Below are 113,581 nucleotides of genomic sequence, written 5' to 3'. Positions count from 1 at the left end.
CGCCAGGCCGCAAGCCGTCGGGCCCTGAAGGGCCGGCGGCTTTTTTCATCTCTGCCTTGTGGGTGTGAGCGCGACCGCGGCAGCATTTTCGCTTTTGGGGGCTTGACAGCCACGGTAAGATAAAAAGCAACCCCGGCCGCAGCCTTTGGACGCTGCGGCCGGGGTTTTGTCGTCTGTGGTGCCCGTGGTGTAACCTACACGGATATTTTTTAAATGATTTCGGGCTCCAGCCCAATAAATTCGAGCGCAAGTAGCTATGACTTTGATAGCAATTTTGGTGGGGACCCTTGCTGCCGGCATCGGCAGTGTGTGGCTGGCGGCGTTGCTGAGTTTCGGCATGTTGGCGCGCTACACCACCCACATGCTCAGTCTGGCAGCGGGCGCCTTGCTGGCCACGGCATTTATGCACTTGCTCCCCGAGGCTTTTGAAAGTCAGGCGGGCGCCCAGGAGCTGTTTGCGACCCTGCTGGTCGGGCTGGTGTTTTTCTTTCTGCTGGACAAGGCGGAGCTGTACCACCATGGGCATGAGCACCATGATCCGAAAGCCGGTGGGGATGATGCGGGTCACATGCTTGCCCCAGTGCGCACCGCCAATTCCATTCGCGCCGAGCGTGTCAACACCGTTCCCGTGCCACTTGATCATGGGCACCACCATCACCACCATAGTCACCATCACAACCATGGGGCGCGCTCCGGCAGCTGGGCTGTGTTGACGGGGGACAGCGTGCACGCCTTTGGCGATGGCATTCTGATTGCCTCAGCCTTTGTCGCCGACATGCGTCTGGGCATCATCACCTCGCTGGCCGTACTGGCGCACGAAATTCCCCACCACATGGGAGACTTGGTGGTGTTGCGACATACATCGTCCGATCAGCGTACTGCACTGATTAAGGTGTCCCTGGCAGGCGCTGTCACCGCCCTGGGCGGTGCGGTAGGGTATTTTTTGGTCGACATGCTCGGCAGCTGGCTGCCTTACTTTCTGGTCGTTGCGTCCAGCAGTTTCCTGTATGTCGCCTTGGCTGACCTGATACCGCAACTGCAAAAGCGCCTGAGCGCGCGGGAGACGGCAGCGCAAATTTGCTGGCTCGCGGTCGGCATCGCGCTGGTGACACTGGTAAGCGGGCTGGCTCACAGCCTGTAGCCGGTCGGTTTACGCGGGCTGGCTTGTCAGCCAGTGGCTGACATATGGGAAGCTTGGCCGCCTATAAACCGGCATTCAGGGCAGGATCACCATGGAGGTAACTCTTAAGGAAACCGCCATGAAACTCCTTACCCCCCAAAACCGTCCCGCCAAGCCCGGCAGGGCTCGCAGCCTTGTCGCTGCTGGCTTGGCTTATGTGTCTGTCGTTGGCGCCAGTGTTGCCGCCGCTGCTGCCTTGGTCGTGGAGACAGCACCCTGGATTGCGGCCGGGATCTGATGATGGCTGAAAAAACCCCGGCCCCGCAGCCTGCCAAGGAAGAACCGGAAATTGGCAGTGAGCCTGACATTCCGTCTGATGGCCCCGATGTTGAAGGCGAAAAAATGATCCGCAAACTCGAGCCGGCCGTGCCCCTTGATAAACCCGAAAAGTAATATGGCTACAGACCCGAACGTACCCCCACCGGAGCCTCTGGCTCCTATTGCAACGCCTCCCAATCCAGGCCAGATTCAGCCCACGCCGCAGCCGAACTGACCTCAGGGGCAGCGGTCAAACGCTATGGTTTGAATAGCACGCAGCGCCCTTCCGTATTGGGCAAACAGCCTATTTGTTTGCTAACTGCGCTTCGCAAAGTAGCCGGCTACGGCCCTACGCTGCCCGTGATGGGCAGCACAATACCGGTGATGTACGCCGAGCAGACGGGCGCTGCCAGAAAAACATACGCAGGCGAAATTTCTTCAGGCTGGGCGGGCCGTTTCATATCCGTTGCCTTGCCAAACTCTTGAATATCCGCCACCGTTTTGTCAGCCGGATTCAAGGGCGTCCACACCGGTCCCGGGGCCACTGCATTCACGCGAATACCCTTGTCGATAAGGTTGCTTGCCAGCGATTTGGTGAATGCGTGAATGGCCCCTTTTGTTGCGGAGTAGTCCAGCAGTTTGGGGCTGCCTTCCAGGCCCGTGATCGAACCCGTGTTAACGATGCAGCTACCTTCTTTCAAGTGCGGTATCGCCGCTTTGGCCATGTGAAAGTAGCCAAAGATGTTGGTGCGAAATGTTTCATCAAAGCGCGCTTCGTCCAGGTCTTCAAGTGAGTCGGCGTGTTCCTGAAACGCTGCGTTGTTGACAAGGATGTCAAGCTTGCCCAGCTTGTCGACGGTTTTCTTGACTGCTTTGCCCGCAAATGCTGACTGTTTCACATCGCCTGCAATCAGTACACAGCGTTGCCCCTCAGCTTCGACACAGCGAGCCGTTTCCCGGGCATCTTCGTGCTCGTTGAGATAGGCAATACAAACATCGGCGCCTTCGCGCGCAAAAAGCACGGCCACCGAGCGCCCGATGCCCGAATCGCCGCCCGTGATGAGGGCCACCTTTCCCGCCAGCTTGTTGCTTCCTTCGTACTGCGGAGCAATGAAGTTGGGGCGCGGGTCAAGGTCAGCCTCGCGTCCCGGTTTGGTCAGATGCTGGGCGGGCAGGGGTGTTGTGGGTTGCCGCCGTGCGCCGGCCTGGACAGCTTTGGCTCCACTTGTTTTTTTGGTCCCCTTCGCCCGCTTGTCTTGTGCATCCTGCGTAGCCTGAATGCCGCGTTGCCTGCGGACGGTGGTGGCGACAGCAGCGTCGCTTTCGGCTGGGTTTGCGGCGGTGTTCTTTTTTGCCATGAGCTTCAAATCGGATTGGTGGATGAACCTCCCATCAGAGCGGCGCACCGCGCCTGTCCATGTCAAGCTCAGGGAAAAATTCCTGTAGGACAAACACAAGGCGGCCACACCGTGTCCTAGTCCTACAGGAAGTTCAACAGCGTCCGACAACGGGTGAAAAAGGCGCTTTCTAAAGTGAATTGTGTTTGGCATGTTGCCAGCCACACGGCGCCAGGGCCGCGCTGTTATTGACAAGTTACCCCACGAACAAAGGACTGAAAATGAGCAAAGCACCTGCAAAAAAGAATGACGCCATTGACCTGCTGGACGCAGACCATGTTGCCGTCAAAAAGCTGTTCACCGAATTCAAAAAACTCTGTGAAGAGGACGCGCCTGCCGATGAAAAGAAGGCTCTCGCCGACAAGATCTGTATGGAGCTCACCATCCACGCAGAAATTGAAGAGCAGATTTTTTACCCCGCGGCGCGTGACGCCATTGAAGATGACGACCTGCTGAACGAAGCGGAAGTCGAGCATGCCAGTGCCAAGGATTTGATCGCCCAAATCACGGAAATGAGTGCCGAGGAAGAGCTGTTTGACGCCAAGGTCACGGTTCTGGGTGAGTACATTGACCACCATGTGGAAGAAGAGCGCAACGAGATGTTTACCAAAGCCCGCAAGAGCGATATGGATCTGAAGGGAATGGTCGAAGAGCTGAAAACGCTAAAAGAAGAGTTGATGGCCAACTACGAAATGCCAGCCTGAGGATGCAGGTTTGGTAGAGCCACGGCGCCGACCCGATGGGTCGGCGCCTGTCCGCATCAAGAAGTTCTAAGAGGAGGGTGATCCATTTGAAGGAAGTGCGCGACAGCACAATCGAGCAGTTCACTCGAAAAAACATTGACGATATTTTGCGCATCGAACGCGAGCGCAAAGCCATGCAGCCCTTGGCGTCCCGCATGGCTTCGGCGGTAGCTGCCTTCTGCTCGCGCGGAACCATTTTGCTGATTCACGTGCTGTTCTTTGCTGCGTGGATAGCCTTCAATACCAGTCCGTTGGCGTTCGACCCTTACCCGTTTACTTTTCTCACTTTGGTGGTTTCGCTGGAAGCGATTTTTTTGTCCTTTTTCATCATGATTGGGCAGAGCGCTTCTCGCCAGGAGAGTGAGAGACGCCACCACCTGGACCTTCAGATCAACCTGCTCAATGAGCGGGAAATGACCGCCATGCTGCGCCTTCTCGGCAAGGTGGCAGAACGTCTGGACATCGAGGAAAGGGATCAGGCAGAGATCAAAAAATTTGCCTACAACACAGACCCCCGCACTGTGCTCGAGCAAATCGTCACAGCCGAAGAGACGGTTTCGCCAAGCGGGTATTCAGTGGAAAAAGCCGTCAACTCGTAAGCGTGCTGGCTCGGGGATCAAAGGAGAAGTAAAAGCAGGCTCCCTTGCCCTCAAGTGACTCGGCGCGGATCATCCCGCCGTGTCGTTCAAGCACCCGGTGGGCAGTGGCAAGACCAATGCCGCTGCCTTCAAATTCCGTGTCATGGTGCAGGCGGTGAAAGGGCTTGAACAAGCTGGCTGAATAAGCCATGTTGAATCCCACACCGTTGTCGCGAACGAACAAAATTTGGCGCCCATCTTCGCGCGCGGCAAGTGCCCCAAATTCGATTTTTGCCTCTTCTGTGGCGCGCGAGTATTTCCAGGCGTTGCCAATCAGGTGTTCAAGAATGATCCTTGCAAACTTGCTGTCGCAGCGCGCACTGATGCCCGGGTGAATGATGACCTGAACCTGGCGCCCCGGATCACGCTGCCGCGCCTGGGCAACGATCTGGTGCGCCATCGCACTCAGATTGACCTGTTCAAACACCAGCTTTCCCTTGCTGGCCCGCGTGAGCGCAAGCAGGTCGCTGATCAACTGGTGCATACGCAGCACATTAACCGTCACGCGGTCGAACAAACGCTCTTCTTCCTCGTTGAGCTTGCCCTTGAGGCGACGCCGCAGCAGCACACTGAAACCCTCAATGCTGCGCAGCGGGGACTGCAGGTCGTGAGACACCGAGTAGCCGAACGACTCCAGTTCGGCATCGGTGGCCTGCAGCTGAGCGGTACGTTCGTTCACCCGTTGCTCCAGCGTTTCGTTCAGACGCGTGATTTCCCGATCGCGGCGCAACCGGACCAACTCTGCCGTGATACGGCTGGCGAAGATCTGCATCAGGGCGTCGCGGTCCGGCGATGACGGCTGCGGATGGCGCCAGAAAGCGTTGGCAATACCGATCGGGGTGCCATCGGCATCGCGCAAGGCAATGCCGGTATAGGCTTCGAAGTTGCCCTCAACAAGAAACGGATCCTGGGGGAAAAGCGTCTGGATGTTGTCTTCGTAGACACACAGGTCGCGTTTGGTGATCGCGCGGTCGCAGGGTGTCCCGGCAAGTTCGTACTTGATGTCGGGCTGAAGCAAGCCGTCATGGATCAGTGCCAGCGAGGTCACGGATTTTTGATCAGGCGACGTTTCCCCAACCATCACCATATCGGCATGGATCGCAGTTGCCAAATGCTGAACCACGGAGCGAAAGAAGGCCTCACCGGTTTCTGACGATAGACCCCTGGCCACATCAATCAACAGGGCTTCGCGCCTTTTCTGCTCGGAGATATTGATCGTTGAGCTCAGCACGCAGGGCTCGCCGCCAATTTCAATGATGGACGCCCAGGTCTGGCAATCGATCATGTAGCCGTCTTTGTGGCGCATTTGCGAGTGCAGCCCGCTGACCCGCCCATGCTGACGAAGCGCTTCGATAAACGCCTCGCGTTCAGCGGCGTCGCGCCATACACCCACCTCTACCGAGGTTTTGCCCAGCAGCTCGCCCGCCGTGTAGCCCTGAACCCGGTCAGCCGAGGCATTGACTGCCAGATAGGTACCGTCGCTCACGCGGGTGATCGACATGTTGATGGGACTGTAGTCAAACGCCTTCGAAAAGAGCTCCGCGGACTGGCGCGCCTCCAGCCGGGCCCGGGTTTCAGCGGTGACATCTGTGATGGTCGAGACAACTATGCGATCCGGGCCTTCTCCCTCCATCTCCGAAGACAACAACACATTGATGACCCGGTCGTCTTTTGTGCGGGCGTCCATTGCGAAGCTGAGGACGCGACCCTGCGCCTCCATTTGCAGCCGGAAGTTCCGGCGAACCTGGGGATCGTTCCAGAGCAGGGCGTCCGTCTTCCCAATAATGTCGTTACGCGCATAGCCATACATGCGTTCGAAGGCCGGGTTCACGTCCAGCACTTTCATGTCGGCAATGTGCATTACCAGGATGGCTGCCGGACTGTTGCGGAAGACGCGGCTGAACCTGTCTTCGCTGACGCGCAGTTGCGTCTCGACCTGTTCCCTCAGTTTCAGCTCTGTGAGCTGCTCCCGCATTGCCCTCAGCACCACCTGGCGGCTGGTGAAGACACTTACCGCAATGCCGGTCAGCAGCAAGACCTGGATCAACCAGAACCTCACATTCACACCAAAATCTGGCCGTCCCAGCAGGCCATTCGCTTCGGCCCAGGTCAATACGCCCAGTGTTGCTGCGCTGGCCACTACTGTGAGAATGAGCGCCTTTTTTCCGAGTCGCATTCCAGCCGTGACCAGGGCGGCAACGAAGCCGAGCACAAGCGCGCTGCGAACGGACCCAAAGGCCACCATGCCGGCCGTCGAGCAGGACAGCATCAGGAACACCACCACGTAGCACGCCCAAAGGGGGTGTCCTTTGTAGAGCAGCCAGTACGCAAGGCCGGTCATTGCGAGGGCCGCCAACACAATGCTGATTTGCACGAGGCCACTGCTTTGAAAGACCGACAGCGCCAGCACAACGGGCAGACCAAGCAGCAAGAGAAGGAGGAGGCTTCGAAGCCCGTGGCTCTGGGCCCTTTCGATGAGATCTGTGGTCAGCAGAAAAGAAGAGTCGGATGGGGTGTTTCTGGACATGGCGGGGGCTGGCTGGGCCCCATCCTAATTCACCTGAAGCGGTGGTGGATTTTTTTTTGTTACACCCGGAGCCGGCACCTGCCACCGGCCTTGATCTGCCTGCCCTGGGCGGATCAGGGATGTATCAACTGGCTGCCGGGGCCCGAATGGCTGATTTCGGGCGAAACACTTTACAGACTGCCGGGTCGCTTTCGAGATAAGGCCCGCCAATCAGGTCAATGCAGTAAGGGATCGCGGAAAAAATCCCGGATACGGTGGAATCGCCTGCCTCGTTCTTCAGGCCCTCCAGAGTTTCCTGGATGGATTTGGGCTGACCGGGCAGGTTCAGGATCAGGCTTTCGTCCCGAATCACGGCGCACTGGCGTGACAGGATCGCCGTGGGCACAAATTTCAGGCTGATCTGGCGCATCTGCTCGCCAAAGCCGGGCATCTCGCGGTGGGCCACTGCCAGGGTTGCTTCGGGTGTGACATCGCGCGGGGCAGGGCCGGTGCCGCCGGTGGTCAGCACCAGCGAGCAACCCGCGTCGACCAGCTCAATCAGCGTGGCACTGATGCGATCTTTTTCGTCAGGAATCAAGCGCTCTTCGAAGGTTATCGGGTTGAGCAGCGCGCGTGTCAGCCAGTCACGCAGGGCAGGCAGGCCTTTGTCTTCATAGACGCCGCTGGAAGCCCGATCGCTGATCGAAACGATGCCGATTTTCACCGGGTCATGCATGGTGCTCAATCCTTGTCCGGACTCATGGCCTGTCGCACCAGCTGAAAGATTTCCCGGTAGGACTTGGCGTGGCGCGGTGCTTCGCCGGGTTTTTCGGGCTTGGAATCCTTGCGGGCTTGACGGATCAGCGCGCGCAGTTGTTGCGAGTCGGTGTCGGGATGCTCGGTGAGCCAGTCGCCCAGTGCGTCGTCAGAGGCGATCAGCTTGTCGCGCCACTGCTCGGCCAGGTGCAAGGCCAGCGTCAACTGCGCGGAACCGTTTTTCTGCTCGTCAATGGCGGCGCGTATCGGCTCGGCATCCAGCGGCCGCATCAACTTGCCGATGAACTGCATCTGCCGCCGCTTGCCCTCGAAATTGGTGATTTTTTTAGCCTGCGCGATCGCGTCCAGCAACTTTTCCGGCAGGTCCAGCCTGGCCATCAGGTCGGCGCGCAGGGTGAGCAGCGCTTCGCCGAGGGCCTGTTTTTCGTCAGCCTCGGCCTTGAGTTGGGTCTTGCTGGGCGGGCCTACCTCTTCCAGGGCAATTTCTTCGGGTTTCACAAAGCGGCCGTTGGACCAATAGCCTTTAATCGTCTTGTTGTTCATAGCAGTCAGTATCATAGCTACCCATATGACCCTCAAGACAACCAAGACAAGTCACCGCTCCAAACAGCCTGCCCAACCCGAATCCGGCTTCAGTTATCACCGCGATTTTTTTGAAGAACTGGTCGACACCGCGCTGGCGCATGCCAAGAAAATTGGCGCTACAGATGCGGCTGCCGAGGCGTCCGAAGGCTGCGGCTTGAGCGTCAGTGTTCGCAAGGGCGAGCTTGAAAACGTTGAGCGCAACCGGGACAAGTCACTGGGCATCACCGTCTATGTGGGCCAAAAGCGCGGCAACGCGGCCACCAGCGATTTCTCCAAAGCAGCCATCGAGCAGACCGTGCAGGCAGCGTATGACATTGCCCGCTTCACGGCCGAAGACAAAACCTCCGGCCTGCCCGCAGATCGGGATATCGCTCGTGTTCACCCGGACCTGGATTTGTTTCACCCGTGGGCCATCGACTCTGCGCAGGCGGCAACGCTGGCGCTGCAGTGCGAGGCCGCGGCTCTGTCCACCTCGCGTCAGATCACCAACAGCGAAGGCGCAGGTGTGTCGGCGCAGCAAAGCCATTTTTTCAGCGCACATACCCGTGGTTTTCGCGGCGGGTATGCCAGTTCACGCCACAGCATTTCGGTCGCCCCAATTGCCGGCAAAGGTAGCAACATGCAGCGCGACGCCTGGTACAGCTCCATGCGTGACGCCAGTGAGCTTGCCAGCCCCGAGGCCGTGGGTCGTTATGCAGCCGAGCGTGCGCTGGCGCGCCTGAAAAGCCGCAAGATCAAAACCACCCAATGTCCGGTGTTGTTTGAGTCACCCCTGGCAGCTGGCTTGCTGGGCGGCTTTGTGCAGGCGGTCAGCGGTGGCGCGCTGTACCGCAAGAGCACGTTTTTGCTTGATAGCCTGGGCAAGGCCGCGTTTCCTGACCACATTGACATCACCGAAGACCCGCACCTGCGCAAAGGCAAAGGCAGTGCGCCGTTTGACGAGGAGGGTGTAAAAACCCGGGCGCGCAGCGTGGTGGAGGCGGGTATTGTGCACGGCTACTTTTTAAGCACTTATTCGGCCCGCAAGCTCGGTATGCGAACGACGGGCAATGCAGGCGGCTCACACAACCTGGTGATGAGCAGCCGCCAGACGAGAGCGGGCGATGATCTTGACGCCATGTTGAAGAAGCTCGGTACCGGCCTATTTGTCACCGAGCTGATGGGACAGGGCGTGAACTATGTGACAGGCGACTATTCGCGCGGAGCGTCGGGCTTCTGGGTGGAAAAAGGACGCATCGCTTTTCCGGTTGAAGAAATCACGATTGCGGGCAACCTTAAAGACATGTTGATGGGCATTCAGGCTGTGGGCGCCGATGTTTACAACTACGGTGCGAAAAGCGTGGGGTCGATTCTCATTAATCGGATGAAGGTCGCCGGCTCCTGACGTAGCCCGGCGCTGCTCTCTTCGTTCACCCCGCTAGAGCTGCCTTTACCGCCGCGGATACCTGTCCCATATCGGCCTTGCCAGCGAGTTTCGCTTTTACCGCGCCCATCACCTTGCCCATGTCGCCGGGGCCGCTGGCGCCCAGCTCGGCGACGATGGCTTGAACGGCTGTGGCGACTTCCTCAGCGCTCAGGCGGGCTGGCAGGTAGGCCTGCAACACCACAAGCTCGGCCGCTTCCTTGTCGGCCAGGTCCTTGCGCTCGGCCTTCTGGAAGGCTTCCAGCGAGTCTTTGCGCTGCTTGATCAGCTTGTCAACGATGGCGATCACAGCGGCATCGTCGAGTACTACGCGTTCGTCCACTTCTTTTTGCTTGAGGGCGGCTAGCAGCAGGCGGATGGTGCCCAGACGCTCGCTGTCCTTGGCGCGCATGGCGGTTTTCATGTCTTCGGTGATCTGGTCTTTGAGGGACATGGCGTCTCCGTCTGAAAGTTGAAAGTCAAAAAATACAAAAGCCCGCAGAGCGTCCTCGTGCGGGCTTTTGGTTTGCCGTGAGGCGTGTATTTTTAGTACAGCTTTTTAGGCAGTTGCATCGAGCGGATACGCTTGTAGTTGCGCTTGACGGCGGCTGCCTTCTTGCGCTTGCGCTCAGCTGTTGGCTTTTCGTAAAACTCGCGGGCGCGCAGGTCGGTCAGCAGGCCGAGTTTTTCGATGGTGCGCTTGAAACGGCGCAGAGCCACGTCGAAGGGCTCATTGTCTTTTACACGAATGGTCGTCATTGATGAAGTGATCCAAAAATTTTGCGTCGTTAGTGATCTGATCAGGATCAGGCCGGAACGCGGGTTTGCTAGCAAAGCCTGAGATTATATACCAGCCCCCACGCTTGCCACTGCGTGTGCTGCGCTGCCCCCCGAGGGGGCGCTGCGCCTGCGGCCCGGCGAAGCCGGTTCCGCGGCCCCTGCTTGGTTAAGACGGGGGAGGGCTCAGCGGGACTGCGTAGTTAATGCGGTGGCGCATGCATGGGCAGATGCCCAGGCCCACTGAAAGTTGTAGCCGCCCAGCCAGCCGGTCACGTCTACCACTTCACCGATGAAATACAGTCCGGGCTGCTTTGATTCCATGGTTTGAGACGACAGATCCCGGGTATCTACACCGCCCAGCGTCACTTCGGCTTTTTTGTAGCCTTCGGTGCCTGTCGGCATCAGTTGCCAGTCGCCCAGCTGGGTGGCCAGGGTTTCCAGGGCTTTGTCGCTGGCGTCGCTGACGGGTTTTTGCCAGGCGGCGTCGCGGCTGGCCCATGCGTCAGCCAGCCTGCCCGGTACGAGAGTGGCCAGTTCATTGGCAATCAGCTTTTTGGAGCTGGCCTTGGCGCGCAGAAGCAGGGTAGGCGGGTCCACGCCGGGAGCCAGGTTGATGCGAATGGCCTCCCCGTCCCGCCAAAAGCTTGAAATCTGCAATACCGCTGGCCCGCTGAGCCCGCGATGAGTGAACAGCAGGTCTTCGGCAAAAACAACTGCTTTTTTGCGTTGCTTGGGCGTTGCATCGGGTGGCCCGGCTTCGATCAACACCGGCAAGGCCAGACCCGCCAACTGGGCGTAGGGCGCCCAGCCATCCCCGTCAAAAGTCATGGGTACCAGGCCAGGCCGCGTGGCGACGATGCGCAGGCCGAATTGTTTGGCGATGCGGTAGCCGAAATCGGTCGCGCCAATCTTGGGAATCGACAGGCCACCCGTGGCGACCACTATCTGGGTCGTTTCAATCAGGCCTCGGTCACTCTCAATTTGATAGCTGACTTGGCCCGAGGTTTCTGGGCAACTGATGCTTTTGATCGCACAAGGTTGCCACCGGGTGACCTGACCCCTGGCGCATTCGGTCAGCAGCATGTTGATCACATCCTCGGCCGATCGGTCGCAAAACAGCTGGCCTTTGTGTTTTTCGTGAAACGGGATGTTGTAGCTCTGCAGCAGCGCGATGAAATCCTGCGGGGTGTAGCGGGAAAGGGCAGAGCGGCAGAAGTGCGGGTTGTCGCCCAAAAACTGCGCTGGCGTTGCATCGCGGTTGGTGAAGTTGCAGCGGCCTCCGCCCGAGATGCGGAGCTTCTCGGCCACTTTTTCGCTGTGGTCCAGCAGCAGGACTTTCAGGCCGCGCTGCCCTGCGAGACTGGCGCAAAACAGGCCGGCAGCCCCGGCGCCAATCACCACGACATCAAATTGATGAATCAAATAAGCCTCTGGTCCAGTAAACACGGCGCAAGTAGCTATCAAAGCTGTAGCAAATGCGAGCGGGTGCCCGCTGTAGGGCGCACTGCGGAACCTGGAGTGTAGCTGTGACCATGCGTCGGCAAGGCCGCCGCAGGCCGTGGTCGGCGTCCCTGGTTCGCCGGATCCGCAGGCCAGCTTGGGTACAGAACTAGTGCTTCATGATCACCGGGTGAATCGCGAACACATTGGGGTTTTGGGGCTCTACCGTGACCTTGACCCAATGAACCATCGGGCTGCCAAAGGTCTGCAGGCGCGTCAGGTTGGGCAGCAGCTTGTTGGGGCTGTACAGCGGTTTATCCACCTTGAAGAAATGGGTGTCACCGTGAACAAACAGCACTTCACCCTTGAATTGCTCGGTTTCAGCCACCAGCTTTTCCATGAAATTGCGGTAGCCGCTGACGCGGGCTTCCTGGCTTTCGTCGGTCTGGGGCGTTTCCGGAACATCGAAACCGGGGTCAGCCTGAATCACCAGCACCAGGCCCCGTGATTTCTGCTTTTGGGCACGCTCAAACGCTTCCTGCAACCAGCGCACGTTGGCAGCGTCGCGTTCAAGGTATTCAGCATTGCCCGCTTCGCACTGCGCAGGGGTCCGCGCGCTTCTTTCGCTGCAGTCTTTTGCGTCCAGAATTTTGTTGTTGTTGGTGCCGGGCACATTCAGCGTAACGAAAACAATCCCGCGGTGGCTGAACTGGGTGTTCTCCACGAATTTTTCACCGACCTGGCCTTGATGACGCAGCGGCATACGGCGCTGGCCCAGGCTGCCCGTGGCTGGGAACATGGTTTTACGCAGGTAGTCCAGCCGTTCAAGCGTGTCATACCCGCCGTTGTTCAGACGGTGGCAGTCGGTCCACTCGTTATCGCCGGGGACATAAATCAGTGGCTTGGCTACCTGAGCAAACAGGGTCAGGGCAGAGGCAAAGACCTCGTTGCTGCACTCGGACGCGCCGTCCTTGATATCCCCTGTGAAGATGGAGAACACCACGTTGGACCGGTTGATACTTTTGACCAGCGCGGGGAGCTTTGCTTCGTCGCCGTTTCGCTTGTAAGGCATGTCGCCCCACAGTCCGAAAGAAAAGGTTTGTGCCTGGGCGCAGGTGACGCTGAGTACGAGGAGTACACCAGCCAGAAGGCGAGTCGACATAAGTTATCCCGTCAAACTGCGCAGCTTAGAAAGGGCGTGTGACAGCGTCGTGACGTGAATGAGTCTTGTGTTCACCAAAGTGCGTTAGGTCCCGCTGCTCGCAGGTGTTGATGCACACTATCAAGCAGGGGGAAAACTATGCAACCTGGAGGAGCTCAGCCTTCAACGCCGCACGTTGCGGCATTGGCCGCCTCGTTTCCGTTTATGGCGCTGAGTTTGGCGAACCATTTCTACAAACCTTGGCTGTTTCAACTTGCGCCGACCTGGTTCTGGGTTGCAGACTTCGCCCAGTTTTTCGTTGCGCCGATGGTTGGCTGGTACTTCTTTCTTCGTCCAACCGGGGTCAGGATGCAGGACTGTGGCCTTCCTCTTGGAAGCAAAGAATCTGCGCGCAGGGATGGCATTGGCTTCACCTTGTTTGTAGCCGCACTCTTAGTGGCGGCCTATTGGCCAATGCATGTGGTGACGAAGGTCTGGTTTTCCCAATTCAACAGCAATTTTCAGGACGTGCAGGGGATGCCGGCCTCGTATTTCCCCAAACTGCTGGTCGCGTTCTACATGTCCGCTACTGCGGCGCTGGTAGAAGAGGTCATTTGGCGCGGCTTGGGATGGATGTATTTGTCGGCCGTGTTGCCGCTACGTCACAGGCGCGTTGGATATGTGCTGATCACTGCGATCGTCTTCTCCATTGCGCACTCCGAGCAGGGTGTGGGTGGAGTCATCTCCGCTTTCTGGTTCGGGCTACTTGCAGCGGGCATCTACGTGAAGCTGCGGACTTTGTGGCCAATAGTGCTGGGGCACTTCATAGCTGACATGCTGATTTTCGGACCGTGGGGCTGATCTGTCTGGTTCAGGCTACTTTGGTCACTGCAGGAGTGCTGATGGCTGCGGCCACGCCCGCCACGATGTCACCGACCACAATGATGGATGGGCTGCCCATGCCAGCTTCCTGGATCGCGCCTGACAGAGTGCCTAGCCGGGTAGTGATGTGACGCTGACTAGGCAGTGAAGCATTTTGAATCACGGCCACGGGCGTACTCGCTGGCAAGCCGCTCAGCAATTCACGCTCTATGCGTTCTGCTCCGCTGACGCCCATGTAGATGACCAGTGTGAGCTTGGCCTTGAAAGCGGTGTCGGCCAGTGACCGCCAGTCGGTGCCTTCGTCTCCGGGCTTGGCATGGCCTGTGACAAAAACCACGCCGTGGGCATGTTGACGATGGGTGAGTGGCACGCCCAGAGACGTGACGGCTGCCAGGCCCGAGGTGATGCCGTTGATCACCTGCACGTCGATGCCGGCCTCGCGCAGATGCTCCAGCTCTTCACCACCGCGTCCGAAGATGAAAGGGTCGCCGCCCTTGAGGCGGACAACGTTTTCGCCTTCACGCGCGGCCATCAGCATGAGTTTTTCAATAAAGGCCTGTGGTGTGCTTTTGCAGCCGCCGCGTTTGCCGACATACACAATGCGCGCGCTCGTTGAGGCCAAAGCCACGATGTCTGCGCTGACAAGGTCGTCCACCAGCAGCACGGTAGCGCCCTGAATGGCCTTGACGGCTTTAACGGTGAGCAGCTCCGGATCGCCAGGGCCTGCACCTACAAGTGTGACTTTTCCAGTGTGATTCATGATGCTTGAGCCAGATGCAAGATATGTTCCACCTGCAATGCCATGGAGGCAGGAACCGGTTTGGTTCCTGCCAATACTTCTTGAATATAAGCCGCAGTAGTTTCTGGGTCGATCTCTGTGGGTAGATCGGGCAGGTCGGTCAGCGTTCCCTTTTGGCCCTCCTGCAGTGTGATGCGTTTGCCGGCGATGAAACCGTCCATTTGCGGGAGACGGCGCGCATCGGCAACCACTTCGCCTTCAGTGCCGCGTAGCAGAAGGGCGGTGGAGCCCATCAGTTCAAACACGGCTGCCATGGAAATGGCGTACTCCGGATGGGTGTAGCTGCTGACGATGACTGCAGCGCCCGCGCAGGGGTTCATCAATTTAACCAGGCTGTGGCTGGAGTTGCGCAGGCCGACGGCGCGGCGCACATCCAGCAGACGCTTGAGTCCGGGGCTCAGGAGCTCGGTGGGGACGTAAGCCACTTCGCCATTTGCTACAGGTTTGATAGCTGTCTGCGCCCGTGTACCAAGGGCAGACAGCACATTTTCTACAAAAACCCGGCTGGTCTCGGTCGATGTCCCATGAATCAGCACAGGCCAGCCGCGACGGGCGACCAGCGCCGCCAGCAAAGGGGTGAGCACCGGCAAGCGGCGAGCGCCGTTGTAGCTTGGCAGCACCACCAGGGGTTTGCTTCCTGCGGGAATGAGATTGAGCCGGGCATGCGTGGCGTCAAGAAAACCAGCCATCTCGTGCGGCTCCTCGCCCTTGATGCGCATGGCGAGGCAAAAGGCGCCCACTTCCAGGTCGGTCACCGTGCCGTCCAGCACCTGGCCAAACAGGTCGCAGGCCTGTTCGCGGGTGATCGGCTTGGCGCCGTCTTTCCCGCGGCCTATGACCTTGATGTACTGAGCGATGGACATGCGTGATTGTCGGCGAAGGTTGATAACTTGCCGTTATGAGCTTAAGCCGTGTTTTATTTGTGCGTGTCAGGCCAGCGTCTTGATCGGGATCACGGTGCGGCGGGCGGTGGTGGGGGCCGTCCGGATGATCCGCTTGATCTCGGGCACGCAGGAGCCGCAGTTGGTACCGCACTTGAGTTTTTGCTGCAAGGCCAGCAGTCGGTCCTCGTCGCTGGCAAGCAGGCCGGCGCCACCAGGTTCGCTGGCGATTTCGCGCAGGCCGGTGGCGATCTGTTCGTCACTGACGCTGAAACAACTGCACACCGGTTTTCCGCGCGGCGCCATGGCACCCGGCGCTTTGGCGCCGGGTAGCAGCAGTAGCCGGCCGTAGGCCTGCGCTGGCAGTTCGTCTTGCAGCAGCGTTTTGATCCAGGCCTGCGCGCTGACATCGCCAGCCAGCACAAAGCCTGTGAGCTCGGCCATATCGCCCTTGCGCACCAGACGCGCGGTGCGATGCTGACCTTTTTTTCTGTCCACGTAGCGCAGGGCATCGGCCCCGCCCAGCCCCAGGATGCCTTCGATTTTTTGCAGGACGCCTTCAGGCGGTGCTTCAAAGCCTGCGGCGCGAAACAGCACACCCGTGCGCTGACTACCAGCCTCGCCCAACGGCACCTCATTGGAGAACGGCACGCAGCTGCTGAACGCAAAGCTTGCCATCAGCGGTTTAAGCTGTTCGCGCGCTGTCAACGCCTGATCGGCGGGTAGCCAGGCCATGGCTAGCAGCGACCAGGGCAATTCAGCCTTCAGGATTTTTACCGCGGCATGCTTGAGTTCGGGCTGTTTGGAGCTGGGGCAATAGGCAGAGGTGGTCAGCGCGTTGACGCCGGCCAGTGCTTCACCACGCGAAGACAGGCCGCTCAAATATTCAGCGCCCCAATGCATGGCCATAAAGGCCTGACTGACCCCCACTTCGGCTGAAGCCTGCAGCGGCACCACGATGGAGCCGCGTTTGGATGTCACGTAGACCAGATCGCCTTCCTCCAACAGACGCCGCGCCATGTCTTGCGCGTTCATCTGGATGGACGGCTCGGCCACATGGCCGAACAACCGGCCCAGCGTGCCGGTGCGGCTCATGCCGTGCCACTGGTCGCGCAGACGGCCGGTGGTCAGCGAGAAGGGGTAGCGCGATTCGCGCGGCTCTGCCACCGGTTTATAAACAGTGTTGACGAAGCGCGCTTTGCCGTCTTCGGTCGGGAAGATGCCATCCTCGTACAACCGTACCTTGCCGGTGCTTTCTCCTTCCTTAAGCGGCCACTGCTGTGGCGCGGCTTCCAGCATGGCGTAGCTCATACCGGTGATGTCCAGGTCGCGCCCGCGTGTTGATTCGCGGTGTTCGTTCCAGATGGCTTCCACGCTGGCCGTTTCGTCATCTACTGACCAGGGGAAAAGCGAGCTGATCTTCTGCGGCCGCAACAGCTTCTCCAGCCGCTGTGCGAAGGCCACCGCAATCGACCAGTCATGCCGCGTGTCGCCCGGCGCAGACACAGCCGGCCGCACGCGACTGATGCGTCGCTCGCTGTTGGTCACAGTGCCGGTTTTCTCGCCCCAAGTGGTGGCCGGCAGCAGCAGATCGGCATAGTCGCAGGTTGAGGCCGTGGCAAAAGCTTCCTGCACCACCACCAGTTCAGCGCACTGCAGCGCACGGCGCACCGTGGCCTGGTCGGGCATGGACTGGGCCGGGTTGGTGCAGGCGATCCACAAGGCCTTGATCTCGCCATCGGCCGCCGCCTGGAACATTTCCACAGCGGTCTTGCCCGGCTTTTCAGGTACCGAGGGCACACCCCACAGGGCGGCAACTTCAGCCCGGTGCTGCGGGTTAGCCAGGTCGCGGTGCGCGCTCATCAGATTCGCGAGTCCACCCACTTCGCGGCCGCCCATGGCATTGGGCTGGCCGGTCAATGAGAAGGGGCCGGCGCCGGGTTTGCCAATTTGTGCGGTGGCCAGGTGCAGGTTGATCAATGCCGCGTTTTTGGCGGTGCCACTGCTGGACTGGTTCAGGCCCTGGCAGTAGAGGCTCAGTGTCGCGGCGGACGTTGCAAACAGTTTGGCCGCTGTGAACAGGTCTTCCTTTTTGATGCCGCAGGTATCTGCCACCAGGTCTGGCGTGTAGTCGCGCACGGTTGTTTTGAGGGCATCAAATCCGTTGGTGCGTTCAGCAATCCAGGCCGGCTGGGTCCAGCCTTCCCACAGCATGATGTGCAGCATGCCGTTGAAGAGCGAGACATCGGTTCCGGGCTGGATCGGCAGGTACAGATCTGCAATGCCAGCCGTGTCGGTGCGGCGCGGGTCGCAAAAAATGATTTTCATCGCCGGGTTGGCGGCCTTGGCATCTTCGATGCGGCGGAAAAGAATCGGGTGCGCGTAGGCCGTGTTGCTGCCGACGATGAAGATGCACTGCGCGTGAATGACATCGTCGTAGCAGCTGGGCGGCGCGTCGGCGCCAAGCGTTTGCTTGTACCCGGCCACTGCGCTACTCATGCACAGGCGCGAATTGGTGTCGACGTTGTTGGTGCCGATCAGGCCTTTGGCGAGTTTGTTGAAGACGTAGTAGTCCTCGGTCAGCAACTGGCCGGAGATGTAAAAGCCCACCGCGTCGGGCCCGTGTTCACGAATGATGCGCGCGAAACCTTCACTGGCGGCATCCAGCGCGCTGTCCCAGCTGATGCGCTGCGGCGCGGCACCGCGCTGCGTGCGTTGCATGGGGTGCAGCAAGCGGGTTTGCCGGGTGACGATGCTTGATGCCGTCAGGTGCAGGGTTGACCCCTTGGTGCAGAGCCGGCCGAAATTGGCGGGGTGCTCAAGGTCACCGCGCACCCCGGTGATTTCGTCGCCATTTGATTCGATGATCACACCGCAGCCGACGCCACAGTAGGGGCAGGTCGAGCGCGTTTCTCTCCGTTCAGGGTGAGCCTGTCGAAGCCCTTCGACAGGCTCAGGGCGAACGGGGAGAACCGTCATGCTGTGTGCGGGGCCTGCACGTCAAAGGTCTGGTCGCCCAGCGCGCCGGTAGAGGCGCAGGGGCCGGCGCGCGGCGCCGCCAGATCCAGGGCCAGCGTTGCCAGTTCCACCGGGTTGAGCATGACCTGGCCTGCATCCACCTTGCATGCAAATTTCGGTGTGCAGCCTTCGTCCGCCCCCTGGGCGCAGCCATCGGCAAGGCCTATGGTCCAGTTGTGCAGCGGGCAGGCCACGCTGGTCCCAAACACAATCCCCTGGCTCAGCGGACCACCCTTGTGCGGGCAGCGGTCCAGCAGTGCGAACACCTGGTCATCTGCGTTTCGGAACACAGCGACATCCACGCCGCGTGGGCGTGCGACCCGGCGCGAGCCGAGTACGGGGATGTCTTCAACGCGGCAAATCACGGTCCATTCATTCATCTTCATGCCTCCTGCCCGGCTGCTGCCAGCTTGTTGAATTGCCGCGTATCCACCGCGGCTTCCTTCAGATCGAACCACGGATCGGGTTCGCCGTCGAGCGCAAACTGCAGCTGCTCCCAGAGCTGCTTGCGACCCTCGTGATCCTCCAGGATTTTCTTTTTCACGTAATCCAGACCCACGCGGTTGACGTAGTGAACCGTGCGCTCCAGGTACCAGCCTTCCTGCCGGTACAGCTCACAAAATGCGCCGGTGTATTCCAGAACTTCCGCTGCCGTTTTGACCTTGACCAGGAAGTGCGCGACTTCCGTCTTGATGCCGCCGTTGCCGGCGATGTACATCTCCCAGCCGGAGTCGACGCCAATGATGCCGACGTCCTTGATGCCGGATTCGGCGCAATTGCGCGGGCAGCCGCTGACCGCGAACTTGACCTTGTGCGGCGCGTACATGCGCCACATGGCGCGCTCCAGGTCTTTGCCCATTTGTGTGCTGTCCTGCGTGCCCATGCGGCACCACTCGCTGCCGACACAGGTTTTGACCGTACGCAACGCCTTGGCATAGGCGTGACCCGAGGGCATGCCGATGTCTTTCCAGACATTGACCAGGTCTTCTTTTTTGACGCCCAGCAAATCGATACGCTGACCGCCTGTCACCTTGACTGTCGGGATCTTGTATTTGTCTACCGCATCGGCAATGCGGCGCAGCTCGCTTGCTGTGGTTTCACCGCCCCACATGCGCGGGATCACGCTGTAGGTACCGTCTTTCTGAATGTTGGCGTGGCTGCGTTCGTTGATGTAGCGGCTTTGCGGATCGTCTTTTGCCTGCTTGGGCCAGGTGCTGATCAGGTAGTAGTTGATGGCCGGGCGGCAGCTCGCGCAGCCGTTGGGTGTTTTCCATTCCATGAACTTGAAAGTGTCCGCAATCGTCATCAGCTTGTTGTTGCGGATGGCGTCACGCACCGCCTGGTGACCATGGTCGGTGCAACCGCACATGGCTTTCAGCTTGGGCGTGGCCGAGTAATCGCCGCCGGCGGTGAACATCAAAATCTGCTCAACCAGCCCAGTGCAGGAGCCGCAGGAGGCGCTGGCCTTGGTGTGTTTGCGCACTTCGTCCAGGGTGAACAGGCCTTTTTCCTTGATGGCCTTGCAGATGGTGCCTTTGTTCACGCCGTTGCAGCCGCAGACCTCGGCTTCATCCGGCATGGCCGCGGCTTTGCTGTGGCCTTCGTGGCCGGCGTCGCCGATGTTGGACTCACCGAACATCAGCTTGTCGCGGATGTCGCCCACGCTGCGACCATCGCGCAGCAGCTTGAAGTAATAGCTGCCGTCCACAGTGTCGCCGTACAGGCAGGCACCAATGAGCTTGTCGTCCTTGATGACCAGTTTTTTATAGACGCCGCCAAACGGGTCACTCATGACAATTTCTTCCGTTCCTTCACCGCCGGTGAATTCGCCCGCCGAGAAGAGGTCGATACCGGTGACTTTGAGTTTGGTGGAGGTCAGAGAGCCCGTGTAGCGCCCAATGCCGAACAGCGCGAGGTGGTTGGCCGCGACCTTGGCCTGCTCGAACAGCGGTGCCACCAGCCCATAGGCAATACCGCGGTGCGCCGCGCATTCGCCTACGGAATAGATGCGCGCGTCGGTCACGGTCTGCATGGTGTCGTTGACCACGATGCCCTTGTTACAGTGCAGGCGCATTTTTTCGGCCAGCTCTGTGTTGGGCCGGATGCCGACGGCCATTACCACCAGATCGGTGGCCAGCTCGGTTCCGTCCTTGAACTTGATACTGGTGACGCGGCCATCGGCGTTACCCAGCAGCTCCTGAGTCTGAGCGCCCATCAGGAACTTGAGGCCCCGGTCTTCCAGCGACTTCTGCAGCAGCTTGCCCGCCACGCTGTCAAGCTGACGCTCCATCAGCGTAGGCATGACGTGCACCACGCTGACGTCCATACCGCGCAGCATCAGGCCGTTGGCCGCTTCCAGACCAAGCAGGCCGCCGCCGATGACCACCGCTTTCTTGTACTTCACGGACGCGTCGATCATGGCGTTGGTGTCGGCGATGTCACGGTAGGCAATCACGCCCTTCAAGTCCTTGCCAGGCACGGGCAGGATGAAGGGGTTGGAGCCGGTGCACATCAACAGGCGGTCGTATTCGGCCTCAGTGCCGTCGTCCGCGCGCACCACGCGCTTGATGCGGTCAACTTCAACCACTTTTTTGCCTGTGTGCAGCGTGATGTGGTTGTCCTTGTACCAGTCCCAGGAGTTGAGAACGATCTCGTCAATGGTTTGCTCGCCCGCCAGAACCGGAGACAGCAAGATGCGGTTGTAGTTGGGGTGCGGCTCTGCGCCGAACACGGTGACGTCGTACAGATCAGGTGCAACCTTGAGCAGCTCCTCAATCGTGCGAACCCCGGCCATTCCGTTGCCAACCATAACCAGCCTAGATTTTTTCATGACGTCATTCCAAAGTGATTCAGTGGTGCAAATACATGTGCAGAAGAAGGCTTGAACGCAATTGACATGCCATAGGCCTTGGCGCGCAATCCGCCTTCAAGACCGAGGGGGTCAGTGGAACAAGGGAAATAAGACATGAGGCCCTCTCCTGTAAACAGGCACCGGACGGTGTCCGGCATGAGGCACATCGCTACGCACGTCGTTGTGCGCAAAACCTGCAGTGCTGTCGCTAAGCCTGGACGCTTCGTTACGCCCGTTCGATACAACGCAAAAGTTGTGCCATCCCGGCTGATACGCGCGCCTCTGGCGCTAACATCGCAATCACCCTGGCGTGTGATGTGCATGCCCCCTACGGGCTTACCTCTGAACACTCCGACTTTTATGACCTCCGCACTGATCTGTTTGACTGGCCCTGTGGGCACGAATTCGCTGGCCTCTGACCTCCAGGCTGTCGGGGTGGAGGTTCTGGCTGGCGTGACCGACTGTTCCAAATTGGTGCACGAAGCGCTGAGGCTTGCGCCGGACGTGGTCATTTGCCAGGCCAACTTGCTGGATGAAGCATTGTTCAAGAGCCTTCAAGTGATTGGAGAGACGTCGCCGCGTCCCGTGGTCGTGTTCACAGCCGACGGTGACGCCAGCAAAATCACGCGCGCCATGGAGGTGGGCATTCACGCCTATGTGGTCAATGGTTATGGCCAGCAGCGCTTGCGCCCCCTCATCCACCTGGCGCAGGCGCGCTTCGGGCGGGAACAGGCCCTGAAGGATGAGCTACGGGGTGTCAGCCTGCGTCTGGAGGAGCGCAAGGTGGTGGACCGTGCCAAGGGCATATTGATGCGCGCGCGTCAGGTTTCAGACGACGATGCCTTCCAGATCCTGCGCACAGCTTCCATGCACAGCAACCAGCGCCTGGGGCAGGTTTCGCAACACATCATCCATTCGGCCCGTTTTGCAGAAGACGTCAACCGCTCAGGGCAGCTGCGCATGTTGTCGCAGCGCCTGGTCAAACTGGTGCTGTTGCAGCAGGCGGGCGTGAGATCAGCCCAGGCGGATGAAAGACTCATCGAATCGATTGTGCGCGTTGAGACCAATATCGCGACGCTTGCCAAAAATCTTTCCCAGCCCACCTTCGGCGATTTGTTGGCACAAATTGAGCGGTCCTGGATCGAGTTGAAACCGGCCCTGCAGGCCCCGGCGCAGGCGGGCCAAGTGGCACGGCTTGATGAGCTGGCAGAGCAACTGCTGTTGGCGGCCGAGCGGCTGACCAGCGGCCTGGAGAATGCGGGTGCAACGCCGCCCCTGCAGGTGCTCAATCTGGCCGGACGCCAGCGCATGCTCAGCCAGCGCTTCGCAAAATACGCCCTGATGGAATTGCTTGGCGGCACTTCGGCCCGCCAAGGCAACGAGGCCGCCATGAACGAGGCGCGTCTGGCCTTCGAGCAGGCGCTGCGTTACCTCAATGACATACCGCTCACCAGCAAGGAGATTCGCGCGTCGCTGGAAGCGGCTGCCGTGTGTTGGGAGCGCATGCTGGCGGGGGCCGTGCCCTCTGGCAAGAAGCAGGGGCTGGAGCGTTTGGCTGTGGCCAGCGAAGAAGTTCTGGATGTCTTTGAACAGCTCTCGGCGCACTACGAGCAGAGCATGCAAATGCTTGTCGGGTAAAAACGTGTTTGCTGCAACGCACCAAACGCGGGCATGGGACTTGCGTGTCTTGGTGCATGGCATTTGACATCGACATTGGTTTCGCTTCTCTTGCGGGCCGTAAAGACATCAACGAGGACTTCTGTGCAGCCATGCTGCCCGAGCCTGGCCAGGAGGCCATGGGGTCTATCGTGGCGATTGCGGACGGCGTCAGCACAGGGGGTATGGGCAAGGAGGCTGCCCAGACCACAGTGACCAGCCTGGTCCGCGACTATTACGGCACCCCGGAGACCTGGGACACCACGGTGGCGCTGGACCGCATCATCAGCGCGCAAAACGGCTGGCTTGCGGGGCTGAACCGGCGCCGCCATCCGGCCCTGGGGCTTACCACCCTGACCGCAGTCGTGCTGCGTGGGCAGTCGTATGCGGTCGCACATATCGGCGATACGCGCGCTTACCTGCTGCGCGAAGGGCGGCTCACCCAGCTCACCATGGACCATGTGGTCGATCATCCCGACTTTCGTCACCAGTTGCTGAGGTGTGTGGGTGCAGAAGACCGGCTGGTGGTTGACTACTCACAGGGCGACTTGCAAGTGGGTGATGTGTTTGTACTGCTGTCCGACGGTGTGTACAACCTGGTCCCCGATAAAAAGCTGAGGGCGATGGCAAGCGCCTCGCCTGAATCATCCGCTAAGGGCTGGGCACAGCAGATCAGCCAGCAACTGGTTGACACCGCTCTGGCTGCAGGGGCGGGAGACAACGTGACCGCGCTGGTGGTTCGGGTGCTGGGCCTGCTGGACGCGAGCTTGCAGGACGAAAACCGGCGTGCGGTGTCCCTGCCCATACCGCAGCGTTTGAAGGTGGGCGACACGCTGGATGGCCTGGCGCTGACCGCGCCAATAGCAGACAACGGCATCAACGTGCTGTACCAGGTCAGGGACCTCGCCACCCAGCGTCTTTATGCACTGAAGACCCTGCACCCGGCGCGCGCCCATGATCCCCAGGAGCGCGCCATGCTCGCCCACGAGGCCTGGCTGGCCAAGCGCATGCAATCCTCGCGGGCGGCGGGGCATCTGGTTAATATTCACGACCGTTTGCCAAGCGTTCAGGAGCCGACCGCGTTTTATTTGCTGTACGACTGGCACCCCGGCGAGACCTTGCAGCAACTGCTGGACCGCAAACACACCTTCAGCCTGCCGCAAGTGCTGGCAGCCGCCGCGCAGGTAGCCAAAGCGCTGGGGCTCTTGCATCGTCAGAGTGTGGTCCACCGCGACGTCAAACCAGCCAACCTGCACCAGGGGGAAGACGGCGTGCTTCGCCTGCTTGATCTGGGTGTGGCGCTGACAGGCAGGGAGCCTGAGTCCATGCGCAAGTTGCACGCGGGCACGCCCAGCTACATCAATCCCGAACAGTGGGGATTCCACGTGAAGGCAGGCAATGCGGGGAAAGACGGGCCTGAGGAACTACCCGATGCGCAAAGTGATTTGTTTGCGCTGGGGATCACGCTCTACCAGCTGCTGACGGGTAAGTTGCCCTACGGCGAAGTGCTTCCCTATCAGTCTGGCCGCTATTACCGCGATCCCACGCCGCCCAGCCGGCACAACCCCGAAGTGCCCATCTGGCTGGACCATGTGGTTCTCAAAGCCGTAGCGCGGGACAAGCGCAAACGGTTTGAGACAGCCGAGGAATTGTTGCTCGCGCTGGAGCGCGGCGCCTCGCGGCCCCTGACAGCTCAATCGGCCACACCGCTGATTCAGCGAGACCCCACGGCGCTGTGGAAGATTGCCCTGGCGGTATCGGTGGTGGTGAATTTGCTGCTGATTTATTGGCTGCTCTTTTTGCCAAAGTAGCAGGAGCTGATCTGGTGCTTATCAGCAAAATACCGACTTTGCCCTTATTCCACGGGCGGAGTTTGCTATCAATACAATAGCTAACGTGTTGCAGTTGGTCAGAGCGACAAACCAAGCAGCTCCGTGCCCTTCAGCGCGCTGCTGCGCCCGGGTGCTGAAAAGCGCTTGTGCCGCCCGCTTTTTATGTGTTTTGACACGGCTTTTAAAAGTGTGGCGCTCATGGCAATTTTCCAGCCCGCAGCCGAGGCCTGCTTTTGCAGCAGCAGGCAGGCACTGACTGTGTCGCCCACTGGAAGGATCTGCGGCGTGCCCCACAGCGCCTCTTCCAGTCTGGCCAGGGTCACGGCGCCACTGTTGAGGCCCACACTGACTTCGAAACGCGGCAGCGAGCGGCCCGGGAAGTGACTCACCAGAAATGCCTGGACGCGCTGCGCGGCGTCGATCAAGCCCAGCGCGGCTTTGGTGGCGCGTAGTCCACTGTTGACCGTGTCGGTGTCCGTGCTGTCCACAAATACTGTCAGCAAGCCGTCCCCTACAAATTGCATGTGGTACGCACCAAACAGATAAACCGTGTTGCCTGCGTTGCTGTAGAACTCGTGCACCACCTGGCTCAATTCAGTGGTGGACAGTTTTTCTGCCAGCGCGGAAAAGCTCACGACATCGACAAACAGCACGGTTGCATTTGCAAATTTCTGGTCTTGCGTTGATGTGTCCGCCGTAGGCCATTTACCCTCCAGCTCGCTAAGCAAACGCTTTTCATACACGCGGATCAGCTGCTGCTTCTGTTCTTGAAGTGCGTGGTCAATTGCTGAGTCGACGGCCGTGTCCTTGGCGGATTGGCGCATCAGGTGTTTGTCCAGCTGGGCAGCGGTTGCCTGAAGCAATTCTTCAAACACAAGCGGCTTGGTCAGGTAGTCGTCGGCGCCCCCGGTCATGCCGCTGCGCACGTGTTCGCGTTCTTGCAGAGATGTCAACAGGATCACAGGGATGGCCTGGATGGTGTGGTCAGCGCGCAGGGCCTTGAGCATGGCCAGCCCGTCCATCACCGGCATATTGACGTCGCTGATGACCAGATCGGGCGCGTGCTCGCGCACCATTTCCAGGCCCCGAGCGCCGTTTTCAGCCTCCAGCACCTTGTATCCCTCTGCCCTCAGCGCCGCAACGATCAGCGATCTGATCGTCTCGTCGTCATCCATTGCCACAATCAAAGCCATTGTTTTTTCGTCCGTGAGACAAGCATGCGTAAGGTCTGGAGCTTACCAGCGCTTGCGTCCGGTCTGGCCTAAAAGCCGGACGGGCAGGTAGGCTGCGGAGGGTGGGCGTTGTTCAGGGGAAACAGCATGGCATAGGCTCCACCAAGTGCGAAAATCATGTGAAAAATTCACATGTTGGTAGGAGCTGAGCGAGGCAGCACGTGGTGAATGCGCCACCCTTTTGGTTCCGGCACGCTTCGCTTAACTTTTTTGCAAAAAGTTAGCCTTCACTGAAAGGGAGGTTCGGCGCCAAGGCGCCGTTCGGCTACGCCGAATCACGCGCTGCGCGCGCGACCTCCTTTTTCAGCCCAGGTTCTGGTCCAGCGGATTTGCATGGTGCGCAGCATGACCAGCACCGCCACCGCGCAAAGGGCGAAACCGGCAAATCCCCACAGGTAGGTACCCGTGTATTGTTTGCTCAGGCCCATCGCGTTTGGGATCAGGCCGCCACCGAGGGCGCCAATTTCGCCAATCATCGAGCCAGCAACGGCGGTGGCCAGGGGCCAGCGCAGCGGCACCAACTGGAACAGCGCGCCATTGCCCGCGCCCAGTGCGCCGAAGCACAGCATGAACAGCAAGGTTGTTGCCACGAGTGAGTTACCGGCCAGGCCGCACAACACCAGCGTCACGGCGACGGTGGCGAGTACGGCGGTGAGTGTGTTAACCCCGCCCCAGTGGTCCGAGATCCAGCCGCCGAAAATACGCACCGCTGCGCCCATAAAAGCCGCCAGCATGGACAGCTGTCCGGCTTGTGTTTTGCTCACACCAAACTGGTCGTAATAGTAGGAGGGCAAAAACGTGGCCAGACCAATGAAGCCGCCAAAGGTGACCGCGTAGATCAGGCTGAAGGCCCAGCCATCTTTTTCGAACAGGCAGGCGACGTGTTCTCGCAGGGGCGCGTGGGCATCCACGTCGGGTGGCTCCTTGGCGAAAAAAATCATGGCCAGGAGAGGCAGCAGCATGGCCACTGCGGCAATGCCGTACACCGTCTGCCAGCCAAAACGTTGGGCGAGAAATGGCGCGACGAGTACAGACACCGCCGTGCCCACGTTACCAGCTCCGACCAGTCCCATGGCCAGGCCCTTGTAGCGTGCGGGGAATGAACCGGAGCCCAGGCTCAGCGCCACGCCGAAACTGGCCCCCGCAATACCGAGCAACACGCCCATGGCGAGCAGGCTGCTGTAGGAATCAACAAGGAAGTAACCAAACAGCAGGGCCACCATGATCAGGACCATTTCAACCAGGGTGGCATTTTTTCGGCCGATGTATTGGGCAAGAACGCCCAGCGGAAACCGCATCAGTGCGCCGGCGAAGATGGGTACCGACAGCATCACGCCCTTTTGAGTGGGCGACAGGTTGTAGGCCTCGGAAATAAAAGGTGCCATGGCACCGTTCATCACCCATATGCAGCAGGAGAAAGCGAAGTAAAAAAAGGCGGCGCCCAGCGTGGGTGCGTGACCGGAATTGAGAAAGGTGCGGAATCCCGCCATGGTGCAAATCCTGTGTGATTGATCAAAAACTCACAAAGATTGTGCAAATTGCATGCCAACTTGGGGCGCAGATAAGTGCTCCGCACAGACCAGTGCGGGTCCCAAAAAATGGGCTCAAATGGTGCGCTGCACGGATTTCGTGCGCTCTCGGGGTGCGTTCTCAGAGCGCGCTTTGGCTGACTTTTAGTTCCTTCTCTCCATGTCGACACACACCATCGCCTCGTAGTGGTTCCAGCGCAGGGTGATCACATAGGGTCGCTTGCGCACTCTCGCCTTGATGCCGTTTGCACCCTGCATCTTGATGGGCACCGATATCTGGAGGTCGGACCCCAACACTTTCCGGGCGTTGCCTGCCAGTGTGTTGGCGATCTCACCCACAGCATCGAGCAGATTGCCCGCGCTCATGTCGGTCTCGTGCTGCAACAGCAAAACTTCCCGAACCAGCTTGTCAGGCATGGACACCACGACATGCCCGTTGTGGCTGCCAGAAAAGGTGACGATGCCATTGAATTCAAAGCCTTCCACGTCGCCCGTGCCGAGAAAGGCAGAGGTAATCTGGGGTTCTTGCCGGGTGGTGACTTTCAGGTAGTTTCTGATGGAGTCGACAAACAGCTTGAGATCTTGTTCATTGAGTGTGGCCATAATTTTCTCAGCGTGCTTCTGCAACATCAAGCAGCGCAAGCTGCAACTCTTCATCGGTGAACGGCTTGGAAACAAATCCGCGCGCACCGAGCTTCAAGGCTTCAATCGCGGTCGATTTGTCGCTCAGTGCGCTGACCACCAGGATGTTCACAGTGGGGTCGAACTTCAGCATTTCCTGGATGCATTCAATCCCGTCCATCTCCGGCATGGTCAGGTCCATGGTGACGACCTCGGGCCGGGTGGCTCGCGCCAGACGCAGTGCCTCGCGCCCATTTTTTGCCAGGCCAGCCAGCACCACACCTTTGAGGCCGCCGTTTTGCACCACGCGTGAAATGCGGGTGCGAATCATGTTGGAGTCGTCAACGATCAGAAGTCGCATGGTGCTTTTCCCAATGTTTGTTGCATGGGGCAAGGGTGGGGTTCGTCGGCCGCAGCGCCGGGCCGCCCCAAGCAAAGGCCAGCCCCCTCGGGGGGGAGCGTAGTACACGAAGTGACAAGCGTGGGGGTCATATCTTCAGACGAACGTGATTTTGAATTCCGTGTGCTGGCCAGGGATGCTCGACAGCAGCAACCGCGCGCCCAGCCGTTGGACGTTGGCTTGCACAAGGTCAAGACCCACCCCCCGGCCCGCATGTGCGGAGGCGGCCTGCTCGGTGGAAAAACCCGGTTTGAAAATATGCGCAACGATTTGCTTGTCGCTGTAACTCAGCAACTGCTCAGCCGTGTACCAGCCCAGAGACAGCAAGCGCATCCGGACAGTTGCGGCGTTCAGCCCGGCACCGTCGTCTCTCACGCTGAGCAGCCACTGGCCGTTTTCGTCCCGGGTGAGGTTGACCGCCACCTGGCCTTCAGCGGGCTTGCTGACTGTTGCGCGCGCTGTGGGGGCCTCAATGCCGTGCACCACGGCGTTGCGAACCAGCTGGATGGCGATTTCGCGTACCAGATCCATCTTCTCAGCGGGCAAATCCAGTGCGCTGGACATCCGCACCATCGGGTTGACCTGTTTGCGCACATCGCGGGCTACATCGCTGGCTAATTGCGTCAGGCTGGCATTCAGTGCCTGCGGGGTAGGGGGCGGAACTGGCGCCGTTGCGGCGCCGCCGCGCTTCTGGCTGAGTGACTTGAAGGCGGCCACCTTGGTCAACAGGTCCTCCAGCGGCAGCGGCAAGGCCAGCAGGGCGTCACCAGTAGCCACGCCGCTGTTCTTGAGTTTTTGCAGTTCGTTTTCAAACTGATGGGCCAGCGAGGCAAGGATTTCAAGACCCAGCGATGCTGCATCGCCCTTGATCGCATGAATGCGGCGGTAAGCAGCATCAACAGCCTTTAGCACCTGCGCTTCAGAGGCGGCCGACGACGTGCTGCGCAGCAGGTCATTGACTTCCAGCAGGGAGGCTTCAGCGCGTTCGACAAAGGCGCGCATCATGGCGGGGTCTGTCTCAAATGCCTTGAGCATCATGGAGAGTTCTTTTTGCGAACGGTGGCGTTCGCCGCTCAGCTTGGCCTGCAGATCCACTTTCTGCGTGATGTCCTGCACCGTCACCAGCAGATGGCGCACGGCGGCGCCGTCCTGCACGCGGTTGAAGTGAAAAGACAGGAAGCGCGGCGTGTCCTGACCCAGGCGGTTTTTGACCGTCAGTTCGACTTCGGACAAGGGGTTGATGCCCTGGATCAACTGCTCTTTGACATGGGGCGAGAAGAGCAACCCGACGTAGTTGCGCGCGTCAGTCAGCGCCTTTTCGGACACCAGAGTGGTCAGCACGTCAAAGAAGTTTTGACCCGGAGCCAATGTCTTGCCGAACAGATCGTGCGACGACCGCGAAAGCTGCGAGCCGAGTGTGTATTCCGGGGTCAGCAAAAACAGGCCCTCGCGCACACTGTGAAGAATTTCCCGGTTCTCTTCTGTGGCCGCTTCAATCGCGGCGTCCGATGTATTTAGCCGGCGCAGAAACTTGAAAAGAATGAATGCGAAGTTCAGGAGCGCAAGGACAATGCCACCGGTCTGCACCATTCGCAACACGCTGGCCCGGTCTGAAGCCACAGCCTCCAGCGCGGTCGTCAGCTCATTCATCAGGGCCAGCATTTTCAGGTTGTTGGCCTTGGCAAAGTCGGCTGCCGCCTGCAGCTCGACTTCTGTCGCCGTTCCTGCAAGTACCGGAGCCAGTTTTTCCTGGTATGGCGTCCAGATGTCCTGGGCTTTCTTCAGAATGTCGGCGGCCTTGTCACCTTGCGCAGCAGGCAGAAATACCGGTTTACCGTTGCCGCCTGGCACCGTTGCACCGTTTTGAAATCCCTTGAGAGAAACGTCAAACAGCTTCACCGCATTCCTGAGTTCCTCAAGTTCACTGGTGGCCGGTGCGCCCTTGATCTTTGCGGCCTCCACCGACAGCAGCGCTTTGGCCGTGCGCTGGGACAACATGCGCTGGCGTCCCGCCAGGTTGATGCCCACTGCGTCTTCGGCGATCTGAAAAGAGGTGTAGAAATTGAGGACCAACACCCCGAGGTCGAAGAGCAGGAAGAAACCCACCGCGATGATGAGCTCCCGGTATTTCCCCAGCGAGGCGAAACCCCGTGAGCCCGCGGGTCGGGCGCGTGATGAGGATCTGCTCTGGTTTGCGGCTACTCTGACGGCACCGTTGGCTTGAAGAACTGCGGACATAAAACCTCCCTTTTGCTGAAAAATCGGCGGCGACCTGGCACCGTTACGCCCTCTGCCGTTACCTCTGCGGTTTTTGTCTCTTTTTGCTTTTGGCTCTCATTGCTTTTTTGTTTCTACTTTTCTGTGATGCCTCTCGCCTGGTCAGGCCGCCTTTTCCACATGGCCTTGCCGGGTGTAGAGGAAATCAATGACGGCCTTGCGGTAGTGCAGGTATTGCGTGCTCTCGGCCAGTTCCACCCGGCTGCGGGGGCGGGGCAGGTCAATGCTGAGCACTTCGCCAATCGTCGCCGCCGGTCCGTTGGTCATCATCACAATTCGGTCTGACAGAAGCACGGCTTCGTCGACGTCGTGGGTCACCATGACCACCGTGCTTTGCGTGTTGGCAACAATCTGCAGAAGCTCGTCCTGCAGCTTGGCGCGGGTCAGCGCGTCAAGTGCGCCAAAGGGCTCGTCCAGCAACAGGACTTTGGGCTCCATGCACAGCGCTCGGGCAATGCCGACACGCTGCTTCATGCCACCCGAAATTTCGCCGGGGCGTTTTTGCGCCGCAGGGGTCAGACCCACCATGGCCAGGGCCGCCTCGGTACGCCCCTTGAGCTCGGCACGGGTTTCGGTTGCACCAAACACACGCTCGACTGCCAGATACACGTTTTCATGACAGGTGAGCCATGGCAGCAGCGAGTGGTTCTGGAACACCACGGCCCGGTCCGGCCCAGGTCCCGCGATCTCGCGGTTGGCGCAGATCAGGCTTCCCTGCGTGGGCATCGTCAGGCCCGCCAGCAGGTTGAGCAAGGTTGACTTGCCGCATCCCGAGTGACCGATCAGCGCGACGAACTCGCCTTTGGCGACCGTGAGGTTGATATTTTTCAGCGCGCAGAAGGGTCCCTTTTTTGTCTTGAAGGTTTGCTCGACGCCCTGAATCTCGATGTACTTGGTGGTGAAAGAGGCACTCATGATTCAGTCCTTAATTCTTGACGTCTTCAAACGTGAAGGCCGTGGCCAGCTTGATCAGCGCAAACTCCAGCACCAGGCCAACAATGCCGATCACAAAAATCGCGATGATGATGTTTTTGACGTTGAGGTTGTTCCACTCGTCCCAGACCCAGAAGCCGATGCCAACGCCGCCGGTGAGCATTTCAGCCGCGACGATCACCAGCCAGGCGGTGCCCACCGCCAGCCGCACACCGGTGAGCATGTAGGGCAGCACGGCGGGGAACAGAATCTTGGTGACGATCTTCCATTCGCTCAGGTTGAGCACGCGGGCCACGTTCATGTAGTCGCTGGGGACGCGTTGTACGCCCACAGCGGTGTTGATGATCATGGGCCAGATCGAGCAGATGAAGATGGTCCAGATAGCTGCCGGGTTGGCGCCCTTGAAGACCAGCAGGCCAATGGGCAGCCAGGCCAGGGGAGACACCGGCCGCAGCAGGCTGATCAGCGGGTTGAACATCCGGCTCAGGAAGTTAAAGCGGCCGATCATGAAGCCGACCGGAATTCCGACCACTGCCGCCATGCCAAAACCCATGGCCACCCGTTGCAGGGAGCTCAGCACGTTCCAGCCCAGGCCCTGATCGTTCGGCCCTTTGCTGTAGAACGGGTCGCTGAACAGCACAACCGCCTGCTTGAAGGTTTCCAGAGGTGAGGGGATGCTTTTGCCTGTACCGGCGGACACCATCTCCCAGATCAGCACCAGCAGCCCGATGCCCAGCACGGGCGGCAACACGGCTAGCCAGAAGCCCGACATAAACCGCGAGACCCGGGAAGGCCCCGGGTCCGGGGCTGTGTTTTTGGAGGCGTTTTGTGCTTCCGCCATTGCGGGACGAGCGGCGGCCGCTACTGAATGCATAGCGGAATTGCCGTGCCCCGGTGCGGGCGACGGAATCGGGACGTGGGCTGGAGCGGCCTCCAGCGGCGAATGAAAAACAGCACTGACCATGGCATCACCTCTTGTGGTTGAGTCTTGCGTTTACGCGCGGATTTTGAAGCCGTCGGCGTATTTCTTTGGGTCTTTTCCGTCCCACACCACCCCATCAATCATCTTGCTGCTACGCATGACATCTTTAGGCACGTTGGCTTTTGCGGCAGTGGCAGCTTGCTTGTAGATATCGATCTGGTTGATCTGCTTGGCCACGGCTAAGTAGTCGGGGTGGTCTTTGAGCAGGCCCCAACGCTTGTGCTGAGTCAAAAACCACATGCCATCGGACAGGTAAGGGAAGCTCACCGCGCCGTCGTTGTAGAACTTCATGTGATTCGGGTCGTCCCAGGTCTTGCCCATGCCGTTTTGGTAGCGGCCCAGGATGCGCTGGTTGATCACGTCCACGCTGGTATTCACATACGACTTGTCGGCGACGGTCTCGGCCATCTTGTTTTTGTTGCCCAGGCTTGCATCAATCCATTTGCCAGCTTCAATGATGGCCGCCGTGACCGCACGCGCAGTGTTCGGGTTCTTCTTGACGAAATCTGCGGTGGTGCCCAGCACTTTTTCCGGGTGGTCTTTCCAGATGTCCTGGGTGGTGACCGCAGTGATGCCAATGCCGTCGGCAATTGCGCGGTGTCCCCAAGGCTCGCCCACGCAATAGCCGTCCATGTTGCCCACTCGCATGTTGGCCACCATTTGTGGTGGCGGAACAGTAATGACTTTCACGTCTTTCATTGGGTTGACCCCGACGCTGGCCAGCCAGTAATACAGCCACATGGCGTGGGTGCCGGTCGGGAAGGTTTGGGCGTAGGTGTATTCGCGCTTTTCTGCGGCCATCACTTTGGCCAGCGACGCGGCGTCTATCGCACCCTTTTCAGCCAGTTTCTTGCTGAGAGTGATGGCCTGACCGTTCTGGTTCAGCGTCATCAGTACCGCCATGTCCTTCTTTGGACCCGAGGTACCCAGGTGCACGCCATAAATCAGGCCGTACAGCGAATGCGCCATGTCCAGCTCGCCGCTGACCAGTTTGTCGCGTACGCCGGCCCAGCTGGCTTCTTTCGTTGGGATGATGGTGACGCCGTATTTCTTGTCGATGCCAAGTACGGAGGCCATCACAACCGAGGCGCAGTCCGTCAAGGGGATGAAGCCGATCTTGACTTCCTTTTTCTCGGGGGCGTCTGACCCCTGGGCATAAACAACAGCGCGCAGCGCTGGGCTGATGCCCGCAGCACCAACGGCGGCTGCCTGCAAAACAGTACGGCGCTTGAGAGAGGCTTTCAGCAAATCAGTCATGTCAAGTCTCCAGAAATGAAAAGAAGAAAACAAAAAACGAAAACAAAAAAGGCGCTCGACCCGGGCAGTCACAAAAAGATGTGAGTGCAGGGTGCGAACGCCTTTGTTCTTGATAGGCATCCCGCTTCGCCGTTGAAGCGCAATGCCTTGTGCATGGATTACAGCAATAGCTGTGCCAAGTCTGGTTTTATCTGTGCGCAGACAGTCTTGCGAGTCAGTTTGGGGTGGAGTCCAGTGATGACGGCAAAGTTTGCTATTAAATGTGTAGCAACCTGACCGCCAAGGCTGCAAGAGGCCACCAGCTCAGGGTGCTGCACTGTATTTGTGCGCTGCACCATTCAGGCGCTCTGGTGCAAAAAAAAGGCGACCACTGGTCGCCCTTCGTTGTTCCCCACTCACGGGGACTTTGAAATTAGCGCTGCTGGAAGAGCACCAATTGGGTTTCGCGTTTCTGATCACCTTTGGTGGCGGTGATGGTTGACTCATAACGCGCACCGGGAATGGGAAGCTGTGAATTGATGCTGAACGAGAAGTTCCCTGCAGCATCCGCGGTCACCGACTGATTACCCACCGGCTGGTTGATACCGAAAAGGCCGGCCAGTGAAGCAACCACCTGGGTCTGAATGTCGACTTTGGCGCCTGGGGCAGTGCGGCCACGCACTGTGATGGCACCGCTGCTGACTTGTGCGTTGTTCGCGTGGCTCGTGACTTCCAGCGGCAGCGCGGTGACGATGGCGGGCGCTTGTGCGCTGGCGATGTTGAACACCCAGTTCTGACGAACAGCATTGCCAGCAATGTCGGAAGCAGTCACTTCAACTTGATGGGTGCCTTGACGCAGCTCACCGCGCCATGTCAAAAACTGTGGCGTGATGCTGGCAGCGCGAGTCACGTCCTGGCCGCTGATCAGGATCTTCACGGTCTTGGGGTCGACGCCCATGCCGCCACGGTCATCAAAGGTTGCCGAAACAGACACCGGACCAAGAGGAACGGTTTCGTTGTTTTGTGGGGCAAGGTTGCGAATCGTCGGCGGACGGGCGTCCACCAGCAATGCCTGGTTCAGTTTTGAAGTGGTGGTCTGGCCGTTGGCGACAAGCGAGCTGACGATATTGAGCGAAGGCGGAAAATTGTCATTGCGGCGAATGGTGTACGCACCTTCGTAGCGGCCGGGGCGAACCTCGGTCATGGGTACGTCACGCACCACGCCATCGATGGAAAAGCTGGCGCGTCCACCTGGTGTGCCAACTGTTGCAAAGCGCAGTTCGGCACCAGGCTCAATTTTGGCTACGGGGGTCACGAGAAAGCGTTCAATCGCCAGCGGGCCAGTAGCCGGAGGCGTGGTTGCAACAGGAGGGGTGACGCTACCGCTCAAGGCTTGAGTGACCGTGGTGGAAGAATTCTTTACACGCAGTGTTGCGCGCGCCGTAGGCCGTGTGCCAAGCTTGTCGCGTCGGCTCAATGTGTAGGAGCCTTCGTAGATGCCGCGCTCGGTTTCCCGCAGCACGATGTTTCTGTTGACGCCGCTCAGGCGCACGCTGGCCTGGCCGCGCGGCGTTCCCTCGAGGGTGAAGTCAAGATCGCTGCCAGGCGTGAGCTGATCAGAAGCCTCTACCTGGAAACTGGTGACTTGAGGCGCGTAGCGCGCGTTCTTTGGCTGGGCATTAGCCAGCTGCGGTGCGGCTGCCATAAAGGAAGCGGCGAGCAATGGCGCAAGGCAGGAGACGAAGCGGCGGAAAGTTTTCATGGGGGCCCTCTTTATGTAGTGGTTCGATCTACCTCCAGTTGTAAGCTGGTAAAAGGTAACTGAACGTAGGAGAGCATCCGCGCGTCGCGTCGGTGCTTCCCGACAGAGGTGTACACGCGTGTCCGGGTAACTACGGAGCCCCTGTGGAGGGTCAGCCCAACAAAGCAGCGGCGTCCAGGATACGCTGGGCCACTTCACCCAGGCGAAGGCCCTTGTCCATCGCGGCTTTACGCAGCTTTTCATAGGCTGCCGCTTCATCGAGATTCTGGCGCTGCATCAACAGACCCTTGGCCCGGTCTATGACCTTGCGATCCTGTAATTCTGTCCTGACGTCCGCCAGTTCACGCCGCAAACCCTGTTCATGCTCGAAGCGCGCAATGGCTACTTCCAGAATCGGTCGTATACGGTCTGCAGACAGCCCGGCAACGATATACGCGGACACACCGGCTGCGACAGCGTCCTTGACGTGCGTGGTGTCGCTGTCATTGGTAAACAGCACTATGGGCCGGCGCGCATCGCGGGTGGCTATCACGACGTGCTCAAGTGAATCACGCGCTTCGCTTTCAGCGTCGACGATGATCATGTCCGGCTGCAGTTGTGCCAGGCGTTCATCGAGAAAGGTGTCGGCAGGCAACACCGCAATGATGTTGTAGCCCGCTTCCAGCAGCCCAATCCGCAACTGGCGGGAGCGCTCAGCCTGCGTGCGCGCATGCTCGTCCGTGGACACCCCTTCCAGCAAATCCGGGGCGATGATGACAAGGCGAAGTGACTGGGATGGCGTCATGGGCGGTTTGTTTGCAAGTTTCGCGCCAGGATCTCTTCGAGGTGGGTGCCGCGGGGCTGGCTCTGCCAGACCGCAGGCGCCGCCCCCTTGAGGGGGGAACAGGCTACACGCAGTGAGCCTGGACAGGGGAGGGTTAGCCTCACCGCGGGACTGGCTTTGCCAGACCGCAGGCGCCACCCCCTCGAGGGGGGAGCAGGCTACACGCAGTGAGCGACCGTGGGGGCTAAACTCTCTCGATGTTGATACTGGGAATCGAATCGAGTTGTGATGAGACCGGCGTAGCGCTGGTCGATGCGTCTGGCAGCGGCGTGCCCGTGCTGCTTGGTGACGCTTTGCACAGCCAGATAGACATGCACCAGGCCTATGGGGGCGTGGTGCCCGAACTGGCGAGTCGGGACCATATTCGCCGGGTGCTGCCGCTGATTGACCAGGTGATGCAGAAGGCCCAGCGAAGTTTGGCCCAGGTCGATGTGGTGGCCTATACACGTGGACCCGGGCTGGCCGGCGCCTTGCTGGTCGGTGCCGGGGTCGCCTGTTCCCTGGGCGCGTCGTTGAACAAGCCGGTGATGGGTGTCCACCACCTCGAAGGGCATCTGCTCTCGCCCTTTTTGAGTGCGGACCCGCCCCAATTTGCGTTCATTGCGTTGCTGGTTTCCGGCGGGCACACACAACTTATGCGCGTCGATCGCGTGGGCAGCTACGAGGTCCTGGGCGAGACGATTGATGATGCAGCGGGTGAGGCGTTTGACAAGTCCGCCAAGTTGCTGGGCTTGCCCTATCCCGGCGGTCCGCACCTGGCAAAGCTGGCTCAGCAAGGCGACCCCGCGGCCTTCAAGTTGCCCAGGCCCTTGCTGCACAGTGGCGACCTGGATTTCTCGTTCTCCGGGCTGAAAACAGCCGTTCTGACCCAGGCCAAAAAACTGGGCGATCACATGAGTGAGCAGTCACGCGCTGATCTGGCGGCCTCAACGCAGGCTGCCATTGTGGATGTGCTGGTGAAAAAATCGCTCAAAGCCGTTGAGCAGAGTGGCTTGAAGCGGCTCGTGGTGGCGGGCGGCGTTGGCGCCAACACGATGTTGCGGGAGCAACTCAACAGTGCATGTCTGGAGAAAGGGATTCGGGTGCATTACCCTGAGCTTGCTCTGTGCACGGACAACGGAGCGATGATCGCTCTGGCGGCGGGCATGCGCGTGCAGGCCGGGCTGGAAACCCTGCAGCGCGGCTACACCTTCGATGTGAAGCCGCGCTGGAGTCTGGCCCAGATCAGCTGATGGTCAGCTGGGTCACGTTGCTGATCGGAAGCTTCTTGGCCAGGGTCAGTGTCAAAACACCGTTTTCCAGCTTGGCTGTGCTGGCCGATGCTTCGATCTCAAGCGGAAAGCGCCATGCAGCCTTGACCGCGCGTGGAGCGTCAGACTTGCTGGCAACGCGCACGACGTCGCCCTCAATGCCGATGTCCAACTGGTCTTTGGCAAGGCCGGGCACATCCAGCTGCAGGCTATAGGCCTGCTCGCCGTCTTCAACGGTTGCAGAATGAGAAGAACGGGCGCCGGACAGGGAGCCAATGGTGTCATTCAAAAAGCTGTCCAGCGCGCCGTTGCTCACCAGTGGTGAGGCTGTACGCTGGATGCTGCGGGAAGGGCGGGTAGCGAGGGAATAAAACATGATGACTCCAGGTTGGTTGACGATGGACAGGGAATCTTTTCCCTTACACTTCGCGGCTTTCAACCGTGATCGCCGCATGGACAGCAGGTAGGCCTCTCGTCGGTTATTTCAAGGAAATTTTTCAATGTATTTTTTCAAACGCAGCCTCTTGAAACAACTGCTGTTGCCCCTAGCTCTCGTGGTTTTTCTCATTGCCCCAAAGGTGTTTGCGCAGTCGGCCGCAGCAACCCAGCCGCCGGTACGCGTGGCGCTGATTGAAAGCCTGTCCGGGCCTTTTGCCAACACCGGTGAGGCTGTCTTTCGCAACTTGGTGTGGGCTGCAGAGCGTGTCAACGCACGTGGCGGCATCAAACTGCCCGGGGGCAACCGCCCTCTGGTTTTTGAGCGTTATGACAGCAAGGGCCAGAACGAGGAGGCCCTGTCGGCGCTGCGTTCAGCCATCGATGACGGCATCACGCTGGTAGCCCAGGGCAACTCATCGTCTGCTGCCGCAGTCCTGATTGATGCCATCAACAAGCACAACGAGCGCGAACCCGGCAAGCGGGTGTTGTTTATGAACTACTCGGCGGTCGACCCCATTCTTACCAACGAGAAATGCAGCTACTGGCATTTTCGTTTCGACGCCCATGCCGACATGCGCGTGGCGGCGCTGATGGAAGTTCTCAAGGACGACAAGGCGCTCAAAAGCATTTACCTGATCGGTCAGGACTACAGCTTTGGCCAGGCCGTGCTGCGCGAATCCCGCAAGCAGCTGGGTGTGCAGCGGCCGGACGTGCAGATCGTGGGTGACGAACTGCATCCGATGGGCCGCGTCAAGGACTTCATTCCCTATGCCACCAAAATCAAGGCCAGTGGCGCGCAGGCTGTGCTCACCGGCAACTGGGGCAATGATCTGACCCTGCTGGTAAAGGCTGCCAGGGAGGTGGGCTACGAAGGCAGCTTCTACACCTTTTACGGCAACGCGCTCGGTGTGCCGGCGGCAATTGGCGACGCCGGCGTCGGCAAGGTAATCGCGGTTGCGGACTGGTTCCCCAACTCCGCGGGCGCGTCTTCCGAGGCCTTCTACAAATCTTTCCGTCAGCGCTTTCCCAAACCGCAGGACGACTATGTGCACATGCGCATGCAGCTGATGGTCGAGGCACTGGTCCAAAGCATTGAAAAAGCCGGGGTGACCGAGTCATCGGCAATCGCGGCGCAACTGGAGAAGACCAGTATCGTTTTTGCATCCCACAAGGGCGTCATGCGCAGCGCTGACCACCAGTTCCAGCAACCCTTGCTGGTCGCAGTGATGGACAGGCAGGGTGCGCCTGGGGTCAAGTTTGACGTCGAAGGTTCGGGATACGGTTTCCGCGTGATCAAGACCATAGACGCGGCCCGCTCCGAGCAGCCGCACAGCTGCAAGATGATTCGGCCTTGAGAAACAGACCACCAGCATGCGCCAACTCGTTCTCGATCTTGAAGAGTCCCTGATTCGTCAGGTTGCCAATGCGGGCATGGGCCGCAGTGACGTGCTGAAGTTCTGGTTTGGCGAAAGCGATGAGGTCACGCCAGCATTTATCCGCGAGGCCGCCGCCGAATCGCTGGCGCGCGGCGAAACCTTCTACTCGCACAACCTTGGCCTGGCAGAACTGCGGGAGACCATTGCCAGTTATTGCAGTGGGCTGCGTTGCGAAGGTGCGGCACCTGTGAGTGCAGACCGCATTACCGCTACTTCGGGCGGTGTCAATGCATTGATGCTGGCCGTACAGGCGCTGGTGAACGCGGGCGATCATGTGGTGGCCGTCACGCCGGTGTGGCCCAACCTCACCGCGCAGCCGGCCATCATGGGCGGGCGGGTGCAGTGTGTGAGTCTCAAACCTGCGGCGGGGCAGTGGAAGCTCGATATGGACGAGCTGCTGGCGGCTATTACCCCCGCGACCCGCTTGCTGATCGTCAATTCGCCGAATAACCCGACCGGGTGGACGCTCACCCGTGGCGAGCAGGAGGTCATCCTGGCGCATTGCCGCCGCACCGGGACCTGGATCCTGGCCGACGAGGTCTACGAGCGCCTGTATTTTGAAAATTTGCCCGACGGTCCGGCGCCGGGCCGCCCCAAGCCGGACGCCCCCCTGGTGGGGGAGGGGCGCAGCCCCTCGGGGGATAGTCATGTTTGCGCACCGAGTTTCCTGGACATTGCCACGCCTGAAGACCGCCTGATGGTGGCCCACAGCTTTTCCAAGAGTTTTCTCATGACAGGGTGGCGCCTGGGCTGGCTGGTGTTGCCGGCTTCAGTGACCACCCACATGGGCAAGCTGGTGGAGTTCAATACATCCTGCGCGCCGGTGTTTATCCAGCGCGCCGGGGTGGTGGCCCTGCAGCGTACAGATGAAGTCACGCCGCAGGTGGTGGCGCACCTGAAAAAGTGCCGGGATACGTTGATTCCCCTTTTGCAAGGTGTGCCCGGCGTTCAGGTGGCCGCTGCACCGGGCGGCATGTACGCATTTTTCCGGCTGGCGGGGCAGGGCGACTCTTTTGACATCGCCAAGCGGCTGGTGGTGGAGGCCGGGCTGGGGCTCGCCCCGGGCAATGCCTTCACTTCGGACCCTTCACCCGAGCTGCAGGGCTGGCTGCGCTGGTGTTTTGCCAGCCAGGACCTGGGCCGGCTCCGGGCCGGGGTCGATCGCCTTGCCGGGTGGCTGGGACGGCAATAAGGGTTCCTGGGCTATAATCCAAGGCTCTGCGCAAAAGCATGCCCGTTTCTGACGGACGAGCTGCAGAACACGACGGCCCCGGTCAACTCCCACTTCGGGAACACTGAGCCGCTCGCAAGTGCACCTAGGTGCGAAGGAAAAACCATGATCGCTAAATCCATCAAGGCTGAAATTGTTCAGGCCAATCAACGCGCTGCCAACGACACCGGCAGCCCTGAAGTTCAGGTTGGTCTGCTGACCGGCCGCATCAATGAACTGATGCCCCACTTCAAAACCCATGCCAAGGATCACCACGGTCGCCGTGGCCTGCTGCGCATGGTGAGCCGCCGCCGCAAACTGCTGGACTACCTGAAGTCCAAAGACGCGGCCCGTTATGTTGCGCTGATTGCCAAGCTTGGCCTGCGTAAATAATCGCTGATACGACTGCAAAACGCCTGAGTTAGTTAACTAGCTCAGGCGTTTTTTACTTCGGAGCAAGGCAAAACGATCACGCGCTGTGTCATTCCACAAAAAGAGTCCTGAAATCACAGGCATTTTGTGGAATGGCATCGTGTTCTGCCAGCCACCACTCCGGGCCTCCTGCACTGCCTCAAGTGCTTGAAAACTAGTGGAGTTAAAACATGAGCATTTTCAATAAAGTCAGCAAAACCTTCCAGTGGGGCCAGCACACGGTCACGATGGAAACCGGTGAAGTGGCACGCCAGTCCGGCGGCGCTGTGCTGCTGGACATGGACGGCACCGTTGTGCTGGCCACTGTGGTCGCCAAGACCGAGGCCAAGCCTGGCCAGGATTTCTTTCCGCTGACCGTTGACTACCTTGAAAAAACCTACGCCGCTGGTCGCATTCCCGGCAGCTTCTTCAAGCGCGAAGGTCGCCCCAGCGAGTTTGAAACCCTCACATCGCGTCTGATCGATCGCCCGATTCGCCCGCTGTTTCCTGAAGGCTTCTTCAACGAAGTTCAGGTCGTGATCCACGTGCTGTCGCTCAACCCTGAAGTTGAAGGCGACATCCCCGCGCTGATCGCTTCGAGCGCAGCCTTGGCGATCTCCGGCATTCCGTTCAATGGCCCCATCGGTGCGGCCCGCGTGGCTTACATCGGCGGCCAGTACGTATTGAACCCCGGCAAGACCCAGCTCAAAGATTCCACCATGGATCTGGTGGTGGCTGGTACCGAAGCCGCCGTGTTGATGGTGGAGTCCGAAGCCAAGCAGCTGTCGGAAGAAATCATGCTGGCCGCCATCGTGTTTGGTCATGAGCAGGGCAACATCGCCATCAACGCGATTCATGAACTCGTTCGCGACGCCGGCAAGCCGGTCTGGGCATGGCAGGCACCTGCCAAGGACGAGCCGCTGATTGCCAAGGTCAATGAGTTAGCCGGCACGAAGCTGCAGGCCGCCTACCAGATCCGCGCCAAGCAGGCCCGCACGCAGGCTTGCCGCGTCGTGACTTCTGAGGTTATGGCCGCCCTCAAGGCGGACGGCACCGCATTCGACGGCGTGGCTGTTGAAGGCATGTTGTTTGACATCGAAGCCAAAATCGTTCGCAGCCAGATCCTGTCTGGTGAGCCACGTATCGACGGCCGCGACACGCGCACGGTGCGCGCGATTGAAATCCGCAACAGCGTGCTGCCCCGTACTCACGGTTCGGCCTTGTTCACGCGCGGCGAAACCCAGGCCCTGGTCGTGACCACGCTGGGCACCGAGCGTGATGCGCAGCGTATCGACGCGTTGAGTGGCGACTACGAAGACCGCTTCATGCTGCACTACAACATGCCTCCGTTCGCCACTGGCGAAACCGGTCGTGTGGGTTCGCCAAAACGCCGCGAAATCGGTCACGGCCGTCTGGCCAAGCGCGCCCTGATCGCCGTGCTGCCGACCAAAGAAGAATTCCCGTACACCATGCGTGTCGTGTCTGAAATCACCGAGTCCAACGGCTCTTCGTCGATGGCTTCGGTCTGCGGCGGCTGCCTGTCGCTGATGGACGCTGGTGTGCCGATGAAAGCCCACGTGGCCGGTATCGCCATGGGCCTGATCAAGGAAGACAACCGCTTCGCCGTGCTGACCGACATTCTGGGTGACGAAGATCATCTGGGCGACATGGACTTCAAAGTCGCTGGTACGACCGCCGGCATCACCGCGCTGCAGATGGACATCAAAATCCAGGGCATCACCAAGGAAATCATGCAAGTTGCATTGGCCCAGGCCAAAGAAGCCCGCATGCACATCCTCGGCAAAATGCAGGAAGCCATGGGCGAAGCCAAAGCTGAAGTCTCTGACTTCGCACCACGCCTCTATGTGATGAAAATCAACCCCGAAAAAATCCGTGACGTGATCGGCAAGGGCGGCGCTGTCATCCGCGCGCTGACCGAAGAAACCGGCACGCAGATCAACATCGAGGAAGACGGCACCATCACCATTGCGTCGAATGACAGCGTCAAGGCTGATGAGGCCAAGCGCCGCATCGCGGAGATCACCGCTGAAGTGGAAATCGGCAAAGTGTACGAAGGCGCGATCACCAAGATCCTGGACTTCGGTGCACTGGTCAACCTGCTGCCCGGCAAAGACGGTCTGCTGCACATCAGCCAGATCGCCCACGAGCGCGTTGAGCGTGTGACCGACTACCTGAGCGAAGGCCAGATCGTCAAAGTCAAGGTTCTTGAGACCGACGAAAAAGGCCGCGTCAAGCTTTCCATGAAGGCCCTGCTGGACCGTCCTGCGCAAGGTCAGGATCAAGGTTAATTTGCTATCGGTTTTGTAGCTGCAAACGCCCGCCGTGTGTGGGCGGCAGCCGCAAACCATCAAGTGCCTGATGAAAGCAGTTGAAATCACTTCCTACGGTGCGCCCGACGTTTTGCGTCTGGGAGAGCGGCCTGCGCCCATCGCTGGCAAAGGCGAGGTGCTGATTCGGGTTGCCGCTTCCGGTGTGAACCGTCCTGATGTCCTGCAGCGCACGGGCAACTATCCCGTGCCGCCCGGTGCGTCGGACATTCCCGGGCTGGAAGTGGCGGGCCAAATTATTGGCGGCGATGCTGAGGCCATGGGTTCGGCGGGCTTCAAGATGGGTGACCGTGTTTGCGCTCTGGTAGCCGGTGGAGGTTATGCCGACACGTGCGTGGCACCCGTCGGTCAGTGCCTGCATGTTCCGCAAGGCTTGAGTGATGTTGAGGCGGCCTCGTTGCCGGAAACATTTTTCACGGTGTGGAGCAACGTGTTTGAGCGTGCACGTCTGCAAGCCGGCGAGACCTTGTTGATTCAAGGCGGCTCCAGCGGGATCGGCGTCACAGCTATTCAGCTGGCTAAAGCCATGGGTGCGACAGTTCTCGTCACAGCCGGTAGCGATGAAAAATGCGCAGCTTGCCTGGCCCTGGGTGCTGACCATGCCATCAATTACAACTCGGCAGACTTTGTTGAAGAAGTCAAACGAATCACGAACGGGCAGGGCGTTAACGTCATTCTCGACATGGTCGCTGGCAGTTATGTTTCGCGTGAGGTCGAGTGTCTGGCTGAAGATGGCCGTATGGTCATCATTGCCGTGCAGGGTGGCGTCAAGGCCGAGTTCAATGCGGGGCTGGTTCTGCGCAAGCGTCTGACGATCACGGGCTCCACCTTGCGCCCGCGCTCGCTGGAATTCAAAACCGCCATCGCCAAAGCGCTTGCTGAAAAGGTTTGGCCGCTGATCGCCGCGGGTGCCATCAAGCCCGTTATTCACAGCACCTTTGCCGCCGCTGACGCAGCCAGGGCGCATGTGTTGATGGAGTCCAATCAGCACATCGGCAAAATTGTTTTGACCTGGCAGGAATGAAGATCATGAAAAAACTGATTGCTGGAAACTGGAAGATGAATGGCAGCCTCGCTGCCAACCAGACCTTGCTCCAAGAGCTGATTGAAGGTTTTCCTCTTCAGCCCGCCTGTGCAGTAGCCGTGTGTGTTCCTGCGCCTTATTTGGCACAGTTTCGGGCCCTAGTCCAGGCGTTGCCTGGACTGTCTGCTATTGATTTGGGAGCGCAGGACGTTTCGGCCCAGGTTTCGGGTGCTTTCACTGGCGAGACAAGCGCGGCCATGCTCAAGGAGTTTGACTGCCGTTACGCCATCGTGGGGCATTCGGAGCGTCGCCAGTACCACTTTGAGACCGATGCGCTGGTGGCCGACAAGGCCAAGGCCGCGCTGGCTGCAGGCATCACGCCGATTGTTTGCATTGGCGAAACGCTTGCCGAGCGTGAGGCCGGACGTACCGAAGAAGTCGTCAAGCGTCAACTCGCAGCGGTGATTCACACCAATGGTCATTGCATCAGCGAGATTGTGGTGGCTTACGAGCCGGTCTGGGCTATTGGTACCGGCAAGACGGCGACACCTGAAGAGGCGCAGGCCGTGCATGCGGTGCTGAGAGCGCAGCTCAAGGCGGCGACCGATCACTCGGACCGTGTGAAAATTTTGTATGGCGGCAGCATGAACGCAGCCAACGCAGCGTCGCTGTTGTCCCAGGCGGACATTGACGGCGGCCTGATCGGCGGCGCCTCGCTCAAATCCAAAGACTTTTTAACAATCATTGCAGCAGCCAGTGCCTGACGGGCGAAGTTTGCTATTAAATTAGGAGTAAATATGAACATTCTGTTAACTACCGTTCTGGCGATCCAGATGCTTTCCGCGCTGGGCATGATTGGCCTGATCCTCGTTCAGCACGGCAAGGGTGCCGACATGGGAGCTGCTTTTGGCAGTGGTGGCTCTGGCAGCCTTTTTGGCGCCAGCGGGAGTGCGAACTTTTTGTCGCGTACGACAGCTGTGTTGGCCGCGGTGTTTTTTGTGTGCACCCTGGCACTGGCTTACTTTGGCAATGCGCGCCCACAAACCGGCTCCAGCGTGCTTGAAGGTGCGGTGCTGACGGCGCCTGCACCGGCGACGGCAGCTTCAGGCGCCGCGCAGATTCCGGGGACGAGCGCTCCCGCACCTGTCACCGGGGCTGTCGCTGTCCCGCCTGCACCTGCAGCTTCAGGCGCAGGTCAGATCCCGACGAAATAGCGCGATGGAGGCACCGCTTCCCTAAGGGAGTGGGGGAAATTCAGGGTAAACTCTGAGACTGCCCGGAAAGCCAACAACCGCAAGGTTCCTCATGCCATCCGGACAGTTAAAAACCGCGGACGTGGTGAAATTGGTAGACACGCTATCTTGAGGGGGTAGTGCCGAAAGGTGTGCGAGTTCGAGTCTCGCCGTCCGCACCACATACAGGCATCTGACAGCCCTGCGCAAGCGGGGCGCAGGGCCTTGAACAGAAACTGGCAAAAGCACACGCGGCTTTCAGAAGTTGAATTGACGATGAACCTCGACCAATACCTTCCCGTTCTGTTGTTTATTCTGGTGGGTGTAGGTGTCGGCGTTGTGCCCCAGGTTCTGGGCCGGTTGCTGGGACCCCATAAGCCAGACAGCGAAAAAAACTCCCCTTACGAATGCGGCTTCGAAGCTTTCGAAGATGCCCGCATGAAATTCGATGTGCGCTACTACCTGGTCGCCATCCTCTTCATTCTTTTTGATCTGGAAATCGCTTTCCTTTTCCCCTGGGCGGTTGCCCTGAAGGAAATCGGCGCGGTGGGCTTCTGGTCCATGATGATTTTCCTGGGCATTCTGGTTGTGGGCTTTGTCTACGAGTGGAAAAAAGGCGCCCTGGACTGGGAATAGCCGGGAATGGCTTGAGGTGATTCAGCGGCTACGCATGTGGCCGCCACAAAGGTGCAGGTATGTCACTAGAAGGTGTTTTTAACGAAGGCTTCATGACCACGAGTTACGACTCGGTGGTCAATTGGGCCAAGACCGGTTCGCTCTGGCCCATGACCTTTGGTCTGGCCTGCTGCGCCGTCGAGATGATGCATGCCGGTGCTGCACGTTACGACCTTGACCGCTTCGGCATGTTGTTTCGCCCCAGCCCGCGTCAGTCTGATTTGATGATTGTGGCCGGTACCCTATGCAACAAAATGGGTCCCGCATTGCGCAAGGTTTACGACCAGATGTCGGAGCCGCGCTGGGTCCTCTCCATGGGTTCTTGCGCCAACGGCGGTGGTTATTACCACTACAGTTATTCCGTGGTGCGTGGCTGCGACCGCATTGTGCCGGTCGACGTTTACGTCCCGGGTTGTCCGCCGACTGCCGAAGCTTTGATGTACGGCATTATTCAACTGCAGCAGAAGATCCGCCGCACCAACACCATAGCGAGGGCTTGATGGGTCCTTTGCATCCCGCTTCTTCTGAGCAACTCGCGGCCACTCTTACCGGCGCGTTGGGCGCCAAAGCCAAACGGGTCACGTTTGCGCTTGGCGAAGTGACTGTTGTTGTATCTGCCCAGGATTACCTTGCTGCTGCGCTTGTCTTGCGTGATGCACCGGGGTGCCAGTTTGAGCAGTTGATAGATCTTTGCGGCATCGACTACTCGGAATATGCAGACGGCCGCTACGATGGCCGCAGGTATTGCGTCGCCGCGCATCTGCTGTCGGTCACCCTGAACCAGCGAGTTCGCCTCAAGGTGTTTTGCGAGGACGATGATTTTCCGGTTGTCGCCTCCGTCAACGAAGTGTGGAATTCAGCCAACTGGTTTGAGCGCGAAGCCTTTGACCTGTTCGGCATCATCTTCGAAGGTCACAGCGATCTGCGGCGCATCCTGACCGATTACGGTTTTATTGGTCATCCCTTCCGCAAGGACTTCCCGACCACGGGGTATGTCGAAATGCGTTACGACCCCGAGCAGCGACGAGTCATCTATCAGCCGGTGACCATCGAGCCCCGCGAAATCACACCGCGCGTGATCCGTGAAGACAACTACGGAGGACTCCAGTAAGGAGTTCGCAGAGACCGACATGGCTGAAATTAAAAACTACACGCTGAACTTCGGACCGCAGCATCCCGCAGCTCACGGTGTGTTGCGTCTTGTTCTTGAGCTCGATGGTGAGGTCATCCAGCGTGCTGACCCGCACATTGGTCTGCTGCACCGTGCCACCGAGAAGCTGGCCGAGAGTAAGACCTACATCCAGTCATTGCCTTATATGGACAGGCTCGACTACGTGTCGATGATGTCCAACGAGCATGCCTATTGTCTGGCTATTGAAAAACTGATCGGCGTTGATGTGCCGGAGCGTGCGCAGTACATCCGCGTGATGTACTCCGAGATCACCCGCCTGCTTAACCACCTGCTTTGGCTGGGCGCGCACGGGTTTGATTGCGGCGCGATGAACATCCTGATTTATTGCTTCCGCGAGCGCGAGGCGCTGTTTGACATGTACGAGGCTGTCTCCGGCGCACGTATGCATGCGGCTTACTTCCGTCCGGGCGGCGTCTACCGCGATCTGCCCGAGACCATGCCTCAGTACAAGGTCAGCAAAGTCAAAAACGCCAAGACCATAGCGGCGTTGAATGAAAACCGTCAGGGTTCGTTGCTCGACTTCATTGAAGACTTCACCAACAAATTTCCCGGTTACGTCGATGAGTACGAAACCCTGCTGACTGACAACCGTATCTGGAAGCAGCGCACCGTGGGTGTGGGCGTGGTGTCTCCGGAGCGCGCGCTCAATTTGGGCTTCACGGGGCCCATGCTCCGTGGTTCGGGTTTTGCGTGGGACTTACGCAAGCAGCAACCTTACGACGTCTACGCCAAGATGGACTTTGACGTTCCTGTTGGCAAAACCGGTGACTGCTACGACCGCTACCTGGTCCGTATTGAAGAAATGCGCCAGTCCAACCGCATCATCCAGCAGTGCATCAAATGGCTGCGCGTCAATCCCGGCCCGGTGATCACCAGCAACCACAAGGTGGCTGCGCCGGACCGTGAATCCATGAAGTCCAACATGGAAGAGTTGATCCACCACTTCAAGCTGTTCACCGAAGGGTTTCACGTCCCCGAGGGCGAGGCGTACGCGGCGGTGGAGCATCCCAAGGGTGAGTTCGGCATTTACATCGTCAGCGATGGCGCCAACAAGCCCTATCGCCTGAAGATCCGTCCGCCGGGGTTCCCGCATCTGGCGGCCATGGATGAGATGTCACGCGGGCACATGATTGCCGACGCTGTTGCTGTTATCGGCACCATGGACATTGTGTTTGGCGAAATTGACCGCTGAAAAAGTATGATCTCTGAACAAACCAAAGTGCGCTTCGACCGCGAAGTAGCCAAATACCCTGCGGACCAAAAGCAGTCTGCCGTCATGGCCTGTCTGGCCATCGTTCAGGAAGAGCAGGGCTTTGTCAGCGCCGAGAGTGAGCAGGCCATTGCTGCCTATCTGGGCATGGCGCCTATCGCCGTGCATGAGGTCACGACCTTCTACAACATGTACAACCAGAAGCCCATGGGCAAGTACAAGCTGAACGTCTGCACCAATCTGCCTTGCCAGTTGCGCGACGGGACCAAGGCGCTGGCTTACCTGGAATCAAAACTTGGCGTGACCATGGGCGGCACCACGGCCGACGGCATGTTCACGCTGCAGCAGTCCGAGTGTCTGGGCGCGTGCGCCGACTCGCCCGTCATGCTGGTCAATGACCTGCACATGTGCAGCTTCATGAGCAACGACAAGCTCGACCAGCTGATCGATGGCCTTAAATCTGCCGAGGCAAAATAAACATGTCCGCTTCCAGCGTCCTTTCCCAGTTTGAAGCCACCGGCGTTCAGACGTCGTTTCACGGCCGTCACATCAATCCTCAGATCATGGCGGGTCTGGACGGCAGCAACTGGCGCTTGAAAGATTACGAGGCGCGCGGCGGCTATAAGGCCCTACGCAAGATTCTGGGCACGGACGGTGGTGAGCCCATGACGCAAGATCAGGTGATTGCCGAGGTCAAGGCCGGAAGTCTGCGCGGCCGCGGCGGCGCCGGGTTTCCAACCGGGCTGAAGTGGAGCTTCATGCCCCGCCAGTTTCCGGGCCAGAAGTACCTGGTCTGCAACTCGGACGAAGGTGAGCCGGGCACGGCCAAAGACCGCGACATCATGCAGTACAACCCGCACATCGTCATCGAAGGCATGGCGATTGCGGCGTACGCGATGGGCATCAGCGTTGGCTACAACTACATCCACGGCGAAATCTTCGCCACCTACCGGCGCTTTGAAGAAGCGTTGGAAGAAGCGCGCGCCGCCAGTTTGCTGGGCGACAAAATCCTCGGCAGCAACTACAGCTTCCAGTTGCATGCGGCACACGGCTTCGGTGCCTATATTTGCGGTGAAGAAACCGCTTTGCTCGAATCGCTGGAAGGCAAAAAAGGCCAGCCGCGTTTCAAGCCGCCTTTCCCCGCCAGCTTCGGTCTGTACGGCAAGCCGACCACCATCAACAATACCGAAACCTTTGCCGCTGTGCCCTGGATCATCCGCAATGGCGGCCAGGCTTACCTGGAATGCGGCAAGCCGAACAACGGCGGCACCAAGATCTTCACCATAAGCGGTGACGTGGAGCGGCCTGGCAACTACGAGATTCCCATGGGCACCCCGTTTGCCAAGCTGCTTGAGCTGGCGGGCGGCATGCGTGGTGGTCGCAAACTCAAAGCGGTGATTCCCGGCGGTTCGTCCATGCCCGTGCTGCCTGCCGACATCATGATGGCCACCGACATGGACTACGACTCGATTGCCAAGGCCGGCTCCATGCTGGGCTCGGGCGCCGTGATCGTGATGGATGAAACGCGCTGCATGGTCAAAAGCCTGCTGCGCCTGTCTTATTTTTACATGCACGAAAGCTGCGGCCAGTGCACGCCGTGCCGCGAGGGCACGGGCTGGCTCTGGCGCATGGTGGATCGCATTGAGCATGGCCACGGCCGCGAGAGCGATCTGGAAATGCTTAACTCCATCTCCGACAACATTCAGGGCCGCACCATCTGCGCGCTCGGCGACGCCGCGGCCATGCCTGTGCGCGCCATGATCAAACACTTCCGTGCCGAGTTCGAGCACCACATCACCCACAAGACCTGCCAGGTCCCGGTTTACGCCTAAACGCGCCCCCATCAAAGCAAATTCACCATGGTTGAAATCCAACTCGACGGTCAGAAAGTGGAAGTGCTCGAAGGCAGCACGGTGATGCATGCGGCGGAGAAAGCCGGCACCTACATCCCCCATTTCTGCTATCACAAGAAACTCAGCATTGCGGCCAATTGCCGCATGTGCCTGGTCGACATTGAAAAGGCGCCCAAGCCCATGCCGGCCTGCGCTACGCCGGTGACGCAGGGCATGATCGTCCACACCAAAAACGAGAAAGCCATCAAGGCCCAAAAGGGCGTGATGGAGTTTCTGCTGATCAACCACCCGCTGGACTGCCCAATTTGCGACCAGGGCGGGGAATGCCAGCTGCAGGACCTGGCTGTCGGCTACGGCAGCAGCGGTTCGCGTTACGAAGAAGAAAAGCGCGTCGTTTTCCACAAAAACGTCGGCCCATTGATCTCCATGGAAGAGATGAGCCGCTGCATCCACTGCACACGCTGCGTGCGCTTTGGCCAGGAAGTTGCCGGCGTGATGGAGTTGGGCATGTCGCACCGCGGTGAACATGCCGAGATCGAAACCTTTGTCGGGATGTCGGTGGATTCAGAGCTGTCCGGCAACATGATTGACATTTGCCCGGTCGGCGCGCTGACCAGCAAGCCTTTCCGCTACAGCGCCCGCACCTGGGAACTGTCACGCCGCAAATCGGTCAGCCCGCACGACTCCACCGGCGCCAACCTGATTGTTCAGGTCAAGGCCAACAAGGTGATGCGCGTGGTGCCGCTTGAGAACGAAGACGTCAACGAATGCTGGATTGCAGACCGCGACCGCTTTTCGTACGAAGCCCTCAATTGCGACGACCGTCTTACCAGCCCCATGCTCAAGCAGGGCGGCGAGTGGAAGACTGTGGACTGGCAAACCGCTCTCGAATACGTTGCCAACGGCCTGAAGCAGATCAAGGCGGACCACGGCGCGGAGAGCATTGGCACCCTGGCCAGCCCGCACAGCACACTTGAAGAGTTGTACCTGGCTGCGTCGTTGATGCGCGGTCTGGGTAGCGACAACATTGACTATCGACTGCGCAACGCCGAGTTTTCGCCATCGACGTCCATTCGCTGGCTGGGTACGTCCATCGCATCGCTGTCGCAACTTCAGCGCGTGCTGGTCGTTGGGTCCAACCTGCGCAAGGACCACCCGCTGTTTTCTCAACGAATTCGGCAGTCGGCCCGCAAGGGGTGTGCGGTAAGCGCTATTAATTCTGTAGCAGAGATGTCTTCTGCCGATGCGTGGGCCATGCCGGTCGCCAACAGCGTACTGGTTGAGTCCGGCGCCTGGGTGCAGACTCTTGCCGATGTGGCTGCAGCAATTGCGGCAGAAAAGGGTGTTGCGGCACCTGCGGAAGGGCAGACTAGCGATGCAGCCAAGGCAATCGCCAAATCCCTGCTGGGTGGCGAACGTAAAGCCATTTTGCTCGGCAACGCCGCTGCCCACCATGCCAGCGCCAGCAGCCTGCTGACACTTGCCAACTGGATTGGTGAGCAATCCGGTGCCAGCGTCGGTTATCTGACCGAGGCCGCCAACACGGTAGGCGCCCAACTGGCTGGCGCGATGCCGGCCGACAAGGGTCTAAACGCCGCTGAAATGCTGGCTGGCAAGCTCAAGGCGGTCATCCTGCTCAACAACGAGCCAGAGTTTGATTCCGCAGCGGGCGCTGCCGCGGCTGCGTCGCTCAACGCTGCGCAAATGGTTGTGACGCTGAGCCCCTTTAAAACCAACATGGCTTTCAGCGACGTGCTGTTGCCGATCGCGCCATTCACCGAAACGCCGGGCACGTTTGTCAGTGCAGAAGGCCGGGTGCAGAGTTTTCATGCTGTAGTCAAGCCGTTGGGTGAGACCCGCCCCGCATGGAAAGTTCTTCGGGTCCTCGCCAATCTGCTTGGTCTGCCGGGCTTCGACTTTGAGTCCTCGCAGGAGGTCCTCAAGCAGGTTCGCGGTGCAGACGCATCGCATGTGCCTGCCGACCGGCTGGGTAACACAGGCGAAGCTGCCATCGTGCCTGCAACAGGTGGCCCCGCACCGGTGGTTGCCAGCATTTACCAGCTCGACGGTCTCGTACGTCGTGCCACATCGCTGCAGCTGACCGCCGACGCGCGGCGGGTCAGCCTTGCCCCGGGAGTCTCCGCATGATTGACACCGTATTTGGTTTTGGCCAGGGATTGATGGGCGGCATCTGGCCCGGGACCGTCTGGCCTGTGGTGTGGACCCTGATCAAGATTGTTTGCGTGCTCCTGCCTCTGATGGGTTGCGTCGCTTACCTCACGCTCTGGGAGCGCAAGGCGATTGGTTTTACCCAGATCCGCCTGGGCCCCAACCGGGTTGGCCCCTTTGGTTTGCTTCAGCCTATTGCCGACGCCCTCAAGCTGCTGACCAAAGAAATCATCATGCCAACGGCGGCCAGCAAGGGGTTGTTCGTGTTGGGCCCCATCATGACCATCATGCCGGCGCTGGCTGCGTGGGCGGTGATTCCTTTCGGGCCCGAGATTGCACTGGCCAATATCAATGCTGGGCTGTTGTTCATCATGGCCATCACCTCGCTGGAGGTTTACGGCGTCATCATTGCCGGCTGGGCCTCCAACTCCAAATACGCCTTTTTGGGCGCCATGCGCGCATCTGCGCAGATGGTCAGCTACGAGATTGCCATGGGTTTTTGCCTGGTGGTTGTCCTGATGGTTTCCGCCAGCCTGAACATGACCGATATCGTGATGAGCCAGGCCAAAGGCATGGCCGCCTCTCAGGGATTGAACTTTTTGTCGTGGAACTGGCTGCCGTTGCTGCCGATTTTTGTGGTGTATTTCATCTCCGGCCTGGCCGAGACCAACCGCCACCCGTTTGACGTGGTTGAGGGCGAGTCTGAAATCGTCGCGGGCCACATGGTCGAGTATTCAGGCATGGCCTTTGCCATGTTCTTCCTGGCCGAGTACGCCAACATGTGGCTGGTCGCCATTTTGGCCGTCATCCTGTTCCTGGGTGGCTGGTTGCCGCCCGTGGACTGGTGGCTGTTCAACGCCATCCCCGGCTGGATCTGGCTTGGCGCCAAGACCTTTGTCATTGTCACCATGTTCCTGTGGGTGCGCGCCACCTTCCCGCGTTTCCGTTACGACCAGATCATGCGTCTGGGCTGGAAGATCTTTATTCCCGTAACGCTTGTCTGGCTGGTCGTCGTCGGCGCCTGGATGCAGACCTCGTACAACATCTGGAACTGATCATGAGTGCCGTTGCTTCTGTCAAAGACTTTGTATCGAGCTTCATGCTCACCGAGCTGTTCAAGGGCATGGCCCTGACCGGCAAGTACATGTTCAAGCGCAAGATCACGATCCAGTTTCCGGAAGAAAAAACGCCGGCAAGCCCTCGTTTCCGGGGCCTGCACGCGTTGCGTCGTTATGACAACGGCGAAGAGCGCTGCATTGCCTGCAAACTGTGCGAGGCCGTTTGCCCGGCGATGGCCATCACCATCGAATCAGATGTGCGGGACGACGGCAGCCGCCGTACCTCGCGTTATGACATTGATTTGACCAAATGCATCTTTTGCGGGTTCTGCGAGGAAAGCTGCCCGGTCGACTCGATTGTGGAGACGCATATTTTTGAATACCACGGCGAAAAACGGGGCGACCTGTATTTCACCAAAGACATGCTGCTGGCGGTGGGTGACCGCTACGAAAAAGAAATTGCGGCCAATCGGGCTGCAGATGCCAAGTACCGCTGAAACCGGCCTCACGTAGTTGGCTCAAGAAAGATTTGCAGAACATGGACGCTAAAACAGGTCTCTTTTATGTCTTTGCCCTGGTGCTGCTGTTTGCCGCATTCAAGGTGATCACCGCCCGCAACCCGGTGCATGCAGCGCTTTACCTGGTGCTGGCCTTTTTTCAGGCTGCGGCCATCTGGGTTCTGCTCAAGGCCGAGTTTTTGGCCATCACGCTGGTACTGGTGTACGTCGGCGCCGTCATGGTGCTGTTCCTCTTTGTGGTGATGATGCTTGATGTGAATCTGGAAGGCGTCCGCAAGGGATTCTGGAAGCATTTTCCGCTGGCTGGAATGGTTGGCGCCTTGATTGCGCTGGAAATGGCTGCCGTGCTGATGGGCGGGTTTCGTACCAGCCAGGAGCCCAAGTCGGTAGTACTCAGTGGCCATGCGGCCGCCCAGGTGTCCAACACCAAAGAACTGGGCAAGGTGCTGTATTCAGAGTATCTGTACCCGCTTGAAATTGCGGCCGTGATTTTGCTGGTGGCCATCATTGCCGCCATTGCGCTGACTTTGCGCCAGCGCAAGGATTCCAAATACATCAACCCTGCTGACCAGATCCGCGTCAAGCGTGAAGACAGGGTCAGTCTGGTCAAAATCCTGCCAACAGTGGCTGCCCCCGCGCCTGCAGCGGCTACGCCGGAGGAAAAAGCATGATGCTCACGCTTGGACACTTTTTGACTTTGGGCGCCATGCTGTTTGCGCTGTCGGTCATCGGGATTTTTCTTAACCGCAAAAATCTCATTGTGTTGCTGATGGCCATTGAGCTGATGCTGCTGGCGGTCAACATGAATTTTGTGGCTTTTTCGTACTACCTGAACGACATGGCCGGCCAGATCTTCGTCTTTTTTATCCTGACCGTTGCCGCCGCCGAGTCGGCCATTGGTCTGGCGATTCTCGTGCTGCTGTTCCGTAACAAGTCCAGCATCAACGTGGACGAACTCAACACGCTCAAGGGATAACCAGACATGAGCCAAACCCTTTCTGCGGCGACTTTGCTGGCAGTCCCAATGGCGCCCCTGGCGGGCGCTGTGCTGGCCGGTATTTTCGGAACAACTTTTGGTGGCAACTGGATCGGCCGCCGGCTGTCCCACACCCTGACCATTGCCGGCGTCCTGGTGGCTTTCATCCTCTCAGCCATGACGCTGAAAAGCGTGGCGGTCGATGGTGCCCGCTTTAATGAGACGCTCTACACCTGGATGGTGGTGGGTGGCTTGAAGATGGAAATCGGGTTCCTCGTCGACGGTCTGACGGCCATGATGATGTGTGTGGTGACTTTCGTGTCGCTGATGGTGCATATCTACACGATTGGCTATATGGAGGAAGACGAAGGCTACAACCGCTTCTTCGCCTACATCTCGCTGTTCACTTTTTCGATGTTGATGCTGGTCATGAGCAACAACATGCTGCAGCTCTTCTTCGGTTGGGAGGCTGTCGGCCTCGTGTCCTACCTGCTCATCGGTTTCTGGTTCAACAAGCCTACGGCCATCTTTGCCAACATGAAGGCCTTTCTGGTCAATCGTGTCGGTGACTTTGGCTTCATCCTTGGCATTGGTCTGCTTGCGGCCTATGCCGGCACGCTCAACTACACAGAGGTATTCGCCAAGTCCGGCGAGATTGCCAAACTGGGCTTCCCCGGCACTGACTGGATGCTGATCACGGTCATCTGTATTTGCCTCTTCATAGGCGCAATGGGCAAGTCGGCCCAGTTCCCACTGCATGTCTGGTTGCCTGACTCGATGGAAGGTCCGACGCCTATTTCTGCCCTGATTCACGCTGCCACCATGGTGACCGCCGGCATCTTCATGGTCGCTCGCATGTCGCCGCTGTTTGAGTGGAGTGACACCGCACTCAGTTTCATCATGGTTATCGGAGCCATCACGGCCCTGTTCATGGGTTTCCTCGGCATCATCCAGAACGACATCAAACGGGTGGTGGCGTATTCCACCTTGTCGCAGCTTGGTTACATGACTGTAGCGCTGGGCGCTTCAGCCTATTCGGTTGCGGTGTTCCACCTGATGACCCACGCGTTCTTCAAGGCGCTACTGTTCCTGGCGGCTGGCTCGGTCATCATGGGCGTGCACCACAACCAGGACATCCGCTGGATGGGCGGACTGCGCAAATACATGCCCATCACCTGGATCACCGCGCTGCTCGGTTCGTTGGCCTTGATCGGCACACCACTGTTTTCGGGGTTTTATTCGAAGGACAGCATCATTGAAGCGGTACATGCCAGCCATCTGACCGGCGCGGGCTTTGCCTACTTCGCCGTGCTGGCTGGCGTGTTTGTCACGGCGTTTTATTCTTTTCGCATGTACTTTCTGGTCTTTCATGGCAAGGAGCGTTACGACCTCAACCCGGACGTGCACCACGATGACCACCATGACGATCACCACGGCCACGGCGATCATGGCAAGCCACATGAGTCCCCGTGGGTGGTTACGGCGCCGCTGGTCCTGCTGGCGATTCCCTCCGTTGTGATTGGCTTCATCACCATCCAGCCCATGCTGTTCGGCGATTTCCTCAAAGATGCGATTGTGGTGAATGCTGACAAGCACCCGGCCATGGCTGCCCTTGGGCAGATGTTTCACGGCGCCGCGCAGATGGCTTCGCACGGTCTGATGACTGCGCCCTTCTGGTTAGCCGTTGCGGGTGTGGTGACGGCCTGGTACATGTATCTGATCAATCCCGCCTTGCCCGCTGCCATCAAGCGGCGCGTCGAGCCCATCTACACACTGCTCGAAAACAAGTACTACATGGACTGGTTCAACGAAAACGTACTGGCGCGCGGCGCACGTGCCCTGGGTACCGGTCTCTGGAAGGGCGGCGACGAGAAGATGATTGACGGCGCTGTGGTTAACGGATCCTGGAAACTGGTGGGTTGGGTGTCGGCCGTGGTGCGCAAGGTGCAGACGGGGTATATCTACCACTACGCGCTGGCCATGATCATGGGTATTTTCATCCTGATCAGCTACTTCGCGACTTGGCCGATGCTCAAAGAGCTGCTCAACAAATAAGCGACACATAGGAATAACAAAAATGGGATTGTTGAGCCTTGCCATCTGGACGCCGATTTTTTTCGGCGTCATCCTGCTGGCACTTGGACGTGATGACCAGGCGCGCAGCGTACGCTGGATTGCGCTGATTGGTGCCGTCATCAGTTTTCTGGTGACGCTCCCGCTGTATCGCGGTTTTGCATTGGGTACGTCCACGATGCAGTTTGTGGAAAAAGCAAGCTGGATCGAGCGTTTCAATGTCAACTATCACCTCGGTGTGGACGGCATTTCCCTCTGGTTTGTTTTGCTGACGGCTTTTATCAACGTCGTTGTCATCATTGCCAGCTGGGAGTCCATCACCACCCGCGTCAACCAGTACATGGCATCGTTCATGGTGCTCAGCGGGCTGATGATCGGGGTCTTCACTGCCCTCGATGGCATGCTGTTTTACGTTTTCTTTGAAGCCACGCTGATACCGATGTACCTCATCATCGGCATATGGGGTGGACCGCGCAAGATTTACGCGGCGTTCAAGTTCTTCCTGTACACCTTGCTCGGCTCGCTGCTGATGCTGATTGCGCTCATCTTCTTGTATGTCAAATCTGGCGGCAGCTTTGACCTGACCGTCTGGTACAAGCTGCCGTTGAGCATCACGGCACAGACCTTTTTGTTCTTTGCCTTCTTTGCAGCTTTTGCCGTGAAGGTGCCGATGTGGCCGGTGCACACTTGGCTGCCTGACGTGCACGTTGAAGCACCTACGGGCGGCTCGGCAGTACTGGCCGCCATCATGTTGAAGCTGGGCGCCTATGGGTTTTTGCGCTTCTCCATGCCCATTGCGCCTGATGCTGCCCACGAGTGGGCCTGGCTGATGATTGGACTGTCCCTGATCGCCGTGATTTATGTCGGCTTGGTGGCCATGGTTCAACAGGACATGAAAAAACTGGTGGCGTACTCATCAGTAGCGCACATGGGTTTTGTCACCCTGGGCTTTTTCATATTCAACGACCTCGGTGTATCCGGCGGGATTGTGCAGATGATTGCGCACGGGTTTGTGTCGGGCGCCATGTTCCTCTGTATTGGTGTGTTGTACGACCGCGTGCATTCGCGTGAAATTGCCAGCTATGGCGGCGTCGTCAACACCATGCCCAAATTCACAGCCTTTGCGCTGTTGTTTGCCATGGCCAACTGCGGCCTGCCGGCTACCGCTGGTTTTGTAGGTGAGTGGATGGTTATCCTGGGCGCGATCAAGTTCAACTTCTGGACAGGCGCGGCGGCTTCGACCGCGCTGATCTTTGGCGCCGGCTACACCCTGTGGATGTTCAAACGCGTGTATCTCGGCCCGGTGGTTAACGACGACGTCAAAGGGCTCACCGACATCAACAGCCGCGAGTTTTTGATGTTGACCCTGCTCGCCATTGCCGTGCTTTACATGGGCATCTATCCCAAGCCCTTCACTGATGTGATGGACAGCTCGGTCGCTGACCTGCTCAAGCATGTCGCCGCCTCCAAACTGCAATAAGCAAGCACAAGAAGTATTCAGATGATTGACAAACTAAGCTGGATTTCGGTTTACCCGGAAATCATCCTCCTGACCATGGCGTGTGTGATCGCGCTCGTGGATCTGGGCGTGAAAAGCCCGCAACGGACACTGACGTACGTGCTGACCTTGCTCACGCTGGCCGTCGTGGCCGCATTGCAGGCCAAATATGCAGTCGCCGGTAAAACCATCTACGGGTTCGGCAATATGGTCGTGAGTGACCCCATGGGCAACTGGCTCAAGTGTTTTGCCACCGTCGCCATGATGGTCACCCTGGTCTACGGCCGTGGCTATGCAGTGGCGCGCGACATGCTGCGTGGCGGGGAGCTGTTCACGCTGGGCATGTTTGCATTGCTGGGCATCTTTGTGATGATCTCTGGCAACAACTTCCTGGTTATCTACATGGGTCTGGAACTCATGACCCTGTGCAGCTACGCCCTGGTCGCGCTGCGCCGTGACAATGCGACGGCCACTGAAGCAGCCATGAAGTATTTTGTGCTGGGTGCGCTGGCCTCCGGCTTCTTGCTGTATGGCTTGTCCATGATGTACGGCGCCACGGGCTCGCTCGACGTCAATGAAGTTTACAAGGCCATTGCCAGCCGCCAGTTCAACCACCACGTTCTGGTATTCGGTCTCGTGTTTATCGTTGCCGGTCTGGCCTTCAAGCTCGGTGCCGTGCCTTTTCATATGTGGTTGCCCGACGTGTATCAGGGTGCACCGACTGCCATCACGCTGCTGATTGGCGCCGCACCCCAACTGGCCGCATTTGCCATCTGCATACGTTTGCTGGTCCAGGGCTTGTTGCCGCTGGCTATCGACTGGCAACAGATGTTGGCGGTGCTGGCCATAGGTTCATTGCTTGTAGGCAACCTGGCCGCCATCGCGCAGACCAACCTCAAGCGCATGTTGGCTTTCTCGACCATTTCGCAAATGGGCTTTGTGCTGCTTGCCTTGCTGGCGGGTGTGGTTGACGGCAACAAACTCAATGCCGAGTTGGCCTATGGTGCGGCCATGTTTTATGTCATTACGTATGTGCTGACCACGCTGGCCGTGTTCGGCATCATTTTGCTGTTGGCACGTACGGGCCATGAGTCGGAAGAAATCTCTGACCTGGCAGGCCTGAACCAGCGCAGCCCCCTGTTTGCCGGCGTCATGGCCATCAGCATGTTCTCACTGGCCGGTGTGCCACCCGTGGTTGGTTTTTACGCCAAGCTGGGTGTGTTGCAGGCGCTGGTGTCTTCGCAGCAGACCATTTACATCGTGTTGGCAGTGTTCGCGGTCATGATGTCGCTGATCGGTTCCTTCTATTATCTGCGCGTCGTGAAGGTGATGTACTTTGACGCGCCCAACGTCGGCATGCCGACCGCCATCTTTGCTCCAGGCGATGCAAGGGTGGTCCTGACGATCAACGGTGCTTTGGTGCTGCTGCTCGGCATCATGCCTGGCGGCTTGATGACGCTGTGCACCCAGGCCATCGCCAGCGTCGTCAAATCGCTGGGATCTTGAGAGCGCCATGAGCCAGACTGCCTCGGTATGGCTGGTGGTCGTGCTGGCCTTGCTGGCCGCCAATCTTCCCTTCATCAGCAACCGCCTTCTGGCTGTGATCCGTTTAGCCGGGCCGAAGCTCCTGGCCGTGCGTCTGGCCGAAATGGTTTTCTGGTACTTTGTTGTTGGCGGTCTGGGGCTGTTTCTGGAGCAGCGCGCAGGGCAAATCGCGCCGCAGGGCTGGGAGTTCTACGCCATTACCGGCACCCTGTTCATTACGTTCGCGTTTCCCGGTTTTGTGTATCGCTACCTGTTTAAACACCGTTGAGCATGCATAGCAACAAGCCGGGCGAGGCCGCGCCGGGCCCGGGGCCTGATAGCCACCTTCGCGAAGAAACGCTCGACAGCCGCGAGCTGCTGCGGGGCAATTTTTTGCATGCCTTCACAGACACAGTCCGGCTCCCCGATGGACGTCAGGCTACGCGCGAGTACATACGTCATCCCGGCGCTGTGATGATCATTGCCCAACTGGATGATGGCAAGCTGGTACTGGAGCGTCAATTCCGCTATCCGGTGCAATCTGTCATGCTGGAGTTTCCAGCGGGCAAGCTCGATGCTGGTGAAGGTTCGCTTGCCTGTGCACAGCGCGAGCTACGGGAAGAAACTGGCTACACCGCGAGGCTTTGGGCGAAGGCCGGTGTGTTGCACCCGGTGATTTCCTATTCGACCGAATTTATCGACATCTGGTTCGCCCGAGACCTGACCGCCGGCCAGAGGCAACTTGACGCCGGAGAGTTTCTCGATGTTTTCACTGCCACACCGGAGCAGGTGCTGCAATGGTGTCAGGACGGAAGCGTCACCGACGGCAAGACGCTGGCAGGCGCCTTGTGGCTGCAAAACGTTTTGTCAGGCGCATGGACGCGGGATTGGAAAACCGGGGTGGGCGGATAATCCGGTCATGAAAGTTCTTGATCTTCAATGTTCGTATCGGCATTCGTTTGAAGGCTGGTTTGGGTCAGAAGAAGACTTCCAAAGTCAGCTCACGCGTGGGCTGGTGGCCTGTCCGATGTGCGCGGACCTCGCCATACAGAAAATGCCCAGTGCACCGCGGCTGAATTTTGGTGCACCGGTTTCCGCGCCGTCTGCTTCGCGTGAAGTAGCGGTGACTGACGCGACACCACATCAAATGGTCGCTCCTGCCAGCGCAGCTGGTCAATCAGAATTCCTCGAAGCCTTGCGCCACGTGTTGGCCAATACTGAAGATGTGGGCGAGCGTTTTGCCAACGAGGCTCGGGCCATGCACTACGGGGACGCCGAGCACCGCAACATTCGCGGACAGGCCAGCCTGCAGGATGCGGTGGAACTGATTGAAGAGGGCATTGAAGTGATGCCCTTGCCGCTACCGGCTGCCGTGAAAGAAACCTTGCAGTAGTCCTTGGTTGTCGTCCCGGACTTGATCCGGGATCCATGTTGGCTTTCTACTGTCTTCACTTCTAGCTTTGGTGGATTGCCTGCTAGCCGGGGGTTGCCCGGCGGCAACTCACTTTCTTTTTGCGTCGCCAAAAAGAAAGTAAGCAAAGAAAAAGGCGACCCTGCTGTCTGCGTCCCCTGCGCTGCGCTCCGGGGCAACCGGCGGTGCTCGGTTCAGACGGGGTCTGACACAAGCTCGCCTTCGGCTCAAACAAGTGTCAGCCCTTATCCGCCTGAACCTCCGCTCCTCGGCGCATACAGAAGGAGTGGGGAGCGGAATCGGAGCGGATTCTGCTCACGAGTCTGCCATTCATGCACGCGCTTGCAGCACCCAAGGCCAAATGAAGTCCCCCTCCATCGCCCAGCGGGGCGAGGGAGGGGCTAGGGGTGGGAGTGGGGAGTTAGACCCTACTGTCCTGCGCTAGCCTGGAACGGAGCGTGATGCTATCAATACGCAAGCTGCAACTTGCCGGCGAGCGTGGCCTGAGATCGCATTCAATCAAGGATACAAACCACGCAACTCACGCGTATGCAAAATCCGCTTGCAGGCCACGATAAACGTCGCCGTGCGCAGGCTGACCTTGTTGTCTTGCGACACTTGCCACACGGCTGCGAAAGCCTCCTTCATGATGCGAACCAGGCGGGCGTTGATCTCCGCTTCGTCCCAGAAGAAGCTTGAAAAATCCTGCACCCACTCGAAATAACTCACAGTCACACCGCCTGCGTTGGCGATCACGTCTGGCAACACCAGCACGTTGCGCTCAAGCAGGATGTCGTCGGCTTCAGGCGTGGTCGGGCCGTTGGCGCCTTCGATGATCATGCGGGCCTTGATGCGACCGGCGTTGTCCTTGGTGATCTGCTGCTCAAGCGCAGCAGGAATCATGATTTCGCAATCGACTTCCCAGAACAACTCATTGGGCATGACGTCTGCCTGCTTGAAGCCGCCAACACTGCCGGTCTCGGCCACGTGTTTGAGGAGTGCCGGCACATCGAGGCCGGACTCGCGGTAGATCGTGCCGCCATGGTCTTGCACAGCCACAATGCGCGCGCCGGCCTCTGCAAACAGCTTGCCCGCCACGCCGCCCACGTTTCCAAACCCCTGCACCGCTACCCGCGCTGTGCTGATGTCCAGTCCGATGTGTTTGGCGGCTTCCACGCCTACGGTGTACACGCCGCGGCCAGTGGCCTCACGCCGGCCGAGTGAGCCGCCCAGGTCGACCGGTTTGCCGGTGACCACGCCAGTCGCGGTTGAGCCGGTGTTCATGGAGTAGGTGTCCATCATCCAGGCCATGATTTGCTCGTTGGTGTTGACGTCGGGCGCAGGGATGTCCTTGTTGGGGCCGATGATGATCCCGATCTCGCTGGTGTAGCGGCGTGTCATGCGCTCGAGTTCACCGCGCGACAGTTTTTTCGGATCCACGCGAATCCCGCCCTTTGCGCCGCCGTAGGGCACATTGACAGCCGCGTTCTTGATCGACATCCAGGCCGACAGGGCCATCACTTCGGACAGTGTCACGTCCTGGTGGAAACGGACGCCGCCCTTGCCGGGTCCACGCGAGACGTTGTGCTGCACGCGGTACCCCTCAAAGTGCGCCACTGTTCCGTCGTCCATGTGGATGGGAACGTCGACCACCAGGATCCGCTTGGGACGCTTGAGTGTTTCCGCCCAACGCGCCAGACTGCCCAGGTGCGGAATGACCCGGTCTACCTGTTGCAGGTAATTGCCCCAAGGACCCAGCTGGTCGGCCTGCAGGTAAGAGGGAAGGGGGTGGCTGCCTGAGGCGGCAGCTGCGCTGGAATCTGATGATTTCGACATGAAAAACTCCTTGTGGACAATCGATGGGAAGAGCTTAGGCCTGCCACTGCCAACTGTCCAAGGCCGGGTTCATGGTTTTTCATGCAGATAATGCATAACCAAGGTTTGATAGAGGTGTCTGAGCTGCCTTCGACCGACCAAGTCTCGGCAACGGTCGGCGGGTCCTGTGGCATGGATCCCGGGTCACGCCCGGGATGACGGATCAAACATTCTCAGGCGTTGAACTGCAGCGCCGCCAATCGCGCATAAATGCCGCCGCGGGCCACCAGCTCCGCATGTGTCCCTTGCTCTACCAGTCGACCGTGGTCCAGCACCAGGATGCGGCTGGCTTGCTGCACAGTCGCCAGGCGATGGGCAATCACCAGCGTGGTCCGCCCCTTCATGGCCGACTCCAGCGCCGCCTGCACCATGCGCTCGCTCTCGGCGTCCAGCGCGCTGGTGGCTTCATCCAGCAGCAGCAGGGGCGAATTTTTCAGCATGGCCCGGGCAATGGCAATACGTTGGCGTTGTCCGCCCGACAGGCGCACGCCGCGCTCGCCCAAAAAAGCGTCATAACCTTGCGGCAGCGCGCTGATGAATTCGTGCGCAAAAGCGGCCTTGGCAGCAGCCTTCACTTCATCATCGCTTGCCTCCGGCTTTCCATAGCGAATGTTTTCAAGCGCACTGGTGGAGAAAATCACGGCATCCTGCGGCACGATGCCAATGCGCTGACGCAGGTCCCGCAGTGTCAGGTCGGCCGTTCTGACACCGTCCAGTTCAATGTGGCCCGACGCAGGGTTGTAAAAGCGCAGCAACAGCTGGAACACCGTGCTTTTCCCCGCTCCGCTTGGCCCAACCAGGGCGACGGTTTCACCCGGCGCCACGCTGAGGTTGAAGTCGGCCAGTGCGGCCTGATCCGGACGCGACGGATAGTGAAAATGAATTGCTTCAAATTTGATAGCGCTTCCGCCCCGTACTGCCGGGGCTGCAACCGGATTTGAGGGTGATGTCACGGGCGAGCGGCTTTCCAGCAGCTCCATCAGCCGTTCGGTCGCACCCGCAGCGCGAAGCAGGTCGCCGTATACCTCGCCCAGCACTGCGGTCGCGCCCGCCAGAATAATCACATACATCACCGTCTGGCCCAGATGCCCTGCGGTGATCTCGCCGCGGAGCACAGCCTGAGTGCCCTGGTAAAGACCGCCCAGCAGCGCTGCTGAGCTGGCAATGATGATGAAGGCAATCAACACCGAGCGGGCCCTGCTGCGCCGAACTGCCGTGTGAAAAGCGTCGTTGGTCGATTTGTCAAACCGGGCTGCCTCGCGTGCCTCGGCGGTGTAACTTTGCACAACGGGAATCGCATTCAGAATCTCAGCCGCAATCGCACTGGAGTCAGCCACCCTGTCCTGGCTGGCCCGGGAAAGCTTTCGCACGCGCCGCCCGAACCAGACAGAAGGCAACACCACCAGCACCAGACCACCCAGCACCTGAACCATCAGGTAAGGGTTGGTGTAAATCAGCATAGCCAGTGCGCCCACCCCCATCACCGCGTTACGCAGCCCCATGCTGAGGGATGACCCCACGACTGTTTGCACCAGCGTGGTGTCACCCGTTAGTCGCGAAAGCACCTCACCGGTTTGCGTAGTTTCAAAAAACTCCGGGCTTTGATGCACCACGTGGGTGTAGACGGCATTGCGCAGGTCCGCCGTTACGCGCTCTCCCAGCCAGCTCACCATGTAAAAACGACCGGCTGAAAACAGTGCCAGCGCCACTGCCACGGCAAAAAGCGCCCCAAAGTGTTCTTTCAGCGCCAGCACTTGCGCGCCTTTATCGCTAGCCGTCAAACCGCCGTCAATCAGACTGCGCAGCGCGACGGGAAACACCAGCGTGGCGACGGCAGCCAGCACCAGGAAAAACCCGGCCAGGGCGATCCGCCACCGGTAGGGACGAAGAAAAGGCACAAGGCCCGACAGCGATCGGGGCGCGCCTTTTGGCGCGTCTGAGGGGGAGGAGGTGGCCATCGATCGAGTTTAGTCGGGGATGACGGTGCCCTGGCCCGCAACAACTGCAGGTTATTCAGAAACGAATTTACAGCCGCTCCGGCTTCCTTCATAGTCCGTCTTTGGCACATTACTCAACCGGAGACAAAAACATGAAATCCAAGTCGATTCTTTTCCTGGCCCTGGCCAGCCTTTCTTTCACCGCATTTGGCCAGGCCTTTCCCAACAAACCGATCAAGGCCATCGTGCCCTTTGCTGCTGGCAGCGCCACGGACACCGTTGGCCGCGCCTTTGCCGCCAAGATGTCCGAAACCCTGGGCCAGACCGTTGTGGTGGAAAACAAGGCTGGCGTCAACGGCATGCTGGGCGCTGAAGCAGTCGCCAAATCCGCGCCGGACGGTTACACCATCCTCATCGGCACCAACAGCACCAACGCTGCCTTGAAGAGCCTGATGAAAACGCTGCCCTACAACCAGGACACGGCTTTCACGCCGGTAGGCTACATCGGTTCGGTTCCGCTGATCGTTGCCGTCAACAACGACGTGCCCGCCAAAAACCTGCGTGAGCTGGTGACCCTGGGAAAGACCAAGCCAGGACATGTCACCTCCGCAAGCGCCAGCACCTCGCAGCTTGTTTCTTCCGAAATGCTGGCCAGCATGGCCGGTATCTCCTTCACCAGCGTGCCCTATAAAAGCGGCCCCGCTGCAATGACCGACCTGATCGGTGGCCAGGTGATGATGTTCACCGCCGACTTTGCGGTCATGCTGCCGCAGATCAAGGCTGGCAAAATCCGCGGCCTGGCTGTCACATCAACCAAGCGCTCAGCCGCCATTCCGGAGCTGCCCACTGTCAATGAGGCGCTGGGCCTGAAAGACTACGAACTGATCGCCTATTTCGCCGTGTTTGCCCCAGCCGGCACGCCGCCTGACATCGTTGCCAAGCTCAACCAGGCCGTCAACGCGGCCGCGCAAAGCAAGGAAATTCAGGAAAAATTCTCTGCCATCGGTTTTGCGGTTGAGCCCGGCACACCTGAAGCTCTGGGCCAGCGCAACGCGTTGGAAACCGTCAAATGGGCCAAGGCCATTCGCGACGCGAAAATCGAGCCGCAGTAAGCGGGGTTCTACCGAGCGGCCTAAGCTGCGCTGCAAGGGGGTTGAGAGCGTCAACCGCCCAAGCAGTTGATCGACGCTCAGTCCACTTCCACTGCGTCGTGAAGCTCGGCGGCATGCGCGGCACCTAACTGCATCTGGGTAGCCAACAGGGTGTAGGCCGCGGTCCAGGCGTCACGAACCTCCGGTGTAAATTTTTCAGCCAGGCCTTGCTCCAGCGTCCAGAGCAGGGCGGTCCCGACAGTGGCGTAATGCTCGTCGCGCACACCGTATTTGACGTGCCGCGCACCCAGCTGCCGGACCACCGGAATCGTCGACTCCAGACTGGTTAACCCGTTGACTGCGGCGCCCAGCATGGACATCAGCATACGGCCCTGGTCCGCCAGGTTGCCTGTAAACATGGGACGGAGCGACGGGTCGATGGTGAAAAGGCGGTTGTAGAAAAGGTCTGCGGCTGTTGTTGAAATAGGTCGCACCAATGCGAAAGTTGATTGCACCAAGTGGATTTGCTCTGAGTTCATGGGTTTCCTCGTGAATGGTTTGAAAAGACCCGTCTTTCTATCCAAGATGCGTGCCAGGCTATTTCCTTAATGAAATCAATGGGTTATCAAAGAGATGCAGGGGCAAGCTGTCGGTGTTCACAGACAGCATTCATGGCGAAGTGGGAGAACCCCAGGCGAAAGCAGGGCTTCAGGCTGTCTGCGAATGCCGACACCTCGGGGTTGTTCGATCAGCTCTTGAAAGATGACGACGCCAGATCATGGCGCGCAAGCAATGCGTAGAGGTCGGTCCGGTTGCGTTTGGCGAGTTTGGCAGCCTGTGCGACGTTGCCATTGGTCATTTTAAGCAGCTGCGTCAGGTAGCCGCGCTCAAATTCCTTGCGGGCCTCGTCCAGGGGCAATAGCTCCGGCCCCTGACTGGCGAGAGCGTTCTGCACAAGGCTGAGCGGGATGAGCGATCCCGTGCACAGGACCACGCAGCGTTCAACAACGTTCTGCAACTGCCGGATGTTGCCGGGCCATGACGCTGCCCCCAACAGTTCGAGCGCACCCGGCGCGAAAGCGGTCAACGGCTTTGCGTAACGCTGTGCGAGGCTCCGCATGAAATGATCGGCCAGCAGTGCAATGTCCTCCCGGCGTTCCGCCAGCGGGGGCAGTGTCAACCCCATGACATTGAGACGGTAAAACAGGTCTTCGCGAAACCGGCCTGCGGCAACCTCATCTTCGAGCCTGCGGTTGGTCGCGGAGATGACGCGCACATCGACCTTGTGGGCACGGGCGGAACCCACAGGCCGCACCTCCTGCTCTTGCAGCACGCGAAGCAGCTTGACCTGCATGGACAGTGGCAGGTCGGCAATTTCATCGAGAAAAATGGTACCCCTGTCCGCGCTGGAAAAAAGGCCCGTGGTGTCACGCACGGCTCCCGTAAAAGAGCCTTTGACGTGGCCGAACAGTTCTGACTCCACCAGGTTTTCAGGGATGGCCCCGCAGTTCACGGCTACAAGGGCTTCGCCCGCACGCCTGCTGGAAGCATGAAGGGCCCGCGCCAGCAGCTCTTTCCCGGTTCCGCTTTCGCCGTGAATCAGCACCGACGCATCGCTCTGCGCCACAAGCCGCGCCTCGGCCAGCAGTTTTTCCATCCGGGTGCTGCGTGTGACGATGGCTTGCCGCCACGCCTGGCCGGGTTGCTCGCCGGGCATGTCCGCACCGAGCGCAGACGAGACAAGCAGCGCGCGATCTACCTCCCGCATAAGATCAGCGCCTTCAAACGGCTTGGTGATATAGCCAAACACGCCACGCTGCATGGCATGAACAGCGTCGGGAATGGTGCCGTTGGCGGTCAACATGAGAACGGGCAACAAGGGATAACGTCGGTGCACGGCCTCAAACAGTTGCAGCCCGTCCATGCCCGGCATGCGCAAGTCGGTAATGAGGATGCTGGGTGTTTGGTGATCGAGTTTTGCCAGGGCCGCTGCACCACTGTCGGCCTCGATGACCGTGTGCCCTTCGTAGTGCAGGCGCAAAGACAAGAGCCGCAGGAGGGCCGGGTCATCATCAACGATCAGGATAAGCGCCATGGTTGCCCGTCCGGTTCAGCACGTTGCCGCTGCAGATGGCGGCCGGTCGGCTGTGGTCGCACGGATTTTATAAGTAAAAATGGGCCGTCTATAGCGGCACCTTTGGCGCAGGGGCGGCGCCAGCTGTCTTCACTTATGGCGCCGCTTTTGATTGACCGACCCCGTGGGCATCGCAGAGAATGCCCGCTAGTCCCGCCTCGGCGGCCTGTCGCTCCGACTCATCACCTCCGCCTAAAACCGCATGAACACACATCCTGAATCGTCTGGTGGGCTGAATCTGCCGACTTCAGGATTCGGCCCGCTGGATGCAGAGTCGGACCCGGGCAGGGTGATCCGCGCGCTGGAAAGCAGGCACAGGCACATGGTGAGCTTGCTGGAGTCCGCCAGGGATGCGGTGCTGGAGATGAACGCCGAGGGGCTGATTACAAGCTGGAACGCCAGCGCCGAGCGCATGCTCGGCTGGACCGCGTCTGAAGCCCTGGGTCAGAACATGTGCCAGTTGATCGTCCCCCACCAGCACCGGGCAGCCCATGACGCCGGGCTGACCAAATATCTTCTGGGTGGACAGAGTCGGCCTGTCAACCGCCTGCTGGAGATAGAGGCGCTGCACAAGGATGGCTCATTGGTTGCGATCGAGCTGTCCATCTTCAGCGTGCTGGGCGAAGAACAAACCAACTTTGGCGCCTTCATCCGGGATATTTCCGAACGCCGCGCCGCAGAGCAGGCCTTGCGTCTTTCTCAGGAGCGATCCAACGCTGTGATCGAGCATGTCAACGAAGGCATGGTCGTTATCAAGGATCAGCGTTTTGTGTTTGCGAACGCGCGTGCGGCGGAGATGGTGGACATGTCTGTTGATGAAATGAAGCAGGTCGGTTTTTTGCATCGGATCCATCCCGACGATCAGGCGCTGGTGCTGGACAGGCAGAACAGGCGTCTGGCCGGTGAGGACGTGCCAAGCCGCTACGAGCTGCGCCTGCTCTTGCCGAGCGGTGAGGTTCGCTGGATTGGCATCAGTGTCGCGGTTGTGCCGTGGGATGGAGAGCAGGGCACGCTAACTTTTTTCTCGGACATCACGCACCGGAAAAATCTTGAAGCGCAATTGCGCGACACGCTGCAAGAGCGTGAAACCATTCTGGAAAACTCACTGGTGGGGATTGCCTTCCTGACTCAGGAAGGCACGCTCCGGTGGTTTAACCGGGCGCTGGAGAAGATGTTTGGCATCTCTCCCGACTCCAGAGGGTCCGCAGACTGGGCCGCGCTTTTCCCGTCGCACGAAGAGCATCTGCGCGTGGCGCGGGAAATCGCGGATTGCACGCTGGAGGGCCGGCCTTTTCAGCGAGATCTGGAAATGCGCAAAAGCGACGGCAGCCTACTGTGGGTTACCTTGTCTGGCAAGCCGGTAAGTGTCATCGACAACACCCAGGGCAGCGTCTGGGCGGTGGTGGACATTTCTGCGCGCAAGGCGCTGGAGGCTGCGCTGGCACAGGCTTCGTCCGAGCGCGAGGCGATTTTCAACAGTGCTTTGGTAGGCATCAGCTACAACGTCGGCCGGCGTATTCAGTGGGTCAACGACAAGTACGAGGAAATGACCGGCTACCCGCGCGAGGAACTGGTGGGACGTTCGACCCGCCTGTTTTACACCGACGACGAAACGTTCGTGGCACACGGGCTTGAAACGGTGGCGGCGCTTGCACGTGACGGTGTCTATGTGCAAGAGCGCAAGCTGGTCAGGCGCGACGGCGAAATACTGTGGGTGCAATTGGCGGGGCGCTGTCTCACCCGGAACGATCCGACTGCGGGCGTGATCTGGACACTTCTGGACATTACCGAACGTCGCCGTGCTGAAGAAAACATCAAGGCAGCGTTGCAGCGTGAAAAAGAGCTCAATGATTTGCGCTCCCGTTTTGTCTCCATGACCAGCCATGAGTTTCGTACCCCGCTGTCGGCCATTTTGTCCGCCGCGGAACTGCTTCAGGAGTACAGCGACCGTATGCCGGCCAGCGAAAGGGCAGAAATTCTGGAAAGCATTGGCGCGGGCGTGCAGCGCATGACGCGCATGCTGGACCGCGTGCTGCTGATCGGGCAGGTCGACGCGCAGATGCTTCAGTTTCGTCCTCAGCAACTGGATCTGCTGTCGCTGTGCCACTCCATCGTGGAAGAAGCGCGGCTTCAGTCCAGGGGGGCTTGCGAGGTCGTCACGCGGTTTGCGCCCCTGGTCTCCACTGGCCTGTTTGATGCCACGCTCTTGCGCCATATCTTCGGAAATCTGCTCTCGAACGCCATCAAGTACTCACCACCAGGTGGGGAGGTGGTTTTCACCATTTCGGACCGGGCAGGGCGCATCGTGTTTGATGTGGAAGACCAGGGCATCGGTATACCCGCAGAAGAAATGTCTCATTTGTTCGAGTCCTTTCACCGCGCCAGCAACGTGGGCGAGATTCCGGGGACAGGCCTCGGATTGGCCATTGTGAAGACGGCGGTCGAGCTTCATGGTGGCAGCATTGATGTCAAAAGCGATCCGGGTCGGCACACCTGCTTTAGTGTCACGCTGTAAGTCTCGCCTGCATTTTCTGCAGGTGAATAAGATGCCCCCTCCTGTCATCCCGGACTTGATCCGGGATCCATGGCGCCCGTGCCATTGAACCGACGTCGTGCCAGCGCACGACCTCCCACCATAATGACAAGCGCCACCACAACTAGCACCGTCGCTACCGCAAACGTGACTTGCATGCCGCTTGCAACATCAGCCGGAAGGGCGTGGGTGATGTCTCTTGAGTGGGATGCCCATGCGAACACAGCACCCATGGCCGAAGCGCCGGTGATCAAACCCAGGTTGCGCGACAGATTGAGCACTCCGGACATCACACCGCGCTGCTCCGGGTGAACGCCTGTCATCACAGCAGTATTGTTGGCGGCCTGAAACAACTGATAGCCAGGTGTCAGCACGGCTATGGCAGCTATGTAGCCCGCCACACCGAACCAGCGCGGCAGCAGGGAGAGCGCCAGGGTGCCAACAGCCATGGCGGCAATGCCTGCCAGGACCATAGACGGTGCACCCCAGCGGTCCACCATGCGCCCCGCCGGGACACCGCTGATGGCAGAGAGAGCAGGCCCCGTCGACATCACCACGCCGACAACGGCCAGGTTGAGGCCCAGCGCGCCTGAGAGATAAAACGGACCGACCACCAGGGTAGCCATCATGACCGTGGATACGAGCGCATTCATGACAAGGCTGGCGCGCAGGCCCGCCTTGCGAAGCATCTGCAGCGGGACCAGCGGCGAAGCGGCCCGCGCCTGTGCCCATACAAACAACCCAAGGCCCAGCCCCGCTCCTGCGAGCAACACCATGTTCGTTCCGCCCAAGCCGCGCCCGCTATCCGGGCGAGCCGTCGTGGCCAGTGCATAGGCAGCCAGGGTCAAGGCCAGCAGCAGTGCGCCCAGGTAATCGAAGCGCTGCCGTTGTGCGGCCGATGGGCGGTCCGCAGGCAGGTAGCGCCACGCCAATGCAAAAGCCATCAGACCCAGCGGCACGTTCACCAGAAACATGGATTGCCACCCCAGCCCCCCGATCAGCACACCGCCCAGCGAGGGGCCCAACGCGGTGCCAACTGCCGACATGGTCCCAAGCAGGCCCATGGCGCTGCCCGTTTTTGCCTTGTCCACCGTGCCGCTGACAAAGGCCATGGTCAGAGCCATCATGATGGCCGCGCCGATACCCTGTGCCGCCCGGGCGGCAATCAGCATGGAGAGTGTGGGTGCCATGCCGCACATCGCTGATGCCGCGATGAACAACACGATGCCGCCCAGCAGCAAGCGCCTGCGTCCCATGAGGTCACCCAGGCGTCCGGCGCTTACGATCAAGGTGGTGATGGAAAGCAGGTACGCGATCACAACCCACTGCACCTGCCCGAATGAGGCATGAAACGCCTCGGCCAATGCTGGCAGGCCAACGTTGGCAATGCTGGTCCCGAGCGACGATAGCAGCATGGTCAGCGACTTGCTGACCAGCGCCCAGCGGGCTGAAAGTGCGTGGTTTGAGGAGGGTGCGATGGTGGCGCTCATGGGGTGCTTGCCTGCTTGTCGTTGATTGGGCCTCAAGCGTAGGTTGTTGGGTGAAATAGCGGAAGACGCAGCAGTTGCAGTTAATTCATGCACCAAACGCCATGTCACGCAATTTGCGCTATGGTTCAGGCATGGCAACACCGGACTTCAACCTGCTGGTTACCCTGGACGTCCTGCTGGCAGAAGGTAGCGTCGCGGGCGCCGCCCGGCGCTTGCGGCTCAGCCCTTCAGCCATGAGCCGCGCGCTGGCGCGCCTGCGCGAGACCACGGGCGATCCGCTGCTGGTGCGTGCCGGGCGCGGCCTGGTGCCCACCCCCCGGGCCATTGAACTGCGTGAGCGTGTAAGCCAGTTGGTGCTGGACAGCGAGGCCGTGCTCCGCCCCGTCAAAAAGCCCAACCTCAAAAAACTGGTGCGAACCTTCACGCTGCGCACCAGCGAAGGCTTTGTTGAGAACTTTGGCCCCGCTCTTGTTGCCCGCGTGAGCGAGCAGGCGCCCGGTGTAAGGCTTTGCTTTATGCAAAAGCCCGACAAAGGCAGCACACCACTGCGGGACGGCGCGGTAGACCTGGAAACCGGCGTGGTGCACGCCACTACCGGCCCCGAGCTGCGTGTGCAGGCCTTGTTTCAGGACCGCATCATCGGCGTGGTGCGCGCAGGGCACCCGCTGGCCAAAGGCAAAATCACCCCGGCGCGTTTTGCGGCGGGACGGCATATCGTCGTCTCACGGCGTGGGCTGGCCACAGGGCTGATTGACGACGCCCTTGCCTCTCTTTCGCTGCAGAGATCCGTGGCCACCATCGTTGGCGGTTTTGCCACGGCGCTGGCACTGGCCCGCGCGTCAGATCTGGTGGCAAGCGTGCCGGAGCGGCACACCGGTAATCTGCGCGACGGCATGCACAGCTTTGCCCTCCCATTTCCCACGCCGGGGCTTACCGTGTCTTCGCTGTGGCACCCCAGGTTGCACGCTGACCCTGCGCACCAATGGCTGCGGGGTTGTGTCCGGGATGTGTGTGCAGGGGCGCTTTTCCCTAACCTTTGATAGACCGCGCAGCCAACTGACTTGCGCGCTCTTGGCGATTCCATTCGCCTGACCTCGTTGGAGCGCCCTCGCATGCAAGCAGCGCCGCCCGCTATCCGTCGCGTCTCGGATGGTCTGCTCAAGTTGCTATATGTTTAATAGCAAACAGCGCCCGCCGTTGAAGGGGAAATGGCTAAAAACACTCTCAACTGGGGGCAGATACGGGTTTTAAGGCGGTTTGGCCCAGGACACACTGCCACCCCCGCGACTTGAAACCCGCAACCTGCACGCCATACTCCGCTCGGGGCCGCGTGCCCAGGAGTCAAAGCCATGTCAGGACTGTTCAGAAACCTCATCACCCTGTTGCTGGCGCTGCGGCACTTCAACAGGCTGCCGCCACTGGCGCGCACCAGCGCCACGTTTTTCATCACGCCATTCGATACCGGCATCACGACGCTCAAGAGCGACCGGTACCTGTTGCTCGCAGAGGCTGCCCAGATTGACTACATGGTGAAGACCGGCCTGTTAAAAGAAACACTGCGCAATCGCTACAACTTCGTTAACGCCGCACAAATGGTGAAGTTCATCAAACCCGTACGCCTGTTCAACCGCGTGAGGGTGGAAACGCAGGTAGCGTACGCAGACGACAAGTGCGCCTGGTTCTGCCACGGGTTTTATGTCGGAGAAGCCAAATGCGCCGAGGTGCTGGTGAAGATGAAGTTCAAGAGGGGGAGGGTGACGGTCGCTCCCGGTGTTTTGCTGGGGGAGTTTGTTGGCGTGCAACCCGTCTGGATTGGACCGTGGGAAGCGACCCTCACAGCTTGAACGCCGGAGGCGCGACCGCAAGAATCTCTGATCTCAAAAAGTAAGGCTTGTCGAGGGGGTCGCTTCTTCAGATGCTGCAACGACTGTCCGACGCTCCGCCGTCTCTTCCCACCAGTCGCCCAGCGCATTGACCAGCGGCAACAGCTGTAGCCCTGATTCTGTTAATGCGTAGTCAACCCGCAGGGGATAGCCCTTGTACGCAGTGCGCTGCACGATGCCTGCGTCTTCCAGTTTGCGCAGCTCAAGCGTGAGGATGCGGTGTGACACGGTCGGGTTGTCGCGCCTGAGTTCATTAAAGCGCTTGACGCCGTCTTTCAGGTAATAAATAAGCAGCGCGGGCCAGCGGCCTCCCAGGACTTGCATGGCCTGTTCGATGGGGCATTGGGAGACAACGTGTTGCATAGGGGTGGTAACAAATTTGTGCGTAATTTACGGATGAACGTTGGGTGCGTACATTGAAGGTTCGCTGCGCAGCGTATTCCTCAACTACCAAACAAACACGAAACAACTTCAATGCACCCCATACTCATTTATGGCTTTCCGGCCGGTTCTTCAATGGGCCTTATCGGCGCACTGGAATGGCTGGGTCAGCCCTATCAGCTCTGCCGTGTCGACATGCTTTCAGAGATGAAGGCCCCACTCTACGACAAAATCAACAAGCGCCGGGAAACGCCCGTGCTGGTCACACCGGAGGGGCGCTTTCTGACCGAAACCATGGCCATTGCCCTGTGGATGGAGGCGCGCGATTCCACCCGTCGGATCAGCTACGAGCCGAAAACGGCAGAGGCCGATCGTCTGCACCAGATGGCCGCCTTTCTCAACACGAGCTTTACCGCTGCGTTTATCCCTCTATGGGCCGCATATGAAATGGACCCACCCGATCCGGCGATTCAGGCAACCCTCAGGGCGTTTGGACGTGAGCAGGTTGTCAGGCGCCACGAACAGCTGGAAGAACTGATTGGTGATGACCCCTACCTCGCAGGTGCCAGGCCGACCCTGGCTGATGCCATTCTGGCGGGCGTCGCACGCTGGGCGGATTTTCACAAGGCCGTGGATCCGGATGCGTATCCCCGGTTGAAAGCGCTTCGGCAGCGCGTGGAGACGGATCCCGCCATGACGTTTGCAAAGTCGATTGAAGATGGAAGCACCCCCGTGGGTAGTGGCGCCTTCAAGGGGCATGTTTCCCTGGCCTCCGTTGTGACGCAGTTTGGATGCTGATTGGCAGGCCGGGTCAGTCACTGTGGTGTTTGACATGCAATAAAAAAGTTGCATATAATGAGGTGCGCGCAAAACCCATCTCAAACATCATCAAGGAAAATTTATGCCGGATATTTTGCACAGAGTCGGAATCAAGGCCTCAGCGAACGAGGTTTACAAGGCGTTGTCTACCCGTGAGGGCCTTGCCGCCTGGTGGACAGACAACACCACGGGCGAAAGCAAGGTGGGCGGGGTGATTCGTTTTACTTTCAGTTCAGACGGCGCCGAGCTGGGCGGCTTTGACATGAAAGTGCTGGAGCTTCAGCCTGGTAAACGTGTCTTGTGGCAAGTGGTGGAAGGGCCTGAGGAATGGATTAGCACCAGGATCAGTTTTGACCTGAAGCAGGGAGACGGTCTCACCGAACTGGTTTTCAAACACGAGGGGTGGAAGGAGGCGGTGGAGTTTATGCATCACTGCAGCACCAAGTGGGCGACTTATCTGTTAAGCCTGAAGACGCTGATTGAAACCGGCAAGGGCAGGCCCAATCCGAACGACCTTCGGATTCATATTCGGGATTGACAAGTACTGCGATAACGCTGCCACCCGCTGATCGCGGTGGTGGTGTTTTCCCGTATTTGTGCGGTTTGCGCATCAATGAACATGCACGAAGTCATTGGACGCCGCCGCACCGCACTTCTAAGCTTCAGATCCAGGACAGGTTATCAACTGGAAGGTCGTTGCATGGAAGTCATACGCTCAAAAGAGTTCACTGCCGCCACAGCGTGGGGCGCACGCGGCATCGCCAACATGAATGGCATCACAACGCGATTGCACTGGACGGACCAGCCCTACCGATGGCACGTCAATGACGGAGAAGAAGTTTTTGTCGTGCTGGACGGCCGGGTGGAAATGCACTACCGCGATGCCGATGGCGTGCCCGAGTTGGCCGTACTTGAAGTGGGCGACATATTCTTCGCAAGTGCCGGCACGGTTCATGTGGCCAAACCCATTGGCACTGCGCGCGTACTGGTTGTGGAGGCTGAAGGCAGCGACTGACAGGGCCCGCCCCGAACGCGCGGGGAGAGCTGCATGACGAACTAACTCAAGTGGTCCAGTGTGCTCACCAGCTCTTCGCTGTCGACGGGTTTGACAAAATGAAAGTCAAACCCTGCTGCCCGTGAAAGCACCTTGTCATGCTCCTGTCCATAGCCGGTCAATGCGATCAGGGCGGGCGAGGCATCTTTGGGCATTGCCTTGATCCGCCTTGCCAGCTCATAGCCATTGATGTCGGGAAGCCCGATATCCAGAATCAAGGCATCAAAGGAATGGGTGGTGTAAGCGGTGAGGGCGGCGTTTGCGTCGTTGACCACGATCACCTGGTGGCCCACGGCCTCCAGAAAATCGCCCAGTGTTTGGGCGGCGTCCGCGTTGTCATCAACCACCAGCAAACTCAGTGGCCTTCCGCCTTGTTCATTGGGCGCGACGGATTGCGCCCCAGGCGATGCCGGAGCGGCAATGCGCGGAAGGGTCAGCGTGAAGGTGCTGCCTTTGCCCAGGCCCGCACTCGTCGCCGCCACGTCGCCGGAATGCAGAGCCATCAAACTTTTGACCAGGGACAAGCCAAGCCCCAACCCGCCCTGGGACCGGTCCGGCGTGCGCTCTCCCTGTGCAAACAGGTCAAACACGTGCGGCAGAAATTCTTCAGCGATCCCGGTGCCGTTGTCTGTGACGCTTAGCCTCACCTTGCCGCCTTCGACCGTTGCTGTCAGGTCGACTTCTCCGCCCTGCGGGGTGTACTTCGCAGCATTGTTGAGCAAATTGGCCAGGATCTGAACAAGCCGCGTTCGGTCGCCCATGACAAATGAAGGTTCGGCCGTCAGTTGAACCGTCAGCGTGTGATGCCGGCTCTCAATAAGGGGGCGAATCTGCTCTACAGCGCTATGCACTACCGCTTTGACATCCACAGCCTCTGGATGCAGGCTGACCAGGCCCCGGGTAACCCGGGAAACATCAAGCAGGTCATCGACAAGGCTGGTCATGTGATTGACCTGCCTCGTGATAATTTCGCTGGATCGCCTGACCCGGTCTTCGCTGACACCGGCGCGCAGCAGCAATTGAGCTGCGGTGCTGATGGGGGCCAGGGGATTTCTGAGTTCATGGGCCAGCATGGCAAGGAACTCATCCTTTCGCCGGTTGGCAAGTGTGAGGTTGTCTTCAGCGCGGACCCGCTCGCTGACGTCGATACAGATGCCCCGCACCACATTAAAACTGCCGTCACCCTTGATAACCTTGCCGCGGAAGTCGATCCATATCAGGGCGCCGTTGTCGGGGCGAATCATGCGAACGACTCTTCGGAATTGACCTAGTTGAGGCACGGCGGCCTCTACTTCTGTACGCAGCGATGGAAGGTCGTCAGGATGAACCCGGCTAAAGGCCTCAGTGGCCGTGTCCCATGATTCCCCAAAGAGGACGGGCGCATTGACAGAGAACTCGATGCGGTCAGTCTCCAGATCCCATTCCCACACTGCCAGTTGTCCGGCTGACAGGCCTTCCTGCAGCCGTTCCTCCGAGTTGCGCAGCGCCTGCTCGGCCTCGCGCAGTGGCGAGACATCCGTGTTCGAACCAAACCACTGGGTGATACGGCCGGAGGCATCCCGCAAGGGCGACACCAAGGTGAAAAACGGCCGAAATTTCCCGTCGGCGCCCAGCAACGGAAATGTCATCTGAAATGTTTCGCCGGTCGCTATGGATTCTTTCCACCTCTCGGTCACCGCATCCACTGCATCCGGATGGTGGACGCTTTGCCAACCCCATCCTTCCAGGTCCTCAAAACGTTTGCCGGTGTATTCGTACCATCTGTCGTTGTACCAATGAATGTGCCCGTCGGGATTAGCCATCCATGCCAGTTGCGGGATGGTATTGGCGAGCAAATGGAGGCGACGCTCGCTTTCCATCAGTGTCCTGGTGCTGAGTACCTTGTCGGTGATGTCCCGAAACAAGACAGCGATGCCATCCCCGGTTGGATAGGCATGCACATCAAACCATACATCTCTGCCATCCACTGGATAACGCTGCTCCAGGGCGATTGCAACGCGCTCATTCATGACGCGCTTGTAAGCCTTGCCAGATTCAAGGTTCTCGGTGTCCGGCCAGGCATCCCAGTGAATCTTTCCTACAACGTCTGAAGGATGCCGGTAACCGGTGATGCGCAAACCCTCCGTGTTGATTTGAAGAACCCGGAAATTTCGGTCCATCACAATCAGGCCCTCGCCAATGGACTCCAGAAGTTGGCGGCTCCAGTCCTGTTCGCGGCGAAGTTCGCTTTCAACCGCGGCGCGTTCTATCAGCGGCCCGATATAACTTACGCAAATATCAAGAAGCCGCGCTTCCCGGGCATCCAAACGTCGCGCATCCTCGAGGTAGACCGACAGAACCCCCAATGGGTCGCCGTTTGACTTGGAAATAGGGGTGCTGATTACGGCGCGGATTTTTTCCTGGCGCGCAAACTCCCGGTACTTTGCATACAGCGGGTCGGTTTCCGTGTCGGCAACTACCACCTGACGCCGATCCTGATAGGCCAGCCCACAAGCTCCGTCACCTATCGCGATGCAGGCAAGCTGCGCCAGGCTTGGCTCACTGAGGCCAAGACTGGTCTGTGTAACCAGGCCGTTTTGCATGCCGTCGTAGAGCGAGACAATCCCCTTCTCACATCGCACAAAGTCGGCAACGGCTTTGAGCACCAGGGACAGTTGTTCATGCACCGTGGTTGAGCGAAGGATTTTTTGGCTTAAAGCATGAAGTTGCTGCCAGTCGACCACTTGCTGCTGCAGTTCGTCCTGCATCTGTTGTATGGAGTCCTGCATGGGTTCCCGGGTGGCTGGTGCAAGATCGTCCAATTGCGTCGGACCTGGCGGTAATGTGGATGCCGGCTTGCAGTTGAGCTTGCCGGGTTATCAATTCTTATAGCATGCGAAACGGCGCGCAAAAGTAAGACGTCATCCAGAAAACATATGGTGACATTCGCAAATAGGGAGGTGATTACATCCGCAGCACAGCTGCATACCCCGTCATCTCCAGATAGCCCCGCCCGACGCGTTTGCCATTGCTGTCTATCAGTTCGCTCAGGCCCTCCCAATAGATGGCGCCGGTGGACTGGCGGCTGTCCAGCTCCTGATTGTCGATGACGGCGCGCACGGTGTAGAAGTCTGCCGGGGTGCGGACTATCCATTCAACCGGGTAACTGGCTTTGCTCAGCGGGCTTTTCCAGCGGCGTTGCGGACTAAAGACAACTTCGCCCCGGCTGAAGGAGTACGCCTCGCCTTTGGCCGGGCGGAAAGAGCCGCCGTCCCAGATGGCATTGCCTTCTTTGTCGCGCAGGCGGAAGGCGGTGAGGGCGCTGCCGTCGTCCAGGTTCATGCCTATCCAGTCCCAGCCTACCGCGCTGGGGTGCAGCACCTCCTGGCTCCACTCGTGATCCAGCCAGGCTTTGCCGGTCACCTCAAATGTCTGGTTTTTGATCTGCAGCGTGCCGCGTGTGGCCAGCTGCGGGAGGCTGTAGTAATAGCTGGCCTGTTTCACGTCAGGCCCCTTGCGGGACAGGCCCCTGTTTCCCTGCAGCAGCACAGGCTGGGTGTCGGTCAATTGCAGTTTGAGCGCAAAGTCGGTGGCGGGCAGGTTGGCGCTGTGTGTGTTGCCATTGCTTTGCAGTGTCCAGTCGCGCAGCTTGATGGACATGCCTTGCGGACTGGCGGTGGCAATGTCAAACCCTTCACGCGCGATGCGCTGGTCGTGCCAAAGTTTGTTGCCTTGCACGTCCGTGATGGCCGCGTGGGCAAAAATCAGTTGCCGTGCTGCAAACTTTGAAGCCATGCCCTGCGCGGCTTCAACGCGTGATCGAAAAAAAGTGAGCTGAAAACCAAACTCCCGCGCCCCGGATGTTGCGTGGCCCGTGATGTACCACCACTCGGTTTTGAAGTCGGGGTGCGAACCGAAGTCGCGGGGAAACTGCAGCACCTTGGGTGGCAAGGCATAGGCTGGTCCTGCTTCGGCCAGACCCATCAGCCCGGCCGCCAGCAAAAAATGGCGCCTTGGCAGACCTGAAATTACAGGGAGAGGGGGCATGTAACGATTCTCGCAGCATGGCGGTCAGTGGCCTGTAACGTTGAAACGGGAGGCGAGGAGCGCGGGAGACGGGGTGCGATGCAAGGCGCAAAGCACAGCGATGCCTCAGGCATCGCGCGCATTTGTAACGCCGCAGCGTGCCCTGTATCGCGCGGGCAGCGACTTCCGGCTTTAGCGTTACAGGTCACCAGTTGCATGTACAGGAAGGAAAGCCTATCCTGCGAAATATCGAGGCTGCAGGAGATGCTCCATGTACAAACAAATTGTTCTGGCTTACGACGGATCCAAATCCGGGCAAAAGGCACTGCTCGACTGCCGGGAGATCGCGCAGTGGAGCCAGGCATCCCTGACCCTGATCGCAGTGACGCCGCTGTATATGGATCTGGTGGGTGTGGAGGGCGGCGTGTATGACAGGGGGCTTGCCGAGCACGAGAAAGAAAAGTACAAGTCCATTCTGGACGAGGGTCTGCGTCAGCTCGCGGAGTCAGGTCATACCGCGCGGGGTGAGGTACTGATCGGCGAAACCGTCGATGAGATCACGAAGTACGCGCGCAAGATCGACGCAGATCTGATTGTGGTGGGTCATCGGCATCTGGATAGCTGGGCAGCGCGCTGGTGGCGCGGCTCGGTCTCCAAATCGTTGATTGAAAATGCCGCCTGTAATGTGCTGGTGGTGATCACCCGCTAGTCTTTACGCCGTTCGGGCTGAGCCTGTCGAAGCCTGCCCCGAGCAAGAACGGAGGACCTCTTCGACGAGTTCAGGGCGAACGGGAAAAAATCCGGTCAAACCCGGTCCTTGCGCCACGCAGCTGGCGCATCCATCAGCGCCCGGATGTCGCCCCGGCCAATACCCAGGTCATTCAACTCCCCGCTGCTCATCTGCGCAAGCTCAGCCCGGTCCCGTCTGCGGCGGCTTGGCTCCCGGTATTGCGCGGCAATGCTGCGCAGTTGCGCCAGCAGTGGCTGACTCACGCGCTGCAGCACAAATGCTGGCAGTTCGCTCATGAAAACAATCGGCATCCGTAACACCATGGCAGTACTCCTTGAGGCTGGAAGTACCTGATGATGCTGTTGATCGTGGTATTGTGGAAGTTGAATTTGCTGATGCTAACTATCATGAAAACCTATGCGTGAACTCAGTCTTGACCAACTCCGGACCCTGGTTGCCATTACCGACCTGGGCACATTTTCCGCAGCAGCGCAGGCATTGCATCTGGCGCAGCCTACGGTGAGCCTGCATGTCAGCGAGCTGGAAGCCCGGCTCGGCGCGCCGCTGATTCTTCGGGGCGCCCGCAAGGCCCAGCCCACCGCTGCAGGCGCAGTGCTGGTGCAGCGCGCGCGGCGGCTGCTGCGTGATGCGGACGACGCGGTGGATGCGGTGCAGCGCCATGTCGAGGGACGGGTGGGCAGGGTGCGGCTGGGCAGCTCCACCGGTGTGCTCGTGTATTTGCTGCCGCAAGTGCTCAAGGCCATGGAGCGAACCCATCCCGAGATTGATGTGGAGGTCAGCATCCTCGGCTCCAGCGACGCCATGGAAAAACTCGCTCAAGGTTTGCTGGATGTGGGCCTTGTGGCCTCGCTGCAGCCGCCCAGAGCGGGCATCGTGCTGAGTCATTGGCGAAGTGACCCGATGATGGCGTTTGTTCCCAGCCAATGGACGGTGCCTAAACGCATCACGCCGCAATGGCTGGCGGCGCGGCCGTTGATTTTTAACGACGCCACCACCCAGCTCTACCGCCAGACCATGGAGTGGTTTGCCAGCGCAGGACTCACGCCCCGGGCGCGTGTGGAGCTAAATTACAACGAGGCGATGAAGAGTCTGGTGGCTGCGGGATACGGCGCGACGGTGTTGCCGCTGGAGCACAGCAACGAGGCGTCCGTTCACCAGGGGCTGAAGGTTGTGCCGCTCAAACCCGCACTCACGCGGCACACGGCTGTGGTGCACCGGCCCCTGGAAGCTGTGGATGGTGCAACGCGCAACCTGCTGTTAACGCTGGCGCAGTTTCGGCAAGCTTGAGTGTCTTTGTCGTTGCGGGCTCGAAAGCCATTGCAGTAGTTCGTGCGGCATGGATCCCGGATCGAGTCCGGGATGACAGTTCAGGTCAACGCGCTTACCAGTCCTCTTTGACCGCCAGTACCGCATCCCGGCCTGCTGCCGCACGCCCGGCTAGCCAGGCCGTGACCGTGCCGGCCACCACCACGGCCGCACACAGCGCAAGAAGCCGCAGCCACGGCAGGGCGAGGTCCATGGTCCAGTGAAAGCTTTGCGGGTTGACCACATGCACCAGCACCAGCGAGACGGCCAGGCCCAATGCCAGCCCGGCCACCGCACCGGCCAGCGTCCATGCCGCCCCTTCACCGGCCACCAGCAACAGGATTTGACGGCGCGTTAAACCCAGGTGGGCCAGCAAGCCAAACTCTTTGCGCCTGGCCAGAACCTGCGCGCTAAAGCTTGCTGCCACGCCGAACAGGCCAATGGCAATGGCCACGCCTTGCAGCCAGTAGGTAACGGCGAAGCTGCGGTCAAAAATGCGCAGCGATAGCGCGCGTATCTGGCGGCTGGAGGCAAATTCGATCAGCTCGCCTGCGCCGCTTTCGGCTTGTGCCAACTGGCGCACTGCAGCCTGCAACTGCGAATCGTCAGCGCCGGGCGTGACCCAAAGCGCCAGATCGTTCACCCGCGTGTCACCGCTCAGCCGCTCAAAGTCCTTGCTGTCCATGGCAATGGCGCCAAATTGATGTGCATAGTCGCGCCAGACGCCCGCCACGTAAAACGTCTGCCCCGGTTGCGCTACTGGTTTGATAGCAGTCTGCGCCCGCCCCTCCTGGGCCAGGTGACTAAAAGATTCAGAAAGTGGTTTGAACACGGCCCCAGCGCGTGCGCCATACAAATCCACCACGGCTTCGCTGACATAAATCGCCACATGACCGGGCGGCACTGGTAGCGCCGGTGCCAGCAGCGGCAGTGCCCGAGCGGGGTCGGTCAACTCGCGCGACTGCAACGAGACGGCGGGCTGGTCTGCATCCAGCTGCAATGGGGTGGTGCGCAGGGTTGCGACACGCGTCACACCGGATAGCCCCGACACGGCCTGCGCAAAACCCGGGGTGAAGTACACCGTGTCACTGGCCGCATTGGCGCTGCCTGTGCGCACATAAATATCGGCGGGTAACACCGCGTCCAGCCAGTTCGTGACTGAGTCACGAAAACTGGCCACCATCACTGTCAGTGCGACAGCCAGACTCAGCGATGCCACCACACCGCTGACCGCCACAGCGGCGCTGCCGCGCACCCGGCGCGCCCGCTCGACGGCCAGCAAAGGTAATAGCCGCTTCGATACCCTCGGGCTGATGCGGTTGTACAAAAGCGCAATCAGCCAGGGCAGGGCGCTGATACCACCCACCAGCAGCAGCCCGACAGAAAAATATGCCGCCAGCGGAATACCAAATACAGGCGGCATAAAAGCCAGCAGCACGGCCGCAAGAATCAGTAGGAGGCTGTGGCCGGGCGCGGGCCCGCCGTCGGTAGCAGTACCCAAACCTTTGAGCGTTTGTGCCGGGGGCAGCTTTTGCGCCGCTCGTGCAGGCCACCAGCCGCCCACCAGTGCAGCCGCCACACCCAGCAGGCCATACACCAACGCGGCGACGCCGTCCCACTGCAAGGCAGGCGCCACACCGGAGAAGTAGCCACCACCCAGATCGCCACCCAGCACGCGCAAGGCAAGCGCAGCCAACGCCGTGCCCAGTGCAACGCCCGCGACACTGCCCACCAATCCGAGGAGGGCCGACTCCCAAAGCACCAGGCGCAGCCGTTCGCGGCCGGTCAAACCCAGCACACCCAGCAGTGCAAATTGCGGCGCGCGTTTGGCCACGCTGAGGGACAGCACCGAGAAAACCAGAAAAGCGCCCGTGAACAACGCCACCAACGCCAGCACGGTGAGGTTGACGCGGTAAGCCCGCGAGAGATTGTTGACGCGTTGTGCCGCGTCGCCAGGCTCGTTGGCGCTGATGCCTGGCGGCAATTGGAGCGAAGTGATGAAGGCCGCGCGATCGCTCCCGGGGCGCAGCCGCAAATCGATGCGCGAGAGCTGGCCTGCGCGGCCAAACAAATCCTGCGCTGCGCCTATGTCCATCACGGCCAGCGCTGCGCCGCCCGCGCTGACACTGCCGCTTTTGGTGACGTCCAGCAAACTCAGGCCGCTTTGCAACTGAAAGCCACCTCCCCCCAGGCTTTGCCGCGCGGCCGGGTTGAGAAACACCGAGTCCGGCGTAAACAGGGCAAAGCGGTCCGCGCCCGCTGCAGGTACCGGCATGAGCGCTGGCGCCACCGCGGCCACCACGAGCGCATCCACCCCGACCACGCGCAGCGGTACACGCTTGCCCGTGGTCGTCATGGCATAGGTGGCAAGCTCCAGCACCGGGCTGGCCGCAGCCACCGCCGGGTGGTTGGCAACTGTGCTGTAAAGCGTTTCGTCAAAGCCGCCGCGCGCGGCCCGCAACTCCAGATCCGGCTGGCCGCCGGTTGATCGCACAGCTTGCGAAAACTCGCTGAGCGCTGACGCATTGATGAGCTGCACCGAAAACGCCAGCGCCACACCCAGCATCACCGCCACCACGGCGGCGGCATTGCGCCAGCGGTGGTGCAGCAGCTCCTGCCAGGAAAAAGTGCGCAACAGCCGCAGCAGGGTGGCCATGAGGTTCAGACCGTAATGCCGCTGTTGCTCAGGTGAAGCACCCGGTCTGCGCGTGAAGCTGCTGCTTCAGAGTGCGTCACCAGCACCAGCGAGGCGCCATGCTCGCGCGTCTGCGCAATCAGCGCGTCCATCACGGTGGCCGCTGTTGTGGGGTCCAGGTTGCCGGTGGGTTCGTCGGCCAGCAGCAGGCTGGGCTTGTGCACCAGCGCGCGGGCAATCGCCACGCGCTGAAGCTGTCCGCCCGACAGTTGCTGCGGCAGTCGCGCGCCCAGACCTTGCAGCCCGACTGCGGCCAGCATCTTCTCGACCCGGGCATCGTCGTGCTGGTTCAGCAGCAACAAGGGCAGGGCGACGTTTTGCGCAACGTCCAGGTGCGGAAGCACATGAAAGGCCTGGAAAACAAAGCCCACTTTTTCGCGACGCAAAAGCGCACGCTGGTCATCGCTCATTGCGCCAAGGTCAGCTCCCGCCAGCGTCACCGAGCCCGTGTCCCAACTGTCAAGACCGGCCATGCAGTTGAGCAGGGTCGACTTGCCGACCCCGGATTCGCCCACGATGGCGACGAACTCACCGGGTGCAACTTCCAGCGACACGTTTTGGAAGACAGCGAAGTTGCCGTAGTGCTTGCTCAGGTTGTGGACGATCAGGCTCATGGGAAGAAGCCCGGCGTTGAATTTGTCATTGCGGACATGATCCGCAATCCATGCTGCGTAAGCTCCTGACATGGTTCATGCGGCATGGATCCCGGATCACGTCCGGGATGACAGGCGGGGAATTTTTGCGAATTCAAGACACCTCCAGCGTGGCCACGCGATCAAGTACCTGCTGCACGGCATCAGGCGCGTCACACGCCACCACCTGGCGATTGGGCATGGAGCGCAACCAGGTGATTTGCCGCTTGGCAAGTTGGCGGGTGGCAAAAATACACTTGTCGCGCAGTTCTGCCATGGGGAATGTGCCGTCGAGCGCTTCCCAAGCCTGGCGGTAGCCGACGCAGCGCATCGATGGCAAATCAGGGTGCAGGTCGCCCCGCGCGCGCAAGGCTTTGACTTCGTCCATAAAACCTGCCGCCAGCATGGCGTCAAAGCGCTGGGCAATCCGCTCGTGCAACCAGCTTCTGTCCTGAGGTTCAAGGCAAATAAGCACTTCTGCCCTTGTTTGGCGGGCGCTTCCAGCTATTGTTTTTGTAGCGTTTTGCTGGTGAAAGAATGACAGCGGCTTGCCCGACACTCGGAAAACTTCAAGCGCGCGTGATATGCGCTGCGAATCGTTGGGCGAGAGCCGCGCTGCGGTGATGGCATCAACGGTCGCGAGCTCTGCATGCAGCGCGGGCCAGCCTTTCAGCGCAGCTTCTACTTCCAGCTCGGCACGAATCGCCGGGTCCGCTTTTGGCATGTCGTCCAGACCATCAAGCAGCGCCTTGAAGTACAGCATGGTGCCGCCCACCAGCAGAGGCAGCTTGCCGCGCGCGGCGATGTCCCCAATCAGGCGGCCGGCATCAGCCACAAACTCGGCTGCGCTGTAGGCGTGCAGCGGGTCGCGGATGTTGATCAGGTGATGGGGAACACTGGCCAGCTCTTGCGCGGTGGGTTTGGCCGTGCCGATGTCCATGCCGCGGTAGACCAGGGCCGAATCGACGCTGATGATTTCCACCGCGTGCTGCTTGGCAATTGCAAAAGCTGCCGCCGTCTTGCCAGACGCGGTCGGCCCGGCCAACCCAATCCAGCGCGAGTTCGTCATGGCTTTGCGGCCGGGTCACCGTACTTGCGCACCAGCGTCCATGCAGTCAGAGCCACACACACGCTCCAGAACAACACGCCGTTGGTGAGCGGAAACACGGTTCCATCCATGTGCGTGCCCAGCCAGCCGCCCATGGCAAAGGCGGTCAGCATCATCAAAAACCCATTCAGCGCAGATGCCGCGCCCGCCGAGCCCGGGAATGGACCCACCGCACCGCTTTGGCTGCAGGGCTGATTAACCCCGTGTGCGATCATGAACAGCAGGTAGGGGAGCAAGACCGCCCACACGGTGTGGACCCCCGCCCAGGCCAGCGCGGTCATCAAAACACCACCGCTCAGGGACAGACCGCCCGCGATGGCCAGCGAGCGCCTTATGCCAAAACGCGGCAACAACCACCGGCACAAAAAAGTACCCGACACATAAAAGACACACATGCAAAACATCACCAGGCCGTACTGGGTTTTGCTTAAGTGCAGCACCTGAATAAACACGAAAGACGACGCCGCCAGAAAAGTAAACAGTCCACCATATGAAGCCATCGAGAGCGCAGAGAAGGCAATAAATGTCGGGTTCCGAACAATGGCCCACCAGTTACGAACCAAGGTGCGGGGCTGTAAAGCCTCGGGGTTTTTGTGCGCAATGGTTTCCTGAAAACGCAGCGCAATCACAAACAGTGTCGCGGCGCCAAAGATGGCCAGCATCAGCAAGGCCGCGCGCCAGCTGAACAGGTCCGACATCAACCCGCCCAGGGGTGCGCTCAGGCAGGCGATCACACCCAGGCCGCTCAGGCCTTTGGACATCACGCGGGCGCCCGGCACGGGTGTGTACAGGTCACGCACGATGGCACGCGCGCACATGACCGCAGCACCCATGGCAGCACCCTGAACAATGCGCCAGACGATCAGCATTGACATGGACGGCGCCATTGCGCTGCCGATGGCCGCGACCACATACGCGCCCAGACCCCACAGCAAAATCGGCCGGCGGCCAAAACGGTCCGACAGCGGACCCCAGAACAGCTGCGAGATGCCAAAGGCCAGCAGCAGAGCGCTGAGCGTGAGTTGCGCCTGACTCATGGGCGCACCAAAACCCTCGGTCAAGGCGGGCAGGGCAGGCAGGTACAGATCGGTGGTGACGGGCTGAATGCCCAGCAGCAGAGCCAGAACCAGCACCACAAGCGTGGCTGACATGGGGGGAGGAGCGGCGACCGCAGAGGCGGATGCTGGGGGAGTCGCAGACATTGAACTGAGAGTAGCAGATTGGTCTGTGCGGCGTTAAACCCCCGGTCGGTCGGGGTCGTTGCCAGATGGTTCAGACGCCGGCAGGAAGTAGCAGCCGATCCAGGCCGGTGATTTTTGCGTGTTGCAGCAGCATGATGGTTTTGGCGTCTTCGATGGCGCCGCTGCGAACCATGCTCAGCGCCTCGTCCAATGGCAGCTCGATCACCTCGATGTCTTCACCCTCTGGCGCCAAGCCACCGCCTTCTGCGGAGCGGTCCGAGGCTTCGTACGGAGCCACAAAGAAATGCAGCTTTTCAGTGACCGAACCCGGGCTCATGTAGGCCTCAAACACTTTGTGAGGTTTTTGAATCTGGAAGCCGGTTTCTTCTGCCGCTTCGCGCCGGATGCAGGTCTCGGGATCGTCGCCATCGAGCAAGCCTGCGCAGGCCTCAATCAACATGCCGTCGGTGCACCCGTTGACCCAGGCCGGCAGGCGGAACTGGCGTGTCAGCACCACAGTTTGCCGCCTGGCGTTGAACAGCAACAAGGTTGCGCCGTTGCCGCGGTCGTAAACCTCGCGTGTCTGCGTTTGCCAATCACCGCCGCGCCGCCGCAGCTCGATGGTGAGTTTACGCAGGACGTACCAGTGGTCGGAGAGGCGCTCATCGCCGAGTGCACGCACGTGTTCCGCGGGCGGTGGAATTGAAAAAGAAGGGCGCATGGAGAAAACCTGCTTCGTGTAATATCGTGCATTATCGTTAGTAAACGTGCAATATTGCAAGGGCGCGAGTTAGAAATAGACATGGAAATGGAGTTGAACCTTAATGCTGCCCAGCCAACGCAGAAACCTGCTGCTCACGCGCCTCGCACAAGATGGCCAACTAATTGCCACGGACCTCAGCGAGGAGCTGGGCACCTCGGAAGACACCATCCGGCGAGACCTTCGAGAACTGGCTCAGGCTGGCAAGCTCACGCGCGTGCATGGCGGAGCCTTGCCCGCCTCACCAGCCGATGGCGATGTGGGTACGCGCGAGCAGATTGCGCCGCGTGACAAACAAGGGATTGGCCGTGCCGCGGCAGCCATGGTCAGGCCCGGGCAGGTGGTCATCATCGACGGCGGAACCACAGCGCTGGAGATGGTCCGGCATCTGCCTGAAGATCTTCATGCCACGGTATTTACCCACAGCCCGGCGGTTGCCATTGCGCTGGCGCGCTGTCCGCACATCGTCATCCAGTTGATCGGCGGGCGGCTGTTCCGGCATTCCATGGTGACCATGGGCGCCGGGTTGATGGAGCAGCTCTCGGGCCTGCGGGTTGATGTGTTTTTTATGGGGGCGACCGGCCTACATGCGGGCGCAGGCGTGACGACGGGTGATGCTGAAGAAGCCGCCGTCAAGCGGGCGCTGCATCGCTGCGCCGCTGAAACCGTGTTGCTGGCGTCGGGCGAGAAGCTGGGCGCGGCCTCGGCCTGTCGCATCATGGCGCTGGCCGACGTGTCGGCGGTGGTGGTTCGTAAAGGCGCATCAACAGCCTGGATCCGCAGTGCCAAACGTGCCGGTGTGCGTGTGGTGCTGGCTGGCTGACTTGTTACTTCAGGCTGAACAGCTGCGCCAGCGCTTGCCGGTATTGAGCCTGGCCTATCGAGTTGGTGTTGTGGTGCGAGCCGCCTTCAACCAGCATGAACAGTTTGGGTTGCGCGGCGGCCTCATACAGCTTGCGACCGAGGCTGGGCGCGATCAGACGGTCTTCACCGCCATGCACCACCAGCAGGGGCGAGCCGATTTTGTCTACCTTGCGCACCGCCTCAAACCGCTGGGTGATCAGCAAGGAGACCGGGGCCCAGCCCCATTTTGTCGTGCCGATCACATCGGCAATCGAGGTGAAGGTGCCTTCAACAATCGTGCCGCTTTCATCCTTGACCTCGGTGGCCAGATGAATGGCAATTGGGCCGCCCAGCGAGTGCCCAAAGATATAGCGCGGTCGGTCAGGGTAGGTTTTGGCCAGCCAGTCCCAGGCCACCCGGGCGTCTTCATAAGCGCTTTCTTCCGAAGGCAGGGTTTGCGTGCTTTTGCCAAACCCCCGGTAGTCCACACCCAGCACTGCAAAGCCAAGCTCCTGCATGCGGCGCATGCGCGGGGCGGAGCCGGTGACGTTGTAGCGGGCGCCGTGCAGGTACAGCAGCACGGGTGCCCTCGGATTCTCCGCTGGTAGCCACAGGCCATGCAGCTGGGAGGGGGCATCGCCAGCCCTCGCATTGAAATCGATCCAAACATCCTTCATGCCTTCAGCCGCTGCAAGACCGCCGCCCCACGTTCGGTCGCTGGGCTGGAAGATCCAGGCGCGTTGCCGCTCATCGAGCGTGCTGCAGCCAGCCATGACGGAAATAACAAAGGCCAGCAGGGCGGCAGCGAGGAGGGTCCAGCGTTTCATAGGCTTGACTGAGTGGCAATCGGCGGGAAAGTTCGTTGCCTTATGCATGTTTGACCCAAGGAGGTGTACGTCCATGGCGTTATGGCAGGGGTAAGCACTTGCAACAGCTCTTCATCAAACCGTCACCTGCATGCACCATAGTGACTCACTCAACAACGGAGGAGTTTTATGTATTCATTACGCATTTTGGGGGCAGGTCTGGCCGTCGCCGGCATTTTGGGCCTCGCTGCCTGTGCAGCGGTGTCGCCCGCCCCATCCAGTCGCTATCCCACCCTGGACGGTAAAGCGCCACTGGTGATTGGTCACCGCGGCGCCAGCGGCTATTTGCCAGAACACACGATCGAGGCGTACAAGCGAGCCATCGAGCTCGGTGCGGACTTCATCGAGCCGGACGTTGTCGCGACCAAAGACAGTGAACTGGTGGTGCGGCATGAGCCCAACATCACGGCTACCACAGACGTTTCAACACGCCCGGAATTTGCCAGCCGCAAAACTACCCGCATGGTCGACGGCATTGCCGAGACAGGCTGGTTTACCACCGACATGACCTTGGCCGAGCTGAAAACTCTGCGCGCCAAGCAACCCATGGCCGAGCGCGACCAGTCGCACAACGGCAGGTACGCCGTGCCGACCCTGCGCGAAGTGCTGGACCTGGCGCGCAGCGAAAGTGCCCGGACAGGCCGCACGATCGGTGTCTATCCCGAAACCAAACACCCGACCTACCACGTGAACGCCGGGTTGATGCTGGAGGACCGCCTGCTCAGGCTGCTGGCCGAGTACGGCTACACCGCCAAAAACTCGCCCGTCATTGTTCAATCGTTTGAAGTGGGCAATCTCAAGTATCTGCGCAGCAAAACCCAGCTTAGGCTGGTGCAGCTGATTGATGGCGACGGTGTGGATGCCCAAGGCCGGGTCACGCTTGCGGCCCCTTCGGACAGGCCTTATGACTTTACGGTTGCCAAAGACAGCCGCTCATTCCCTGACTTGCTGACTCCCGCAGGCTTGCGCGAGGTGAAGACCTATGCCGACGGCATTGGCCCCTGGAAAGCCTATCTGGTTCCCGCCCGTCAGATTGACGCCAACAACGATGGCAAGCCTGACGACCTCAATGGCGACGGCGTGATTGACGAGCGTGACCGCGTGCAACTTCCGCCTACATCGGTGGTGCGGGATGCGCACGCCGCGGGTCTGTTTGTTCACCCCTTCACCTTCCGCAATGAAGCCAAGCGCCTGGCATCTGATTTCCGCGGTGATGCCGCAGCCGAGTACCGCAAGTATTTTGAGATGGGTGTGGATGGCGTGTTCAGTGACTTTCCGGACACCGCAGTTGCGGCGCGGGGTCGCTGAGAAGGCTTCCCGCTCGTGAGTGGCACGGCACTGCCGTGCTGACGCCGGCTATTGGATTGCTATCGAAAAAAGAGCACTGTCCGCCCGAATTTAAAGGGCAGACGGTGCTTTTTTCTTTGAGCGGCTGGTAGTGGGCGGTGTCGGAGTGGTGCGGGGCTTCCTGGATCGTTTGTCGGGTGGGGCTGTCTTGCTGTCCAGCAGCCACTGCGCCAGCTGCCTGGCCAGCACCTCACCGGGCGGGACCGGTACAGGCAAGCTGTCCAGCACAGCATGAATCGCCAGATGCGCCAGTCCATGAGCCAGACTCCAACCGGCCAGCGCCAGGGGCAGCGCTTCGGCGTGATTGACTTTTTCGGCGGCCTGCAGCAAGACCGCGAAGCTGGCTTGGCCGGCTTTTTGTAGTTCCGGGTAGGGCTCCTTTTGCGCCAGCAGCGGGCCAAACATGAGGCGAAACCGTGTGGGGTGCTTGATTGCAAAACTCACGTAAGCCTCGCAAATGCCAATCAGCTGATTGCGCGGCGTGGCTCCGCTGGCACTCGACATGGCGGCTGTCAGCCCTTCGAAGCCACGCTCTGCAATGGCAGCCAGCAAGGCCTCGCGGCTGCCAAAGTGGTGATAAGGCGCGCCATGCGACACGCCGGCCTCACGCGCCACTTCACGCAGGGTCAGGGCTTCTGCGCCGCGCGCTGGCAGCAGTTGTTCGGCCGCGTCGAGCAGGGCCTCGCTCAGATTGCCGTGGTGATAGGTTTTTGCGGTCATGGCTGCAATCTTGACATGAGAAAGTTTGCCCCGTATATTGCAATATCTTTCTTGTGTCTAGATCGTGCGTTCAACCCGCCGGAGTCCGCCATGTACCACTTCATCGTTTCCCAAAAGATCCGGCGTTCATTTGCAGATCTCAATGCCGGCCGCTACGAAGCCATCGTGGCGCAATTTGCCGGGCCGCACCGCCACCTGATGGTGGGGCAACACGCGCTGGCCGGTGAGCGGCACACGCCGGCCGCCACGGCGCGCTGGTACGCACGGTTGCAGCGTCTTCTGCCCGGCTTGCAGTTTCAGCTGGACTCCATCGCCGTGAGCGGCTGGCCCTGGGACACCCATGCACTGGTGAGCTGGAAAGACGGCTTTACCCTGCCTGACGGCTCACCCGGCAACAACCAGGGCGTACATGCGTTTCGAATTGCGTGGGGAAAGATCCGCTCGATGGAGGTTCACTGCGACACGGAGCGGTTGCGCAGCTATCTTGCGCGCATGCAGGCTCTGGGGCTGGACGAGGCGCACGCAGAGCCGATCACGGAATAAGCGGGCCGGGAGTGAGTTAGCGCCCCCGTAGAAACAGGCTATCCAGCTCTTTCACCGAGACCTGTCTCCAGGTGGGCCGGCCGTGGTTGCACTGGTCTGAACGCTCGGTCTCTTCCATCTGCCTTAACAGGCCATTCATTTCGTCAACGGTGAGTTTGCGGTTGGCGCGGACCGCGCCGTGGCAAGCCATGGTGGACAGCAACTCGTTTTGCGCGCGCTGAATCACGGTGCTTGCATCATGTTGTGCCAGCTCCGCCAATACGTTGCGTGCAAGCTCCACCGCATCTCCCTGCGCCAGGCTGGTGGGCACGGCGCGCACGGCCAGGGTGCGCGGCGAAAAGGGCGTGATCTCCATTCCCAAGGCCTGCAAGGTGTCGATGCTGGCTTCGGCGGTGGCCACTTCCTGCGGGGTAGCGGCAAAGGTGGCGGGGATCAGCAGGGGCTGGCTGCTCAGGGTGGCAGACGTGTCCAACTGGTTTTTCAGCCGCTCGTAAACAATGCGTTCGTGCGCGGCATGCATATCCACAATCACCAAACCTTGTGTGTTTTCCGCGAGGATGTAGATGCCCTGCAACTGGGCCAGCGCGCGGCCTAGTGGCCAGTCGCCCGACGGCAGAGCGGGTTTTTCCGTTCCGGCTGAGCCTGCCCTGGCCTCCATGGAGGCAAACCCTTCGACAAGCTCAGGGCGAACGGTGGAGAGGGAGGGGCTTGGCCACATGGCCTCAAAGTCGGACACCCGCGCGTCCTGCCGCTGGGGCTGAAATGCTCCGAAATTAATAGCAGGTTGCGCCCATGACGAAAGGGCGGACGGCTGATTTGATTCAAAGACCCCGGCGGGCGCGCCGTTTTGAGCGCGCTGAGCGTCGATCGCCGCTGCAGCAGCCCGCGGCGCCGCCAGGGCATTTTCAACAGCGTGCCGCACGGCCTGGTGCACCTCACGGCTGTCCCTGAAACGCACCTCAATTTTGGTGGGGTGCACGTTGACATCCACCCGCGTCGGGTCCATGGCAATGTACAACGCGTACACCGGCTGGCGATGGCCATGCAGTACGTCTTCATACGCACTGCGGGCAGCATGGGTGACCACCTTGTCGCGCACATAACGGCCATTGACATAGGCAAACTGCTGGTCGGCCCGGGACCGCGCGGCGTCCGGAATACCTGCGCGCCCGGTAATGTGTATTGCGCCAGAGCGGTAGTCCACCGCCACGCTGTGCGCCAGCAGCTCGGCCCCCAGGATGTCGGCCAGGCGCGCGTCGTGTGCCTTCTGTTCGGCGTTGGCTGCGCAGGCACGCCACTGCTCCACCAGCTTGCCCTCGTGCCAGATCGCGAAACCCACATCGGGGCGCACCAAAGCGTGACGGCGCACGGCCTCAACGCAATGCGCCAGCTCCGTCGCGTCGGTTTTTAAAAACTTGCGGCGGGCCGGCGTGGCGTAAAACAGTTCCCGCACCTCCACCGTGGTGCCACGGTTGCGCGCCACGGGTTTGAGCTCACCCGAGCGGCCATCAAGCTGCCAGGCGTGGGCCGCAGCGTCTTCGCCTTCGCTTTTTGACAGCAGGCTCATGTCGGCGATGGAATTGATGGCAGCCAGCGCCTCGCCCCGGAAACCCATTGTGCCGACAGATTCCAGGTCTTGCAGGGAGGTGATCTTGCTGGTGGCATGGCGCCTGAGGGCCACCGCCAGCTCATCACGCGGAATGCCAAAGCCATCGTCCTCGACAGCTATCAGCCGGACACCGCCGGCCAGCAGCCGCACGGTGATGTGCTGCGCGCCAGCGTCCAGTGCGTTGTCTACCAGCTCCCGAACCACAGAGGCTGGCCGCTCCACCACTTCACCAGCGGCAATCTGACTGACCAGCTCGTCGGGGAGTTCACGGATGGGGCGGCGGGCGGGGGAGTTGGTCATTGCCCGCGATTTTACGGGTAGGGGTTTTCGGTAAAGATGACTCGCTTCAGCACTTGCGCCTTCTGACCGCGCCTTGTAATAATTTGTTGCGAGACTAATCTTTGTCTTCTGTAGCTCCAAACCCAAGCCTGAAAGAGAAAAACATGCCATTAAATGCCCGAGCCCCCATTGCCGCGATGTTCATCCTGCTGCTTGCCGGCGTGGCCCAGGCGCAAACCAAAGCGCCCGTGTGTGTACACGATGAAAGTGTCAAGGAGCGGTTCTTGCCCGTGGAGCTTCTCACCGGAAACCCCATGACGGACAGTCGCGAGCTGGTATTTGCACCGGTTGATCGTGTGTATCCCTTTGTCGACGAATTACCTGATGGTTCTGTGGGCAAGGGGGATGTGACGCTCAAGGGCCCGATGCAATGGGAAGGTCAGGGCGGGACCGTCTACGAAATTTACGAGCGAAAGGTGCCGCGTGCGCATGAGCGTTTTGCCATGACGCCAGACCGCACCGCCATCGGCCGGGTCTATGACCAGCGCTTTGGAAACGCGACCAACGAGGGGAAGTTCCCGATCGGCCTCTGGACCCAGGGCCAGGTACGCCGCTACAACACCAGCTATTTCGCCGCCAGAGGTACACGCAACGATGTGACGTCAGTTGAAATTGAAAAACTTTCCTGTGTGTATGAGGGGACACCGGGCGCGGTGCAGTACGGCTGGAAAACCGGATCCGGCACCAGCTATGGGTAAATCTATGCGCCGGGCAAGGGCCTGGTGCATGTCATGACGCGGGTGAGTGGTAACAGTGGTCGCTGAACCAGCCGGGCGAATAGGTTCTGTGCCGAGCCAATTCCCGAGCTCACACCTGTCAAAATCCCGTACATGGAACTAGTTACCTTTCTCATTGACTTCATTCTTCACGTCGACAAACACCTGGAAGCTTTCACGCGCACCTATGGCATGTGGGTGTACGCGCTGCTGTTTCTGATTGTCTTTGTGGAAACCGGTGTGGTGGTCATGCCCTTTCTGCCCGGTGACTCTTTGCTTTTCGTTGTGGGCGCACTGTGCGGCGTTGGCTTGCTGAGTCTGCCGCTGGCCATGGGTGTGCTGGTGGTGGCGGCTATTCTGGGCGACCAGTGCAACTACTCTATTGGCCGGCACTTCGGCCCCAAAGTGTTTCAGTGGGAACAGTCGCGCTTTTTCAACAAACGCGCGTTCAACCAGGCGCACGAGTTTTACGAGCGCTACGGCGGCATCACCATCATCCTCGCTCGCTTCATGCCGTTTTTGCGCACCTTTGCCCCGTTTGTTGCGGGCGTTGCCGAGATGGGCCGTACCAAGTTCACCGCGTACAACGTCATCGGTGGTCTGATCTGGGTGGTGGGCCTTACCGGTGCGGGCTATCTCTTCGGCAACCTTCCCTGGGTGCAGGCCAACCTGAGCAAAATCATCTGGGCGATGATCCTGATCCCCGGGCTGGTGGTTTTGTATGGCGCGTGGAAAGCGAGCCGCACGCAAGCCGGCACGGCTACCGTCAGTAAGCAATAACTAAAGTGGCCGGTTGCGCGCCAGCGGCGGATTTTTGGCGAAGTAGCGGCTGATGCCACGCATCAATGCATCGGCGAGTTGAATCTGGTATTCGTCGCTGCGCAGCTTGGTTTCTTCGTCGGGGTTGCTGATGAAGGCCGTCTCTACCAGCACGCTGGGAATGTCTGGCGCTTTCAGCACCGCAAAACCGGCTTGCTCCACCTTTGGTTTATGCAGCTTGCCGACGCTGCCAATCTCTCCGAGCATGGCGCCGCCGAGTTTGAGGCTGTCGTTGATCTGCGCGGTGGTGCTCATGTCGAGCAGGGCCTTTTGCACCTGCGCGTCTTTGGCCTTGACGTTGACGCCACCGACCAGATCGGCAGAGTTTTCCTTGTCTGCCATCCAGCGCGCCGAGCTGCTGCTGGCTCCCTTGTCACTCAAGGCAAACACGCTGGCGCCCTGCGGGCGTGGCGTGAAAAAAGCGTCGGCATGAATACTGATGAACAGATCGGCCTGGACACGTCTGGCTTTTTGTACGCGGATATGCAGCGGCACAAAAAAATCCGCGTCACGCGTGAGATAGGCGCGCATATTGGGGATGGCATTGATGCGGTCGCGCAGGCGCAGGGCGATCTGCAGCACCACGTCTTTCTCGCGCGTGCCGCCGGGGCCAATGGCGCCCGGGTCTTCACCGCCGTGACCGGGGTCCAGCGCCACGATGATGAGGCGGTCGGTCTTGTTGCGCTTGCCGGCCCCCGCGCCCACGGTCTCCTGGGGCGGCTTGACGGAAGGCGCGGCAGGTGCTTCGACGGCGGCTGGCGGCCGGGTTGACTGTTTGGTAATCAGCTCACCCAGCGGATCTGGCAGCGGGGCTGATGGTGTTGCAGGTGCGGGTGCCTTGCTGTCCTTGAGGCGCTCTGCAATCAGCGCTTCCAGCGGGTCTGGCGCCTGCGTGGGGTAGAGGTCAAACACCAGACGGTGCTGGTAGGCAGCCACGGGTGGCAAGGTAAACACCTGCGGCAACATGTGCTGCTTCAAGTCGATCACCAGGCGCACGACGCCGGGCGCATTTTGTCCCACGCGTATGCCTGAGATGTTGGGGTCGTCGGGTTTGACTTTGGCGATCAGCTCGCGCAGCGCAGGAATCAGGTCTATGCCTTCAATGTCTACCGCCAGACGCGGTGGCTCGACCACAAAAAACTGTTTGGCCTTGAGCTCGGTGTCGGATTCGATGGTGACGCGTGTGTAGTCTTTGGCGGGCCACACGCGCACCGCCAGAATGCTTGCGCCGCGGGCAATGTGCTGCACGCCCAGCAACAGGACCAGGCTTCCCATTTGTATGGCGCTGCGCCGGTTGATGTATGAGCTCATGGCAACAAGGCCTCGCCGATGTCGGTGCGGGCATTCAGGGTCACGGTGCGAGTTTCGTCTGCCTGCATCTCGATGTAGATGTCCAGGTCTGCGGCCGGCAGGTGGTCGCCAGCTTTTTCGGGCCACTCCACCAGCTTCAGGCCGGGGCTGGAAAAGATGTCGCGAAAGCCAGCCTCTTCCCATTCGTCGGGATCGTTGAAGCGGTAAAAATCGCAGTGCCAGATGTTGTGTATGGCGCCCGATGCGGCGCCGGTCACGGTGTAGGGTTCAACCACCGCGTAGGTCGGGCTTTTGATGCGGCCCTGCACGCCCAGGGCCTGAAGCACATGCCGAGCAAATGTTGTTTTGCCTGCACCCAGATCGCCATGTAATTGAATCAGCGCGTTGCAGCCGCTCAGCTTGCCCGCTAGCGCTGCGGCGAAGCCCTGGGTGTCTGCCTCGGTCGCCCAGACAATACTTTTTACAATGGGCGGGTGATCGTCAATAGCCATCAATTCGTTTCTCAAATTCAGACTTGGGCGCGCGAGCTTGGATTTTCGCAAATCGGCATTGCAGGGGTTGATTTGTCATCGGCCGAGCCCGGATTATCGGCCTGGCTGGCGGCTGGTTTTCATGGTGACATGAATTACATGGCCGCGCACGGTTTGAAGCGCGCGCGGCCGGCCGAGTTGGTGCCAGGCACGGTGAGTGTGATCACGGCGCGCATGGACTACCTGCCCGCTTCCACATCCGCCATTCCGGGCCAATGGCAGGCCACGGAACTGGCGCGCCTGCAGCGACCCGGCGAGGCGATTGTGTCGGTCTACGCCCGGGGTCGGGACTATCACAAGATCATGCGGGCACGGCTGCAAAAACTGGCCGAACGTATTGCGGTTGAGGTCCAGGCATTGGGGCATCGCGCCTTTACCGACTCTGCCCCCGTGCTGGAGGCCGAGCTTGCCGCGCGCAGCGGACAGGGCTGGCGCGGCAAACACACGCTGCTGCTTAACCGAGAGGCTGGGTCCACGTTTTTTCTGGGCGAAATCTATGTGGATATTGCCTTGCCGCCCAGCGAGCCGGTGACCGGACATTGCGGCAGTTGCAGCGCGTGTATAGACGCTTGTCCGACGCAAGCCATCGTTGCGCCGCACAAACTGGACGCCAGGCGCTGCATTTCTTACCTCACGATCGAGCACGCCGGGCCGATTCCGCTGGAGTTGCGCCCCTTGATCGGCAACCGCATTTACGGTTGCGACGACTGCCAGCTCGTGTGCCCGTGGAACAAGTTTGCGCAGCGCAGCGCCTTGCCTGACTTTGACGAACGCAAGGGATTGACGGGCCAGCAACTGGGCACCTTGTTTGCGTGGACCGAAGAAGAATTTTTGCGCTACACCGAAGGCAGCGCCATCCGCCGCATTGGCCACGAGCGCTGGCTGCGCAACATTGCCGTGGCCATGGGTAATGCGCTGCGCGCCGGTGTCGACGGTGCGGGCCTTCGGGTGGCGCTGGAGACTCGGCGGGAGCATGCCAGTGACGTGGTGCGGGAGCATGTGGCGTGGGCGCTTTCGCAAGGGGTTTGAAGTCAAATTGGCATTCTGCCCTTTAACAACGGGAAGATACAGCTATTAATTTGGTAGCATTTTGTGTCGGCTGCACAGGGTGGACACGGTCTTTATAATTGCGACGTGTCCATCGCTTCTCCTTCCACCCGCCCGCACTGGGCAGGTTTTGCAGCCTGGCTGAGCTTCATCGCCGTGGCTGCTGCGCTGCTGGCGCCGGTATCCCTGCTGGCCGAGGAAGTGCGCACCGGCAAGCTCCGCGGACTTTGCAGCGCGGGCAAAGCGCTGAACCAGGGCGGTGATGATTCGGCCTCTCCCGCTTCGCATTGCGAGTTGTGCGGGTCTGCAGGGCCAGGGCTGCTGCCTTCGCCTTCCGCCGCGGTATTTTCCGCAGCCGTCACCGCGATCGCCTTTGTTGTTCGCGACGCTGTGCGCTCTGCATCGTCCCCAGGCCTGCCTTTTAGCCGCGGCCCCCCAGTCGTTTGAACTGATTCATTCGCTGTTGTTGCTGATCTGACCGCAATCCATGCTGGATCACCGATTTGGTGGTTCATGCGGCATGGATCCCGGATCGAGTCCGGGATGACATCTTTAAGCGTCATTGCGGGCTTGACCCGCAATCCATGGTGCGCGAGCCTGACAGCGGTTCATGCGACATGTTCCCGGATCGAGCCCGGGATGACGCCTCTTTCAGTTTTCCTTCTTTCTGGAATTTTCATGTTTTTTCATATTGCTATTAAAACTGTAGCTGCGTTCGCTTTATTTGCGGGGGTGATGCCCGCTTTTTCCGCTGGGGTAGCTGCAACATCAATCGTTGTTCCGGCCAGTGCGGTTGTTGCCGTGAGTGGCATCGCAGCACAGCCCGTTCAGGTCAAAGACGCGTGGGTACGCGCCACCGTACCGGGCCAGAAAGGCACCGGCGCTTTCATGAATATCACGGCCAAAACGGCGACGCGATTGATCGGCGCATCTTCACCGCTGGCGGGGGTCACCGAGGTGCATGAAATGAAGATGGAGGGCGACGTGATGAAGATGCGCGCCTTGCCTGCACTCGATCTGCCAGCCGGAAAAACCGTGGAGCTTAAAGCCGGGGGTTACCACCTGATGCTGCTAGACCTGAAGCAAAACTTGCCCAAAGGAAGCACCGTGCCGTTGACGCTGATGTTCAAGGACAGCAAGGGTGTGCAAAGCCGTGTGGAGTTAAAACTGCCGGTCGCTACAACCGCGTCTGCCGCCGCGTCGGCCGCGTCGGCTCCGGTCAGAGCCGAGAGCCACGACCACAAGCACTGACTATTTGGTCTTGCCGCCGGCCAGGCGGCGGTAGACGGTGGCCCGGCTGATGCCCAGTGTTCGGGCGGCTTTCATGACATTGCCTTTGGCGTCACTGACCGCCTTTCGGATCAGCGCCGTCTCGACATCCTTGAGTGGCAAATCGGGTGCACGGGATTCCTTGCTGCTGCGCACGGGACCGTTGCCGCAGCGCAGCGGCAAGGCCTGCAGGCGCAGGCCTGACCACAAGGGCACATCGATGGCTTGTGCGTAAGACATCGGGTTGCTGTTTGCAGCGTCAAACAGCATTTCAAAAGGCATCGCAAACAGCTCGCTGCAATGTGCAGGTGATGAGCTGTTCGCAGCCAGAGAGGGAACCATTTGCCGCGCAACCGGGTTTGCGCCTGTCACCCAGCCGTCCGGGTCCAGGCAGATCAGGCCGTCGGACTCTTCACCCAGGCTGTGGCTGGACCAGTTCAGGCGGATCATCAGCTCATGCGGCCTGCTTTGCGTCAGCGCGTTTTCAATGCTGCGTGCTGACTGCACCACCAGGTGTTTGAGTTCGGGCCGCTCGACCACGTCCACGCCGGTCAGGTCCAGCATGCCGGCGCACTGGCCGTCGGGACCGAACAAAGGCGCACCTGCGCAGCTGTATGAGGCATTGGCATTGAAAAAATGCTCGCCGCGGTGCAGCCACACCGGCTGCAGCTCTGACAGCGCGGCGCCAATGGCCGTGGTGCCTACACTGGCCTCGGACAAATCAACACCAATGCGGGTGATCAGACTGGCGCGCCGGTCCTGCCGGTCAATCGCGCCATTGACGTCGACCACCACGCCTTGCGCATTGGTCAGGATGGCGAAATAACGTGTACTGGCAATCGCGGCGCCCAGCTTTTCCAGCACCGGACGGGCGGCCTGCACCAGCACCTCGTTGGCTTCCTTGGCGCGCAATGCGGCCTCTGCAGAAATGAGGTCAAAAGTGATGTGTTGATCTGGCCGCTGGCCACTGTCCAGGCAGCGCCGCCAAGAGCGCTCAATCCAGTCTTCAGCCAGCGTACCGGAGGGGCTTTTGCCATCCTGCAGCACCGCCTGCCTGGCCTGCGCGATCTGCTGCAGCCGTTGATCGGAAGAGGGTGGAAGGACGGGCAGCATGGGAGTGAGTGGGTCGGTTGACGCAGCCTACCAGAGCTGACGGCGATGCGCTGCCCGGTGGGAACTGATTGTTTCATTTTGAGAATTTCAAAACCGTTTGGCAAGCTTTCAAGGGTTTACCCTAGGCGGCCGCAGGGGGCGCAATTCAACAATGAGTGCCGTAGTGTCCCGTCCCGCAAATAAAGGCGATATGAAATTGCCCGTTCAGCCGCCATGCGGCGTTGCTCGTCGTTGCCATAGCTACGGCTATGTCGCCTCCTCGCGCCTTGCCTGACAGCTGACTGGACAATTTCATTTCATCACCTTAATAGCGGTACGGGACACCAGCCCCAAGCCACAGGAGTCAAGCCCCATGCAAGTTCAGTTCAACGTCAACGGCAAATCATGCAGCGTGGAGACTCCACCGCACACCCTTCTGGTGCAGGTGCTGCGAGAGGAGCTCAAACTCACCGGCACCCATGTTGGCTGCGACACCGCCCAGTGCGGCGCCTGCACCGTCCTCATGAACGGTCGCGCCGTCAAATCCTGCAATATGCTGGCGGCCCAGGCTGCTGGCTGCGAGATCACCACCATTGAGGGCCTGGCCGCTGCCGACGGCACCATGCACCCGATGCAGGCTGCATTCAAGGAGTGCCACGGGCTGCAATGCGGCTTTTGCACAACCGGCATGGTGATGAGTGCGGTTGACCTGTGCAAACACCACCCTAAAGCCACGGACGGCGAAGTGCGTGAGCTGCTGGAGGGCAATATCTGCCGCTGCACCGGCTACCAAAACATTGTCAAGGCTGTGCAGCATGGTGCTGCAGCCATGGCACAGGCCTGAAGGAGCAGACCATGGGTGCATCCGACTTCGTCAACCTGCCCAACATTGGTACGTCTGTCCGCCGCAAGGAGGATTACCGCTTTCTGACCGGTGGTGGCCAATACACCGACGACATCACGCTGGCTCACCAGAGTTATGCGGTGTTTGTTCGCTCACCGCATGCGCACGCCAACATCAACAGCATCAATACAGCCTCCGCCAAGGCCGCGCCGGGTGTGCTGGGGGTGTTTGTGGGTGAAGACGTCGCTGCTGACAAGATCAATGGCCTGCCGTGCGGCTGGGGCATCACCAGCACCGATGGCACGCCGATGAAGGAGCCGCCGCACCCCATCCTGGCCCAGGGCAAGGTGCGCTACGTGGGTGACCACGTCGCCATGGTGGTGGCCGAGACGCTGGAGCAGGCCAAAAATGCTGCCGAGTTGGTGACGGTAGATTACGAAGTGCTGAGCGCCGTGGTCCGCGTGACAGATGCGGGCAAGGCCACTGCGCTGCATGAGGCCGCGCCCGACAACCATTGCTACAAATGGGCGATCGGCGACAAAGGCCAGGTCGATGCGGTGTTTGCCAACGCTGCACATGTGACCAGGCTTGACCTGACCAACAACCGGCTGATTCCCAACGCGATGGAACCACGCGCTGTGATTGGCTCCTACAGCCGCGCCACCGACGAATACGTGCTGTACGTCTCCAATCAAAACCCTCACGTTGAGCGCCTGCTGCTCACCGCCTTTGTCATGGGCCTGCCCGAGCACAAGGTACGTGTGATTGCGCCCGACGTGGGTGGCGGCTTTGGCTCCAAGATCTATTTGTACGCAGAAGACGTGTGCCTGACCTGGGCGTCGAAAAAGCTCAACCGCAACATCAAGTGGACAGCCGACCGGAGCGAGGCTTTCGTCAGCGATGCGCACGGGCGCGACCATTCCAGCTACGCCGAAATGGCGATGGACAAAGACGGGAAGTTTTTGGCGATGCGGGTGCATACCGATGCCAACATGGGCGCCTACCTGTCAACCTTTGCGCCAGCGGTGCCGACCATCCTCTACGCCACTTTGCTGGCCGGCCAGTACACCTGTCCGCAGATTTATGTCGAGGTCGATGCCTGGTTCACCAACACCGCCCCGGTGGATGCTTATCGGGGCGCCGGCCGGCCCGAAGCCACGTATCTACTGGAGCGTTTGGTCACACGCGCAGCGTGGGAACTGGGTTTGAGCCAGGACGAAATTCGCCGCCGCAACTTCGTGAAGGACTTTCCATACCAGACGCCTGTGGCCCTGCAATACGACGTGGGCGACTTCCATGCCCTGCTCAAGCGCGGCAACGAGCTGGCCGATGTGGCTGGTTTTGAAAAGCGCAAAACCGCGTCCGCCGCCAAAGGCCTGTTGCGCGGCATCGGTTATTCCTGCTACATCGAGGCCTGCGGCCTGGCGCCCAGCAACATTGCCGGTGCGTTGGGCGCACGCGCTGGTTTGTTTGAGTGCGGCGAGGTGCGCGTGCACCCGACCGGCAGCGTGACGGTGTTCACCGGTTCACACAGCCACGGCCAGGGGCATGAGACCACCTTTGCGCAGGTCGTTGCGGCGCGGCTGGGCATTTCGGTGGATGCGGTGGACATCGTGCACGGCGATACCGGGCGCGTGCCTTTCGGCATGGGCACCTACGGGTCACGCTCCATGTCGGTAGGCGGTACGGCCATCATGAAAGCCCTCGACAAGATAGAGACCAAGGCCAAGAAGATTGCAGCCCACCTGATGGAAGCCAGCGATGCTGACGTCGCGTTTGCCAACGGCGATTTCACTATCAAGGGCACCGACAAGAAGGTGACCTTCGGCCAGGTAGCGCTGACGGCTTACGTGCCGCACAACTACCCGCTCGACAAGCTGGAGCCTGGCCTCAACGAGACCGCGTTTTACGACCCGACCAATTTCACCTTCCCGGCCGGCACTTACATCTGCGAGGTCGAGGTCGACCCCGCGACCGGTGTGGTGCGTGTTGACAGCTTCACGGCGGTTGATGATTTCGGCAACATCATCAACCCCATGATTGTTGAAGGCCAAGTGCACGGCGGGCTCGTGCAGGGCATCGGCCAGGCGCTGCTTGAAAACTGTGTGTACGACCCCGATTCCGGCCAGTTGCTCACAGGTTCTTTCATGGACTACGCGATGCCGCGCGCCGATGACATGCCCAGCTTCAAGCTCGACACCCTGTGTACGCCCTGCAGCCACAACCCACTGGGCGCCAAGGGCTGCGGTGAGGCCGGTGCGATTGGCTCGCCGCCGGCGGTCATCAATGCCGTGCTTGATGCGCTACGGCCGCTGGGTGTGCTTGATTTCGACATGCCCGCATCGCCCAGCCGTGTCTGGGAAGCAATTCAATCGGCCAAGCGCTAAAGGAGTGATCACCATGTATCCATTCACTCTTGAGCGTCCTTCCACCCTGGCTGATGCGGCCAAACAGGCTCTTGCCGGCGCCACGCCGCTGGCTGGCGGCCAGACCCTGCTCGCTGCCATGAAGCTGCGCCTGTCCAACCCCGGTCAGTTAGCCGACCTGAGCGGCATCAAAGAACTCACAGGCATTCGGCGCGAAGGCAATGCCTTTGTGATCGGTGCCATGACGCGCCATCTGGACGTAGCCAACCACGCCGAGATCAAGGCCGCGCTGCCTGCACTGGCGGACCTCGCCAACAACATTGGGGACAGGCAGGTACGCGCGATGGGTACCTTGGGTGGCTCGGTTGCCAACAATGACCCCTCCGCCTGCTACCCGGCGGCGGTGCTGGCGCTGGGCGCAACCATCCACACCACCAAACGCAAAATTGCGGCAGAATATTTTTTCCTAGGCATGTTCTCCACCGCGCTGGATGCGGGCGAACTGATTACCGCGATCAGTTTTCCCATTCCCAAACGCGCCGCATACATGAAGTTCAAACAACCTGCTTCCCGCTTTGCGCTGGTGGGCGTGTTTGTGGCTCAGTTCGACACGGGGGCCAGGGTCGCGGTCACTGGCGCGGCCAGCGGCGTGTTTCGCCATAAGGGGCTGGAAGACGCCATCAGCAAAAACTTCACACCCCAAGCGGCGGCGAGCGTCAAAATCGACGCGACCGACCTGAACAGCGACATCCACGGTTCGGCTGCTTACCGCGCCAACCTGATCAGCGTGTTGACGCAACGCGGTGTGGCCAAGGCGATGGCTTGACTTTGGCCTTCTCAGTTCGGGCTGAGCCTGCCCTGGCCCTGGTCTGAATGGGTTTGAAGCGATTTAGGCCTTCAGCCCTTTATAGACGGGCGCAAGCAGCTCCTGAATTGATAGCGAATTTAGCGCAGGCTAAACTGATCCGATGACACTTTTTTCCACGATAGACGCTCTGACGCAGGCCTTGCAGCAGGCGGGCTACTTTGCCGACCGGCGGCTGGCTACCGCCGTGTTTCTCGCGCTGAAGTTGCAACGTCCGTTGCTGCTCGAAGGAGAGCCCGGCGTCGGCAAAACCGAGCTCGCCAAAGCGCTTTCGCTGGCGCTGCAACGTCAACTGATCCGCCTGCAGTGTTACGACGGTCTGGAGCAGCGTGAGGCGCTGTATGAATGGAATTACGCCGCCCAGCTCTTGCACATGCGTGCCGTTGAGGGCCGAAGTGAAGCTGCAGATGTTGAACGCGAGGTCTACCAGGATAAATACCTGATCCGCCGGCCCTTGCTGCAGGCGCTTCAGGCGCCTGTACCCGGTGCTGTATTGCTCATTGATGAGGTAGACAGGGCAGACGAACCCTTCGAAGCCTTTTTGCTCGAGTACCTGGGCGAATACCAGGTCAGCATTCCCGAAATTGGCACGGTGCGGGCCGAGGTGACGCCGGTCACCATTCTCACCAGCAACCGCACGCGTGAACTCAATGACGCCGTCAAACGCCGCTGTCTGTACCACTGGCTGGATTATCCCGACCGGGAACGCGAGCTCGCCATCGTACGGGCGCAGGTGCCGCAGGCCGGTGAGCAGTTGTCTGCACAGGTAGCCAGCTTTGTAGACCGCCTGCGCCGCTCGCCATTCGGCAACGCCTTTCAGCGCGCGCCCGGTATTGCAGAAAGCGTGGAGTGGGCCAAAGCACTGGTCGCGCTGGACACGCTGGTGGTGGACCCGGAAGTGGTGATGGACACCGCGGGCATCTTGTTCAAGCAGCGTGAAGATGTGGCGGCGCTGACGCATGCCCTGGCGGTGGATTTGCTCAAGCCGCAGGAAGAAGCTGTCTGAGATGTTGCTTGGTGACGCACGCAGCGGAAAACTCGCCGACAACATCGCCGGCTTCGGCCGCGCCCTGCGTCGCGCAGGGGTCAAGGTGGACAGCCAGCGTATCGCTCTCGCCAAAGAAGCCGCGCTCCTGGTGGGCATCAGCGAAAAAAATGATTTGAGTCCAGCCTTTGAAGCCGTCATGGTCAGCCGCGAGCAGGACCGCCTGGTGTTTCGCGAGTTGTTTGACGTGTATTTTCAGGATCCCAAAGTTGCCAACAAACTGCTTGCACAGCTGCTGCCCAGCGCAGAAGGTAAAGCGGAGCCCAGCAGGCGTCGACCGCGCGTGCGTGAAGCGCTGGCGCCGCAAAAAACATTCGGACAGCAGGCCAAGCCATCCAGCGAAGACCAGAAAGTTGAGTTTGACGCCGCCATGACGGCCAGTGACATTGAGCGCTTGCGGCACGCCGACTTCGCCTCCCTCTCAGGCACCGAATACCGGTTGGTTGAAAGCCTGGCCAGCGACATCAAGCTGCCGCTGCCGCACTTTGCATCGCGTCGCAGCCGGCCCGCGGCCTCGGGCGCACGTATGCACTGGCCAGGCGTGATGCACGAAGCCGCGCGTACCGGCGGTGAGCTGATGCGCCTGCCGCGCCTGCAACGGCGCCAGCAGGCGTTGCCTTTGTTGGTGCTGGTGGATGTGTCGGGCTCCATGGAGCGTTATGCGCGCCTGCTGCTGGCTTTTTTGCACGCGGCCACACGCCGCCACCCCCACCGCGATGTGTTTGCCTTTGGCATGCACCTGACCGATTTGACGCAGGCTTTTCGGCGGGCCGATACCGACGAGATGCTGGCCCATGCCAGCGCAGCCATTGAAGATTTTGCAGGCGGCACGCAGTTGGGTGCGTCGCTGGCCAGTCTGCGCGAGCATCACGCGCGCCGACTGGTTGGCAGACGGACGATCGTGCTGGTCATCAGCGATGGGCTGGACACCGGTGAGCCGGACGAGTTGGCGGAGGAGCTGGCTTGGCTGCGCCGGCGCAGTCGCCGTCTGCTGTGGCTTAACCCCTTGCTGCGTTTTGATGGTTATGCGCCCCTGGCGCGCGGCGCCGCAGTGCTGCATGCCCAAGCACACGGCATGCTGGCGGTTCACAATTTAAGCAAGCTTGAGGAACTGGCCGCCAGTCTGGCTGCTCTGATGAAAAAGTAGCATGCCACGCGACCGGTCCAGGCACGTGATGCCGGCATGGCTCCCGGATCGAGTCCGGGATGACAAAGCCAAAGATGATCAGCTGGTCAAGAACGGATCGAGTTCGAGGATTCGGGGAAATTTGAAAAGGGAAAAATAAAAATGGACATGCAAGCAAGCCGCCAGCTGGCGGTGACACAACAACAGGCCTGGGATGCACTTAACGATCCCGCGGTACTTAAAACCTGCATACCAGGTTGCGACAAGGTGGAGGCTACGGGCGAGAACCAGTACGCCATCGGCATGGCTTTAAAAATCGGGCCAGTTTCCGCCAAGTTCACCGGCAAGATCACGCTCAGCGACATTCAGCCACCCGAAAGCTACAAGCTTTCATTTGAAGGGCAGGGCGGTCCTGCCGGGTTTGGCAAAGGCAGCGCTGCGGTCAGCCTGGCCCCTAATGCCGAAGGTTGCGAGTTGTCGTACACCGTACATGCCTCCGTGGGCGGCAAGATCGCGCAGCTGGGCCAGCGCCTGATCGACGGCGCGGCCAAGTCCTTGGCCGAAGACTTTTTCAAACGCTTTGACGATGAAATGCAGCGCCAGCACCCAGAGAGCTACACGGCCAAAATGGTAATGGGTGAAGTGGAGACAGGCGCGCCAGTGGTCGCGTCATCATCCCGGCCTGCCATACCGCTGTGGGTGTGGGCGGTGGGCGCGGCAGTACTAGGCCTGGCCGTCTGGCTGGCCACGTAGGCGGCACGGGCCGCCGGGGGAAAGGACAAGCAAATGGAAAACCTCGATGTGATGGTGCTGCGCACCTTGCGCGACTGGCGCGCGTCGGGCAAACGCGCCTTGCTTGCCACCGTGGTGCGCACCTGGGGCTCGTCACCGCGACCGGTGGGCTCCATCATGGCGCTGTGCGAAGACGGCGCGGTGGTTGGCTCAGTCTCTGGCGGCTGCATTGAAGATGACCTGATCTACCAGCACACACAAGCCTATGCGACGGCGCCCTCGGCAGATGAAAGCAAGAAGGCCATCCCGTCGGGCCCGCCAACCTTTGTCAAATACGGCGTCACCGCTGACGAAGCACACCGCTTCGGCTTGCCCTGCGGCGGAACGCTGGAGTTGCTACTGGAGTACGACCCAGACGCTGCCGCCCTGGCACAACTGGTGACTGCGCTGGAAGCCGGGCACCTGATGCAGCGCAGCGTGCAACTGAAAGACGGCGATGTGGTGCTGTCTCAGGCGCTGGCCCCGGCCGAGCTCAGCGTTTCAGCAACCCAACTGGTCAACACTTTCGGCCCCGAGTACCGCATGCTGCTCATAGGCGCGGGTCAGCTCACAGAGTACCTGGCCACCATGGCTCTGTTCAGCGGCTTTGCGGTGACAGTGTGCGACCCACGCGAGGAGTACCGCAGCGCCTGGCAGGTGGCGGGCGCCAAAGTCATCAGCGACATGCCCGACGATGTGGTTATCGCCTTCAAGCCTGACAGGCGCAGCTGCGTGATTGCACTGACCCACGACCCCAAGCTCGACGACCTGGCCTTGATGGAGGCGCTGGCAACCGACGCGTTTTACGTAGGGGCCATCGGATCCCGCCGCAACAACGAGACCCGCCATCTGCGCATGGCGGAACACTTCAGTTTGAGCGAAGCCTCGCTTGCGCGTCTGCGCGGCCCCATTGGCATCTACATCGGCAGCAAAACGCCGCCCGAGATTGCAGTCAGTGTCATGGCCGAAGTGCTGGCCGTGAAAAACGGTGTGGTGTTGCCGCGCGATATGGAAGTGGCGCAAGCTAAAAACGAACGTGCGGTGCCAGAAAACGAAGCAGCGAATTTGGTGTGCGCACCTAGGCGGTAGGGGGCGGATTGGCTTGACAAGCAGCCTGGCAGTACCTAAACTTCTGGCCTAGGTGCTAAGGGGCGCCTACCCGCTCAAGAGGCTCTCACCCTTCACGTCATCTTTTCGACTAGACAGTTTTTTCTGCTTCGTTGGCCATTCGCGGGATTGGCCTCCAACGAAACCAGGAGTTCCTGTCATGGCATCTACGCCACCCTTTCCCCCTCGCTTATTGTCCGGTATCGGTCAAGCAATTGCTATGGCATTGCCAGACTGTGCATCGGTGATGCATTCGGTTCGCCGACATCTGGCCTTCGCCATCCCACGCGTAAAGCCCATTGCGGCTGACGGCTCGTCACGCAGCCTCTCTGGAGTCTGGATATGACCGCGCTACTGACTGAGCTAAAGACGCGCGCGCGTATCCTGCGAAATGCCAAGCGCAAAGATGCTGGGGCCGGAACCCGCGCCGATGCGCCTGACAGTGGCGAGGACCTGCGCCTGCGCGACTGCCTGAGCCGGGTTGCTCGCGACGCAGGATTCACCCACTGGGACCATGCGCGTCGCGTTTTAGGCGGCTTGGCCAGCACCGCCGATGACATGGGCACTTTCTGGCACGCACCTGCGTGCAACTCGCTGCTCAACGGGTGGTTTACCGACCTTGCTCACGCCCGCGCCGCGCAGGCAACCGAGCGCGGTGCATTTCTGTTGCCCTACAAGCGCCAGTTCATGGTGGTAGGAAGCGACTTCATCTTCGAATTGGCACTGGATCCTGTCGACCCGGCCTGGGCGGCCGCCCGGTACGACCTTGCTGGCAGTTATGGCAGCGCTGCCTGGTTCGCACTGGCCCAACAGCGCCTGAAAGCGCCGCCCCGAACTTTTGCGCCTATATCCGACAGAAAGCTGTGACACCGCAGCCATCAAACCTCACCCATTAAATCTGGATCACATCATGAATACAAACAACCGCGAGCTGAGAAGGCAATACAAGCTCACACCGCCACCCATGGGGATTTACCTCATCCGCAACACCGTTAACCAACGTGTTTTCGTTGGCGCCAGTACCAACGTACAAGGTGCCATCAACCGTGAGCGGTTCGATCTGCAGCAAAAGTCGCATCGCAATTCACGCCTGCTTCAGGATTGGCTGGCCTACGGCTCAGAGACTTTCACCTTCGAAGTACTCAGCACCGTTCTGCCGCGGACGGAGCCGGACTTTGACTACAAAGCCGAGTTGGCGTCACTTCTGGAGCTGTGGCGCGAAGAACTGCAGTGTTACGGCGAAAGCGGATACAACACCAACCGCGTGAGGGCAGGCTCATGAAAACCGACTCAATTGATTTGTTTCTCAAGCTGAACGAAGCGCGCGCTACTGTGCAGTTGAAACTAGACGAAGAACTTGGCACCTTGCATGGCCTCAGCCTGAGCGACTTTATTGTTCTGCTTAGCCTGTCTGGCGCGAAGGATGGCCGCCAGGTGGTGGGTGACCTGGTACGACCGCTGGGCGTGCAGCGCTCCGCCGTCGTGCGGCAATTGATCCCGTTGGAAAAAACCGGGCATATCAAGCGCGATAGCGGACCCGCCAGCGACGGAAAGCGCTATGTGGCCATTCGACCCGTCGGCAGGCGCGTGTTGAGTGAAGCGCTCACCACGGCGGACATGCATTTGCTGAGGCTTTTTGAGGAGTTGAAAATGTCCAAAATGGACTTTCATGCTAAGCGTCTGGCGGGTTAACTGCTGGTAACGCTGTCTTGCTGGACGATTTTGCGGCCGGACTAGAGTCGAAGCGGGTCTGGTTAGATAGACTCCCGTCACGACACTCCCTCTTATTAACTGCGAGCCTTCAGGACTGGACCATGCACCTGCTGCGGAATCTATTGATCTTCTCTGGTTTGCTTGTTGCTGGCTTTGCCTCAGCGACGGAATTCAGTCCGGTGCCCCTTGTTGCGCGGATGACGGATGTCGCCAAGGCGCCTGTCCCGTTTGACCTGGTGACGCTCAAGCGCAACTGGAAGCAGCGCATCGCCGCCATGCGTGCCACGGGTGTCATGCCTATCCTGGACATCGAATCCAATCTGGACGAAAACCTGGATATGCAGGCTTTTGCGCGCAGCATGGACGCGGAGGGTGTGGCGCTGATCGCCTTTTCAGGGCATGCGAGGGGCAGGGGCTGGAGTGATGCCGCCAAATATGCGGTGGCTGCTGATCCGTGGCGCTACATCCCGGCAGGTGATGGCGGTTTGCCGCCAGACTGGAAGCGGGACCCGGTGGCTTTCGCGAAAATTTCCATGGAGCGGGTCGTCAAGGACGGCTATCCCATGTTGGGCGAGTACGAGTTTCGTCATTACCCATCACCCGATCAAATTCAGCGCGGCCAAACGAATCGCGACGAGGATTTGCCGATCGACAGTCCTGCTGCGCATTTGCTTTTTCAGTTTTCTTCAGACACAGGTATTTCTTTTCAGATTCATCAGGAGATTGAAGACAAGTACTTGCCGCCACTTGAAAAGATGCTCACGCAGTACCCCAAAGCCAAGGTGATCTGGAGCCACCTCGCGCAGATGCGGTATCAGGCGCGCAACACCGTTTATGGGCCTGACTATGTGCGCAAGTTGATTGAAAAGCATCCGAACCTTTACTTTGATCTGTTCGTCGGCCCCCCGCAGCATATTTATCCATCGAGCAATGAGTACCCCGGCAGATATTGGGACCGCAGCACGGGCAAGCTCCTGCCCGAGTGGGCAAAG

Annotated in this window: 107 protein-coding genes and 1 tRNA gene (1 of these 108 running past the window's edge); 63 read left to right on the top strand and 45 right to left on the bottom strand. The window is 59.8% G+C overall.

Going from position 1 to position 113,581, the window contains the following annotated elements; genetic code table 11:
* The first annotated feature begins 256 nt into the window (after window positions 1-256).
* The 3 genes from VE934_RS11570 to VE934_RS11560 all read left to right on the top strand — a co-directional run bounded on the left by VE934_RS11570 (window position 257) and on the right by VE934_RS11560 (window position 1,573).
* Window positions 257-1,141, top strand: a complete 885-nt coding sequence (locus tag VE934_RS11570; protein ID WP_324887571.1) for a ZIP family metal transporter — start codon at window positions 257-259, stop codon at window positions 1,139-1,141.
* A 118-nt stretch (window positions 1,142-1,259) separates the two neighbouring features.
* Window positions 1,260-1,418 carry a hypothetical protein gene (locus VE934_RS11565; protein WP_324887569.1) on the top strand — a complete coding sequence of 53 codons (159 nt, stop codon included), beginning with the start codon at window positions 1,260-1,262 and terminating at the stop codon, window positions 1,416-1,418.
* Window positions 1,419-1,420: 2 nt separating this feature from the next.
* A complete protein-coding gene (locus tag VE934_RS11560) occupies window positions 1,421-1,573 on the top strand; it encodes a hypothetical protein (RefSeq protein ID WP_324887567.1) in 153 nt (50 codons plus the stop codon).
* A gap of 206 nt (window positions 1,574-1,779) precedes the next feature.
* On the opposite strand, the gene VE934_RS11555 is transcribed toward VE934_RS11560, so the two are convergent.
* Window positions 1,780-2,796 (bottom strand): SDR family oxidoreductase, encoded by a 1,017-nt coding sequence (locus tag VE934_RS11555; protein WP_324887566.1) that lies wholly within the window; start codon window positions 2,794-2,796, stop codon window positions 1,780-1,782.
* A 260-nt stretch (window positions 2,797-3,056) separates the two neighbouring features.
* Between VE934_RS11555 and VE934_RS11550 the strand changes: the two genes are divergently transcribed.
* Complete coding sequence (locus VE934_RS11550) at window positions 3,057-3,539, top strand: hemerythrin domain-containing protein (protein ID WP_324887564.1); 483 nt, start codon at window positions 3,057-3,059, stop codon at window positions 3,537-3,539.
* 95 nt (window positions 3,540-3,634) lie between these two features.
* Window positions 3,635-4,177, top strand: coding sequence for a DUF1003 domain-containing protein (locus VE934_RS11545; protein WP_324887562.1), 543 nt, complete (start codon window positions 3,635-3,637; stop codon window positions 4,175-4,177).
* Here VE934_RS11545 and VE934_RS11540 read toward each other — a convergent pair.
* The 3 genes from VE934_RS11540 to yjgA all read right to left on the bottom strand — a co-directional run bounded on the left by VE934_RS11540 (window position 4,167) and on the right by yjgA (window position 8,042).
* Entirely contained in the window at window positions 4,167-6,743 is a 2,577-nt protein-coding gene (locus VE934_RS11540) for a PAS domain S-box protein (protein WP_324887560.1), read from the bottom strand. The genes VE934_RS11545 and VE934_RS11540 overlap by 11 nt on opposite strands.
* Before the next feature lie 124 nt (window positions 6,744-6,867).
* Window positions 6,868-7,458: a molybdopterin adenylyltransferase gene (mog, locus tag VE934_RS11535; RefSeq protein ID WP_324887558.1), complete on the bottom strand. Its 591-nt coding sequence runs from the start codon at window positions 7,456-7,458 to the stop codon at window positions 6,868-6,870.
* Window positions 7,459-7,463: 5 nt separating this feature from the next.
* Complete coding sequence (gene yjgA, locus VE934_RS11530) at window positions 7,464-8,042, bottom strand: ribosome biogenesis factor YjgA (protein ID WP_324887556.1); 579 nt, start codon at window positions 8,040-8,042, stop codon at window positions 7,464-7,466.
* A gap of 25 nt (window positions 8,043-8,067) precedes the next feature.
* Between yjgA and pmbA the strand changes: the two genes are divergently transcribed.
* Window positions 8,068-9,468: a metalloprotease PmbA gene (gene pmbA / locus VE934_RS11525; protein WP_324887554.1), complete on the top strand. Its 1,401-nt coding sequence runs from the start codon at window positions 8,068-8,070 to the stop codon at window positions 9,466-9,468.
* A gap of 25 nt (window positions 9,469-9,493) precedes the next feature.
* Here pmbA and VE934_RS11520 read toward each other — a convergent pair whose 3' ends face one another.
* The 4 genes from VE934_RS11520 to VE934_RS11505 form a co-directional block, all read right to left on the bottom strand.
* Window positions 9,494-9,940: a GatB/YqeY domain-containing protein gene (locus VE934_RS11520; RefSeq protein ID WP_324887551.1), complete on the bottom strand. Its 447-nt coding sequence runs from the start codon at window positions 9,938-9,940 to the stop codon at window positions 9,494-9,496.
* A 92-nt stretch (window positions 9,941-10,032) separates the two neighbouring features.
* The gene (gene rpsU / locus VE934_RS11515) at window positions 10,033-10,245 is read right to left on the bottom strand and encodes a 30S ribosomal protein S21 (RefSeq protein WP_007872347.1); all 213 of its coding nucleotides are present in this window, start codon (window positions 10,243-10,245) and stop codon (window positions 10,033-10,035) included.
* Window positions 10,246-10,449: 204 nt separating this feature from the next.
* The gene (locus tag VE934_RS11510) at window positions 10,450-11,688 is read right to left on the bottom strand and encodes an NAD(P)/FAD-dependent oxidoreductase (protein WP_324887545.1); all 1,239 of its coding nucleotides are present in this window, start codon (window positions 11,686-11,688) and stop codon (window positions 10,450-10,452) included.
* A 187-nt stretch (window positions 11,689-11,875) separates the two neighbouring features.
* Window positions 11,876-12,868, bottom strand: coding sequence for a hypothetical protein (locus VE934_RS11505; RefSeq protein WP_324887543.1), 993 nt, complete (start codon window positions 12,866-12,868; stop codon window positions 11,876-11,878).
* 183 nt (window positions 12,869-13,051) lie between these two features.
* On the opposite strand from VE934_RS11505, the gene VE934_RS11500 reads away from it, so the two are divergent.
* Window positions 13,052-13,708, top strand: coding sequence for a CPBP family intramembrane glutamic endopeptidase (locus tag VE934_RS11500; protein ID WP_324887541.1), 657 nt, complete (start codon window positions 13,052-13,054; stop codon window positions 13,706-13,708).
* A 10-nt stretch (window positions 13,709-13,718) separates the two neighbouring features.
* Here the strand turns inward: VE934_RS11500 and cobA are convergent, their stop codons facing one another.
* From cobA to VE934_RS11470, 6 genes are all read right to left on the bottom strand, one after another.
* Window positions 13,719-14,489 (bottom strand): uroporphyrinogen-III C-methyltransferase, encoded by a 771-nt coding sequence (gene cobA, locus VE934_RS11495; protein ID WP_324887540.1) that lies wholly within the window; start codon window positions 14,487-14,489, stop codon window positions 13,719-13,721.
* Window positions 14,486-15,391, bottom strand: a complete 906-nt coding sequence (gene ybiB, locus VE934_RS11490; protein ID WP_324887538.1) for a DNA-binding protein YbiB — start codon at window positions 15,389-15,391, stop codon at window positions 14,486-14,488. Before ybiB ends, cobA begins: the two co-directional genes overlap by 4 nt.
* Window positions 15,392-15,457: 66 nt before the next feature.
* On the bottom strand, window positions 15,458-18,388 hold the full coding sequence (locus VE934_RS11485; RefSeq protein WP_324887536.1) for a molybdopterin-dependent oxidoreductase: 2,931 nt from the start codon (window positions 18,386-18,388) through the stop codon (window positions 15,458-15,460).
* Window positions 18,385-18,807, bottom strand: coding sequence for a nitrite reductase small subunit NirD (gene nirD, locus VE934_RS11480; protein WP_324887534.1), 423 nt, complete (start codon window positions 18,805-18,807; stop codon window positions 18,385-18,387). Before nirD ends, VE934_RS11485 begins: the two co-directional genes overlap by 4 nt.
* A gap of 2 nt (window positions 18,808-18,809) precedes the next feature.
* A complete protein-coding gene (nirB, locus tag VE934_RS11475) occupies window positions 18,810-21,257 on the bottom strand; it encodes a nitrite reductase large subunit NirB (RefSeq protein ID WP_324887532.1) in 2,448 nt (815 codons plus the stop codon).
* Window positions 21,254-21,394 (bottom strand): hypothetical protein, encoded by a 141-nt coding sequence (locus VE934_RS11470; protein ID WP_324887530.1) that lies wholly within the window; start codon window positions 21,392-21,394, stop codon window positions 21,254-21,256. Before VE934_RS11470 ends, nirB begins: the two co-directional genes overlap by 4 nt.
* Window positions 21,395-21,638: 244 nt before the next feature.
* On the opposite strand from VE934_RS11470, the gene VE934_RS11465 reads away from it, so the two are divergent.
* Both VE934_RS11465 and VE934_RS11460 read left to right on the top strand, forming a co-directional pair.
* Window positions 21,639-22,916 (top strand): type IV pili methyl-accepting chemotaxis transducer N-terminal domain-containing protein, encoded by a 1,278-nt coding sequence (locus VE934_RS11465; RefSeq protein ID WP_324887528.1) that lies wholly within the window; start codon window positions 21,639-21,641, stop codon window positions 22,914-22,916.
* A gap of 56 nt (window positions 22,917-22,972) precedes the next feature.
* Window positions 22,973-24,745 (top strand): bifunctional protein-serine/threonine kinase/phosphatase, encoded by a 1,773-nt coding sequence (locus tag VE934_RS11460; RefSeq protein WP_324887526.1) that lies wholly within the window; start codon window positions 22,973-22,975, stop codon window positions 24,743-24,745.
* A gap of 98 nt (window positions 24,746-24,843) precedes the next feature.
* Here VE934_RS11460 and VE934_RS11455 read toward each other — a convergent pair whose 3' ends face one another.
* The 10 genes from VE934_RS11455 to VE934_RS11410 all read right to left on the bottom strand — a co-directional run bounded on the left by VE934_RS11455 (window position 24,844) and on the right by VE934_RS11410 (window position 36,522).
* Window positions 24,844-25,959, bottom strand: coding sequence for a response regulator (locus tag VE934_RS11455; protein WP_324887524.1), 1,116 nt, complete (start codon window positions 25,957-25,959; stop codon window positions 24,844-24,846).
* Window positions 25,960-26,273: 314 nt separating this feature from the next.
* Window positions 26,274-27,488 (bottom strand): MFS transporter, encoded by a 1,215-nt coding sequence (locus tag VE934_RS11450; RefSeq protein ID WP_324887522.1) that lies wholly within the window; start codon window positions 27,486-27,488, stop codon window positions 26,274-26,276.
* A gap of 183 nt (window positions 27,489-27,671) precedes the next feature.
* Window positions 27,672-28,130: a chemotaxis protein CheX gene (locus tag VE934_RS11445; RefSeq protein WP_324887519.1), complete on the bottom strand. Its 459-nt coding sequence runs from the start codon at window positions 28,128-28,130 to the stop codon at window positions 27,672-27,674.
* Between the two features lie 7 nt (window positions 28,131-28,137).
* Window positions 28,138-28,509: a response regulator gene (locus VE934_RS11440; RefSeq protein ID WP_324887517.1), complete on the bottom strand. Its 372-nt coding sequence runs from the start codon at window positions 28,507-28,509 to the stop codon at window positions 28,138-28,140.
* A gap of 135 nt (window positions 28,510-28,644) precedes the next feature.
* Window positions 28,645-30,786 carry a type IV pili methyl-accepting chemotaxis transducer N-terminal domain-containing protein gene (locus VE934_RS11435; RefSeq protein ID WP_324887515.1) on the bottom strand — a complete coding sequence of 714 codons (2,142 nt, stop codon included), beginning with the start codon at window positions 30,784-30,786 and terminating at the stop codon, window positions 28,645-28,647.
* Window positions 30,787-30,927: 141 nt separating this feature from the next.
* On the bottom strand, window positions 30,928-31,740 hold the full coding sequence (locus VE934_RS11430; RefSeq protein WP_324887512.1) for an ABC transporter ATP-binding protein: 813 nt from the start codon (window positions 31,738-31,740) through the stop codon (window positions 30,928-30,930).
* Between the two features lie 10 nt (window positions 31,741-31,750).
* Window positions 31,751-32,722: a nitrate ABC transporter permease gene (gene ntrB / locus VE934_RS11425; RefSeq protein ID WP_324887510.1), complete on the bottom strand. Its 972-nt coding sequence runs from the start codon at window positions 32,720-32,722 to the stop codon at window positions 31,751-31,753.
* Window positions 32,723-32,752: 30 nt separating this feature from the next.
* Complete coding sequence (locus VE934_RS11420) at window positions 32,753-33,997, bottom strand: CmpA/NrtA family ABC transporter substrate-binding protein (protein ID WP_324887508.1); 1,245 nt, start codon at window positions 33,995-33,997, stop codon at window positions 32,753-32,755.
* 412 nt (window positions 33,998-34,409) lie between these two features.
* Entirely contained in the window at window positions 34,410-35,738 is a 1,329-nt protein-coding gene (locus tag VE934_RS11415) for an Ig-like domain-containing protein (protein WP_324887507.1), read from the bottom strand.
* A gap of 151 nt (window positions 35,739-35,889) precedes the next feature.
* Window positions 35,890-36,522: an ANTAR domain-containing response regulator gene (locus tag VE934_RS11410; protein WP_324887505.1), complete on the bottom strand. Its 633-nt coding sequence runs from the start codon at window positions 36,520-36,522 to the stop codon at window positions 35,890-35,892.
* A gap of 236 nt (window positions 36,523-36,758) precedes the next feature.
* Here VE934_RS11410 and tsaD point away from each other — a divergent pair, with 236 nt between their 5' ends.
* Window positions 36,759-37,793, top strand: coding sequence for a tRNA (adenosine(37)-N6)-threonylcarbamoyltransferase complex transferase subunit TsaD (gene tsaD, locus VE934_RS11405; protein WP_324887503.1), 1,035 nt, complete (start codon window positions 36,759-36,761; stop codon window positions 37,791-37,793).
* Here tsaD and VE934_RS11400 read toward each other — a convergent pair.
* Window positions 37,786-38,187 carry an Hsp20/alpha crystallin family protein gene (locus VE934_RS11400; RefSeq protein WP_324887501.1) on the bottom strand — a complete coding sequence of 134 codons (402 nt, stop codon included), beginning with the start codon at window positions 38,185-38,187 and terminating at the stop codon, window positions 37,786-37,788. The genes tsaD and VE934_RS11400 overlap by 8 nt on opposite strands.
* A gap of 124 nt (window positions 38,188-38,311) precedes the next feature.
* Here VE934_RS11400 and VE934_RS11395 point away from each other — a divergent pair, with 124 nt between their 5' ends.
* The 25 genes from VE934_RS11395 (at window position 38,312) to VE934_RS11275 (ending at window position 62,049) form a co-directional block, all read left to right on the top strand.
* Window positions 38,312-39,604: a branched-chain amino acid ABC transporter substrate-binding protein gene (locus tag VE934_RS11395; RefSeq protein ID WP_324887499.1), complete on the top strand. Its 1,293-nt coding sequence runs from the start codon at window positions 38,312-38,314 to the stop codon at window positions 39,602-39,604.
* Window positions 39,605-39,620: 16 nt separating this feature from the next.
* Complete coding sequence (locus tag VE934_RS11390) at window positions 39,621-40,877, top strand: pyridoxal phosphate-dependent aminotransferase (protein WP_414693838.1); 1,257 nt, start codon at window positions 39,621-39,623, stop codon at window positions 40,875-40,877.
* A 144-nt stretch (window positions 40,878-41,021) separates the two neighbouring features.
* A complete protein-coding gene (gene rpsO / locus VE934_RS11385; protein WP_324887497.1) occupies window positions 41,022-41,288 on the top strand; it encodes a 30S ribosomal protein S15 in 267 nt (88 codons plus the stop codon).
* A gap of 209 nt (window positions 41,289-41,497) precedes the next feature.
* Window positions 41,498-43,615 (top strand): polyribonucleotide nucleotidyltransferase, encoded by a 2,118-nt coding sequence (pnp, locus tag VE934_RS11380; protein ID WP_324887495.1) that lies wholly within the window; start codon window positions 41,498-41,500, stop codon window positions 43,613-43,615.
* Between the two features lie 70 nt (window positions 43,616-43,685).
* On the top strand, window positions 43,686-44,678 hold the full coding sequence (locus VE934_RS11375; protein ID WP_324887493.1) for an NAD(P)H-quinone oxidoreductase: 993 nt from the start codon (window positions 43,686-43,688) through the stop codon (window positions 44,676-44,678).
* A complete protein-coding gene (gene tpiA, locus VE934_RS11370) occupies window positions 44,675-45,442 on the top strand; it encodes a triose-phosphate isomerase (RefSeq protein WP_324887491.1) in 768 nt (255 codons plus the stop codon). The genes VE934_RS11375 and tpiA overlap by 4 nt, the downstream gene beginning before the upstream one ends.
* A 33-nt stretch (window positions 45,443-45,475) precedes the next feature.
* Window positions 45,476-45,892 (top strand): preprotein translocase subunit SecG, encoded by a 417-nt coding sequence (gene secG, locus VE934_RS11365; protein WP_324887489.1) that lies wholly within the window; start codon window positions 45,476-45,478, stop codon window positions 45,890-45,892.
* Window positions 45,893-46,007: 115 nt separating this feature from the next.
* Window positions 46,008-46,092 (top strand) — tRNA-Leu (locus VE934_RS11360).
* 94 nt (window positions 46,093-46,186) lie between these two features.
* Entirely contained in the window at window positions 46,187-46,546 is a 360-nt protein-coding gene (locus tag VE934_RS11355; protein WP_324887487.1) for an NADH-quinone oxidoreductase subunit A, read from the top strand.
* Between the two features lie 59 nt (window positions 46,547-46,605).
* Complete coding sequence (locus tag VE934_RS11350) at window positions 46,606-47,085, top strand: NuoB/complex I 20 kDa subunit family protein (RefSeq protein WP_007864469.1); 480 nt, start codon at window positions 46,606-46,608, stop codon at window positions 47,083-47,085.
* Window positions 47,085-47,696 carry an NADH-quinone oxidoreductase subunit C gene (locus VE934_RS11345; RefSeq protein WP_324887484.1) on the top strand — a complete coding sequence of 204 codons (612 nt, stop codon included), beginning with the start codon at window positions 47,085-47,087 and terminating at the stop codon, window positions 47,694-47,696. Before VE934_RS11350 ends, VE934_RS11345 begins: the two co-directional genes overlap by 1 nt.
* 19 nt (window positions 47,697-47,715) lie before the next feature.
* Entirely contained in the window at window positions 47,716-48,969 is a 1,254-nt protein-coding gene (locus tag VE934_RS11340) for an NADH-quinone oxidoreductase subunit D (protein WP_324887482.1), read from the top strand.
* 6 nt (window positions 48,970-48,975) lie between these two features.
* Window positions 48,976-49,464: an NADH-quinone oxidoreductase subunit NuoE gene (gene nuoE / locus VE934_RS11335; RefSeq protein WP_324887480.1), complete on the top strand. Its 489-nt coding sequence runs from the start codon at window positions 48,976-48,978 to the stop codon at window positions 49,462-49,464.
* Between the two features lie 2 nt (window positions 49,465-49,466).
* Window positions 49,467-50,819: an NADH-quinone oxidoreductase subunit NuoF gene (gene nuoF / locus VE934_RS11330; protein ID WP_324887478.1), complete on the top strand. Its 1,353-nt coding sequence runs from the start codon at window positions 49,467-49,469 to the stop codon at window positions 50,817-50,819.
* 27 nt (window positions 50,820-50,846) lie between these two features.
* Window positions 50,847-52,988: an NADH-quinone oxidoreductase subunit NuoG gene (nuoG, locus tag VE934_RS11325; protein ID WP_324887476.1), complete on the top strand. Its 2,142-nt coding sequence runs from the start codon at window positions 50,847-50,849 to the stop codon at window positions 52,986-52,988.
* Complete coding sequence (gene nuoH, locus VE934_RS11320; protein ID WP_324887474.1) at window positions 52,985-54,064, top strand: NADH-quinone oxidoreductase subunit NuoH; 1,080 nt, start codon at window positions 52,985-52,987, stop codon at window positions 54,062-54,064. The genes nuoG and nuoH overlap by 4 nt, the downstream gene beginning before the upstream one ends.
* A 2-nt stretch (window positions 54,065-54,066) precedes the next feature.
* The gene (gene nuoI, locus VE934_RS11315; RefSeq protein WP_324887472.1) at window positions 54,067-54,564 is read left to right on the top strand and encodes an NADH-quinone oxidoreductase subunit NuoI; all 498 of its coding nucleotides are present in this window, start codon (window positions 54,067-54,069) and stop codon (window positions 54,562-54,564) included.
* A 41-nt stretch (window positions 54,565-54,605) separates the two neighbouring features.
* The gene (locus VE934_RS11310; protein ID WP_324887470.1) at window positions 54,606-55,256 is read left to right on the top strand and encodes an NADH-quinone oxidoreductase subunit J; all 651 of its coding nucleotides are present in this window, start codon (window positions 54,606-54,608) and stop codon (window positions 55,254-55,256) included.
* On the top strand, window positions 55,253-55,561 hold the full coding sequence (nuoK, locus tag VE934_RS11305; RefSeq protein ID WP_324887468.1) for an NADH-quinone oxidoreductase subunit NuoK: 309 nt from the start codon (window positions 55,253-55,255) through the stop codon (window positions 55,559-55,561). Before VE934_RS11310 ends, nuoK begins: the two co-directional genes overlap by 4 nt.
* Before the next feature lie 6 nt (window positions 55,562-55,567).
* On the top strand, window positions 55,568-57,616 hold the full coding sequence (gene nuoL / locus VE934_RS11300; RefSeq protein WP_324887466.1) for an NADH-quinone oxidoreductase subunit L: 2,049 nt from the start codon (window positions 55,568-55,570) through the stop codon (window positions 57,614-57,616).
* 22 nt (window positions 57,617-57,638) lie between these two features.
* Window positions 57,639-59,114, top strand: coding sequence for an NADH-quinone oxidoreductase subunit M (locus tag VE934_RS11295; RefSeq protein ID WP_324887463.1), 1,476 nt, complete (start codon window positions 57,639-57,641; stop codon window positions 59,112-59,114).
* A gap of 21 nt (window positions 59,115-59,135) precedes the next feature.
* Window positions 59,136-60,638, top strand: coding sequence for an NADH-quinone oxidoreductase subunit NuoN (nuoN, locus tag VE934_RS11290; RefSeq protein WP_324887461.1), 1,503 nt, complete (start codon window positions 59,136-59,138; stop codon window positions 60,636-60,638).
* Between the two features lie 7 nt (window positions 60,639-60,645).
* Window positions 60,646-60,945, top strand: coding sequence for a DUF2818 family protein (locus tag VE934_RS11285; RefSeq protein WP_324887459.1), 300 nt, complete (start codon window positions 60,646-60,648; stop codon window positions 60,943-60,945).
* 2 nt (window positions 60,946-60,947) lie between these two features.
* Entirely contained in the window at window positions 60,948-61,568 is a 621-nt protein-coding gene (locus VE934_RS11280) for an NUDIX hydrolase (protein WP_324887457.1), read from the top strand.
* Window positions 61,569-61,575: 7 nt separating this feature from the next.
* Entirely contained in the window at window positions 61,576-62,049 is a 474-nt protein-coding gene (locus VE934_RS11275; RefSeq protein ID WP_324887455.1) for a DUF1178 family protein, read from the top strand.
* A gap of 537 nt (window positions 62,050-62,586) precedes the next feature.
* Here VE934_RS11275 and VE934_RS11270 read toward each other — a convergent pair.
* The gene (locus tag VE934_RS11270; RefSeq protein ID WP_324887453.1) at window positions 62,587-63,903 is read right to left on the bottom strand and encodes a Glu/Leu/Phe/Val dehydrogenase; all 1,317 of its coding nucleotides are present in this window, start codon (window positions 63,901-63,903) and stop codon (window positions 62,587-62,589) included.
* A gap of 212 nt (window positions 63,904-64,115) precedes the next feature.
* Window positions 64,116-65,900: an ABC transporter transmembrane domain-containing protein gene (locus VE934_RS11265; RefSeq protein WP_324887451.1), complete on the bottom strand. Its 1,785-nt coding sequence runs from the start codon at window positions 65,898-65,900 to the stop codon at window positions 64,116-64,118.
* Window positions 65,901-66,031: 131 nt separating this feature from the next.
* On the opposite strand from VE934_RS11265, the gene VE934_RS11260 reads away from it, so the two are divergent.
* On the top strand, window positions 66,032-66,991 hold the full coding sequence (locus tag VE934_RS11260) for a tripartite tricarboxylate transporter substrate binding protein (RefSeq protein WP_324887449.1): 960 nt from the start codon (window positions 66,032-66,034) through the stop codon (window positions 66,989-66,991).
* 77 nt (window positions 66,992-67,068) lie between these two features.
* Here VE934_RS11260 and VE934_RS11255 read toward each other — a convergent pair whose 3' ends face one another.
* Both VE934_RS11255 and VE934_RS11250 read right to left on the bottom strand, forming a co-directional pair.
* A complete protein-coding gene (locus VE934_RS11255; protein ID WP_324887447.1) occupies window positions 67,069-67,509 on the bottom strand; it encodes a globin family protein in 441 nt (146 codons plus the stop codon).
* Window positions 67,510-67,718: 209 nt separating this feature from the next.
* Window positions 67,719-69,065, bottom strand: coding sequence for a sigma-54 dependent transcriptional regulator (locus VE934_RS11250; RefSeq protein WP_324887445.1), 1,347 nt, complete (start codon window positions 69,063-69,065; stop codon window positions 67,719-67,721).
* A gap of 241 nt (window positions 69,066-69,306) precedes the next feature.
* On the opposite strand from VE934_RS11250, the gene VE934_RS11245 reads away from it, so the two are divergent.
* The gene (locus VE934_RS11245; RefSeq protein WP_324887443.1) at window positions 69,307-71,619 is read left to right on the top strand and encodes a PAS domain S-box protein; all 2,313 of its coding nucleotides are present in this window, start codon (window positions 69,307-69,309) and stop codon (window positions 71,617-71,619) included.
* A 44-nt stretch (window positions 71,620-71,663) separates the two neighbouring features.
* Here the strand turns inward: VE934_RS11245 and VE934_RS11240 are convergent, their stop codons facing one another.
* Window positions 71,664-73,127, bottom strand: a complete 1,464-nt coding sequence (locus VE934_RS11240; protein WP_324887441.1) for an MFS transporter — start codon at window positions 73,125-73,127, stop codon at window positions 71,664-71,666.
* A 131-nt stretch (window positions 73,128-73,258) separates the two neighbouring features.
* On the opposite strand from VE934_RS11240, the gene VE934_RS11235 reads away from it, so the two are divergent.
* Both VE934_RS11235 and VE934_RS11230 read left to right on the top strand, forming a co-directional pair.
* Window positions 73,259-74,167, top strand: a complete 909-nt coding sequence (locus VE934_RS11235) for a LysR family transcriptional regulator (protein ID WP_324887666.1) — start codon at window positions 73,259-73,261, stop codon at window positions 74,165-74,167.
* A 309-nt stretch (window positions 74,168-74,476) separates the two neighbouring features.
* Complete coding sequence (locus tag VE934_RS11230) at window positions 74,477-74,971, top strand: thioesterase family protein (RefSeq protein WP_324887439.1); 495 nt, start codon at window positions 74,477-74,479, stop codon at window positions 74,969-74,971.
* Between the two features lie 33 nt (window positions 74,972-75,004).
* On the opposite strand, the gene VE934_RS11225 is transcribed toward VE934_RS11230, so the two are convergent.
* On the bottom strand, window positions 75,005-75,373 hold the full coding sequence (locus VE934_RS11225) for a helix-turn-helix domain-containing protein (protein WP_324887437.1): 369 nt from the start codon (window positions 75,371-75,373) through the stop codon (window positions 75,005-75,007).
* Between the two features lie 111 nt (window positions 75,374-75,484).
* Here VE934_RS11225 and VE934_RS11220 point away from each other — a divergent pair, with 111 nt between their 5' ends.
* The 3 genes from VE934_RS11220 (at window position 75,485) to VE934_RS11210 (ending at window position 77,225) form a co-directional block, all read left to right on the top strand.
* Window positions 75,485-76,189, top strand: a complete 705-nt coding sequence (locus tag VE934_RS11220) for a glutathione S-transferase family protein (RefSeq protein WP_324887435.1) — start codon at window positions 75,485-75,487, stop codon at window positions 76,187-76,189.
* Between the two features lie 103 nt (window positions 76,190-76,292).
* Entirely contained in the window at window positions 76,293-76,748 is a 456-nt protein-coding gene (locus VE934_RS11215; protein ID WP_324887433.1) for an SRPBCC domain-containing protein, read from the top strand.
* 162 nt (window positions 76,749-76,910) lie between these two features.
* Window positions 76,911-77,225, top strand: coding sequence for a cupin domain-containing protein (locus VE934_RS11210; protein WP_324887431.1), 315 nt, complete (start codon window positions 76,911-76,913; stop codon window positions 77,223-77,225).
* Window positions 77,226-77,266: 41 nt separating this feature from the next.
* Here VE934_RS11210 and VE934_RS11205 read toward each other — a convergent pair whose 3' ends face one another.
* Window positions 77,267-80,065 (bottom strand): PAS domain S-box protein, encoded by a 2,799-nt coding sequence (locus VE934_RS11205; protein ID WP_324887429.1) that lies wholly within the window; start codon window positions 80,063-80,065, stop codon window positions 77,267-77,269.
* Window positions 80,066-80,207: 142 nt separating this feature from the next.
* The gene (locus tag VE934_RS11200) at window positions 80,208-81,290 is read right to left on the bottom strand and encodes a lipocalin-like domain-containing protein (protein WP_324887427.1); all 1,083 of its coding nucleotides are present in this window, start codon (window positions 81,288-81,290) and stop codon (window positions 80,208-80,210) included.
* A 250-nt stretch (window positions 81,291-81,540) separates the two neighbouring features.
* Here VE934_RS11200 and VE934_RS11195 point away from each other — a divergent pair, with 250 nt between their 5' ends.
* Window positions 81,541-81,978 (top strand): universal stress protein, encoded by a 438-nt coding sequence (locus VE934_RS11195; RefSeq protein WP_324887425.1) that lies wholly within the window; start codon window positions 81,541-81,543, stop codon window positions 81,976-81,978.
* A gap of 95 nt (window positions 81,979-82,073) precedes the next feature.
* Here VE934_RS11195 and VE934_RS11190 read toward each other — a convergent pair whose 3' ends face one another.
* Entirely contained in the window at window positions 82,074-82,322 is a 249-nt protein-coding gene (locus tag VE934_RS11190) for a DUF1127 domain-containing protein (RefSeq protein WP_324887423.1), read from the bottom strand.
* Window positions 82,323-82,416: 94 nt separating this feature from the next.
* Here VE934_RS11190 and VE934_RS11185 point away from each other — a divergent pair, with 94 nt between their 5' ends.
* On the top strand, window positions 82,417-83,307 hold the full coding sequence (locus VE934_RS11185) for a LysR family transcriptional regulator (RefSeq protein ID WP_324887421.1): 891 nt from the start codon (window positions 82,417-82,419) through the stop codon (window positions 83,305-83,307).
* A gap of 94 nt (window positions 83,308-83,401) precedes the next feature.
* On the opposite strand, the gene VE934_RS11180 is transcribed toward VE934_RS11185, so the two are convergent.
* The 5 genes from VE934_RS11180 to nudK all read right to left on the bottom strand — a co-directional run bounded on the left by VE934_RS11180 (window position 83,402) and on the right by nudK (window position 89,662).
* Complete coding sequence (locus VE934_RS11180; protein WP_324887418.1) at window positions 83,402-85,981, bottom strand: ABC transporter permease; 2,580 nt, start codon at window positions 85,979-85,981, stop codon at window positions 83,402-83,404.
* Window positions 85,982-85,986: 5 nt separating this feature from the next.
* A complete protein-coding gene (locus tag VE934_RS11175) occupies window positions 85,987-86,634 on the bottom strand; it encodes an ABC transporter ATP-binding protein (RefSeq protein ID WP_324887416.1) in 648 nt (215 codons plus the stop codon).
* A gap of 133 nt (window positions 86,635-86,767) precedes the next feature.
* Entirely contained in the window at window positions 86,768-87,721 is a 954-nt protein-coding gene (gene miaA / locus VE934_RS11170) for a tRNA (adenosine(37)-N6)-dimethylallyltransferase MiaA (protein WP_324887414.1), read from the bottom strand.
* Window positions 87,718-88,911, bottom strand: coding sequence for a multidrug effflux MFS transporter (locus tag VE934_RS11165; protein WP_324887412.1), 1,194 nt, complete (start codon window positions 88,909-88,911; stop codon window positions 87,718-87,720). Before VE934_RS11165 ends, miaA begins: the two co-directional genes overlap by 4 nt.
* Window positions 88,912-89,032: 121 nt before the next feature.
* Window positions 89,033-89,662: a GDP-mannose pyrophosphatase NudK gene (gene nudK / locus VE934_RS11160; protein WP_324887410.1), complete on the bottom strand. Its 630-nt coding sequence runs from the start codon at window positions 89,660-89,662 to the stop codon at window positions 89,033-89,035.
* 103 nt (window positions 89,663-89,765) lie between these two features.
* Here nudK and VE934_RS11155 point away from each other — a divergent pair, with 103 nt between their 5' ends.
* Window positions 89,766-90,524, top strand: coding sequence for a DeoR/GlpR family DNA-binding transcription regulator (locus VE934_RS11155; protein WP_324887408.1), 759 nt, complete (start codon window positions 89,766-89,768; stop codon window positions 90,522-90,524).
* 4 nt (window positions 90,525-90,528) lie between these two features.
* Here VE934_RS11155 and VE934_RS11150 read toward each other — a convergent pair whose 3' ends face one another.
* Window positions 90,529-91,371, bottom strand: a complete 843-nt coding sequence (locus tag VE934_RS11150; protein WP_324887407.1) for an alpha/beta hydrolase — start codon at window positions 91,369-91,371, stop codon at window positions 90,529-90,531.
* Window positions 91,372-91,539: 168 nt separating this feature from the next.
* On the opposite strand from VE934_RS11150, the gene VE934_RS11145 reads away from it, so the two are divergent.
* The gene (locus tag VE934_RS11145; RefSeq protein ID WP_324887405.1) at window positions 91,540-92,718 is read left to right on the top strand and encodes a glycerophosphodiester phosphodiesterase; all 1,179 of its coding nucleotides are present in this window, start codon (window positions 91,540-91,542) and stop codon (window positions 92,716-92,718) included.
* Window positions 92,719-92,808: 90 nt separating this feature from the next.
* Here the strand turns inward: VE934_RS11145 and VE934_RS11140 are convergent, their stop codons facing one another.
* Window positions 92,809-93,477 (bottom strand): TetR/AcrR family transcriptional regulator, encoded by a 669-nt coding sequence (locus tag VE934_RS11140; protein WP_324887403.1) that lies wholly within the window; start codon window positions 93,475-93,477, stop codon window positions 92,809-92,811.
* 90 nt (window positions 93,478-93,567) lie between these two features.
* On the opposite strand from VE934_RS11140, the gene VE934_RS11135 reads away from it, so the two are divergent.
* Window positions 93,568-94,020 (top strand): nuclear transport factor 2 family protein, encoded by a 453-nt coding sequence (locus VE934_RS11135; protein ID WP_324887401.1) that lies wholly within the window; start codon window positions 93,568-93,570, stop codon window positions 94,018-94,020.
* 16 nt (window positions 94,021-94,036) lie between these two features.
* Here VE934_RS11135 and mutL read toward each other — a convergent pair whose 3' ends face one another.
* Window positions 94,037-95,929, bottom strand: a complete 1,893-nt coding sequence (gene mutL, locus VE934_RS11130; RefSeq protein ID WP_324887399.1) for a DNA mismatch repair endonuclease MutL — start codon at window positions 95,927-95,929, stop codon at window positions 94,037-94,039.
* Window positions 95,930-96,072: 143 nt separating this feature from the next.
* On the opposite strand from mutL, the gene VE934_RS11125 reads away from it, so the two are divergent.
* Together VE934_RS11125 and VE934_RS11120 are read left to right on the top strand one after the other, a co-directional pair.
* The gene (locus VE934_RS11125) at window positions 96,073-96,666 is read left to right on the top strand and encodes a hypothetical protein (protein ID WP_324887397.1); all 594 of its coding nucleotides are present in this window, start codon (window positions 96,073-96,075) and stop codon (window positions 96,664-96,666) included.
* Window positions 96,667-96,798: 132 nt separating this feature from the next.
* A complete protein-coding gene (locus VE934_RS11120; RefSeq protein ID WP_324887395.1) occupies window positions 96,799-97,464 on the top strand; it encodes a DedA family protein in 666 nt (221 codons plus the stop codon).
* On the opposite strand, the gene VE934_RS11115 is transcribed toward VE934_RS11120, so the two are convergent.
* Together VE934_RS11115 and tsaE are read right to left on the bottom strand one after the other, a co-directional pair.
* Complete coding sequence (locus tag VE934_RS11115; RefSeq protein WP_324887393.1) at window positions 97,465-98,814, bottom strand: N-acetylmuramoyl-L-alanine amidase; 1,350 nt, start codon at window positions 98,812-98,814, stop codon at window positions 97,465-97,467.
* Complete coding sequence (tsaE, locus tag VE934_RS11110) at window positions 98,811-99,305, bottom strand: tRNA (adenosine(37)-N6)-threonylcarbamoyltransferase complex ATPase subunit type 1 TsaE (protein ID WP_324887391.1); 495 nt, start codon at window positions 99,303-99,305, stop codon at window positions 98,811-98,813. The genes VE934_RS11115 and tsaE overlap by 4 nt, the downstream gene beginning before the upstream one ends.
* Here tsaE and queG point away from each other — a divergent pair.
* From queG to VE934_RS11095, 3 genes are all read left to right on the top strand, one after another.
* Window positions 99,291-100,373, top strand: a complete 1,083-nt coding sequence (gene queG, locus VE934_RS11105) for a tRNA epoxyqueuosine(34) reductase QueG (RefSeq protein WP_324887664.1) — start codon at window positions 99,291-99,293, stop codon at window positions 100,371-100,373. The two genes, tsaE and queG, sit on opposite strands and share 15 nt — an antisense overlap.
* A gap of 105 nt (window positions 100,374-100,478) precedes the next feature.
* Window positions 100,479-100,838: a DUF2946 family protein gene (locus VE934_RS11100; protein ID WP_324887389.1), complete on the top strand. Its 360-nt coding sequence runs from the start codon at window positions 100,479-100,481 to the stop codon at window positions 100,836-100,838.
* Between the two features lie 288 nt (window positions 100,839-101,126).
* Window positions 101,127-101,642, top strand: a complete 516-nt coding sequence (locus tag VE934_RS11095; protein WP_414693841.1) for a copper chaperone PCu(A)C — start codon at window positions 101,127-101,129, stop codon at window positions 101,640-101,642.
* Here VE934_RS11095 and VE934_RS11090 read toward each other — a convergent pair whose 3' ends face one another.
* Window positions 101,643-102,773 carry a sigma-54-dependent Fis family transcriptional regulator gene (locus VE934_RS11090; RefSeq protein ID WP_324887385.1) on the bottom strand — a complete coding sequence of 377 codons (1,131 nt, stop codon included), beginning with the start codon at window positions 102,771-102,773 and terminating at the stop codon, window positions 101,643-101,645.
* 352 nt (window positions 102,774-103,125) lie between these two features.
* Here VE934_RS11090 and VE934_RS11085 point away from each other — a divergent pair, with 352 nt between their 5' ends.
* The 11 genes from VE934_RS11085 to VE934_RS11035 form a co-directional block, all read left to right on the top strand.
* Complete coding sequence (locus tag VE934_RS11085) at window positions 103,126-103,596, top strand: (2Fe-2S)-binding protein (protein WP_324887383.1); 471 nt, start codon at window positions 103,126-103,128, stop codon at window positions 103,594-103,596.
* A gap of 11 nt (window positions 103,597-103,607) precedes the next feature.
* On the top strand, window positions 103,608-105,983 hold the full coding sequence (locus VE934_RS11080; RefSeq protein WP_324887381.1) for a xanthine dehydrogenase family protein molybdopterin-binding subunit: 2,376 nt from the start codon (window positions 103,608-103,610) through the stop codon (window positions 105,981-105,983).
* 13 nt (window positions 105,984-105,996) lie between these two features.
* The gene (locus VE934_RS11075) at window positions 105,997-106,788 is read left to right on the top strand and encodes a xanthine dehydrogenase family protein subunit M (RefSeq protein ID WP_324887379.1); all 792 of its coding nucleotides are present in this window, start codon (window positions 105,997-105,999) and stop codon (window positions 106,786-106,788) included.
* Between the two features lie 142 nt (window positions 106,789-106,930).
* Entirely contained in the window at window positions 106,931-107,833 is a 903-nt protein-coding gene (locus VE934_RS11070; RefSeq protein ID WP_324887377.1) for a MoxR family ATPase, read from the top strand.
* Window position 107,834: 1 nt separating this feature from the next.
* Entirely contained in the window at window positions 107,835-109,019 is a 1,185-nt protein-coding gene (locus VE934_RS11065; RefSeq protein ID WP_324887375.1) for a vWA domain-containing protein, read from the top strand.
* A gap of 141 nt (window positions 109,020-109,160) precedes the next feature.
* Window positions 109,161-109,751, top strand: a complete 591-nt coding sequence (locus VE934_RS11060; RefSeq protein ID WP_324887373.1) for a carbon monoxide dehydrogenase subunit G — start codon at window positions 109,161-109,163, stop codon at window positions 109,749-109,751.
* A 33-nt stretch (window positions 109,752-109,784) separates the two neighbouring features.
* Window positions 109,785-110,858, top strand: coding sequence for an XdhC family protein (locus VE934_RS11055; protein WP_324887371.1), 1,074 nt, complete (start codon window positions 109,785-109,787; stop codon window positions 110,856-110,858).
* 360 nt (window positions 110,859-111,218) lie between these two features.
* Window positions 111,219-111,743, top strand: coding sequence for a hypothetical protein (locus VE934_RS11050; protein WP_324887369.1), 525 nt, complete (start codon window positions 111,219-111,221; stop codon window positions 111,741-111,743).
* Window positions 111,744-111,786: 43 nt separating this feature from the next.
* Window positions 111,787-112,158, top strand: coding sequence for a GIY-YIG nuclease family protein (locus tag VE934_RS11045; protein WP_324887367.1), 372 nt, complete (start codon window positions 111,787-111,789; stop codon window positions 112,156-112,158).
* Window positions 112,155-112,568, top strand: coding sequence for an AsnC family transcriptional regulator (locus VE934_RS11040; RefSeq protein WP_324887365.1), 414 nt, complete (start codon window positions 112,155-112,157; stop codon window positions 112,566-112,568). The genes VE934_RS11045 and VE934_RS11040 overlap by 4 nt, the downstream gene beginning before the upstream one ends.
* Window positions 112,569-112,585: 17 nt before the next feature.
* A protein-coding gene (locus tag VE934_RS11035) for an amidohydrolase (RefSeq protein ID WP_324887363.1) crosses the window boundary here: on the top strand, window positions 112,586-113,581 show its 5' portion. Its footprint extends 180 nt past the window's final position; only the first 996 of its 1,176 coding nucleotides appear in the window; the start codon lies at window positions 112,586-112,588; its stop codon lies off the right edge, out of view.

The organism is Polaromonas sp. (assembly GCF_035638815.1).
In the GTDB taxonomy this organism is placed as follows: domain Bacteria; phylum Pseudomonadota; class Gammaproteobacteria; order Burkholderiales; family Burkholderiaceae_C; genus Polaromonas.
The sequence above is the reverse complement of the archived record's forward strand: the minus strand, read 5'-3'. Positions and strand labels throughout refer to the sequence as shown.

Bases quoted from the DNA above. Each gene is read 5' to 3' on its own strand.
- VE934_RS11570 (WP_324887571.1), top strand. From the start codon at position 257: ATGACTTTGATAGCAATTTTGGTGGGGACCCTTGCTGCCGGCATCGGC.
- VE934_RS11565 (WP_324887569.1), top strand. From the start codon at position 1,260: ATGAAACTCCTTACCCCCCAAAACCGTCCCGCCAAGCCCGGCAGGGCT.
- VE934_RS11560 (WP_324887567.1), top strand. From the start codon at position 1,421: ATGGCTGAAAAAACCCCGGCCCCGCAGCCTGCCAAGGAAGAACCGGAA.
- VE934_RS11555 (WP_324887566.1), bottom strand. From the start codon at position 2,796: ATGGCAAAAAAGAACACCGCCGCAAACCCAGCCGAAAGCGACGCTGCT.
- VE934_RS11550 (WP_324887564.1), top strand. From the start codon at position 3,057: ATGAGCAAAGCACCTGCAAAAAAGAATGACGCCATTGACCTGCTGGAC.
- VE934_RS11540 (WP_324887560.1), bottom strand. From the start codon at position 6,743: ATGTCCAGAAACACCCCATCCGACTCTTCTTTTCTGCTGACCACAGAT.
- mog (WP_324887558.1), bottom strand. From the start codon at position 7,458: ATGCATGACCCGGTGAAAATCGGCATCGTTTCGATCAGCGATCGGGCT.
- yjgA (WP_324887556.1), bottom strand. From the start codon at position 8,042: ATGAACAACAAGACGATTAAAGGCTATTGGTCCAACGGCCGCTTTGTG.
- pmbA (WP_324887554.1), top strand. From the start codon at position 8,068: ATGACCCTCAAGACAACCAAGACAAGTCACCGCTCCAAACAGCCTGCC.
- VE934_RS11520 (WP_324887551.1), bottom strand. From the start codon at position 9,940: ATGTCCCTCAAAGACCAGATCACCGAAGACATGAAAACCGCCATGCGC.
- rpsU (WP_007872347.1), bottom strand. From the start codon at position 10,245: ATGACGACCATTCGTGTAAAAGACAATGAGCCCTTCGACGTGGCTCTG.
- VE934_RS11505 (WP_324887543.1), bottom strand. From the start codon at position 12,868: ATGTCGACTCGCCTTCTGGCTGGTGTACTCCTCGTACTCAGCGTCACC.
- cobA (WP_324887540.1), bottom strand. From the start codon at position 14,489: ATGAATCACACTGGAAAAGTCACACTTGTAGGTGCAGGCCCTGGCGAT.
- ybiB (WP_324887538.1), bottom strand. From the start codon at position 15,391: ATGTCCATCGCTCAGTACATCAAGGTCATAGGCCGCGGGAAAGACGGC.
- VE934_RS11485 (WP_324887536.1), bottom strand. From the start codon at position 18,388: ATGACGGTTCTCCCCGTTCGCCCTGAGCCTGTCGAAGGGCTTCGACAG.
- nirD (WP_324887534.1), bottom strand. From the start codon at position 18,807: ATGAATGAATGGACCGTGATTTGCCGCGTTGAAGACATCCCCGTACTC.
- nirB (WP_324887532.1), bottom strand. From the start codon at position 21,257: ATGAAAAAATCTAGGCTGGTTATGGTTGGCAACGGAATGGCCGGGGTT.
- VE934_RS11470 (WP_324887530.1), bottom strand. From the start codon at position 21,394: ATGTCTTATTTCCCTTGTTCCACTGACCCCCTCGGTCTTGAAGGCGGA.
- VE934_RS11465 (WP_324887528.1), top strand. From the start codon at position 21,639: ATGACCTCCGCACTGATCTGTTTGACTGGCCCTGTGGGCACGAATTCG.
- VE934_RS11460 (WP_324887526.1), top strand. From the start codon at position 22,973: ATGGCATTTGACATCGACATTGGTTTCGCTTCTCTTGCGGGCCGTAAA.
- VE934_RS11455 (WP_324887524.1), bottom strand. From the start codon at position 25,959: ATGGCTTTGATTGTGGCAATGGATGACGACGAGACGATCAGATCGCTG.
- VE934_RS11450 (WP_324887522.1), bottom strand. From the start codon at position 27,488: ATGGCGGGATTCCGCACCTTTCTCAATTCCGGTCACGCACCCACGCTG.
- VE934_RS11445 (WP_324887519.1), bottom strand. From the start codon at position 28,130: ATGGCCACACTCAATGAACAAGATCTCAAGCTGTTTGTCGACTCCATC.
- VE934_RS11440 (WP_324887517.1), bottom strand. From the start codon at position 28,509: ATGCGACTTCTGATCGTTGACGACTCCAACATGATTCGCACCCGCATT.
- VE934_RS11435 (WP_324887515.1), bottom strand. From the start codon at position 30,786: ATGTCCGCAGTTCTTCAAGCCAACGGTGCCGTCAGAGTAGCCGCAAAC.
- VE934_RS11430 (WP_324887512.1), bottom strand. From the start codon at position 31,740: ATGAGTGCCTCTTTCACCACCAAGTACATCGAGATTCAGGGCGTCGAG.
- ntrB (WP_324887510.1), bottom strand. From the start codon at position 32,722: ATGGTCAGTGCTGTTTTTCATTCGCCGCTGGAGGCCGCTCCAGCCCAC.
- VE934_RS11420 (WP_324887508.1), bottom strand. From the start codon at position 33,997: ATGACTGATTTGCTGAAAGCCTCTCTCAAGCGCCGTACTGTTTTGCAG.
- VE934_RS11415 (WP_324887507.1), bottom strand. From the start codon at position 35,738: ATGAAAACTTTCCGCCGCTTCGTCTCCTGCCTTGCGCCATTGCTCGCC.
- VE934_RS11410 (WP_324887505.1), bottom strand. From the start codon at position 36,522: ATGACGCCATCCCAGTCACTTCGCCTTGTCATCATCGCCCCGGATTTG.
- tsaD (WP_324887503.1), top strand. From the start codon at position 36,759: ATGTTGATACTGGGAATCGAATCGAGTTGTGATGAGACCGGCGTAGCG.
- VE934_RS11400 (WP_324887501.1), bottom strand. From the start codon at position 38,187: ATGTTTTATTCCCTCGCTACCCGCCCTTCCCGCAGCATCCAGCGTACA.
- VE934_RS11395 (WP_324887499.1), top strand. From the start codon at position 38,312: ATGTATTTTTTCAAACGCAGCCTCTTGAAACAACTGCTGTTGCCCCTA.
- VE934_RS11390 (WP_414693838.1), top strand. From the start codon at position 39,621: ATGCGCCAACTCGTTCTCGATCTTGAAGAGTCCCTGATTCGTCAGGTT.
- rpsO (WP_324887497.1), top strand. From the start codon at position 41,022: ATGATCGCTAAATCCATCAAGGCTGAAATTGTTCAGGCCAATCAACGC.
- pnp (WP_324887495.1), top strand. From the start codon at position 41,498: ATGAGCATTTTCAATAAAGTCAGCAAAACCTTCCAGTGGGGCCAGCAC.
- VE934_RS11375 (WP_324887493.1), top strand. From the start codon at position 43,686: ATGAAAGCAGTTGAAATCACTTCCTACGGTGCGCCCGACGTTTTGCGT.
- tpiA (WP_324887491.1), top strand. From the start codon at position 44,675: ATGAAGATCATGAAAAAACTGATTGCTGGAAACTGGAAGATGAATGGC.
- secG (WP_324887489.1), top strand. From the start codon at position 45,476: ATGAACATTCTGTTAACTACCGTTCTGGCGATCCAGATGCTTTCCGCG.
- VE934_RS11355 (WP_324887487.1), top strand. From the start codon at position 46,187: ATGAACCTCGACCAATACCTTCCCGTTCTGTTGTTTATTCTGGTGGGT.
- VE934_RS11350 (WP_007864469.1), top strand. From the start codon at position 46,606: ATGTCACTAGAAGGTGTTTTTAACGAAGGCTTCATGACCACGAGTTAC.
- VE934_RS11345 (WP_324887484.1), top strand. From the start codon at position 47,085: ATGGGTCCTTTGCATCCCGCTTCTTCTGAGCAACTCGCGGCCACTCTT.
- VE934_RS11340 (WP_324887482.1), top strand. From the start codon at position 47,716: ATGGCTGAAATTAAAAACTACACGCTGAACTTCGGACCGCAGCATCCC.
- nuoE (WP_324887480.1), top strand. From the start codon at position 48,976: ATGATCTCTGAACAAACCAAAGTGCGCTTCGACCGCGAAGTAGCCAAA.
- nuoF (WP_324887478.1), top strand. From the start codon at position 49,467: ATGTCCGCTTCCAGCGTCCTTTCCCAGTTTGAAGCCACCGGCGTTCAG.
- nuoG (WP_324887476.1), top strand. From the start codon at position 50,847: ATGGTTGAAATCCAACTCGACGGTCAGAAAGTGGAAGTGCTCGAAGGC.
- nuoH (WP_324887474.1), top strand. From the start codon at position 52,985: ATGATTGACACCGTATTTGGTTTTGGCCAGGGATTGATGGGCGGCATC.
- nuoI (WP_324887472.1), top strand. From the start codon at position 54,067: ATGAGTGCCGTTGCTTCTGTCAAAGACTTTGTATCGAGCTTCATGCTC.
- VE934_RS11310 (WP_324887470.1), top strand. From the start codon at position 54,606: ATGGACGCTAAAACAGGTCTCTTTTATGTCTTTGCCCTGGTGCTGCTG.
- nuoK (WP_324887468.1), top strand. From the start codon at position 55,253: ATGATGCTCACGCTTGGACACTTTTTGACTTTGGGCGCCATGCTGTTT.
- nuoL (WP_324887466.1), top strand. From the start codon at position 55,568: ATGAGCCAAACCCTTTCTGCGGCGACTTTGCTGGCAGTCCCAATGGCG.
- VE934_RS11295 (WP_324887463.1), top strand. From the start codon at position 57,639: ATGGGATTGTTGAGCCTTGCCATCTGGACGCCGATTTTTTTCGGCGTC.
- nuoN (WP_324887461.1), top strand. From the start codon at position 59,136: ATGATTGACAAACTAAGCTGGATTTCGGTTTACCCGGAAATCATCCTC.
- VE934_RS11285 (WP_324887459.1), top strand. From the start codon at position 60,646: ATGAGCCAGACTGCCTCGGTATGGCTGGTGGTCGTGCTGGCCTTGCTG.
- VE934_RS11280 (WP_324887457.1), top strand. From the start codon at position 60,948: ATGCATAGCAACAAGCCGGGCGAGGCCGCGCCGGGCCCGGGGCCTGAT.
- VE934_RS11275 (WP_324887455.1), top strand. From the start codon at position 61,576: ATGAAAGTTCTTGATCTTCAATGTTCGTATCGGCATTCGTTTGAAGGC.
- VE934_RS11270 (WP_324887453.1), bottom strand. From the start codon at position 63,903: ATGTCGAAATCATCAGATTCCAGCGCAGCTGCCGCCTCAGGCAGCCAC.
- VE934_RS11265 (WP_324887451.1), bottom strand. From the start codon at position 65,900: ATGGCCACCTCCTCCCCCTCAGACGCGCCAAAAGGCGCGCCCCGATCG.
- VE934_RS11260 (WP_324887449.1), top strand. From the start codon at position 66,032: ATGAAATCCAAGTCGATTCTTTTCCTGGCCCTGGCCAGCCTTTCTTTC.
- VE934_RS11255 (WP_324887447.1), bottom strand. From the start codon at position 67,509: ATGAACTCAGAGCAAATCCACTTGGTGCAATCAACTTTCGCATTGGTG.
- VE934_RS11250 (WP_324887445.1), bottom strand. From the start codon at position 69,065: ATGGCGCTTATCCTGATCGTTGATGATGACCCGGCCCTCCTGCGGCTC.
- VE934_RS11245 (WP_324887443.1), top strand. From the start codon at position 69,307: ATGAACACACATCCTGAATCGTCTGGTGGGCTGAATCTGCCGACTTCA.
- VE934_RS11240 (WP_324887441.1), bottom strand. From the start codon at position 73,127: ATGAGCGCCACCATCGCACCCTCCTCAAACCACGCACTTTCAGCCCGC.
- VE934_RS11235 (WP_324887666.1), top strand. From the start codon at position 73,259: ATGGCAACACCGGACTTCAACCTGCTGGTTACCCTGGACGTCCTGCTG.
- VE934_RS11230 (WP_324887439.1), top strand. From the start codon at position 74,477: ATGTCAGGACTGTTCAGAAACCTCATCACCCTGTTGCTGGCGCTGCGG.
- VE934_RS11225 (WP_324887437.1), bottom strand. From the start codon at position 75,373: ATGCAACACGTTGTCTCCCAATGCCCCATCGAACAGGCCATGCAAGTC.
- VE934_RS11220 (WP_324887435.1), top strand. From the start codon at position 75,485: ATGCACCCCATACTCATTTATGGCTTTCCGGCCGGTTCTTCAATGGGC.
- VE934_RS11215 (WP_324887433.1), top strand. From the start codon at position 76,293: ATGCCGGATATTTTGCACAGAGTCGGAATCAAGGCCTCAGCGAACGAG.
- VE934_RS11210 (WP_324887431.1), top strand. From the start codon at position 76,911: ATGGAAGTCATACGCTCAAAAGAGTTCACTGCCGCCACAGCGTGGGGC.
- VE934_RS11200 (WP_324887427.1), bottom strand. From the start codon at position 81,290: ATGCCCCCTCTCCCTGTAATTTCAGGTCTGCCAAGGCGCCATTTTTTG.
- VE934_RS11195 (WP_324887425.1), top strand. From the start codon at position 81,541: ATGTACAAACAAATTGTTCTGGCTTACGACGGATCCAAATCCGGGCAA.
- VE934_RS11190 (WP_324887423.1), bottom strand. From the start codon at position 82,322: ATGGTGTTACGGATGCCGATTGTTTTCATGAGCGAACTGCCAGCATTT.
- VE934_RS11185 (WP_324887421.1), top strand. From the start codon at position 82,417: ATGCGTGAACTCAGTCTTGACCAACTCCGGACCCTGGTTGCCATTACC.
- VE934_RS11180 (WP_324887418.1), bottom strand. From the start codon at position 85,981: ATGGCCACCCTGCTGCGGCTGTTGCGCACTTTTTCCTGGCAGGAGCTG.
- VE934_RS11175 (WP_324887416.1), bottom strand. From the start codon at position 86,634: ATGAGCCTGATCGTCCACAACCTGAGCAAGCACTACGGCAACTTCGCT.
- miaA (WP_324887414.1), bottom strand. From the start codon at position 87,721: ATGACGAACTCGCGCTGGATTGGGTTGGCCGGGCCGACCGCGTCTGGC.
- VE934_RS11165 (WP_324887412.1), bottom strand. From the start codon at position 88,911: ATGTCAGCCACGCTTGTGGTGCTGGTTCTGGCTCTGCTGCTGGGCATT.
- nudK (WP_324887410.1), bottom strand. From the start codon at position 89,662: ATGCGCCCTTCTTTTTCAATTCCACCGCCCGCGGAACACGTGCGTGCA.
- VE934_RS11155 (WP_324887408.1), top strand. From the start codon at position 89,766: ATGCTGCCCAGCCAACGCAGAAACCTGCTGCTCACGCGCCTCGCACAA.
- VE934_RS11150 (WP_324887407.1), bottom strand. From the start codon at position 91,371: ATGAAACGCTGGACCCTCCTCGCTGCCGCCCTGCTGGCCTTTGTTATT.
- VE934_RS11145 (WP_324887405.1), top strand. From the start codon at position 91,540: ATGTATTCATTACGCATTTTGGGGGCAGGTCTGGCCGTCGCCGGCATT.
- VE934_RS11140 (WP_324887403.1), bottom strand. From the start codon at position 93,477: ATGACCGCAAAAACCTATCACCACGGCAATCTGAGCGAGGCCCTGCTC.
- VE934_RS11135 (WP_324887401.1), top strand. From the start codon at position 93,568: ATGTACCACTTCATCGTTTCCCAAAAGATCCGGCGTTCATTTGCAGAT.
- mutL (WP_324887399.1), bottom strand. From the start codon at position 95,929: ATGACCAACTCCCCCGCCCGCCGCCCCATCCGTGAACTCCCCGACGAG.
- VE934_RS11125 (WP_324887397.1), top strand. From the start codon at position 96,073: ATGCCATTAAATGCCCGAGCCCCCATTGCCGCGATGTTCATCCTGCTG.
- VE934_RS11120 (WP_324887395.1), top strand. From the start codon at position 96,799: ATGGAACTAGTTACCTTTCTCATTGACTTCATTCTTCACGTCGACAAA.
- VE934_RS11115 (WP_324887393.1), bottom strand. From the start codon at position 98,814: ATGAGCTCATACATCAACCGGCGCAGCGCCATACAAATGGGAAGCCTG.
- tsaE (WP_324887391.1), bottom strand. From the start codon at position 99,305: ATGGCTATTGACGATCACCCGCCCATTGTAAAAAGTATTGTCTGGGCG.
- VE934_RS11095 (WP_414693841.1), top strand. From the start codon at position 101,127: ATGCCCGCTTTTTCCGCTGGGGTAGCTGCAACATCAATCGTTGTTCCG.
- VE934_RS11090 (WP_324887385.1), bottom strand. From the start codon at position 102,773: ATGCTGCCCGTCCTTCCACCCTCTTCCGATCAACGGCTGCAGCAGATC.
- VE934_RS11085 (WP_324887383.1), top strand. From the start codon at position 103,126: ATGCAAGTTCAGTTCAACGTCAACGGCAAATCATGCAGCGTGGAGACT.
- VE934_RS11080 (WP_324887381.1), top strand. From the start codon at position 103,608: ATGGGTGCATCCGACTTCGTCAACCTGCCCAACATTGGTACGTCTGTC.
- VE934_RS11075 (WP_324887379.1), top strand. From the start codon at position 105,997: ATGTATCCATTCACTCTTGAGCGTCCTTCCACCCTGGCTGATGCGGCC.
- VE934_RS11070 (WP_324887377.1), top strand. From the start codon at position 106,931: ATGACACTTTTTTCCACGATAGACGCTCTGACGCAGGCCTTGCAGCAG.
- VE934_RS11065 (WP_324887375.1), top strand. From the start codon at position 107,835: ATGTTGCTTGGTGACGCACGCAGCGGAAAACTCGCCGACAACATCGCC.
- VE934_RS11060 (WP_324887373.1), top strand. From the start codon at position 109,161: ATGGACATGCAAGCAAGCCGCCAGCTGGCGGTGACACAACAACAGGCC.
- VE934_RS11055 (WP_324887371.1), top strand. From the start codon at position 109,785: ATGGAAAACCTCGATGTGATGGTGCTGCGCACCTTGCGCGACTGGCGC.
- VE934_RS11050 (WP_324887369.1), top strand. From the start codon at position 111,219: ATGACCGCGCTACTGACTGAGCTAAAGACGCGCGCGCGTATCCTGCGA.
- VE934_RS11045 (WP_324887367.1), top strand. From the start codon at position 111,787: ATGAATACAAACAACCGCGAGCTGAGAAGGCAATACAAGCTCACACCG.
- VE934_RS11040 (WP_324887365.1), top strand. From the start codon at position 112,155: ATGAAAACCGACTCAATTGATTTGTTTCTCAAGCTGAACGAAGCGCGC.